The following is a 115,343-nucleotide window of genomic DNA, read 5'->3' as shown; positions in this document are numbered from 1 at the left end:
ATCCCTTATACTAAAGACGTATTACACAAATTATTACATGAACTTATTGAAAAAAATAATTTGGAAACAGGCCACGTTTACTTCCAAATCACACGTGGTACAACTTCTCGCAATCATATTTTCCCAGATGCAAGTGTTCCAGCTATATTAACAGGGAATGTTAAAACAGGCGAGCGTTCATATGAAAACTTTGAAAAAGGTGTTAAAGCTACCTTTGTAGAGGATATTCGCTGGTTACGTTGTGATATCAAATCATTAAACTTATTAGGTGCTGTAATGGCAAAGCAGGAAGCATCTGAAAAAGGTTGCTATGAAGCTATTTTACATCGCGGTGACATCGTAACAGAATGTTCATCAGCAAATGTTTACGGCATTAAAGATGGTAAGCTATATACACACCCTGCAAATAACTTCATTTTAAACGGTATTACACGCCAAGTTATTTTAAAATGTGCTGAGGAAATTAATTTACCTGTTATTGAAGAACCAATGACTAAGGCTGATTTATTAACAATGAGTGAGATCATTGTGTCATCTGTATCTTCTGAAGTAACACCTGTTATCGATGTTGATGGTAACAAAATTGGCGCTGGAGTTCCAGGTGAATGGACTCGTAAATTACAACAAGCATTCGAGGCGAAATTACCGCTTTCTATTTAATGGAAAATAAATGTAAGAGAGCTACCCTAAACTTTAGGTAGCTCTCTTTTTCTATAGAACAAATTATGGATGTTTTCTCCTGGAACGTCATGTAAAATAAAAACGATGACTACAGTTGTAGAATGATTGCCATCGGGATTTAATTTCAATGAGCAAATGTCGATGTAATGTATGCAATTGTCTATTTCTCTTCATTTAGCAATGATTGCGACAGCACAATTACGCCAAGGCGAATTGATATTGCGATTGATTTGCTTTCTAAGCAAGAGTGGAGAAATTAGCAAATTAGATATAGGGCGAGTAAGATTGGAGTGACCAAAACACATGGCACAATTGGTGAAATTACAAGATTATATTTCACGCTATCAAATTGATTTAGCAAGATATCCAACACAGTTTGTACGCTTAAAGCAAAGTCAATGGGAACGTGTTAAGCGACAGTGGGAGTTAGGAGAAGAAATTAGCGAGTGGCAACATAACGACGGCGGTTCAGAAAATGATTCTTTTGAGGAAAAAGAAAGGTTCTCTTTATTCAAAAAAATATTTGCCGGTCGTCAGAGGGAAGAAATTGAGGATATTGAAGAGGTCGAAATAACGAATGAGCTAGTGAGTGATGAAGATAGCATACCAGAAGAAGAAACAACTTTAACATTTGAACCAAAAATTGTTTATGCACCACAATCTATTCATGAATTAAAACGAATGTTTATCGATCAATTTTTCCATTTCCAAATGAAATGGGCAAGTTCAACACTCCGTGAAAAGTCGTATGTGGATCCTCGTTTTATGCGTGATCCCCTGTTGCGAAATTTGTTACAAAAATTACCGGATAACTATTTGCTTTTTTATTATCCTATTTTACAAATTAGAAAAGCACCTATAGAGCTTGATGTCGTGCTAATGTCACCGACAGAATGTATTTGTATAACAGTACTAGAAGCTGAAAATCAAGCAGTTTATGTAGGAGGCAGTGAGCGATTCTGGATAAAAAAAGTAGGGACGAAGGATTCAAAAGTACTTAATCCAATGATAAGTTTGAATCGTATGGAGTCCGTATTAACTCAATTATTTAAGCAGGACAATATAAATATGCCGATTCGCAAGGTTATTTTATCACAGAATGGCTATTTCGATTATCCAGGTTCACCTTACGGAATTCAATTTGTTGATCGTCGAAATTATGGAGAATGGATGGAGCATTTAAGGAAAGTTTCCTCTCCTATGAAGCATATGCAAATTCGTGCTTCTCAAACGATTTTAAGCAATGTACAAACAACTTCCTTTAATCGAGATATTTGGCAGCAATCTTCTCAACCAGCCGGGGATTAGGTAATGCAAGTATTATTTATTGTGAATGAAGCAGCAGGGCACGGTAAAGGTAAAAAAGTTTGGCATCGTCTTCAACAGCATTTAACAATTAACTATGACGTCGCCTTTACAGAATATGAGGGACATGGGCAAGAGCTTGCGAAAAATTGGGCGCAAGATGCTCAAACAAAAAAATTAATTGTTATTGTTGGTGGTGACGGCACAATACATGAGGTTGTTAGTGGCGTTGTACATAATAAATTAATAATTATTGGTGTAGTTCGTGCTGGTTCTGGAAATGATTTTGCACGATACTTTTCTACATTTCAAGATGCCGTTCAAATTGAAAACTATATACAAAATGAAATGGTTTACCTCCCAATGGATGTTGGTGCCGTTCGGCTTGGAGATTATCAACAAGAAATATTTGTCAATAATGCGGGTGTGGGCTTTGATGCATTTGTCACTAAACGTATTAATACATCTCGTTTGAAGCTTTACCTCAATAAAATAGGGCTCGGTAAGCTATCCTATGCTGTGGCTGTTGTAAGAGGACTTTTTAGTTTTAGACGCTTTGATGTAAAGATACAAGCGGACAATCAAGAATGGCACTTTCAACAGGCATGGTTTGTTGCAATGTGCAATCAACCTTATTTCGGAGGGGGAATGAAAATTTCACCTACTTCTAAACCTGATGATGGTCAAATCGAAATAACAATCGTTCACGGTATTTCCCGACTTAAATTATTACTAGTATTTGTCACTGTGTTTTTTGAAAAACATACAAAATTTAAAGAGATTACTTTTTTGCAAGGCCATCAATTTAACATTTTCGTGCACGGAAATGACGTTGATTGTCATACTGATGGTAACTATATTGGAGAAATAAGAGAGGGAACGAGGATTCATAGTACAGTGCAACGCGATGCTTGGCAGGTACTATCGGAGGAACATTGAAAAAAATGGTCTTTCACTAAAAGTTGGAGATGACAATTGTTAAACTATGCTATGCATAAAAGTTGATTGGAGTGGAGACTGGGTGACTCCTTGAGGATTAGCGATATAGAGGAACGAAGGCTAAAAACATCACGTCCTGTGATAACGCCTTCGTGACCAACATCCTATTGGCCCGAGACCCTGGAGCGAAGCGGCTCATCGGACTCCTCCAGGAAAGCGCCCAGTCGGATCGGAAATCAACCCTACGCTATAGTGATGAGTCTGAAAAATACCATTTCGCAATAATTTCATGCGAATTTAATAGTAATACGTTATACTATAAAAAATTAATAATTTCATGAAAAAGAAATGAGGAAGAAAATTGAGATTAAGAAATAAGCCTTGGGCGGAGGAAATGATTACGGATCATCCAGAGGTGATTGTTCCAAATCCTGAAGACTTTAAAGGAAATTGGCAGGCTGTTTTCGGAAATGACAACCCAATACACATTGAAGTAGGTACTGGGAAAGGACAATTTGTCACAGGTATGGCCTTACAAAATCCAGATATAAATTATATTGGCATTGAGCTTTATGATAGTGTAATCGTTTGTGCATTGGAAAAAATTTTAGAGGCTAAATCTCCAGCGAATTTACGACTATTAAAAGTAAATGGCGCAGATTTAAATAAATATTTTGAAAAAAATGATGTAGACCGTGTGTATCTGAATTTCTCAGATCCTTGGCCAAAAACGCGCCATGCTAAGCGACGTTTAATGCACGAGGGTTTTTTGAAATTATATGAGTCGATTTTGGTGGATAATGGGGAAATCCATTTTAAAACGGACAACCGTGGTTTGTTTGAGTATTCATTAATGAGTATGTCTGAATATGGTATGTTACTTAAGTATGTATCACTCGACCTACATGCGAATATGCCTGAGGATAATGTTATGACTGAATATGAGGAGAAATTCTCTGCTAAAGGACAGCCAATTTATCGTCTAGAATCGCAATTCTTAACTAACTAGGGGGAGAATGGATGGATCAGTTAAAGTTTCACAATATGTCATTATCATGGCTAAACGGGGGTGTCACTTGCCTTGATGGCGGTGCTATGTTTGGGGTTGTGCCAAAGCCACTTTGGGCACGCAAATATCCAGTCAACGAAAAAAATCAAATCGAGTTACCAACTGAGCCGATATTAATTCAATATGAAGGCAAAAATTATATTATTGATACAGGCGTTGGTTTTAACAAATTAAATGAAAAGCAGCTACGTAACTTTGGGGTAACTGAGGAGTCAACATTAGCGGCTAGTTTACAGGAGTTAGGATTAACAACTGCTGATATTGATGTAGTATTAATGACGCATTTACATTTTGACCATGCTGGAGGTTTAACGCAATGGGAAGATGATGTACTTGTGCCAACATTCCCGAATGCAAAAATCTTTGTAACGAAAATTGAGTGGGATGAAATGCGTGAGCCAAATATCCGCTCGAAAAATACGTATTGGAAAGAAAACTGGGAGCCAGTTCAGCACTTAATCGAAACGTATGAAGGTACTTTAGAGGTAGCTCCGGGTATTGAAATGATTCATACTGGTGGTCATAGTGATGGACATGCCATTATAAAATTGACTCAAAATGGCGAAGTATTATTGCATATGGCAGATATTATGCCAACACATGCACATCAAAATCCGTTATGGGTTTTAGCGTATGATGATTATCCAATGACGAGTGTCTTTGCGAAGGAACGTATAATGAAAGAGGCGCTGGCGAATGGCTACGGCTTTATCTTCTACCATGACGCGTATTATCGCATGATAAAATGGGATGAAACAGGTAAAGAAGTTGTAGATAAATTAGAACGTGGCAGACAAGCTGTTATTACATTCTAAATAAAAAACGTGTGAACCTTTTGCGTTCGCACGTTTTTTTATTGCTGTGTAGAAAAGTATTGAACAATGAAATTAAGGTAAATAAGTGATTGGGGAAATATAGGTTTATTAGTAGCTGATAGAAAGAATTTTTTGATATTTTACTAATGTATGACTATTTTAACTGATTGTAGCGTAGGGCTACTCGACTCCCGCGGGAAAGCGAGTAGCCCGTAGAGGAAATCAGAGCCTTTAAATTAATTAGAGTAGATAAATAACTAAAATATGGCTCTTTGGTAAAACTACATTATGGTCTGTAGCCTAATTCCCCTTTTTTTTGACACTTTTTTCGTGAACATTTTGGAAAATATGATACACTAAAAACTATACTAAAACATAAAAGAGAGTTGAAAATACATGGCAACGGAGCAACCATTTTTACCAGTATTACTAGGATCAGATATGAATGCATATGGTATGGCACGTGCATTTTATGAGGCATATGGAATTAAACCACTTGTATTAGGACGTTCACATTTAACGGCAACACAAGACAGCCATATCATAAATTTCCAAGAAATTGATCGCTTAAATGAACAGGATGTATTTGCACCTGCACTTGCAAAGGTCGCAAAAAAGTATTCTGATAAAAAACTATTGTTGTTAGCGTGTGGAGATGATTATGCAAAGCTTATTATCAAAAATAAGCCAGCATTACAGGAACATTTTACAGTACCATATATTGACGAATCATTAATGGATGAAATTTTATTAAAAGAAAATTTCTATAAAATGTGTGATAAGTACGATTTTAAGTATCCAGGTACGACGACTGTGACAGCTGACAATTACGAAAACTTTACACCACCTTTTGAATATCCAATTATTTTAAAGGCATCGAACTCGGTGGAATACTGGGCATGTTCATTCCCAGGTAAGAAAAAAGTGTTTGTTGCACATGATGAAGCGGAAAAAACAGCTATCTTAAAAGCAATCTATAGCTCAACTTATCAGGATACAATGATTATTCAAGAATTCATCCCAGGTGACGATTCTTATATGCGTGTATTAAATGCATATGTAGGGAAAGACGGCAAAGTGAAGCTAATGTGTCTAGGAAATCCAATCTTAGAAGAGCATTCACCTGAAGGAATTGGTAGTTATGCAGCAATCGTTACAACATACGATAAAGAATTAATGGATCAAGTACGCTTCTTCTTAGAGGATATCGGTTATACTGGCTTTGCTAACTTCGATATGAAATACGATATGCGGGACAAACAGTATAAGCTGTTTGAAATCAATTTGCGTAATGGCCGCTCAAGCTACTATGTTACAGCAAGTGGTCATAATTTAATGAAATATGTAGCTGATGACTATATGTTAAATATTGAGCAAGAAGTAACTTATGTTCAGGATAAGCATTTATGGATGATTATTCCTAAAGGTGTATTATTTAAATATGCATCTAATGAAAAGCTTAAACTGGAAGCTAAAAAATTAATTCGTGAAGGGAAATATACAAACTCCCTTTACTATAATCAAGATATGAATGCGAAACGTTGGGTGAAGCTAACGTTAAATAATTTAAATTATTATCGAAAGTATAAAAAGTACTTTAACAATAAAGGTTTGACTGAATAAAACAAAGAAGCCATCTCAAATAACTGAGATGGCTTTTTCATAGAATTGGAAAACAAAATGATTAAGGAGAAATTTATAAAAGTTGTACTTTTTTAAATGTGAGTTATTTCCGTTCCAGGCTACTCGATTTCCTGTGGGCGAGCGTCGAGCCGCTTCCTCCGCTTACGCTCCGTGCAGGGTCTCGCCTGTCTCGCTTTCCCACGGGAGTCGAGTAGCCTTCCACTCCAATCAGCAGTAGCGTATAATTCATTTCAAAAGTGAACGATATGGCTACTCACTATAATTGAACAGAATAGATTTAAAACAGTGACTCAATTATAAATATATTATTATTGTAGTAATTTAAATAAGTATTTGTTACTATCGCTACATTATCATTGAGCTTTCGCACAGATACATTGTTGCTGCCGCTTCGCTTTCTCACAAAAAAATTTGCTAAAGTTTTGTTTGATCACTATAAACTATAGTAAGATGCCAGAAGATACACTCTATGTTAAGTGGTTGATTGGAGTGGAGACTGGGCGACTCCTTGGGGACTAGCGTCTCATCGGACGCCCCCAGGAAAGCGCCCAGTCGGAACGGAAATCAACCTCTCGTTTTGTTGAAGAACCACACCTTAATTTGATGGACATAAAATTTTTTCATAACAAGGAAGAAGCCATCTCAAATAGCTGAGATGGCTTCTTTTGTAGTCTATAATTTTTGTTCGCGTATTACTGTGTAAGGTTATACTTCTTGTAATTCTACTACAACACCTGAGCGAGCGTCAGCGGCAAATTCAAATGTTTGCATTTCACCCTCGTGTAAACGAGAGATACCTCCACGGTATACAGGAATAGTCATAATGCCGTTTGAGAAATTGTCTGTTTTCATAAAAATCCATGAACCGTCAATCGGTGAATCTTTTTTAAATTCCTTTTTTATGTTTTCGAGTACTTGTCCTGCAGGTACATACGGAGAAACCTTTTCACTTGCTTCTTTAACAATGACTGCGGCAGCAAGGCCAGTAGCAACACCAATTAAAAAATCACGTAATTTCATGCTCTTTTCCTCCTTTTTCTATAGGTTCATTTTAACATAGCATATAGAGTGAATGCACGTTCACACGTTAGCACTTTTTTAGGAAATGTATCATATTTGCGAATTAGGCATTTGTAGCTGAGGCTTCGCTTTCGCACAGATAAAAACTTTAGCGACATGGGACACACTGTGAAGATGAACTCCATGTGCACTTATTCCGCTACTCATTGGAAAATGGGAGTCTTCCGCTGGATATAGATAAATATGTTACAATGGACAAGGAAGAATATTCTACTTCGTGGGGAGAGAGTCAACATGAATGAGGAAACATTACAATTATTTAAAACATTAACAGAATTACCAGGTGCGCCGGGTAATGAACATGCGGTACGTGCATTCATGCGTTCTGAGTTGGAAAAGTACTCGGATGAGATCGTTCAAGATAATTTAGGGGGTATTTTCGGTGTAAAGCATAGTGAAGTTGCTGATGCACCAAAAGTGTTGGTTGCTGGTCATATGGATGAAGTGGCATTCATGGTTACTTCTATTACCGATAACGGGATGATCCGCTTTCAAACATTAGGTGGTTGGTGGAACCAGGTAATGCTAGCGCAACGCGTTGAGGTATTTACTAAAAATGGCGCGATTCCAGGTGTGATTTCATCAATACCACCACACTTATTAACAGATGCTGAACGTTCTAAACCGATGGATATTAAAAATATGCTTATAGATGTTGGTGCAGACAATAAAGAAGATGCTATTGCACTTGGCGTTCGTCCAGGTCAATCAATTATCCCTGTCTGCCCATTTACACCGATGGCCAATCCGAAAAAAATTATGGCCAAAGCTTGGGATAACCGCTATGGCTGTGGACTGGCAATTGAATTAATGAAAGAAGTTAAGGGTGAAAAGCTAGCTTCACATTTATATTCAGGTGCGAATGTGATGGAAGAAGTTGGTTTGCGTGGTGCTCAAGTGTCCGCAAATATGATTAAACCAGATTTATTTTTCGCCCTAGATGCTTCACCTGCAAATGATATGTCAGGTGAAAAAAATCAATTTGGTCAGCTTGGAAAAGGGACATTATTACGTATTCTTGACCGTACGATGGTTACTCATAAAGGCATGCGTGAGTTCATCTTAGATACTGCTGAAACGAATCATATTCCTTATCAATATTTTGTATCACAAGGTGGTACGGATGCAGGACGTGTGCACACAGCGAATGACGGTGTTCCTAGTGCAGTAATTGGAGTTTGCTCACGCTATATTCATACGTCTGCGTCGATTATTCATATTGATGACTATGCAGCTGCAAAAGCTTTAATTGTGGAACTAGTGAAAAATGTAGATCGTTCCACATTAGCAACGATTCGCGCTAATGTGTAAAAAAGACATCCGTTTGAAATAAGTTAATAGATGCCTTTAGGGGCATCTTTTTCTATGCAAAGAAAGAGGTATTAGAAAATGAACATAGCTATTGGTACAACAAACAAAGCAAAAACAGAGGCTGTTGAAGTTATAGCTAGAAAGTATTTTGATAAACCAATTTTCACTTGCGTTAAAGCTGCATCGCAAGTATCGGATCAACCGATGACCCATGAAGAAACACGCTTAGGCGCAATAAACCGTTCGAAAAACGCAATCGATGAGACGGGTGCCCAATTATCGTTTGGATTAGAGGGTGGAGTGACTGAAATTGATGGTGTGATGTATGTTTGCAACTGGGGAGCTCTTACAGTATCAAATGGCACAACTTATACAGGTTCGGGCGCACAAATTATATTACCAGAAGAAATTGCCCAGGAAATAAGAGCAGGGAAGGAACTTGGACCTGTAATGGAGCAATATACACAACGTCGGGATATCCGACAAGGTGCGGGAGCTGTAGGTATTTTTACGCAAGGATTAGTAAGTCGTCAGATGATGTTTGAACATATAGTTTCACTCCTTATTGGTCAATATTTATTTTCATTAGCGCATGAGTAGTGTCAGTTAATTAGTAAAAATGGAATAGTGAAGTTGCATAATTGATAAAGCTTTTTTAAAATAGAAAAAGGTTAGCAATGAAAGGAAGAAGAATATGTCTTTTACATCGGTGAGAGTTGTTGGCTTACTACTTCTACTTTTGGGGCTTACTGGTTGTAATCTATCGGTTGATGAACAAATTCAAGATGGACTTCAAAATATGAAGACCGTTTTTGCAGAACAACCAGAGGAGCAAACAGATCGTATTGGGGATGTAGAATTATACTTACCTTCAAACTTTAAAGTTGACGACAGTTCAGATGCATATAATATATTAGTAACGAAAGGAAAAGAGCGTTATATTCTTTTCATTAATGATCGTGAAGATGCAGATAGTAAACTATATTACAATCTATTAAAAGCTGATAGCTCAAAAAACATAATCGAAGAAAATACTTATGAAAAGAATGGTATTTTCGGCTTTGCGGCTGTTTTAAAAACTGATAATGAGAACGAATTTGAGCTTATTGTTAGTAATGGTGGTGTAAAAATGACGACCATTTCGCACGCGGAACATATTAAAGATAATCTACACGAGATGACGAAAATCGTTCATTCGGTTAAGATTAAATAATTGGATAGTTTTGAACAGAGCGGTTCACAAACATGTGAGCCGTTTTCTCTTCATTCGGCATATTTTAAGCTACAATAAAGGAACTCAGTTTATAAACGTCACATCCAGTGACGTTATCTGCGCAACAGTGCTGAACCTAAATTGATTTGGAAGAAAGGATGTGAACTAGGTGAAACAAATTAAATCAGAACAACTTGTGTCCCTATTAAAACAACAATTGAATGAGGAAAAGTTTGATTTTGAATTTGACAAAAAGTACGATAAATTACGTCTAAACCATAAAAAAATTGGTAAAGGGATGGAGCTTTCCCTGCCAGGCATTTTAGCCAAATATAATGACAAGCAGGGGGCTGCAATCGATGAAGTCGTTTATACAATCGAGCAAACCTTTAATGCGATGGAGCGAGAGATGGAACAAGGATTCCAAGCGACTACAAAAATTTACCCAGTTATTCGTGCAACATCCTACCCTCAAGCCTCGAAGGAAGGGCATGTATTCATCACGACTGAACATACAGCTGAAACACGTATTTTTTATGCGCTTGATTTAGGAAAAACTTATCGTTTTATTGATGAATCCATGTTAGAGGTACTACAATTAACAGTAGAGCAAGTTCGTGACATGGCACGATTCTCTGTAAAGCAACTACCAACAGTTTATAAGAAAGATGAAGTTGCAGGGAATGTTTTCTATTTTGTTAATGCTAATGATGGCTATGATGCAAGTCGCATTTTAAATGAAAGCTTTTTGAAAGAAATGCAGACTAAAATTGAGGGTGACATGACGTTATCTGTGCCACATCAGGATGTATTAATAGTAGGTGATATTCGTAATGAAACAGGGTATGATGTATTAGCACAGATGACAATGCATTTCTTTGCTGTCGGTACCGTACCGATTACGTCATTATCTTTTATTTATGAAGATGGGGAACTAGAACCAATCTTTATATTAGCAAAAAATAGAGTTAAAAAGGAGCAAGAAAAACAATGAATATATTTTACAACAAAGAGCATGTAGGCGATGTATTGCTAGTACAATTAGCGACAGAATCAATCGTTAAAACAAAGGTAGAGCGTGCAGGTGATATCGCTATTTTAAAGGAAGCACAAACAGGAGAAATTAAAGCATTTAATTTATTTAATGCTAGTAACTATATACAAACTGAAGCACAAGGTTTAGTTGAAGTTACTCCAGAATTAGTTGCACAGCTAGAGACAGCTATTACAAAAAACGGAGCTGAAATCAGCTTAGATGTAGATTTTTCTCCAAAATTTGTTGTGGGCTATGTAGAAACAAAGGACAAGCATCCGAATGCTGATAAACTAAGCATTTGTGCTGTAAACGTAGGTGACGAGACATTACAAATCGTATGTGGCGCACCAAATGTGGAGGCGGGCCAAAAGGTTGTCGTAGCGAAAATCGGTGCAGTAATGCCTTCTGGAATGCTTATAAAAGAAGGTAATTTACGAGGAGTTGAATCATACGGTATGCTATGTTCAGCACGCGAATTAGCAATACCAAATGCACCTTCTGAAAAAGGGATTTTAGTATTACCAGAAGATGCAACAACTGGTGGTGCGTTCGAAGCGCCAACTAAATAAAGTCTTGGAAAACACGGTTTAGCTTTGCGAAAGTAAGCGATAACTCAATTTAAACCAAGGTCGAATTGATTATATGTACTTAAAATCGTTATGCTACTAATATGCTAGTAACATAACGATTTTTTTGTCTAGAATGAGCCTCTAAATACAAGTTTCTATTACATTTTTATGGTATGCTTTTTGTTATAGACATTTAACTTCTTTCGGCAAATATTTCCTGTAGCGAAAGCGACAAGGTTTTACCTGTGCGAAAGCGAAGCGGCAGCAAAAATACATGACTGAGTGACCAACGTCGTGTTAGCCCAAAGCCTCCGGCGGATGTCACAGAATTATAGGATGCTAGCCTAAAACCATCGCATCCATGCGATAACGGCTAACTGACCTGCATTGGTAAAAATGCCATGTCCTGTGGCATTACTGAAAGAGCGACATCGTGTCGGCCCTCGTGCAGGCTTAAAACAAAGCCGATTCCGGACGCAATTATGCCGAGGCATAATTGATTTAGTTAATGCTATAAATGAAGTGTAAGAGAAATGAGTGAAACAATGTGAATTGGTTAAAAAAACAAATGGATAAATTTTTAAATAAAGATGACAATGATTACGAATATGAAGAGTTTTATGATGACTATGAAGAAGAACAATCTGAGCAACAAAACTCATTTAAAGAAACAACTGCTGCAAAGCAAAAAACTTTTCGTTTTCCGTTAATTGAGGATGAGGAATTTTCAGCTCCACCATCATTAAAAGAAGCATTCAATCAAATGGACGATGCATCCTCCGGACAAATTGAAGATTTATCGCTACCGAGGCATTTAAATAATCATATTGTAGATTCAAGTGTGTATGATATTGAGGTTTCAGGTATTCGAGAACTATTAGCAAATCGAACGAAAAGAACAGGTAGAACGACGATTACGCGAAGTCAGCCTCAACCGGAGAATCGTTCGAAAGCAAGTCTGGTTTTTCGAGATGCGCAAAATGAATTGCCTACTACACCTAAAGAAACGAAGTATCCATCAGAAAAAACAGATGAAAGTGATTTGCAGGCTAATCGCAAACGTTTTGTACCAACTGATGTTCCGTCACCAGTCTATGGTTTTACTAAGCCGAGCCCAATTGAACAACTATTAGAGAAACGGAAGGAAGAGCACGACAAAAAAGAGTTAGAAATACCTACAGCAACTGAGTCTATAAAAGAAGCGACAACAAATGAGGCTATTGAAAATATACTGGAAGTAAAAGAGCCTATTAGCGCAGAGCAAAAAGAAGGACCTGAACAGTTAGAAATCCCTGAAACAATTGAAGCATTTACTAATAAACCGATTACTTTTGAAGATAAATTATCAGACGAAACCAATCATCCTAATGATAAAACGACAGCGGAATTACCTGTACCGCTAACAACTTCTTTTGCCGTAGAATTTGAAGACCAAGTGAAAGAAGCTGTTCAGCAAGAGCTGAATATTGAACATCTTCCAGTTGATCAATCAGAAATTCATGTGAAAGAAGTAGTTGTAGAACAAGTACAAATCGAAAATTCCACCATCCATATTGGTGAAGTTACAGTAGTCCAGCCATCCGTGAATGAAGAACGTGAGCAAGATATATTGCAAGAACAATCTGTAGAAGAGCAACCGGAAGAAAAGAAAGTAAAAAGTGGTGGCGTTCCATTCAATGTTTTAATGCTTAAAACAGATAAAGAGAAATGGAGAATTCGACAGCAATTAAAAAATACGATGCCGACCCCTACAATTGTTGAAAAGGATCGAGAGGAACAGGCGCCTTCTTCTGAGCCGTTTCATTTAGAGGAAGAACATCGATTAGTACCATCCAATGAAGATAAGATTCAACAATCTATACATTTAGAAATTAGCGAGTTAGAGATGGATGATACAGTAGCACCACATTCGTCGAAGGAAGACGAGGTTTCTATTCCAAATACTGCTCCATTCAATGCTACAACAGAAAGTGTGTCGGTCATTTCAATGGCACCAGTTGCATCAATGTCGAACGTTTCGACATTAGAAAAGACTGTGATTGAAGTTGAAAGCTCCGACGAAATTTCAGCGACTACAGAAAAGGAAGTAGAAGTACCTACTGAAAAGGAAATGGAAGCAACTATCGAAAAGGAAGTAGAGGTACCTATTGAAAAGGAAATGGAAGCTACTACCGAAAAGGAAGTAGAAGTACCTACTGAAACGGAAATGGGAACGACTACTGAAAAGGAAGTAGAGGTAACTAACGAAACGGAACTAGAATCAACTACTGAACAGGAGCTTACTACCGAAAATGTAGTGATTCCCGAGAAGAATTATGTTGATCTAGAAGAGTATCCAGAACAATCTTCTAAATCAGATGAAACATCCGTGGAAAATCAAGTGATGGAAATGCCTCAAAAACCTGTGCATGTGTATCAAAAGCCAGATGATGAGTTTTTAGAGCCACCTGAGGAAAAAACACAGGATACTGAGTGGATGGAGCAACAGGGAGATACGTTAGTCGAAGCTTTGTCTTATTTCCAAGTCTCAGCTCAAATAGAATCGATTATGCAAGGACCTGCCGTGACGCAATTTGAAATAACAGTGAGTCATGGTACGAAGGTTAGTAAAATCCGTAATCTATCAGATGATTTGAAGCTTGCATTGGCAGCGAAAGATATCCGCATCCAAGCGCCGATTCCTGGGAAGAGCTCAATTGGCATTGAGATTCCGAACCGTGTATCTCGCGCTGTTCGATTATCGGAAGTGACAAATAGTGCTTCTTTCCTTGAGTCAGATTCACCGTTAGAAGCAGCATTGGGTCTGGATTTAACAGGGAAGCCTGTAACCATTGATTTACGAAAAATGCCACATGGTTTAATTGCCGGAGCTACAGGTTCTGGTAAATCAGTTTGTATTAATTCAATTTTGGTTAGCTTGTTATATAAAGCTGCACCACATGAATTAAAACTGATGCTCATCGATCCTAAAATGGTAGAATTAGCACCGTTTAATCATATTCCACATTTAGTTAGCCCAGTCATCACAGATGTTAAAGCGGCTACAGCTGCACTGAAATGGGCAGTGGAGGAAATGGAGCGTCGTTATCAGTTATTTGCTCATGCGGGTGCACGTGATATTACACGTTATAATGCAATTGCGGATAAAAATAATGAACATAGCTTAAAATTACCGTATATTCTAATTGTCATTGATGAATTAGCAGATTTAATGATGATGTCTCCTGCAGATGTAGAGGAGGCCATTTGTCGTATTGCGCAAAAGGCACGTGCTTGTGGTATCCATTTAATTGTTGCAACTCAAAGACCTTCTGTTGACGTTATTACAGGGCTTATTAAATCAAATATTCCTACACGTATTGCTTTCGCGGTATCTTCACAAATCGATTCGCGTACGATTTTAGATGGGCAAGGTGCAGAAAGGTTACTTGGACGGGGCGATATGTTATATTTAGGCAATGGTATGTCTGCTCCAGTGCGTTTGCAGGGTACATTTGTGACAGATGATGAAATTGAAGCGATTATTGAGCATGTTCGTGAACAAGGAGAGCCAGATTATATATTCGATCAAGAGGAACTTTTAAAGAAGACGGAAGTTTCGGCTGAGCAAGATGATCTGTTTGAGGATGTATGTCGATTTGTTTATGAGCAGGGCGGTGCTTCTACTTCCTTGATTCAGCGCAAATACCATATTGGTTATAATCGTGCTGCTCGTTTAATCGATATGTTGGAATCACATGGTTTTGTGTCTGAGGCAAGAGGCAGTAAACCGAGAGAAAGTTATATTACAGAAGAAGATTTAATTGCTATGTTTGAATAAGAATTGTATTGTTTTCGTATAGATTATCTTAATTACGTCGAAATTAGTTTTTTTAGAAAAGTTACACATTTATCCTTATGCATAAATAGTGCTATAATAGACAAGATGTGTTGATTAGTACGTATTTTTTAGTACTACCAAAGGTATTAATACCTAATAATTAGTGAAAAAATACGTTACACCTAATAGATGATAGAAGGGATATTGAATTCCCGGGGGGTTTAATTAATGACAGTTTTTCATTTCACAGGCATTAAAGGTTCTGGCATGAGTTCACTTGCACAAATCTTATTTGATGCTGGTGAACAAGTACAGGGCTCAGATATTGATAAATATTTCTTCACGGAACAGCCGTTACGTGAGCGTAATATTTCAATTTTTTCATTTAATGCAGATAATATTAAAGAAGGTATGACAGTTATTGCAGGGAACGCATTTCCTGATGATCATCCCGAATTAGAGCGTGCACGTGAAATCGGTGTAGAAGTTATTCGTTACCATAAATTTTTAGGTGAATATATCGGTAATTATACGTCGATTGCTATTACAGGTGCACATGGTAAAACATCTACGACAGGCTTAATGTCTCATGTTGTAGGTGGTTATAAGCCAACTTCTTATTTAATCGGTGATGGAACAGGAGCTGGGCATGAAAATGCTGACTTCTTTGTAATGGAAGCATGTGAATACCGTCGACACTTTTTAGCTTACAATCCCGATTACGCAGTAATGACTAATATTGATTTTGACCATCCTGACTATTTTGCAAACATAGAGGATGTATATTCAGCCTTTCAAGCATTAGCATTACAAGTTAAAAAAGCCATTATTGCTTGCGGTGATGATGAACATTTACAACGTATTCAAGCGAAAGTACCCGTTGTTTATTACGGATTTGGGGCTGAAAATGATTTTGAGGCTCGTAATGTTGAAAAAACAACAAAGGGTACAAAATTTGATGTATTTGTCCGCAATGAATTTTATAGTACATTCTTTATCCCGTTGTTTGGCGATCATGCGGTATTAAATACTTTAGCTGTTATTACACTTTGCCAATATGAAGGTATTTCACCAGACATCGTTCAAGAACGTTTAAACACATATAAAGGTGTGAAAAGACGTTTTACAGAAACGGAAATTGGGAATAATGTTTTAATAGATGACTATGCACACCATCCAACTGAAATCCGTGCAACGGTTCAATCGGCACGACAAAAATTTCCGGATCGTGAGCTAGTAGCTATTTTCCAACCACATACATTTACACGTACACAAGCTTTTTTACAGGATTTCGCAGATAGTCTAAGTCTTGCAGATACAGCATATTTATGTGATATTTTTGGCTCTGCAAGGGAAACACAAGGCGCACTTTCAATCCAAGATTTAGCGTCTTTAATTGAAGGCAGTGCAGTGATTACCACTGAAGGAATCGATGTGTTGACAAAGCATAAAGGCGCAGTATTTTTATTTATGGGCGCTGGCGATGTTCACAAATTCCAAGATGCTTTTGAAGACGTGCTAAAGAACAACGAAACAGCTTAGTCCGCAAGGAATAAGCTGTTTTTTCTCAAAATGAGAAGGGATTCCGTTTTTTTTGTCGAAAATAAGGAAATGAATAGTAAAGAGAATTTGTACTTGCAGGAGGTCTAGTTATGGAAGTTATTTTGTATATTGCAGCAATCATCGCAGCAATCGGTTTTTTAATTTTTTGTGTGAGTGTAGGAATGACATTAATTTCGCTCAAACCAATCCTTAACAGTTTAGCAGGAACATTATCAGGTATAGAAGGTCAAATGGAAGGTATTACACGTGAAACGACTTCCTTACTAACTAAAACAAATAGCTTGGCAGAAGATATTCAAGAAAAATCTGAACAGTTAAATTCTGTTGTTCATGCAGTCAAAGGGATTGGCGACTCTGTGAATGGTTTAAATAAATCTGTACAGCAAATTACTTCTTCAATTTCTACAAGTGTGGAACAAAATGAAGAAAAAATTGCTCAGGTTGTTCAGTGGAGTAATGTCGCAATCGGCATTGCTGATAAGTGGAAAAAACGTAAAATTATCGAACAAGCCAATGAGGCGATTCAAGATGATGTTTATCCTTTTGAATCAGCGCAAACTGAGAAATCGAAAAGAAAATGGGGCCGTAAAAAATAATTATTGTTCGGTAGGCGTTAATGCCAGCTGAATAAAAATAAAGTCTTAGGCATAAGTTGAAGAATGCATCCGCAAAAGCAGATGGACAACCAGTCTAGGCAAATTAGATAATAAGATGGGGAGGAATTGTTGCATGACAACTCAAAAGCCGAATTTTAATGAAGTGAAGGAACAACAACTTGAAAGTTCATTGCCGCAGCTTTATCATCCGCAAGAATCGATTTATGAAGAGGAGCGAGTGAACATGAAGGATTTCGTTATTGGTGCATTAGTTGGGGGTATAGTAGGTGCAGCTGCTGGCTTATTACTAGCTCCGAAATCAGGAAAAGATTTACTTAGCGATGTAGCAGTACAAGCTGTTAACTTAAAAGATAAGAGTGCAGATTTCTCGACAACTGCAAAAGATAAAACCGTTCAATTATCTAAACAAATTCAAGAACAATCTACACAATTAGTAGAGAAAGTAAAAACATTAAAATCAGCAAAGGCACCAACTGTTTTTGACGATGGTACTGTTTCTTTCGAGGGTGAAGAGCCACTGGAGGATTTCATTCCTAGCGAAGAACCTGAAGCACAGGATGCTAGTGAAAATAAGGAACAAGCTGAAGAAAAAAGTGAAGAAGTTCGCGCGTAATAGATAAAAGGGATACGATACATCTGACAACGATGTATCGTATCCCTTTTTTTTAAGATATAGGCGCTTTTTCTAGTAAAATTTCTAGTTTATCTCCACCGAAAATTTCCATATCGAAGGTTGCTGGTTGACCATTTCGTAAAATTGTAAAATTACCTTTAAAAGTAGTAGGCAGTTGCCAATTAGAGAAGCGGAACACATCCTGGTATATCCAACGACTTCTGTCTTTCTCTTTAAATGAAATAGCGGCCCCATTTGGAACGGTTGAATGAGGTGATACCACTACTCGATTAACGAGAACTTCGTTAGCCATTTTTTTTAGCTCTACTACCTCGTTTTGGAAGTGTATGATGATTTTATCCTCAAGTAAAACACTCATTTGGTCAGCAATCCGTTGAACGGTAGGGTATGTTTGTTGCTGAAATGTAAGTACATCACCATCTTGTACAGCATATGACATTTTTGATGGTTTACCATTAATCATTAAATGAGCTGAAAAATCTGGTAAATAAAGTGGCTTTCCATCCACTTGAATATAAAATGACTCAAATTGTTTTAATAACGCCCAATTATTTGTGCGCTTAAATACATCCTCGACTGTTTCAGCTATTTCAAACATCACAACATCTCGATCATTTAATGCACTATCGAGTGATGCAGGGGAACCATTAACAGTTATTTGTGGCTCAATTACATATTTTGTTTCTTGAATCGTAACGGTTTTAATGGCAGCATCATCTACAATATCTCTCACCGTAGCATTAGCTTGCTGACCGTCTTGACCTTCAATTAGCTGGATGGCATCACCGGTTTTAATCATCGTTTTAGTGGATGCTTGGTGGCCATTCACTAAAATTTCTGCCGGTTGACCGTGACCACCAGGAATGAAAATATCTTGTCCATTTACATTCACTGATAGTCCATGCCCTGGTTTTCCATATAACTGCTTTGCTCGAATATTGGCTGCTAAAAATGCATCAGCAACAGTCATTTCTTTTAATTCAAAAAGGCGCACTACTTGTTCATTGACAGTTAGACTCATATATTGAATAGGCGTTTTTTTTGCCGCAATGGCAATACCAATTGGAGTCACTAATTCAGGAGATGCTTTAATATGATCTTCCTTTGTTAAGTTTTGAATAGCGTCAATCCCTCGAACAGCAATGCGATTGGCAGGTAAATTTAGTTTAAGTCCAAGTTCAGTTGTAAGTTTGGGTGTTAAGCTACCTCCACCAACAAGCATTACCGCTTTAGGAGCTGACTGATTATTAAGACGTAATATTTCTTCTCCAATGGCTTTCGCCAGTTGCTTGACAGCAGGATCAATTGCTTGAAGAACTTCCTCTTTCGGATAATATTGATCAAAGCCTAAAATATCCTGAATTAATATTTCTTCTGCTGTTTGCAGTTGTCGTTTCGCTTGTTCGGCAACTGGGAAGTCGAGTAAATAATGGTCACTTAATGCTTCTGTTATTTCATCACCAGCTGTTGGTACCATGCCATACGCGACAACAGTACTTTTATCGGTAATGGCAATATCAGATGTACCAGCACCAATATCAACTAACGCCACATTTAAACGACGCATCGTTGGGGGGATAAGCACGTTAATAGCTGCAATAGGTTCTAATGTTAGTGCATCCATCTCTAAATCCGCCCGTTTAAGAGCCGCGATAAGTGATTCTACGACAACTCTTGGCAAGAATGTAGCAATCACTTCAATTTGTGCTTCATCGCCTTGCTGATCGAGTAGGCTACCAATCTCTTCTCCATCTAAACGATAGTATAGAACTGAATAACCAACACAATAATAGTGGCTTATTTTAGCATCATCTTTGTGTTGAAGGAGCTGTTGTTGTGCCTGTTGAACAGCTTGTAGTTCTAAACGGCTTATATCCTCTTCTGTAAAGATTGGCCGATTACGAATATTGATTGTCACGCTTGCTTGTTCTGTTTTCAAAGAGCGACCAGCGGCAGCGACACTCACTTTTGTTAAAGGACCATGCTTCTCTTCAAGTTGATGTTTAATTTCATTGATTAAATCTGCCACATACATGACATTATGTATTTGACCATCTACCATGGCGCGTTCTTTATGTTCTTTTACTAAAATGTCTTCCACGTGAAAGTGGTCATTATCTTCTGCTAAAATAATTCCTACTACAGAACGTGTACCGATATCAAGTGCAAATAATTTTGAACTCAATGTACTCGCTTCCTTTCTCGTAATATGTTAATATAATTATATAGTTTAGCGAGTTGAAGCGCTAAATTAAAAATACGTGACATTCTGTGCAACATTGATTATAATGTTGCTATTATCTAAAAATGTAACATACATTTCAGAGTTCTGAAAGTGTCTGTCATTAGGAGAGGAGCAAGAAAGCATGAGCCAAAAAGATTTAGAAAGCTTACGTAGTCAAATTGACGGTTTGAACTTAGAAATTCTTCGTCTAATTAACGAACGAGCAGCAGTAGTTGATGAAATCGGTAAGATTAAAGAAAAACAAGGTGTGATTCGCTATGATCCATTGCGTGAACGACACATGCTTGATCTTATTAAAGAACACAATCAAGGTCCATTAAACCAAATGACGGTAGATTATATATTTAAACAAATTTTTAAAACAGCTTTAAAACAACTTGAAGCAGACAAGAAAAAAGAGTTACTTGTATCACGCAAGAAAAAATCAGAAGATACTGTCATTAATATAAATGGGGAGCTAATAGGACAAGGAAAACCATCTTTCGTATTTGGACCTTGTGCTGTAGAGTCATACGAACAAGTAGCAGCGGTAGCAGAATCTATTAAAGCAAAAGGTGAAAAATTAATTCGTGGTGGTGCTTATAAGCCACGTACTTCTCCATATGACTTCCAAGGTCTAGGGTTAGAAGGACTTAAAATTTTAAAACGTGTGTCAGAGGAATACGGTTTAGGCGTTATTACGGAAATTGTTACACCAGGTCATTTAGAGGAAGCATTAGATTACATCGATGTTATCCAAATTGGTGCACGTAATATGCAAAACTTCGAATTATTAAAAGCAGCGGGTGCAACAAATAAACCTGTCCTTTTAAAACGAGGCTTAGCAGCGACAATAGATGAATTCATTCACGCAGCAGAATACATTATGTCTAAAGGAAATGAAAACATCATTCTTTGTGAGCGTGGTATTCGTACTTACGAAAAAGCAACACGTAACACATTAGATATTTCTGCTGTACCAATTTTAAAACAAGAAACGCATTTACCAGTATTTGTAGACGTTACGCATTCAACAGGTCGTCGTGATTTACTATTACCATGTGCTAAGGCGGCAATTGCTATTGGAGCTGATGGCGTCATGGCAGAGGTGCATCCAGATCCATCTGTAGCACTTTCAGATTCACAACAACAAATGGATATTCCAACATTTGATGCGTTCTACCAAACACTACAAACTTTCATGAAGAACCATGAAATCAATGCTTAACCTTTTCTCAGCAATTATTTTCTGTACCGAAAGCGTAGCGACAGGTACAGAAGTCCCCCACCTCTAGAGCAGGTGAGATAGAATACAGATTTAAGTTACTTTTCAGCGGGTGTTCAAACACCCGCTGAAATAGAGGAACTCAGTCTAAAAACGCCACGTCCTGTGGCAACGGCTGAATGACCAACATCGGTGTTGTGTTGTTGTCGCTTTGCTTTCGCATAGACAAAAACACGATGCTGCCGCTACGTTAGCGCTACGCTTTCGCGCAAACGTCTGTTGGTCCAAAGCTGATTCCAGACATAAGTTGTCGGGGCATAATTGATATGTTGATAAACACCGCTTGCTTTAATCGGCAGGTGGTGTTTACTATATAGTGACAAAATAATGTCTAGAAGAGTACTACTTGTACTTGGTTTTTCTTTGCATATACATACTGCTTCTTGAAAAGAATATGAAAATTATCGTATGATAAGGCTATTAAAGGAAAAAGGGAGGCACGTACGATGACTGTTACAATTTATGATGTTGCAAGAGAAGCAAATGTTTCGATGGCAACTGTCTCTCGTGTAGTCAATGGTAATCAAAACGTAAAACCGGCAACACGAAAAAAAGTATTAGAAGTAATTGAACGATTAGAGTATCGTCCAAACGCAGTAGCGCGAGGATTAGCAAGTAAGAAAACAACAACAGTTGGCGTGATTATCCCGGATATTGCAAACAATGTTTATGCGGAGCTGGCACGTGGTGTTGAGGATATTGCAACAATGTATCGTTACAATATTATTTTAGCCAACTCAGACCAACATGAAGATAAAGAGCTTCAGCTACTGGATACAATGCTGGGGAAACAGGTTGACGGTATTGTCATGATGAGTGATGAAGTAACTGAAAAAATGCAACAAACTATGGATCATTCTCCTGTGCCAATTGTACTTGCAGGTTCAGTAGATGAATCACAAACAATTGCGACTGTTAATATTGATTATTACCAAGCGGCTTATGAGGCGGTTACATTACTTATTCAAAATGGTCATAAGCGAATCGCTTTCGTAACAGGTCCGCTTTCGTATACTATTAATGGAAAATTCAAACTTGCAGCTTATAAAAAAGCCTTACAAGATGCAGGTTACCCTATAGATGAATCACTAATCGCTGCAGATGAATCGAGCTATGATATGGGCTTAGAGGCGTGGGAAACATTATCCTCACTTGAAAATCCTCCAACTGCTTATTTTGCAGGTAGTGATGAATTAGCAATTGGATTGATTCATGGTGCACAGGATGCAGGCAAAGATGTACCTGAGGATATCGAAGTAATTAGCTTTGAAAATTCAAAATTAGCTCGCATGGTTCGTCCACAGCTAACAAGTGTCGCGTTACCACTGTACGATATCGGAGCTGTCGCAATGCGCTTGCTGACAAAATTAATGAACAAAGAGCCTGTTGAGGACGAAGCGGTTATTTTACCGCATCGTATTGAACATCGACAATCTGTCAAAAGTAAATAACGATACTTAACACGTAAATCTGTTTAAGGATTTACGTGTTTTTATATAGACGTATAGATGACTAAGAGCAAACGAAAAGCCCCACGATAGTCGTGAGGCATAGTGTTAAGCGCGGTTCTCATTGCGAATAATATGTAGCGCTTTGGTTAGCATTTGCGTGTTTTTTTCTTCGATTTCAGTCTTTCTAGGGATTGGTTCATATAGTGGATTTGGGTCCTCCCAAGTTGGAATAAAAGGCACTGGTGATTCAGGCTGCCATCGATCTAACCATGCTTGAGGGAGGGGTCCTGTCGGTAATTGCTGATCTGTCATTTCAAGCCAAAGCATAGACCATGCGCGAGGCACAACGCGCCAAATATCGTAGCCTCCACCGCCAACAGCAATCCATTTCCCCCCGCAATATTCATGTGCTAATTTATGTGCAAGTTTTGGAATTTCCCGATAAATGTTCATTGTCCCATATAAATGTGTTAATGGATCAAAAAAATGTGCATCTGCGCCGTTTTGTGTTAGCACAACATCCGGCTTGAAAAATTCAAAGACTTCTCGCATAGCTTTTTCATATATTTCTAGGAAACTCTCATCTTCCGTAAAAGCATCGATTGGAAAATTAAAAGAAGTGCCATAACCCTGTCCATTTCCACGTTCCGTAATATTACCAGTTCCGGGAAAAAGATAACGACCTGTTTCATGAATAGATAATGTGCAAACATCTGGATCTTCATAAAAACTCCATTGTACTCCATCCCCATGATGGGCATCGGTATCTACATAAAGTACACGAGCATTGTATTTTTTCTGCAAATAGCGAATGGCTACAGAACTATCGTTATAAATACAAAAACCTGATGCACGGCCACGGAAGCCATGATGTAGCCCTCCACCTAGATTGAGGGCGTGCTCGGCCTTTCCTTCCATAACATAATCGACAGCTGTTAACGTTCCACCGACAAGCTGTGCACTTGCTTCATGCATATTTTTAAAAATGGGTGTATCTTCAGTACCGATGCCATAGCTTTCACATTGTGCCTCTGAAAGCTCGCCATGACCTGCTCTTTTAACGATATCAATATATTTTTGATCATGTGCAAGTAAAAGCTCTTCCTCTGTAGCGACACGAGCTGGAACGATATCAAAATCAGTAAGAGCATCAATATTCTTTAGCAAATCCATTGTAAGTGTCAAGCGTTTATGATTGAAAGGATGAGTATCTGAAAATTTATATCCGAGTTGCTCTGGCGAGTAAACAAATACTGCTTTTTTCATTGTAATGAAACACCTGGTAAATTTGGCCATAATACATCAAAGCCTTCTTTACGAAGTTTTTCAATCATAGCTAGTGGATTCAGGGTTTTTACTCGGACACTTAATATTTTATTTTGCGTATTTTCAGAGTCAGGATAAACTAAGACACTTTGGACATTTGCATGATGTTCGCTAAAAATTTTTGTAACTTCAAATAATATTCCTGGCGTATCGGCTACACGAATTTCAATTTTTGAGCCAGGTTCAGTGGCGCCTGTTAACTCTATATATGTATAGAGTAAATCTGTAGTAGTTACAATCCCAACTAATTTCCCTCCTGAGACAATGGGTAAACATCCTATTTTGGATTCATAAAAAGTAAGAGCTACTTCTTCTACGAAATCAAGTGGATGACCGACAAGTGGATTTTTAATCATAATTTCTTCCACTTTTGCATTAAAAACTGGAGAGTTAGGTTCATCCCGTAATGAGGAAGGTAAAGCCTCTTTTATATCTCTTTCTGTGATAACCCCGAGAACGTGATGTTCCTCATCTACAACTGGCAAATGACGTACTTTTTTCTCACGCATTAATTTCAGTGCTTCAACGACTGTATTTGTCGGAGCCAGTGTGTGAGGCTCATCATTCATAATTTCTTCTACGATCATATACTCATCCCCTTGTGTTGGTTTTAATACATGAAGCGATTTCTAAAACGAAGTCTATCAAATCTTTCCATTGTCTCAGGGGGCACGCGTTTTCCTTCACGTGCCATCAAGCAGTTAGCAGGATGTGATGTAATTTCAGGGTCATCTGTAGCAAAATATTCGAAGTTGGCAGAGCCCATCATTTTCTCCATCATTTTGCGATAATCCCAAACATTTAAACCGGTCCCTTTTAAGTCCCAATGCCAATAATATTCGGTAGTGATAACAAGATAATCTTCCATTTCATCTCCCATAAAAGACACGGCTAGTAGTGCCTTGCCAGCACCTGTACCACGATATTCTGGAACGACTTCAATAGCACCTAGCTCAATCATGTTATCAATTCGATCTTCCGCCCATCGCTCAAGTGGATCGGGATATAAGTAAGTGACGTAGCCTACAATAATGTTTTCATTTCGAATAATAATAATTCGTCCTTCAGGAAGCCCTGCAATTTCTATAATGGCTTGCTGTTGTTGCTTTGGAGGTCTAAAAGCAACCAAGCCTTCGTGGAATGAATATGTAGCTAATTTTTCTGGAGGAACAGGTCCTTCCACATACACAGTACCATGCTTTGTTTCCTTTGTGACAGAAAAAAAAGTTCTTTTATGTTCCATGATTACACCACCTGAGTTTAATAATTCCATTATAGCTGATTTCCTGCGGAAAAACGCTATTTATTGCAAAATATACCTGTGTTTTTAGAAAAATGAAAATATTAAGACATTCTTGGTGAATTCGTGTAAAATATATGTATATTGCAACTGTTATTCAACAGATGAATGCAGTGTGAATAAGCATTCGCTGATTTTATACTACCTAAACTGTTGTATAACAATTGCTGCATAACGTATTTGTCTTTGGGGGATGGTGGCGGATTTTGAAGAGGGAAAATGATGAAATTATGATTTGAAATTTGCTTACTAATGTACTAAGGCGATAGCAAAGAGAGGGGTAGTTTCATGGGGATGAAAATGTTGGAGAAGTTGAATGCTTTACCGGGACAATATAATTTGCTTGATTATGAAAAAGCTGCGGCAACACATGATTGGGCAGAGACAGAAAAGGGATTTAGTTGGTATGAAACAGGGCTTGTGAATATGGCATACGAGGCAATTGACCGTCATACGGAAACGCATCGGAAAAACAAAGTTGCACTTTATTTTAATGATGGAAAACGTAAAGAGGCTTATTCTTTCAATGAAATGAAGAAGCTGACAAATAAAGCTGCAAATGTTTTTAAGGCAGCAACAAATTTAGAAAAAGGTGATCGATTATTTATTTTTATGCCCCGTTCACCGGAGCTTTATTTTTCTTTATTAGGCGCTTTGAAAATGGGCGTAATCGTAGGGCCGTTATTCGAGGCATTTATGGAAGGTGCTGTTTATGACAGACTTGCAGATAGTGAAGCTAAAGTATTAGTGACAACACCGGAGTTACTTGAACGTGTACCTTTAGAAAAACTACCACATTTGCAGCAAGTCTTTTTAGTAGGATCTGATATAGAGGAAACAACACAAATTTTAGATTTTAATAGACGCTTGAAAGAAGCATCTTCTCAATTTGACATTGAATGGGTGGACAGAGAGGATGGTATGATTCTTCATTATACGTCTGGATCAACAGGGGTACCAAAGGGAGTATTACATGTTCATAATGCAATGCTTCAACAATATCAATCAACACAATGGGTATTAGATTTGCGTGAAGACGATATTTACTGGTGTACGGCTGATCCAGGATGGGTGACAGGCACGGCATATGGCATTTTTGGTCCATGGTTAAATGGTGTCACAATGCTAATTGTAGGTGGAAGATTTTCACCACAAGCTTGGTACCAAGCTATTGAGGATTATAGTGTAACAGTTTGGTATAGTGCACCAACTGCTTTCAGAATGTTAATGGGTGCTGGCAGTGGTATGCTTGAGAACTATGATCTATCTTCGGTACGTCACATTTTATCTGTTGGTGAGCCGTTAAATCCAGAGGTCATTCGTTGGGGGACGGATGAGCTAGGTCACCGTATTCATGATACGTGGTGGATGACAGAAACGGGTGCGCATATGATTTGTAACTATCCTTCTATGGATATTAAGCCAGGTTCAATGGGTAAGCCATTACCAGGTATTTATGCGACGATTGTTGATGACGCTGGTAATGAAGTACCGCCTTTTACAATGGGAAATCTAGCAATCCGACGTGGTTGGCCAGCGATGATGCGTCAAATTTGGGGAAATCCAGAGCGTTATGAATCCTATTTCTTAAAAGGTGAATGGTACGTGACTGGGGACTCTGCCTATATGGATGATGATGGTTACTTCTGGTTCCAAGGGCGTGTAGATGATGTTATTATGACAGCTGGTGAGCGGGTAGGTCCTTTCGAGGTAGAAAGTAAGCTACTAGAGCATCCTGATATCGTCGAGGCAGGGGTGATTGGCAAACCAGATCCTGTACGAGGTGAAATTATTAAAGCGTTTGTATCCTTACGTGAGGGTGTAGAACCTTCAGATGCATTGACTGAGGATATTCGTAATTTTGTTAAGAGGGGCTTATCTGCACACGCAGCACCTCGTGAAATCGAATTTAAGGATAAGCTACCAAAAACACGCAGTGGTAAGATCATGCGTCGAGTGTTAAAGGCGTGGGAGTTAAATTTACCAACTGGTGATTTATCTACGATGGAAGATTAAGACTCAAATAAATTTTTAATATTTTATATAATATTTTCACGTCCAGTTCATAAAAAGAAGGCGGAAATTCATTCGATAAGTGAATTTCCGCCTTCTTTTAACTTATTTCAGAAGTAGAGGGTATCATTTTTTCTTCTAAGTTTGATCATGTCGCCCATATAGCCGATACACCTTTACAAAAAATTGATTATGGGGCTTTAGAGAAATTTGATGTTGTTTTTACAAGTACGCCTTCAGGGGTGACAAGTGAGCTATTACCTCCGCTGGTAGGAAAAGGTCCTAAATTAATAGACTTGTCTGGTGACTTTCGTTTACAAGATCCAGTGAGCTATGAAGCGTGGTACGGTAAAAAAGCGGCACCATTGGCAATTATTCAACAAAGTGTATATGGCTTAACCGAATGGAATGCAGAAAATGTTCAACATGCTTCTCTTATCGCAAATCCAGGGTGTTACTCAACAGCGGTATTACTTTCGCTGTTACCGTTGCTAAAAGAAAGATTGATTGATTCGAGCTTTTTAGTGATTGATGCAAAAAGTGGGATTTCAGGAGCCGGAAATAAACCATCGCAAACAACGCATTTTAGCGAGGCGAGTGAAAGTTTATCCATCTATAAAACGAATGCACATCAGCATATACCAGAAATTGAGCAGGCCATTTCAATGTTTACAGGGGTCGATACAACCATATCTTTTAGCCTACGAAGTGTAGCTGTTATGCTCTTAGCTTACATGGCTAACAATCGAGGTGTTACCTCATTTTTATCAATAGTAAAAGGGAACTGCACCATAGATCCATTTATTTTTAGTTGTTTGCTTTTTGAAGAGACATTTTGTACAGTGGTAGCATAACAGGTATGAAGGAGGCTTTTAAGATGGAAAAAATTTGTTTTCAGTACGATCAAACATTGCGATTTATGGGGCATCATGAAATGGAGTACAAGCAAGATTTTATTACATCGGCGCATCATTCATTACATAGTCGAAAAGGGGCAGGAAGCGAATATCTAGGTTGGCTTGATCTACCACAGAAGTATGATCAAGAGGAGTTTTCACGAATTCAAGCGACTGCTCGAAAAATAACGGATGATAGCGAAGTCCTACTTGTCATCGGGATAGGTGGTTCTTATGTAGGGGCAAGAGCCGCGATCGAGGCATTAAATCATTCCTTTTATAATATACAATCGTCTAAACAACGAAAAAGGCCGCAAGTGTTTTTTGTTGGCAACAATATTAGCTCTACGTATATAAGCGATCTGCTTTCCTTACTCCAAGGTAAGGATGTCTCTGTCAATGTCATTTCAAAGTCAGGAACAACTACAGAGCCAGCGATTGCTTTTCGTATTTTAAAAAAATTCCTGGAAGAGAAGTATGGGAAAGAAGAAGCACGATCACGAATTTATGTAACAACCGATAAAATGAAAGGGGCTCTTAAAACACTCGCGATGACCGAAGGATATGAGTGTTTTGTTATCCCAGATGATATAGGTGGGCGTTTTTCAGTACTGACCGCTGTGGGCCTTTTACCGATCGCAGTCAGTGGACTGTCTATTCAATCAATGATGGATGGGGCTCTAGCTGCTCAAAACAATTTTAATGATCCTTCTCTTGTCACGAACGAAGCGTATCAATACGCTGTTGTGAGGAACATTTTATACGATAAAGGGATGACGACAGAGGTACTTGTCAATTACGAGCCTTCGTTGCATTATGTAGCGGAATGGTGGAAACAGCTTTTTGGAGAGAGTCAAGGAAAAGATGGTAAAGGATTGTTTCCAGCTTCGGCTAATTTCTCGACCGATTTACATTCCGTGGGACAGTATGTTCAAGAGGGGCGTCGCAACTTATTTGAAACGGTATTGAATGTGAGAAAAGCTCGTGAAGAATTGACAATTGAAGCGGCGGCTACAGATTTGGATGATCTCAACTATTTAGCCGGGAAAACGATTGATTTTGTCAATAATAAAGCTGTTCAAGGAACGATGCTCGCCCATACTGATGGAGGCGTTCCTAATTTGCTTATTACAATTCCTGAATTAAACGAATATCATTTTGGGTATTTGGTGTATTTTTTTGAACTGGCATGCGCTATGAGTGGCTATTTGCTAGGGGTTAACCCATTCGATCAACCTGGGGTTGAAGCGTATAAGACAAATTTGTTCGCTTTGCTTGGAAAACCAGGTTTTGAAAAGCAACAAGCTCTGTTGGAGAAACGACTGCGAAAATGAGATTTGAATAATTGAATAAGATTACATTAAATGCCAGTAGAAGTGTTATTTCTTTTCCTGGTTTTTGGTATGCACTTGGCGAATATGACAACTCGGTGATCCAAGCCCACTCTACTCTTGACAGTGGAACGGGTAGCAAAAATGGGATTAGCCTCTGCTAGGAACATGACGAGAAAACCAAAAGTTTTTTACACGAATAAAATTGAACAACTCAAAAGGGCTTGGGAATTTTTCATTCTCAAGCCCTTTTGACGATCATCGAATTGTTCTGGTGTCAACGTAAACTGGTGTATTTTTAGGATGTAACGTTTTGAAAAAACTGAGGTAAAAACTCTTTGTGTGCTTCTAACATTTCATCTACAATTTCTTTGGCAATGGTGTCAGAAGGAGACAGTGGGTTGATTGTTAACGCAAGAACTGCTTTATTGTAGTCCCCTGTTACTGCGGCTTCCGCTGCTACTCTTTCAAATGACTTGATTTGTTGGACTAACCCTCGAACTTGTACAGGAAGATCTCCCATCACAATTGGTTTAGGGCCGTCTTTTGTAATAATACAACTCACTTCTACTGCCGAGTCATTTGGAATACTGGCGATTGCACCATTATTTCGTGTGTTAACTGGTTGAATGTCTCTTTTGTCTGTATAGATAGACGTAATTAAGCGAACTGCTGCATCCGAGTAATGCGCGCCACCACGTTTTTCTAATTGAGGTGGTTTAATCGCTAGGTCCGGATCTTTATATAGTTCAAATAATTCGGTTTCTAACTTTTGAACGACCTCGGCGCGAGTACCTTCTTTTTTAGCGTTATCAGTATCTCTTTCTACCATTTCTCTTGTTTTGTAGTAATACATATGGTAAGGGCATGCTAGAACATCAAGAGCTTTAATGAACGCGGGTTCCCAACCTAAGCCTTCGATATTTTTTACAAAGCTGCTATTATTAGGATCCATTAACAGATTAATGACTTGATCTTTAACGCTCTCGCCATCCACATATACGTCTAACCCATAAACCATATGGTTGAGACCTGCAAAGTCAATACGAATTCGAGAATGGTCTACATCTAGTAACTTGGCAATCCCCATTTCCATTCCGATTGGAACATTACATAGGCCGACAACTTTTTTAATGGTAGAGTAACGCAATACGGCTTCGGTTATCATGCCAGCAGGATTTGTAAAGTTGATTAACCATGCATCAGGACAGAGCTCTTCCATGTCTTTACAGATATCTAAAATAACCGGAATTGTGCGCAATCCTTTAAATAAACCACCTGGTCCATTTGTTTCCTGACCAAGGACACCATATTTTAATGGAATTCTTTCATCTTTTGCACGAGCATCTAACAGTCCTACACGAAATTGAGTCGTCACAAAATCCGCATCTTTTAAAGCAGCTCTGCGATCAAGCGATAAATGCACTTCGATGGGAAGTCCTGCTTTTTCGATCATGCGCTTGGCAAGCCCTCCAACGATTTCTAATTTTTCTTTTCCAGCTTCTATATCGACTAACCATAGTTCCTTTAGAGGTAATTCATCATAGCGTTTAATGAAACCCTCTACTAATTCAGGTGTATAACTTGATCCTCCGCCAATTGTTGCAATTTTAACCCCTTTTGTCATCGTCTAAGCACCTCCGTATAATTTAGCAAACCTAGCAATCGAATTTCTTAACTCTTAAGGGTATTACAAAGTGACGTATTCTCACTTTCTGATTTGATTGTAAACTCGATTCAGTAAGATGGTGAAGAGGGAAAGAGCATTTAGTTTTTTATAACAAAAGAAAGTATTTGTTACAACGATGTAACGTTGTGTTTTATTGAAAAGATATGGTACGCTACCTTCAAAGTATTGTACTGGTTGTCTTCTCATTTTATAAGGAAAGGAGAATCATTTAGACATGTTTACAATTGAGGCGATTGCGTCATTCAATGAGTTAGAGACATCTGTCTACAACTATATTTGTCAAAACGGCGAAAAAGTGATCTATATGCGGATACGTGAACTTGCAGATGAAACCCATGTATCAACCTCTACGATTTTACGTTTTTGTCGAAAAGTAAATTGTGAGGGCTTTTCAGAATTTAAAGTGAAGCTTAAATGGCATTTAGAAAAAAATAATGCGATTCAGTTAAAAGGCTCCGGGCATTCTGTGATGGAATTTTTCGAGAGGACATTAACAGGAAATCTAGAAGAAAATATTAAGGAAGCTGCTCGTGTTGTGTCAGAATCAGATAATGTCATTTTTATTGGAATCGGAGGTTCTGGTATTCTAGCTGAATACGGAGCACGATATTTCTCAAGCTTAGGTAAATTTTCTGTGTATATAAAAGATCCGTTCTTTCGGATTCAAGCCAACTCAAATAGCGTAACAATCGCTTTATCTGTCAGGGGTGAAAATGATTTTACGGTCACTCATATCAATCAGTTGAAACAAGAAGGAAGTAAGATTATTAGTATTACCAATAGTAAACATTCGACCATAGCGAAAATTTCTGATATAAATATTCCTTATTATGTAACAGAAGAATGGTTTAAAAACGCAGATATTACGACACAGGTACCCGTTATTTATATCTTAGAATCAGTGGCTCGTGAAATTTATAGACTTACTCAAGAAGAAAACTAGTTATAGTTTGCTCCTTGTCAACGTAGAGGGTAATAAAAAATACTCTTTTTATCTTTATTTAGACAATGTCCGTGTTCCGAACGGGCTCTTTAAACCCACGCCCGCTCTCTTTTGTCATCGTCTTCTTATGTTTGTTTTAAACATTTTGTAGAATTCAAAATGTATATTGTTCTTACAAAAAAAGATTATTATTTGTTAAGATAACAAAAAAGAAAGCGCTTACAGGCGGATGCATGTGTTGTTCCTGTTTGGTAGGCAAAATCTACGTTTGAAATCAAATTGCTAAAAGGCTATTCTTAAATCCACATTTAGATTTTTATGTCATCGTTATTTTTATTTGCAAACAACTCGTGAAGGGGGAGTCTAAATGTACATCAAAAAGATTTTAAACAATAATGTTGTTGTGACGACTACTAAATTGAATCAGGAAATTGTAGTTATGGGGAAGGGGTTGGCTTTTCAGAAGAAAATTGGTGAGACTATTGATGCTTCCAAAATTGAAAAGACCTTTGTATTGGAGAACAATGAGATCTCTGAGAAGCTTTCTATTTTATTGAAAGATACTTCTGAACTATACATGAATATTTCTTCAAAAATTTTTGACTATGCCCAATCCCAACTTTCAAGCAAATTGGATGAATATTTATATGTTGCATTAACGGATCACTTAAGCTTCGCGATTAGCAGACACAAACAAGGGATGTATTTAAAGAACGTGTTGTTATGGGAAATTCGAAAATATTATAAGCAGGAGTTTCAAATTGCCTTAAAATCCTTAGATATCATTGAAAGTGATACAGGAATCCGACTTGGAGAAGATGAGGCCGCTTCGATTGCCTTGCATTTAGTGAACAGTCAACTATTCAGTGAAGATATGGCTACATCTGTACGAATTACTGAAATTGTTAAAAATATTTTGAATATTGTTAAATATCATTTCCGGATGGAATTAGATGAAAGTTCAGTCAACCATGAACGTTTCTTAACTCATCTTCGTTTCTCTGCAATCCGGTTTATTCGGAAAGAGAAAGAGAAAGAGAAAGAGGCCAAAAGAAATGACCCATTCCTTTATAAACAAGTAAAAAAGAAATATTCAACGGCCTTTCAGTGTAGTCAAAAGATTATGGTCTATTTGGAGAATACGTATGGTTGGGTTATATCGAATGAAGAAATAACTTATTTAACATTACACATTCATCGTATCATCAACCGATACACGAATTAGATGGTTCATCTGAATAAAAACTTATTTTTTAAAAATACTGAAAAATTTGACTTTAATATCAATTCGGTATATTGTGATTACAAGATAATTATCAATCTATTAAAAAACAACTAATAAGGGAGGCAGTTACTATGAAAAAAGTAACTATTAATAAAGTAGAGAAAATACTTCCTCTAATCAACATATTTAATTTTAGAAACATTACTACTTATTAGTTAACTAATTCTATGGATTACTTATAAGGTTTTAGATAAATTGTCGGGCATGAGAACCGTGTCAAGCAACTAGGGTTAATTTAGTAAAACGAATAAAATATAAGGGTACTTGCAATAAAGTAGTCAATATAAGAATCTTTTCTTTGGTGTTTGTTTCAACGCAATAACCTTAACAGAAATGGGTTCTTTTTCATATTTTAAGTGAAAAAGAGAATCCAAAGAAAAGCTGATAGGTAATTTTTCAGTGGGATTTTGTATATGTGGATAAATAATCTAGGGTAAATTAAATATCTTTTGAAGGAATGTTACCATCTTTGGGCATAACCTGATTTACTTTGAACGGCACGATGTATGAATGTGCCTTGTTCCAAGTTGAATCAGGTTTTTTTGTTGAAAAAATCACCATCACTTGTTTTGAATGATTTCTCACTAGCAAAATGGTTGCTATCTAGGAGTGTTCAATGTGTGACGGCGACATCCCTTAAAGATGGTGGAAAACATTATTGAGAAAGCGCTACTAATAAATTGGATTGCTTTTTTGAACCCGATTTACCGGACTTGCTCTTTTCAAAAAGAGAACGACTTTTCGATTTAAAATTCCTAATATAGTGTATTTTTTCTGGTTTAAGAGGTCTATATTATGTAGGTTTTTTGATGTCTGTGTTCATTTGTGAAAAAAGGATAGAAAGGGGAGGTGGAGTCAGTTGAAGTATGAACAATTGGCAAAAGATATTATTGAAAATGTTGGCGGTAAGGGAAATGTGATCAGCGTTGTTCATTGTATTACTCGTTTGCGTTTTAAGTTAAAAGATGAAGGAAAGGTACAGACTGATGTCCTAAAGAATATGGAAGGCATCGTTATGGTCATGAAAAGTGGTGGTCAGTATCAAGTGGTCATCGGAAATCATGTACCAGATGTCTATAAAGCAGTTGTCGAGATTGGCGGTTTTCATACAGAAGCGTCTGTAGAAGATGTTGATAAAAAGAAAGAAGGGTTATTTACCCAATTTATTGACGTCGTTTCGAGTATCTTTACTCCGATTCTTGGTGTTTTAGCGGCAACCGGGATGATTAAAGGGTTTAATGCTCTGTTTGTCACATTGGGCTGGTTAAGCAATACTTCAGGGACTTATCAAATCATAAACGCTATAGGCGATTCATTGTTTTATTTTTTCCCAATCTTCCTCGGTTACACAGCTAGTAAGAAATTCGGGGGAAATATTTTTATCGGGATGGCTATAGGGGCCTCATTGGTTTATCCAACGCTGTCTCCAGCACTGTCTGACCTAACAGATGGTGAACCGCTGTATACATTGTTTGCGGGCACAATCATTGAATCACCTATTTATCTCACATTTTTAGGAATGCCTGTTATTTTAATGACATATGCATCGTCTGTTATTCCGATCATTCTTGCCGCTTATTTTGGGGCAAAAGTAGAGAATGGATTTAAAAAAGTAATTCCCGATGTTGTGAAAATGTTCTTGGTGCCTTTCTTTACATTGCTTGTTGTTGTACCGATTACATTCATGGTCATTGGACCCATTGCAACATGGTCTGGTCAACTTTTAGGACAAGGAACAATTTGGATTTATGAACTAAGCCCATTAGTGGCTGGAGCTTTTCTAGGTGGTTTGTGGCAAGTATTTGTTATTTTCGGTCTGCACTGGGGTTTGGTTCCGGTTGCGATAAACAATATTTCGGTTTTGGGTTCAGATCCAATTTTAGCATTGACATTTGCGGCTTCTTTCGCACAAATCGGAGCTGTTCTGGCAGTGTGGATTAAAACGAAACAGCAAAAGTTGAAAACTCTTAGTATTCCAGCGTTTATTTCTGGTGTTTTCGGCGTCACTGAGCCAGCGATTTATGGAGTGACCCTTCCATTGAAAAAACCGTTTATTATGAGTTGTGTTGCTGCGGCTGTTGGAGGAGCAATCCTAGGAGTATCGGGGACTCAGCAATTTATGATGGGAGGCCTAGGGATTTTTGGTTTTCCAGCCTTTATCGATCCCGAGAATGGGTTCACTGCAGGATTTTTGGGCGCCTTTATCGCGGTTCTTGTTGGTTTTGTACTCGCGTTTATCCTGACGTTTTTATTTGGAATGGGAAGAAGGACAAAAATAGCGGAAACTGCTGGCGATACGCTAGTTTCAACACAAAATGCGAACAGCGGAGAACCAGAAATGCCTGTTGAAAATGATGTGATTGCGAGTCCGTTAATGGGTGAAGTGATAGGTGTATCAGATCTGAAAGATGCAGCATTTGCATCAGGTGCACTCGGAAAAGGAGTTGCTATTGAGCCTATAGAAGGGAAATTATTTTCACCCGTTTCTGGAACGGTTTCTGCGCTTTTTCCAACTAATCATGCGATTGGGATTACAACCGATCAAGGGGTAGAAATTTTAATTCATCTAGGGATGGATACTGTCCAACTTGATGGGAAATATTTCACTGCTCATACAGCACTAGGTGCTCGTCTAGAGAAAGGGCAACTTCTGATTGAATTTGATATTGCGGCAATTAAGGCAGCAGGATATGATGTGACAACACCAATCGTTGTGACCAATTCTGATAACTACAATCTTCTAGTGATAACGAAAGTTAAGCACGTTGAAGTCGGTGATTGTTTAATCGAGTTGGAGGGGATAACTTCAGGCAGTAGTTTGTCACTACTTTAAGTGATGGGTTAGTATCCAGTCGGAGGGGAAGCCCCCTCCGGCAGATGTCGCAATTTTGAAAGGATTGGGGGAATGCACGTCCTTTTAAAAACTAGGCGTAAGTGATCTCTTTATTATCAATATGAAGGGAAGCGTTGTTGAACTCACAATGCACGTTTTCCTTCCACTACTATTATAAAGGAGTTTTAGTATGTCTAATTTAGTATTTCCTAAAGACTTTTTATGGGGCGGTGCAATCGCTGCCAATCAAGTTGAAGGAGCTTCTTTTAAAGATGGAAAGGGATTAACAATTGTTGATTTGCTGCCGACCGGCAAAAAACGCTGGGAAGTGATGACTGGACAAATCAATTCCTTTCAACCAATCGAAGAAGAATATTACCCATCTCATGGTGCGATCGATTTTTATCATCATTTTAAAGAGGATATTGCTTTGTTTGTGGAAATGGGATTCAAAGTGCTGCGTGTTTCCGTGGCTTGGGCACGAATTTTTCCAAATGGTGATGAGGATCAACCAAATGAGGCAGGCTTGCGGTTTTATGATGATTTATTCGACGAACTTTTAAATAATGGAATTGAACCTGTTGTGACGATTGCTCATTTTGATGTACCTATCCACTTGATCGAAACGTATGGTAGTTGGCGAAATCGAAAATTGGTCCATTTTTTTGAAACGTACGCAACAACTCTGTTTACTAGGTACAAGGATAAAGTAAAGTACTGGATAACATTTAATGAGATCAATATGCTTCTGCACTTACCGTTTGTAGGCGCTGGCCTTGTTTTTAAAGAGGGAGAGAATAAACAACAAATTCAATATCAAGCGGCACATCATCAGCTTGTCGCATCTGCACTTGCTGTTAAAGCTTGTCATGAAATCATACCGAATGCAAAAATTGGTTGTATGTTAGCAGCAGGATCTACCTATCCATATACATGTCATCCGGAAGATATTTGGAGTGCAATGGAAAAAGACCGTGAGTCCTTTTTCTTCATTGATGTGCAATCACGAGGCCAATACCCAAGCTATGCAAAGCGCTTTTTTAAAGATCACCATTTGACGATTGAAATGGAAAAAGAGGATGAAGAACTTCTGAAAAATCATACCGTTGATTATATCGGGTTCAGCTATTACGCAAGCAGGGTAACAAGCACGGATCCTGAAGTATTAAAAAATACGACAAATGGGAATGTATTTGGTTCTGTTGAAAATCCGTTTTTAGAAAAGTCGGAATGGGGTTGGGGGATAGATCCTAAGGGTTTACGGATTACTGCGAATCAGTTATACGATCGCTATCAAAAGCCTTTATTTGTGGTTGAAAATGGCCTAGGTGCTGTCGATAAAGTAACTCCTGAAGGTGAAATTAATGACGATTATCGGATCGAATACTTAAGAAAACACATTGTAGAAATGGCTGAAGCAATCGAGGACGGCGTAGAGATAATTGGGTATACAAGTTGGGGACCAATCGATCTGGTCAGTGCTTCTACGGGCGAAATGAAAAAACGGTATGGCTATATTTATGTCGACAAAGATAATGAAGGTAAGGGATCGCTAAAGAGAATGAAAAAGAAGAGCTTCCACTGGTACAAGAAAGTGATTGAATCCAACGGAGAAAAATCTCGATTAACCAAAGCCGATTGAGTTTGGAGCTTTTTAAATGTACCCTTTATAAAGGATATTGAAAAAGGTTAGGCAACTTTTGAAGCTGCTGTCTGTATTTTGCAGGCGACAGCTTTTTTTAAAATTTCATTAATCTCGATAAATAAAGATTGCGAAAAATCCGAAAAATAAATAAAAATTCAGTTGACTTAATAAATATGCAGACGTATACTAACTTTAACTTATTACAGAGGTGAGTGCATTGAAAGTAGGAATTGTTGGTGCAACCGGGTATGGTGGATTAGAGCTTATTCGATTTTTACATAATCATAAAGCGGTGAAGCGGATCGATTTATTCACATCCTCAGAAGAAGGTGTTATTTTTTCTTCTAAGTTTGGTCATCTCGTTCATATAGCCGATACACCTTTACAAAAAATTGATTATGGGGCTTTGGAGAAATTTGATGTTGTTTTTACAAGTACGCCTTCAGGAGTGACAAGTGAGCTATTACCTCCGCTGGTAGGAAAAGGTCCTAAATTAATAGACTTGTCTGGTGACTTTCGTTTACAAGATCCAGCGAGCTATGAAGCGTGGTACGGTAAAAAAGCGGCACCATTGGAAATTATTCAACAAAGTGTATATGGCTTAACCGAATGGAATGCAGAAAATGTTCAACATGCTTCTCTTGTCGCAAATCCAGGGTGTTACCCAACAGCGGTATTACTTTCGTTGTTACCGTTGCTAAAAGAAAGATTGATTGATTCGAGCTTTTTAGTGATTGATGCTAAAAGTGGGATTTCAGGAGCCGGAAATAAACCATCGCAAACAACGCATTTTAGCGAGGCGAATGAAAGTTTATCAATCTATAAAACGAATGCACATCAGCATATACCAGAAATTGAGCAGGCTATTTCAATGTTTACAGGGGTCGATACAACTATTACTTTTAATACGCATTTAGTGCCAATGACTAGAGGGATTTTATCTACCTCATATGCACCTGTTATGCCTGGTGTTACAGAAGAGCAGCTAGTAGCTTGTTTACGGAGTGCTTATGAAAAGCATCCGTTTGTACGGATTGTTACAGATGCTAATAGTCTGGGAACAAACCGTGTTAAAGGTTCGAACTATTGCGATATTTTAGTGAAAGTAGATAGCCGTACGAATCGTGCCACAATCGTTGGCGTTATCGATAATTTAGTCAAAGGGGCTGCTGGGCAAGCCATTCAAAATATGAACGTTCAATTAGATTTACCACAAATTACAGGATTGGATGTCGTTCCATTCTTTATTTAACTTCTTTCAGAAAAATGTTTTATGTAGCGAAAGCATAGCGTCAGCTTCAAATGTTTCTTATCTCTTATGTCGAGGATAATTGATTAACTAAGGAGGAAAGATTTTATGACATTAATAGCATCCGCAAGTATGATGAAAAAATTATCAAGTAAAAATATTGTTTCACCAAAGGGCTTTAAAGCTGCGGGTTTACACTGTGGTTTAAAGCATAAGAAAAAGGATTTAGCTGTATTAGTCAGTGAAGTACCAGCGAGTGTAGCAGGTGTCTTTACAACGAATGCTGTGCAGGCAGCACCATTAAAAGTAACAAAAGAAGTTGTGTACACAACGAAAAAAATGCAGGCGATGATTGTCAACTCCGGAAATGCTAATGCATGTACAGGGAAGCAAGGAGCGAAGGATGCACAAACAATGCAATTCCTAGTAGCGGAAAAGCTTGGTATCGAGGCAAATTTAGTAGGAGTTTGCTCGACAGGTGTCATCGGTGAAATTATGAAAATGGAGCCAGTAGCAAATGGGATTAATCAGTTAGAGCCAAAGGATAATTTAGAAAGTGCGATTGATTTTGCCCAAGCGATATTAACAACAGATACCGTTATGAAAAACACGAGTTACAGCACTATCGTTGATGGTAAGGAGGTTATTATCGCTGGTGTTGCAAAAGGTTCGGGTATGATTGAACCAAATATGGCGACAATGCTAGGTTTTATTACGACAGATGCAAATATTGAATCAGAAGTTCTACAGGCTACTTTATCTGATCTAACAAACTTGACTTTTAATGCAATTACAGTGGATGGAGATACATCTACAAATGACACAGTAGTTGTGATGGCAAACGGCTTAGCAGGCAATGAAGCTCTAACTCCTAATCATCCAGATTGGCAAAACTTCTACTTTACTTTGAAAACAGTAGCTCAAGACTTAGCGAAAATGATTGCCAAAGATGGTGAAGGTGCAACGAAGCTAATTGAGGTTGAAGTTGAAGGGGCAATTTCGGATGAAGAAGGGCGTAAAATTGCTAAAACAGTAGTCGGTTCACCGCTTGTGAAAACGGCAGTATTTGGCTGTGATGCAAACTGGGGACGTATTATTGCAGCTGTAGGCTATAGTGGCGCAACGGTTGATCCGGAAAAAATTACGATCCAAATTGGCGGTGTAACTATGGTTGAAAACGGTGAGCCAGTTCCATTCTCGGAGGATGAGTTAATTCAAATTTTAAAAATGCATGAAGTGAAAATTTATGTGTCACTTGGTATTGGGGAAGGCAAGGGGCATGCTTGGGGATGTGATCTAACTTATGACTACGTTCAAATCAATGCCTCGTATCGCTCGTAAACGAATGGTTATTAAGCTTGGGGGTAGTACGCTAGAAGGGTTAAATGAATCATTTTTTGAGAATTTTAAAAAACTTCAAGAGAGCGGTGCAGAGCTTATTATTACCCATGGTGGTGGCCCAGCTATCAATCGTGAACTTACGGAGCGTGGAATAAAATCACATGCTATAAACGGTATTCGTGTAACGAGCGAAGCTGTAATGGATATCGTACAGTCAACGTTATTAGGAAAGGTTAATCCGGCGCTTGTTCATGAATTAACAACGGCTGGCATAGCTGCAATTGGTTTAAACGGATTTGATGATCAGTTGATTGTAGCCGATTATTTAGATAAAGATGTATTCGGTTTTGTTGGTGAAGTGAAGACCGTCAATACACCTTTGCTAGAAACATTAATAAATGCAGGGGTAGTACCAGTTATTGCATGCGTCGGAGCGGATGTACATGGTCAAGCGTTGAATATTAATGGAGATACGATAGCAAGTGAAATAGCACTAGCTTTAGAGGCAGATAGCTTATTACTTGTAACAGATGTAAATGGTATTCGAATAAACGGTGAATATCAATCGAAAGTAACACCTTCTTTCATCAATCAATGGATAGAGGAGGGGCATATTTACGGTGGGATGATACCTAAGGTTCAAGGAGCTCTCGAATGCTTAAATTCAGGTATTCCATCCGTGCAAATTGTTGGGGAATCCTTAGTAGGTACGACAATTTTATCTCATTTGAATTAAATGCTTGTCCTCACCTTTGAAAGTTATTCTTCGTTTTAGTAGGAATGACTGTTCTAATGGCATATAGGTAGCAATATAGTTGAGTAAGATTGAAGATTTTTAGCTATGAATTTAAGTAGGGGTGATTAGATGAGTGCTTTATTTGGAAACTATGGAAATCGCCGCGCCCAAATTGTCAAAGGGCAAGGAACAGTTGTTGAAGATGCTGCGGGGAAAAAATATTTAGATTTTACAAGTGGAATTGCTGTAGTGAGTCTTGGTCATGCACATCCTGCGATTGTGGAGGCTATTCATGATCAAAGTAGAACGCTTTGGCATATTTCTAATTTATTTGCTATTCCTGGTCAGGAGAAAGTTGCACAAAAATTAATAGATGATACACATCTTTCATATGCATTTTTCTGTAATAGTGGTGCGGAAGCAAATGAAGCGGCCATCAAGCTTGCACGTAAGCATACAGGGGAAAATCATATTATTACTTTTGAGAAATCCTTTCATGGACGAACTTTTGGAGCAATGTCCGCAACAGGTCAGGGCAAGGTACATAACGGCTTCGGACCACTTGTTGAAAAATTTACAATTCTTCCTTTTAATGATGTGGCAGCACTTGAAGCAACGATTGACGATTCTGTCGCAGCAATTATGTTGGAGATGATTCAAGGTGAGGGTGGCGTTAACAGCGTATCACCAGAGTTCGCAGCAGCAATAGCTAAAGCTTGTGACGACAAAGGAATATTACTAATAATCGATGAGGTTCAAACGGGTATTGGACGAACAGGAACAAAATATGCTTTTGAACAAACGATTTTAAAGCCGCATATTGTAACGTTGGCAAAAGGGCTTGGTGGAGGTTTCCCTGTCGGTAGTATGCTTGGCACAGCAGAGCTATATGAAACATTTAGTCCTGGCACACATGGGACAACATTCGGTGGAAACCCACTTGCAATGCGTGTTGCTGAAACTGTGCTTGATCATGTCTTTGAACCTGCATTTTTACAAAATGTACAGGAGCTATCCGCATATTTTGTGAAGCAGTTAAAAGAGAATCTCCCTTCTGCGTATACCGTACAGGGCCAAGGCTTACTTCTTGGCATTGGCTGTGGTGATTCTGAGGTAGCCTCGTATATAACTGCGGCAGAGGAAAACGGCTTATTATTAGTAGGTGCAGGGCCAAATGTAATTCGTCTACTACCTCCATTAACCGTATCAAAAGCAGAAATCGATGAAGCAGTTGCGATTTTAAAAACGATACTGTTATAGTATCAGGTCAAATTAAATACGATAAAAAATGAATCTGCTAGACTTTCTTTTGTGAGAAGTCTAGCAGATTTTTAATAGCTAATCAAAAAAGACTTATCACCATAACGTGTGGTTGATTTCCGTTCCGGCTGGGCGCTTTGTTGCTGCCGCTACGTTAGCACTACGCTTTCGCACAGAGCAAAGCTTCCTGGGGGCGTCCGATGAGCCGCTTCACTCGCGTTGCTCGCTCCAGGGTCTCATCTGTGACGCTGATCCCCAAGGAGTCGCCCAGCCTCCACTCCAATCAACTTACATGGTTTACGTTTTAACAAATGCCATCCGCAAACTATTGGGTAGTTTAGTAAAATTTTATCGCAGCTCTTTTACTAATGTTTTCACTAGAGTAGGGAGCCAATCATGAAGTTGACTAAATGTAAAGCCCGCAGCTTCTGCTTTTGTAGCTGTCATATACCAATCTGCTGGAACCCCGTATGGTGACTGCGACATTTCATCGCCACCTACCAGAGAAATTTTTGCATGCTTTCCGGTTGTTTCTTCAATAAGCCCCAGTAAATCCTTTAACGAAATTGCGCCTGCCGCTGTTGCGTTATAAGGGCCTTCAATTGGTGTAATGCCAGCAAAATACAAAAATGCAGCTGCTTCGTCATCTGTAATAAAGCTCATTTTTGCTTCAATATTTGGCAATGAAATAGGCTGTTCCTGTAAAATTCGTTCAACATGAAAATGTAAACGGCGTGTATAGTCGTTCACACCCATGACAATAGGGAAACGGACGGCGACAACAGGGAACGTAGCGTCTCTGAAAAGTACTGCTTCTGCTAGACGCTTTCCTTCACCATATGAAAAATCTTCGCGATTCCCCATTCGAATTTCATAATTAAATGGATTAAAATCTTCTTCTGTTTTGACATTGCCGTCTATTTCGTAGGTGGATAGAGTAGATGTAAAAACGAGCTTTTTCGTTTTACCTTCTAAAATTTCACATATTTTAAGAGCTTCATTCGGAGAGTAGCAAATATTATCATAGACAATGTCCCATGTAGTACTTGATAGCGCCTGTGACAACGAATTGGCATCATCTCGATTAACAAATAGCTGTTTCACCTTCGTACCAAAAGGATTTCCACTTTGTCCACGTGTTAAAATAGTTACGTTATGCCCATTTTGAAGACAAAGCTCAACAAGTTTTTTACCAAAGAGGCGAGTGCCTCCTAAAACTAGAATGTTCAATTATTTCCACCCCTTCAAATTTATAGTCACCTATATAATGACAAAAAAACAGGCATACTACAATTACTTTTTAAATGTAGTATGCCTGCCTGTTTATTATTGTTTAGGTGGGTCAGTCGGCGGAGTAATATTTCCGTTGTTTCCTCCATTAGAGCCGTTCCCGTTATTTGAGCCATTTCCAGTTCCACCGGAACCGTTGCCGTTACTTGAGCCATTCCCGTTGTTTCCGGAACCGCTGCCGTTATTTGAGCCATTTCCAGTGTTTCCGGAACCGCTGCCGTTATTTGAGCCATTCCTGTTGTTTCCGGAACCGCTGCCGTTATTTGAGCCATTTCCAGTGTTTCCGGAACCGCTGCCGTTATTTGAGCCATTTCCAGTGTTTCCAGAACCGTTGCCGTTATTTGAGCCATTCCCGGTGTTTCCAGAACCGTCGCTGTTCCCGTTACTACCATCAGACCCATCGCCATTCTCTGAGCCGTTTCCATTTTTGTCCGAGTCATCGCCGTCAGTCGGTGGAGTAGTTGTTGGGACCTCTTCTTCCTTGTCTTTTTCAGGTTGTTTTTCACTTGCGTCGCCACCCGTAGAAACGATATTGGATTGCGGTGAAGTTAAACCTGTAATATCTACAGCGACAACAACATAGGCTTGACCACTTGCTACCGTCATACTTTGTGATGATTCAAGCACTGATCCAACAAGGGTTCTTTCGCCATTTGTTACTTTATAAATTCGGTAACCGACTACATCATTTGAAGAGCCAGTCCATGATAGTGTATTCCCATTAATTGAAGCAGATACTGCTGCTGGTGCATTGCTATCTGCTGGGAAATTAACAGCTGATACCGATGAATTCGCTAATGTCGAATTTTTTGGTAATAGGCTGGCCGGATTACCGCCAAGTGGGCCAAGCATTCGTTTAATAAATGCCTGATTAATTCCTGCACCGCTTGCTTTTACAAATTCTGCTGGTGTGCTAGGAAGGGCATTATAGGTTTTACCTTTTATTGTAACAACGCTTGAAGAAGCTAAGCTATCATCAGCTTGTGAAGGTAAAAATACTTTCGCATTAAACAAATCAGAGCGCACGAGACCAGCATTAGCACATGCTGCAGATGGCGCTAAACCAGAAATACCGCAGAATGATGCAGTGACAACGTTTTTCGGTTGCACAAATCTATTTTTAGGGGCAATTAACTGTGGATCTACATCATATACAGAATTCATTAATGTTCCCCATAGCTTGTTAATTCGCACGCTAGGTTGTTGATACGTATTATTAAATGCATATAGTGATTGATTTTTATCATAACCCATCCATACACCAAGAGAAACATTCGGGTTATAACCAACTAGCCACACGTCTTTGTAGTTTTGTGAAGTACCTGTTTTAGCGGCAAAGTCAGCAGAGAATTTTAATGTATTTCTTGCTACTGTACCTGTTCCTTTTGTTAGCACATCTCGTAACATATCTGTAATGATATAAGAAGTTTCAGGACTAAATACTTGTTCAGGTTTAACTTCGTGTTTATAGATGATATTTCCATTTTGGTCTTCAATTCTATCGATCATATAAGAGTCTATGAATTGTCCACCATTTGCAAAAGTTGCAAAGGCATTGGTGTTCTCTTCAACAGTAATACCTTCTTTTACGCCTCCGATACCAGCTGCAATGTTTGTGAAGTCATCGGGCTTTAGGGTTGTGATCCCCATCTTTACTAAATAATCGGCAGGGCGTCTGTTAAGAATACTATAATATAGTCGTAAAGCTGATAAGTTTTGTGAATCTGCTAATGCCTCACGTGCAGGAATTAGACCTCGTTCATCACTAGTAATATAGTTGCTCGGGCTCCAGCTACCAATCGAGAATTTTACGTCGACTAATGGGCTACCTGCACCGATTACACCGTATTCTATTGCAGGTGCATATACGAGTAAAGGCTTCATTGTTGAGCCATTTGAGCGTTTTGCCTGTGTTGCATAGTTATAACTTTTTAATTCAAAATCACGACCACCGACAAAGCTTAAAATACGTCCTGTAGTATTTTCAATTAAAATACTACCAACCTGTACAGGCATTTGGACATCAATTTCTTCACCTGTTACAGGGTCTTTGTCTTTAACAGTGTAAGTATGACCGTAATTTTTAAAGTTTTCCGCTGCGCTTTGCATCGAATCGTACATATCTTTATTAATAGTTGAATAGATACGATAACCTTTTGAGCGGACATCACGATCTGCTAAGATCGTATACTTTTCTTTTAATTTTGTTTCATTTTTTAAGCGCTCTGGATCAATACCATCTGCTTCTGCTAGTTTTTCCGCAATAATGTCTCTTGCTCGACTTTCAAGCTCATACGTTAGCCATGGGTAGCGATCTTCTGCGCGCATCTCCGGTGAACGGAAGTCAGCAGTGATATCGTAAGCAAGTGCTTCTTTATATTGAGCTTCGTTAATATAACCTGCGTCTTTCATACGAAAAAGTACAGTTTTCATTCGATCAATACCCGGTTGCAGAGCTTCTTTACTTTTAAGTACACCTGTATTTGTGAAAGGTGTGTAAGCAAAAGGTGATTGAGGTATACCAGCTATATACGCTGCTTGAGGAAGCGATAAATCCTTTGCTTTTACATTGAAAATACCTTCGGCAGCTGTTTCTACCCCTGCAATATTTCGACCAGAAGCGTTACGGCCATAAGGTATTATGTTTAAATAGGCCTCTAAAATTTCTTCCTTTTTCATAAAGTGCTCTAAACGCATCGCAAGTAAAAGTTCTTTTGCTTTTCGTTCATAAGATACTTCGTTTGTTAATACTTGGTTTTTAATAAGTTGCTGTGTTAGTGTAGAACCACCTGTTTGTGTGGAAGAGTTGGTTACGTCTTGAAGTAACCCGCGGATGACGGCTTTCGGAACTATTCCGTTATGTTCACGGAAATACTCGTCCTCGGTCGCTAATACCGCATTAACAACATCAGGTGAGACAGCATTTAATGTTGTTACTCGACGGTCTAAATCTGTCCGTAATTTTCCGATATAAATATCGTTGGCAAAATAAATCTCACTTGTTGAATCATAGTTGAAAATTTCTTTTCGTAATTCTTCCTTAGAGCGTAGTGGCTCTTCTTTTACAAGTGAAGCAAAATAGCCAGCGCCAACTGAACCGGCAAATACAGTGCCTACCAATGCAAAGACTAAAAATAGTAAAAATAAGTTCCAGGCAACACTTCCTGAAATACGTAATTTCTTCATCCATTTTTGTTGAATTAAATCATCGATCTTTGCATTGATTTTCTCAATCCAATCTTTCAATGTATCGACCCCCTAAAATCTTGTCTATTATAGCACATATTGATTTAGGTCGAACATAATTATTGACAATGAAAAAGAATCGTTTAGAATAATGCTTATAGTTTTCTAGCGAAGAAGAGCTTGCAGTAGTGTCTATATTCCCTGTTTAGAGAGCCAGCGGTTGGTGAAAGCTGGTCATAATGTAGAGACGAATTACGTGCTTGGAGCTTAGACGTGCGCGCCTGCGATAAAGGCGGTTGAATGAAGTGGAAGATGGATGACATCTTCAAGCTGGGTGGTACCGCGTTAGTTTATAACGTCCCTGCATGCAATATTTTGCGTGTAGGGACTTTTTTGTTTCTCCCTACACGGAATTATTAAACACTTAGGAGGAGTAAAAATGACGAACGATTTATTACAAGACTTAGAATGGCGCGGATTGTTATACCAACAAACTGATGCTGAAGGTATGGCCAAATTATTAGATGAACAATCTGTATCTTTATACTGCGGTGTTGATCCAACTGCGGATTCTATGCATATTGGACATATTGTGCCTCTTTTAACGTTACGTCGATTCCAAAAGGCGGGCCACCGTCCAATTTTATTAGTTGGTGGTGCGACAGGGATGATTGGAGATCCATCTGGACGCTCTGAAGAACGCCAATTACAAACTGTTGAGCAAATTGATAAAAATGTTCAAGGTATCCGTAGCCAATTAGAGCGTATTTTTGAATTTGCAGAAGATGGCAATGGTGCTCAGTTAGTTAATAACCGTGACTGGATTGGCAATATAAATACGATTGAGTTTTTACGTGATTATGGGAAATTAATTAACGTGAACTACATGTTAGCAAAAGATACAATTGCATCACGCCTTGATACAGGGATTTCATTTACTGAGTTTGCGTATACATTAATTCAAGGTATTGATTACAATCATTTATACAACCATTACAACTGTCGCATTCAAGTTGGTGGCTCTGATCAGTGGGGGAATATTACAACTGGTTTAGAAGTTATTCGCAAAACACATGAGGAAGAGACAAAAGCTTTTGGTATCACAATTCCGTTAGTAACGAAAGCAGACGGTACGAAATTTGGTAAAACAGCAGGTGGCGCTGTATGGTTAGATAGTGAGAAAACATCTCCATATGAGTTCTACCAATTCTGGATTAACGCTGCGGATGCTGATGTTGTAAAATACTTAAAAATCTTCACATTCCTTTCTCGTGAAGAAATTGAAGCTTTAGCAGTATCTGTAGAAGAGGAACCACATTTACGTAATGCACAAAAAGCACTAGCTGAAGAAATGACTCGTTTAGTTCATGGTCAAGAAGCGTTAGACCAAGCGATCCGCATTACAGCTGCTTTATTCTCAGGTGACTTAAAAGCACTTTCTGCTGATGAAATGAAGGATGCGTTTAAAGATGTTCCTTCTATTGAAATGGCAAAAGAAGATAAAAATATCGTGGAGTTACTTGTGGAAGCAGGTATTTCTCCTTCAAAACGTCAAGCTCGTGAAGACGTAACAAATGGTGCGATTAGCGTGAACGGCGAGAAGGTCACTGAATTAGAATATGTCATCGACAGCAAAGATCGTTTAGAAGATGCATTCAGCATTGTTCGTCGCGGCAAGAAAAAATACCATATGGTAAAGTTTGTTTAACTCAAACCTACAAATCATGGCATCCCCTCAAATTTGAGGGGATGTTTATCGTTTTGTTTGTCCTATTGAATAAAGTATGGCTCTTCTTCGGCAAAACGAGGGGTTGATTCCGTTCCGGCTGGGGGCTTTGTTGCTGCCGCTACGCTTTCGCACAGTTAAAACATTTGTTGCTGCCGCTACGCTTTCGCGCAGAGCCGCTTTTGATGTTGGTCACGAGGCGTTTTCACTGGATGTGATGCTCTTAGCCTTCGTTCCTCTATCGCTGATCCCGAAGGAGTCGCCCAGCCGTAACGGTCAACCAATTCATATAGCATGCTGGCAGCGTCTGTCTTCTAGATTAACGGTCCGAAATGATGTATGTAATTTTTCACATCCTTGTTAAATCAGCAAAAAGCGTATAAAATCTGATAGAAATACGGCTTAAATAATGGAGAAAACCTTTATATATCGTTTAAGTAGTATGAAAACAAAAAAAGTAAAAGAGTGAGGAAATGTATAAACACAAAAATTCGTTCATTGTAGCAACTACAAATATTATCGGTATTTGTTTAATTCCAATCATTTATGTATTCATGCTAAGAAACACCATTGAATCATTTATGTTTAACATTACGATTTTCCCTTTAGTTATTGCATCCATCAATATTATTCTTTGGTTTAGTAAATTCAAACTTAAATTTTGGCAACATGTGCTTTGGGCTTATGTAGCTTCATTGTTGTCCTTTATTGTTTCATATATTTTAATAATAGACCCTAATAAAGAAATGCCTCTCGGTGAAGTAGACGGAGATTTGATATACATTATGCTTATCACAATCGAGCAGTCTATTGTTTTACTAGTGTTAACGGGCATTCTTTATATAGCGAAGATACTTTTTACAAAAAAATAAAAAAATTTAGAAGAAGGTTGTTAAATAGATATTAGAAAAAGGAAGTAATACCAAGGATCAAACCCTTGGTATTACTTCCTTTTCTATTACAAACTTCGGTGCGAAAACAAATCGACAGCAACAGATGTACAATGGCTTTAACTGTTAATTAGTCTGTTCCATTATAAGTAACCATAATCTCATTTATAAATCATAAAATTTATATAAGTTCTACACGATTGTTGATTGGAGTGGAAGGCTACTCGACTCCCGTGGGAAAGCGAGTAGCCTGGGACGGAAATCACTCTCATTTAAAGCGTTACAATATTAACAAAGACTTCCTTGACCGTTTCTTTTAACTATCTAAAAAACTAGGAAGCTTTATGTGCTCATATTTTTGGGGGTGAAGCAAATTCGCAAGCTTTAAGGCACCCTCTAAAAGGCGTGGTGATGGACGACAATAAAGCCATTCCTCCATTACATGGAGTTGTTTCATTTTAACGGCACGTAGCTCCTGCGCATGGGAACGCTTTAATAAATTTGCGGGTTGAATACGCTCGAAGGCAACTCCTACCCAAGCCATCATAATATAGTCTGGGTCACGCTTTACTACATCAGCCCAATCAGTTTGTACGCTTGCAAGTTCTACATCCTGAAACAGATTTTGCCCACCTGCAATGGCACTAATTTCAGTTAGCCAATTAATGTTACCTGGAGTAAAAATAGGATTTGGCCACCATTCCCAATAAAGAGTAGGCTTTTTAGGAATCGTTTGAGCAACTGTGCGGAGACGAGCAATACATTGTAAATATTCCTCAGAAATTTCTTTAGCACGACCTTCAACCCCACAGGCTTTCCCTAAAGTATGGAGATCCTGTGCGATTTCCTCTAATGAATTGGCATTAAAAACAATGTGGGGAATATTTCTAGCTTGTAACGCTTCAATATTTTTTTCCATGCCTGGGACACTTAAGGATGCGAGTACAAGATCAGGATGTAATGCTTCTAATGCATCCATATCAATTGATAAATCAGGGCCAAGCTGAGGTAAGTCTTTTACTGCTAATGGCCAATCCGAAAAATCATCGACACCAACAAGCTGATCAGTCAGGCCTAAATAAGCGACTAGCTCAGTATTACTCGGACAAATTGAGATTAAACGCATCTTCTTATCTCCAATTCTTTTTAAGAAAAGTATAGCGAGAGTTGGGTTCACATACAATGCCCGAATGTTATCCATCCGCAATAAAAAAGCATGCCTACAAGAGACATGCCTTTTGTTTACTATTAAGAAAGTGCGATAGCTTCGAGTGATTCTTCTTTTTTCGCTACAGGGCCCATCGCATTTGTAATAATTTGTTTAATGTCTTCTAAAGTTGCTTTACGTGGGTTTGTTGCAGCGCATACATCTAACATTGCGTTTTTCGCTAAGATTTCAATATCCTCATCCTTCGCACCTAATTCGCGGAAGCCACTTGGAATGTTCAAATCCCTAGAAAGATTTTCGATTGCTACAATTGCTTTCTCAGCTGCATCACGTTTACTTAACGCTTCAACGTTCTCGCCTAACAATTCTGCGATTCTCGCAAAACGCTCAGTACGTGCTGTTAAGTTGAAGCGGCAAACATGTGGCAATAGAATAGCGTTACATACGCCATGTGGTAGATTATAGAAACCACCTAATTGATGAGCAATTGCATGCACATAGCCAAGCGATGCATTATTAAACGCCATACCTGCTAAAAATTGTGCGTAAACCATTTGCTCACGTGCTTCTAAATCTGCACCGTTTGCATAGGCACGTGGTAAATATTCAGGAACTAGCTGAAGTACCTTTTCTGCACATGCATCAGTAATTGGTGTTGCGTTTGTCGACACAAATGATTCGATTGCATGTGTTAATGCATCTAAACCAGTAGCCCCCGTTAGAGCAGGAGGTAAGCCAATCATTAACTCAGGGTCATTAATCGATAGTAGTGGAGTGACATGTTTGTCCACAATGGCCATCTTCACTTTACGAGCTGTATCCGTAATAATTGTGAAGCGAGTCATTTCACTTGCTGTACCAGCGGTTGTGTTAATAGCGATTAAAGGAACCAGTGGGTTTTGTGATTTGTCAACGCCCTCGTAATCATGAATGCGTCCACCATTCGAAGCAATAAGTCCGATACCTTTTGCTGCATCGTGTGCACTACCGCCTCCAAGAGAAACGATTGAATCACAGTTTTCAGCATGATACACTGCAATCCCGTCTTCAATGTTTTGATCTGTTGGATTTGGTTCTGCTTTCGGGAAAATTGCTACATCTATTCCAGCAGCTATAATGATGTTAGCAATTTGTTCAGAGAGACCTAATTTGTGTAAGCCCTCATCTGTTACGATTAATGTCTTTTTCACTTCTAAATCATTTAAACGTTTACCAACTTCTTGAATTGCTCCAGGTCCAAATAAGTTTGTTTTCGGCATAACAAATTGCTTTAGAACGTCTGACATAATTCCAACCCCTTTAAAATAATTGTTATTGCTTGAATGATGGCGAACCACCTTTCGAAATTCATAGTATTCTATTCCTTGTAAAAGTTCAACTCGTATTTTTATTAAAATTGTTAATTTTAATCATGTTATTATTTTACAAAAAAGATAGATAGGTTTTTGATATGATAAAAGGTTGAATTGTCTAAGAGTGTTAAATTAAAGACGTTTAGGAAATTGTTTTCCTATGAAAGTGAAATATATTTTTGGGAAATGTGTTCTATTTTGAAGGATTGTTGAATAGTAAATAACTGATATTTGTTTTTAATATAATAGTAGTGATTATGGTGTTTTTTAATTGCGTAATTACTATTTTAAAGTACATAAAATCGTCATACTTTATAGGTATTTTAAAAATTATTCGACTCTCCTTTTTAAATTGTTTAAGGAAATCCATAATGCGAGAACTACATAAAGAATGACAGTATATCCGAGTAATGCGCACATATAGAAAATTGCCTTTGAATCTGAACTGATTGGAGGATAACCACTGTGAGCATTAAAATGATATACCTCCTGCTCAGTACCGAACCAAATAGCTACTAATAAAAAGTTGATTAGAAGAAGAGCCAGTAAAGCTTTTTTATGAAATGTGATGTGCAGCAGACTTTCTTTAAAAATAATTGGACGGTTTATTTTCTTGCTTTTAAAGGGAACTAAGAAAAAAATCATGATGCCACTATAGACTAAAACCAGCACAGTAAGTTCAGAAACTCCCATTATTTCCTCCTTTGAATTTCTAATATTTCCTATTTAGACTTCCGTAAATATAAAAGGGTTCCTTTTTCATTGATATATCAAATATTAAATTTTTTATTTTTTAGGCACTTTTCAGGGATATTTGCAATTTTATTGAATAATATTTCAATGAATATACTTTCAATAAAGAGGTGAGGGAGATGTCAATTAGACATGAACAAAAAGAACAACGAAGGGTCTTAATTTTACAATCTGCATTAGATTTGTTTATTCGAAAGGGGTATGGTGAAACGAAAGTTGCTGATATTGCTAAAGCTGCTAATATGAGCATGGGGTTGCTTTTTCATTATTTTGACTCTAAGGAAAAGCTTTATGAAGAGCTAATTCGCATAGGATGTGAAAGACTTCAGATGGATTTTAGTTTTACTAATGAATCACCGTTAGCTATTTTTACAGCTGCTGCTGAGGAGTTGTTTGACATGATTCGTACAAACCCATCTGCAGCAAAAATGTTTGTCCTAATGGAGAATGCACAACATCTTGATTCCTTGTCGGAAGATTTAAAAGAAATGCTTATGGAAGCAGATAAATTAATGAAAAAGAGTATTCCATTAATAGAGAAGGGGCAATTGTTAGGTGAAATTAAACAGGGGAATGCTGAAGCGCTTGCAGTAGCATTTTGGTGTTCTATTCAAGGAATCGCTCAATACGTTGCGCTGCATCCCGAGACTCCTTGTCCCGATGCGATGTGGATTATTTCAATCCTTGAAAACAAGGAGGAGGATTGAAAAATGAAAACTAAACGCAACATAATAATCTTTATAGTTGTTGTTTTGCTATGTGGTTGGCTTGGTGTTTTTGTAGATCGCTTCATCCCTGAACAGCCTAGAGGTGACACACTTGGGATGGGTATTTGGTTAGTATTTCCGCTGCTGACAACTATATTGTTACGTGTCTTTGCGGGAGATGGTTGGCGAGATATAGGCTTATTGCCTAATTTAAAAGATAACATAAAATGGTATATTGTCTCGCTCCTAGTCTATCCTGTCGTCACTTCTATAGTTTTGTTAGTAAGCTATCTATTTGGCTGGATGGATTTTTCGGATTTTAATGTAGATACATTAGTTTCAGTTTTTGCTGGTGGTTTACTGATTCAATTTGTTAAAAACTTTTTTGAGGAATCAGTTTGGAGAGGTTATTTGACAAGTAAACTTTTAACGTTAAAAGTAAATGATTTTTTGCTGTATTGTATCGTTGGTGGTGTTTGGGGAGCGTGGCATATGCCGTATTTTTTAGTGTTCCTATCAGAAAGTGATATCCTAAGTGTGCTTCCTGTGAATAGGTGGTTATTTGCGTTAATAGGTATTGTGACGATGATTTGCTGGACAGTAATGTATACAGAAATTTATTTAATGACGAAAAGTATTTGGCCACTTGTCCTTATGCATATGACAGAAGATGCACTTGTGAATCCACTAATTCTTGATGGCTATATAAAAATTGCTCAAGGGAAAGAATTCCTTGTTTCCCCCACAGCAGGCATTATTACTACAATGCTTTACCTATTGATCGGGCTTTTATTACGAACTAAACGGAAAAAGTATCAACTGCAAATGAAATAGTTCCATTTCTATAAACTCGCTTGCAAAGAACGGTTGAATACAGTTAACGTCCTACCCTCTACTTATATTATAACCCCATCTGAAAATTATTTATAGACTACATTTTCGCCCATTCTTTACCTTATACTGTTATACGCAAGTCAAAAAAGTATAAGGGGTGCGTTTATATGAATGACAAAGAAAATATTTTAGATCCCGGTCCGTTCTTTCATGGTACTAAAGCAGAACTGAAAATCGGAGACCTGCTTGAACCTTTGCACTTATCCAATTATCAGGATAAAAAATCAAACCATATATATTTTACTGCAACATTGAACGCGGCTAAATGGGGTGCTGAATTAGCAAGATCTAACTCAAAAGAGAGAATTTATATTGTAGAGCCATTAGGTGATTTTGAAAATGATCCGAACGTAACTGACAAACGATTTCCTGGAAACCCAACACGTTCTTATAGGTCTAAATCTCCTTTGAAAATAATAGCTGAATTAAATTCATGGGAAAGACATTCCGATGAAGAAATAAATCATATGCTTACTTTTTTAAAAAAGTTAAGTGAACAAGGACAATATGTAATATACGATTGATTCTCACATTACTACAACTCCCGCCAAAGACATGAGCTAACGGGGGAATTACAAAAAGGTAACGTAGCTTGTAACAGGAATGGGTAAATTTACATGAAGAAAATTGGGTTGCGTAAGCAGCTCTTTTTTCTTTGTTGAACTAACGGCGCAGTATAGTGGAGGAAGAAAGGTATTTGCAATGATAACTTATTCGCTGCATGTATTAAAAACTATGGGGTGATGATTCAGTTGAGATATACTCCAAAAAAGTAATATTAATTTAAAAAAAGGAATAGTTGAATTGATAAGGAAAGAGTCCATTTGAGGAGTTTAATTCAAAATGGATTCTTTTCATTTTATTATAATTAAACAAAAACAACATATTATTTTTAATAAAGTTAAAAAATATTTTCACATTATTTATAATTATGTTAAACTTATGTTAATAAAAGTAAATGGGGGGCATAGACGTGGATATTAACAATATTCCAAATTGGATTTTAGTCTTGGAAAATGAGGATTTAGAGTTTGTTAAAAACTTAGTACTTCATTCAGGTTCTTTAAAAGAGATTGCAAAGGTTTATGAGGTATCGTATCCAACGGTAAGACTTAAACTTGATAGATTAATCAATAAAATAAAAATGAATGATGCCGTAGAAAACGAGGAATTTATTAAATTTATCAAGAGCCTGTCGATTGATGATCGCATAAGTGTAGCAGATGCAAAATTAATTATTGAAAAATATAAACAAGAAAGAGATGAGAAATAATGTTATTTGGTATTTATGGGGTTTTTATTATTGCAGGTATTTTAGCTGTTCAATTCTTCTTTTCAACTAGGAACAATATCTATTGGGGAGCAATTTTACCAGTTGCATATATTGTGTTTTTGACATGGCTGTTTGTAACGAATCATATTGAAAGTAATATGGGCTTTATCCTCTATCTATTATTAGGGATACTTTTCCTATGTGCAGAATGGAATGGAGGTAGAAAGTATCTTCACGAGAAAAGAAAAAAGGAACTAGATAAAATGAAAACTCACGACATGAAATAGAGAAAATGGGAAGTTATTAATTATTCGCATAAGTCGTACTAATATTTAATAGGTGGAGTCAAAATGAAATATCTTAATTTTAGGCAAAAAGAGTTTTTGTAAAGTCTTAATATCTTAGTTTATTTCACTAACAGGGAGCTTTAGTTAAATTTTGATTCACGAAATATCAAAACAAAAAGGCAGAGTTTTTTCTACACGTTTTGTAGATTAAATCTGCCTTTTTATTTTTAACAGCAACAATCTTTTGGAAAACAGCATAATTTTTAATGTATAACCATGAGTATGCTCCAGTCATGCGGACACTAAAATAACCCTAACCAAAAGGGGTTATATATTTAATTGCAAAGGTTTTACAAAAGAAAAAAGCCTTGGAATCCTTGAATTAACAAGGTTTCTAAGGCTTTTTGTGTTGTTGCTAAATGCAACGAAGTTTTATTAACGAGAGTAGAACTCTACGATGAATGCTTCGTTGATTTCAGCTGATAATTCAGAACGCTCTGGAAGGCGAGTGAATGTACCTTCTTTTTTGTCAGCGTCAAATGTTAAGTAGTCAGGTACGAAGTTGTTTACTTCGATTGCTTCTGTTACTACAGCAAGGTTTTGAGATTTTTCACGAAGAGAAATCGTTTGACCTGGTTTTACGCTGTATGAAGGGATATCAACGCGTTTGCCATCTACTAAGATGTGGCCGTGGTTTACTAATTGACGAGATCCACGACGAGTACGAGCTAAACCTAAACGGTAAACTAGGTTGTCAAGGCGAGTTTCAAGAAGAACCATGAAGTTTTCACCGTGAACACCTTTCATTTTACCAGCGCGGTCGAATAGAGTACGGAATTGACGTTCGTTCATGCCGTACATGTGACGAAGTTTTTGTTTTTCTTGAAGTTGTAAACCGTATTCTGATAATTTTTTACGTTGGTTTGGACCGTGTTGACCTGGTGCGTAAGGGCGTTTTTCGATTTCTTTACCTGTACCGCTTAGTGAGATACCAAGACGACGTGATAATTTCCAAGATGGACCTGTATAACGAGACATATTGTTGTCTCCTCCTTTAAATTTGGTTTTTTTGTTGTAAAACAAAAACCAGTAGTACCCATTCTTATACGCATTTTATTTTCATGTATTTTCGCCTATGCAGCCGTTAGGTTACACAATACACCATCTATTTGAATCTGTTTAGTTATCCTAAATAAAATAGAGGAATAAAATACAGTAATAAGCTCATACCACTGCTGCGTTTATTTTACACAAATTTCATTGTAACTGCTTATTACATAGACGTCAATTATAACACAAACTATTTTCAAAAAAGAACTATAGTAAATATTTCCTTTCAGGACACAGTGCGAAATTTTGGAATAGTTAATGATACAGTGTGCGGTGTAAAATGTAAAAGTAAAGCAGAATAACATAGTCAAAATGACACAAATTATGTATAATATACAATAAGTTAATAGTAATTGATTTGTACGTTATATAGAAAAGGTGATTTCATGACAGACCATTTACAAACGCTAAAATATATAAAATCAGATGTTTTGAGCATTTGGGTGAGTTCTAAAGAACAAACTGGTTTAAATGAGTATTTTCACCCATTAGAACAGTGTCTAAAGAAGCGTTTTGGGATTGTAAATATGGCATTCCTCAGTTTTGAAGGTAATTCTTTAATACCTGTAGAAGAGATGGCTACTTTAACAATTGAAACGAAACTAAATGCTGTGTCATGGTTAATGATTGAAGCTAGTTTTTATCAACAGAGAATGGTGGAAATTCCTTATATATTGAAAGAAAAAGAAGCCTATTCGAAGATGACAGATATGGTTCTTTTCCAAGTAGAAGGCAAAAATCCAATAGGTGTGCTTCTTGTAGAGGCAACAGATGCTTGGACAGACTTTATGACTTCTAATTACGGAGAAGAAAGTATAGAAACGCTTACGAAAGTTCTTCAGTTGATGAGAGAAAATTATGAAGTAAAAGTGAATGAAAATCAATATAGAAAATTGTATAACATGACAGATTTATTTCATTCAACAATGGATATTGATTTAATTTTAGAAAACGTCTTAAAAAATATTAAGGATAATTTCCCCGAATTTAATGTGGAGCTTATACTATCGAATGATCAAGACCGCCATACGACTATCGATATTAAGCTTTTTGATTACTTATCTGAAAGGCCTGCGACTATTGAGGCTTTTGTCTCAGGAGAGCTGACGACGGAGCTTGCTAGCGATTTGAATTGCCGAGTTTTAAACGCCCCTATTAAAGGAAGACAAGCTATTTATGGTATTTTACAAGTAAGTGCACCTACAACGTATCTTTTTTCAACGACTGAAAAAGATTTTGTACGAATGCTAGCGCAAACATCAGGAAATGCGCTTGAAAATGCAAAATTATATCATCAGTCACATCGCCTTGTGAGTGATTTGCAACTCATCAATGAAACATCACATCGTTTAAATATGAGGATAGGCATTAATGAAATGTTACTTTTCCTTCAAAAGCAGTTAATGAAATCATTTCAACCAATGGAAGTTTGTTTCGCTTTTAAGCATAATGACACATTTGAAGTGACGGATGCTAGTACGGCCTTATTTAATACAGAAAAGGGTCAAACATTTATAAAACATGTTGAACAACATTTTAAAAGTACCAACGATCCACTATTTATTGCAGATTTCAGCCGTTTAACCCCTACTCATATTGAATATCGTTCAATTATGGCAATCCCGATTTTAATGGAAGAAAAAATTAATGGCTTTAGTATTGTGTTACACAAGGAGCCATATTTCTTTTCGTTTGATAGCTTTAAGTTAATGCAATCATTAATTCATCACTCTTCTTTAGCAATTGCAAACTCAATATTACGACACCAACTCCAGGAAATGGTAGATTTAGATCATTTAACAAAATTGTATGCAAGAAGTTATTTAGACAAGTATGTAGAAAAGTCACTTATTAATGATCAATCAGGGATGTTCCTACTCATTGATATTGATAATTTCAAACGTGTGAATGATACGTATGGTCATCAAATTGGTGATAAGATTCTTATGCAAATTGCGGTGCAGTTAAAAGAAATGATTGGGGCTCGTGGTATTTGTGCACGCTGGGGTGGAGAGGAAATGTCTGTGTATGTTCCGAATATTGATGAGAAAGAAGCAATCGAATTGGCTGAAGAAATTGTTGCAGTAATTCCAAATACAACAGATCCTCGGGTGACAATTTCAGCAGGTCTCATAACGTGGGATGAACTGTATCGTCCAGCGTTCCAATCTGTTTTCCTACATGCAGATACAGCGCTCTATGAAGCGAAAAATAGTGGTAAAAATCGATTTTGTATGCATGATCGACCGTATCAAATAAATTAATAACTCGCTCCTAAAATTAGGGATGACATCTCGGTGGAGGGTGGACAACTCTTTCGGAATTGTGGCTCATCGGACGCCACAAGGAAAGTGCTCAGAATGAAAATCGACTTCACGAAATAAAACGTTAGTCATCTTTTTATAATGAAATACCCTGAAATGATAATAAATCATTTCAGGGTATTTTTTTTATAAATGGGAGAGTAAGGTTTCTACGAATAACTCTAATCCATCTTGATCTTCCTTAGAAAAGCGATTAAAGATTGGACTATCGATATCAAGAACACCGATGACCTCTCCTTCTTTTTTCAAGGGAATCACGATTTCGGATTGAGAAGCGGCGTCGCAGGCAATATGGCCAGGGAAGTCGTGTACGTCTTTTACGACCATTGTTTCTTCTTTACTTACTGCTGTTCCACATACACCACGTCCAATTGGTATTCTGACGCATGCAGGTAAGCCTTGGAATGGCCCTAATACAAGTTGTTCTCCTTGTAATACATAAAAACCAACCCAGTTAATGTTCGGCAGAAACTGATTTAGTAATGCAGAAGCGTTACTTAAATTAGCAATGCGATCACTTTCTCCTGTAAGTAGGGCATCTAATTGTTTGGCCAACGTATTATATTGCTCGGCAATTGGCCCTTCATAATTGATTTGAGAAAACATAAAAGCACCTCGTTTGAAAATTATTTTTTGGGATATATAACATTATAATGTTGATGCAAATCAGCAACAGTATGAGCATCTGAACCGAAAACAACTGGAAGCCCAATAGATTTACTATAATTTATGAAGGAAAATGGTGGATAAGTTTCCTGACAATGTGTTTTACTTAATCCAGCGCTATTTAAATCTAGCTCATAACCTTCTTCCTTCATTACATCTAAAACTTTTCGAATCTGCGCAGAATCATCAATCTTCACCGTATGTGCTAATTGGAATTTGTGAATAAGTGAAGGATGCCCAATGCGCTTAGGCTTGTATTGTCCTAAATCTGCTTTAATGGATTGTAGGACGGTATCGTAATATAAATTATACACTTGTTCAATAGAGCCGATTTTCTTTGAAAAAGCCATGAAACTTTCTGGAGAAAAGTCTATGCATTCAAAGGTATTGTCCCATTGTAAAAAATGAACTGATAAAATAGAGTCATCTAAAAAGTGTCCGTATGTATCAAGAAATTGACGAGTTTCTTGTTCAAAGCCTTGAATATAGTCGACCTCTAGACCTATATGAATGCGAATGTCTTGTGCGTACTCTTTTTGAAGGCATTGTAATTCTTCAAAATAAGGCATTAAAAATTCTGGATTCATACCACTGTCTTGCTGTGGTGTAGGGTCTACAAAATTCAATGGTAATGGTGCATGTTCTGTAAAGCTAAGATCTGTGAAATCATGAGAGATTGCTTTTTCTATATACTGCTTAAATGAATCAGAGGTACCATGTGGACAATATGGGCTATGAACATGGCCGTCCCATTTCATAAATACCACTCCTTTATATTTTTGGATAATACACCTATATTTGTGCATATTGTTCAAAAAATAAGTTATTGTTATTCTTAAAAGGCTTAATTACATAAAAAACACTCAAATTTTAGTACAAAAGGCGATAACATAGTATATAATAAATACAACTAGCCAATTCGTTTATTGTAGAATAGGAGGCTTACGATGGAGTATATCATCATTCCAGTTATCCTACTATTAATTTTAGCGATAGTAGGATTTATGATGCGACGAAAACATACCACAATCATTGCTAAACTTGAAAATGAAAAATCACAAATACAAAACAATCCCATAAATGAGGAAATTTCAAAAGTTAAATCTTTAAACATGAACGGTGAAACGGAAGAAATGTTTGAACGATGGCGTAATAGTTGGGATGAAGTCATCGATGTACATATGACAAAAATTGATTCACTTTTATTTGATGCAGAGGATCAAATCAATAGACTTCGTTTTAATAAAGCAACATTAATTGAACGTGAGATAGAAGATTACATTAAAAAATGTGAGCAAGATAAAGATAAAATTTTAGAAGAACTAAATGAATTAATTGGCAGCGAAGAAAAAAATCGTATTGAAATTGAACAATTAAAAGAATACTATCGCTCTGCACGTAAAACATTGTTAGCGCACCAACATTCATTTGGGGTAGCATTACCAGCTCTGGAGAAAAAACTGGAGACGTTTGTTCAAAAGTTTGAGGAATTCGATGTGTTAACGAGTGAAGGGAATTATTTGCAGGCGCGGGAAATTGTTATTGGTTTAAACCAAGAATCACAACAAACATTTGAATATATCAATGATGTCCCATCAATTTTGACTGAATTGCAAGTGAAGCTTCCAGGAGCGGTACAGGAATTACGAAGTGGCCAGCGTGAAATGGAAGATCAATCTTATTATTTACAACATTTAGAGCTAACTGAAGAGCTTAATAAATTTGAAGAAGAATTTGTAACATTAAAAAGTGAATTAGCAGAGCTTAACTTAAATGTTGTTAAACCACGTGTTACGGATATAAATGAAGAAATTGATCATTTTTATGATCTTCTTGAAAAAGAGGTTATTGCTAAAAATTATGTTGACCAAAATTGTGATCGTTTACTAAGCTCAATCACCAATGTTATTAGTTCAACAAGATTAGTAAGTGATGAAGCAACCTTTGTGCAGCAAAGTTATCGCTTAAATGAAAAAGATGCTGAAATTCCAAAAGCTGCATTAAAGCAATTAGAAGCTTTACAACGTCGTTATGACTTATTGGCGATGCGTGTTAGAGAGGAAAAATCTGCATATTCAAGTTTGCAGGAAGAATTGATTGAAATAAGTGATGAGCTAGAACGGATTCATGAGGAGCAAGGTCATTTGTCGAATACGATGAAGAAGCTACGAATTGATGAAAACAAGGCTCGCACACAAGTAGAAAGTTTAAAGAAAACATTACAAGAAACAGATCGTCTTTTGAATAAGGCTAATATTCCAGGTATCCCTGAAGAGATGGATGCCCGTCTCGATGAGGCAGCAGAGCATATTTATTTAGTTATGCAAAGCCTGCAAGAGGTGCCTCTCAACATGGGAACAGTTCATAATAATTTAAATGCCGCAACACTTTGTGTAGAAGATGTAAAAGCGAAGTCGCATGAATTAATTGAAAATGTAATGCTGATTGAGCGCATTATTCAGTACGGTAATCGTCATCGTGCAACAAATCCAAAATTGAATTCTCGTTTAAAAGAAGCAGAAGGATCTTTCAATCAATTCCGTTATTCCAAAGCATTAGAAGAGGCTGGAACAGCAGTTGAAGAAATGGAGCCTGGTGCTTTAAAGCGAATTCAAGAACTTGTGGCAGAAGAAACAATGTCAAAATAGTCAAGTATAATAAGAAATTACAGCAGCTGTCTAAAAGGTATAGTATTACTTTTTAGACAGCTTTTATTAAGGTGCGAAGTAAGCGCCCTGCCGGAATGGAAATCAACCCCTCGTCGTAGATATAAAAGCTAAAGATGGAACATCAAATGAGGAGGAAACTTTAATTATTTTTGATTAGAAATGATGAAAAATAGAGGTGTTAAACATGCAATTTTATAGTCGGAAAATGAATGAAATGTATGCGACTGAAATATTAAATTGGAAATATGAAGAACCATATGATTTTTACAACAATGAACTTTGCGACGAATCTCTAAAAGAATTTCTTGAAAGTCCGTATTATTCTATTGTCAATGATCAAGAAGAGCTAGTCGGTTACTTCTGTACAGGAACATCTGCACAAGTACCAAAAGGACATGACTATGGTGTATATATAGATGAATGTATTGATGTTGGAATAGGAATGAAGCCCGAGTTAACAGGAAAAGGTTATGGTGCAGAGTTTTTTTTATTTGTTTTAAATCATCTACAAAATCTACAACAAGAAAAAAATTGTCCTCTTCGTTTAACAGTAGCTACCTTTAATACAAGAGCCATTCACCTATATGAAAAATTAGGCTTTAAAAAAGTCATGGATTTCACAGCTTCAACTGAATTTATAACAATGAGGAAAGGTTAAAAATAAGCGGGTTGGACTTTTGCATTGTTGGGCTCTATTATAGCGTGGAGTTGATTTCCGCTCCGATTGGGGGCTTTGTTGCTGTCGCTTCGCTTTCGCACAGAGCAAAGCTTCCTGGGGGCGTCCGATGAGCCACTTCTCTCCAGGGTCTCGGGCCATTAGGATGTTGGTCACGAAGGCGTTATCACAGGATGTGATGTTTTTAGCCTTCGTTCCTCTATATCGCTACCCCCCAAGGAGTCTCCCAATCTCCACTATTCAAATTACATATTTTTCAAATAATATGTCATCCAAAACTGTGAAATCACTTGTATGATACATTATCGTATTGAAGCAGGATTTTATCATAATAAATCCTAGTCATTTTTTATACTAAGGAAACGATCATAGCAAGTCTTTAAGATGCCACTCTATAAAGGGTGGTTTTTCACATTAAAAGCAAACAAATAAGTGATTAAATTAGGATAATTGTTAAAGTTAGTAGTCAATCGCTGAAGATTGCGTTATGATAAATACCGTTAAATCAACGTTTTGAAAGTGTGTGATAATAATGGAAGTTAATACAATCTATTTAGACAACAGTGCAACAACAAAACCTATAAAAGAGGTTATGCAAGCATTTATGGTAGTGAATGAGCAGTATTATGCTAATCCTGCTTCCATTCATGCAATGGGTGTTGAATCAAACGAATTATTAATGCGTGCACGTGAGCAAGTAGCAGATATTTTGCATACAGAAGCAAAAAATGTGCTATTTACATCAGGTGGTACTGAATCCAATAACACGGCTATATTTGGTTTAGCACGTAGCAACACACATAAAGGAAATCATATTCTAACAACTGAAATTGAACATCCATCTGTCCTAGAATCTGTGAAGCAGCTTGAGCAAGACGGTTTTGATGTGGAATACTTGCAAGTAGATGAAAACGGAGTTATTTCTTTAGAGGAGCTTCGCACAAAAGTGCGGAAGGATACCATTTTAGTAAGTATGATGCATGTAAATAATGAAATGGGTGCAATTCAACCGATTTTTGAAGCTGCAAAAATTATTCATGAATCGAGTCGTGCAGCTTTTCACGTAGACGCTATTCAAAGCTTCGGGAAGTTACCGATATCATTTAACGATGACGATGGTCCAGACTGTATTTCAATTTCTGGTCATAAAATTCATGGCTTTAAAGGTTCGGGTGTACTCGCATTCCGTAAAAAAATGAAATGGCAACCGTATGCACTTGGCGGAGGGCAGGAATTTGGTTTGCGTAGCGGAACAGTAGCTGTACCGCAAGCTGTAGCATTATCAAAAGCAGCCCGGATAGCGATAGAGACGATGAATGATCGTGCAAAAAAATATCGTCAATGGTATGAAGAAATATGCACTCAATTACGTGGATATGGAGATGAAGTGCATATTTTATCAACACCAAAAGGAGCAGCACATATTTTATCTTTTAGTATTCGCGACTTAAAAGGTGAAGTCATTATCAATGCATTGCAAAAACGCAATGTAATTGTATCGACATCGAGTGCATGTTCATCGAAACAGACAAAAACAAGTCATGTTGTTGAAGCTCTAAATATCGATGAGCATTTTAAAAATGGTGTTATTCGTATAAGCTTTGGCGCGCATGTAACAGATGAAGATATTGTAAAGTTTAAACAAGTATTAGATGAAGTATTGACGGAACTTAAAGGAGAATTTTAAAAATGATTTGGAAAGAAATTTTAATTCGATATGGAGAGCTTTCTACAAAAGGCCGCAACAAGATGGATTTTATTCGTCGTTTAAGAGAGAACATTCGTCATGCGTTTGCGGATTTAGGACATTTACACATTCGCACAGAGCGTGATCGAATGTTTATAGCCATTCAAGATGAAGCACAAATGGACGTACTATTAAAAGGATTACCTAAAATTTTTGGTATTCAATCATTTAGTCCCGTGGCTGCATGTGAAAAAGATATCGAAGCCATGAAAAAACTAGCCATAACAATTATGGATACATTTAAAAATGAACAGCTTACATTTAAAGTAGAAGTAAAGCGCACAGATAAAACATTCCCGTTAGAATCACATGCCATTCAACGCGAAATTGGTGGTTATGTATTACCACAATATCAAAATTTATCTGTAAAGGTGAAGAAGCCTGATATCGAACTTCGTGTAGAGGTGCGTCATGATGCAACATATATGATGGCACAAGTTATTCCGGGTGCAGGTGGAATGCCTGTAGGCTCGAATGGTAAATCTTTATTAATGCTTTCAGGTGGTATCGATAGTCCAGTTGCCGGTTATTTAATGATGAAACGAGGAGTGCGCTTAGAAGCGATTCACTTCTTTAGCCCACCATACACAAGCCAAAACTCATTGGAAAAAGTAAAGGTACTTGCTAATGAATTAACGAAATTCGGAGCGAGTATACGTTTACACGTTATTCCGTTCACTGAAATTCAAGTTCTTATTAAAGAAAAAGTACCATCTAATGTATCGATGACAACTACTCGTCGTATGATGTTAAAAGTGGCTGACAAAGTACGTGAAGACATTGGTGCACTAGCTATTGTTACAGGTGAAAGTCTTGGGCAAGTAGCGAGTCAAACTCTTGAAAGCCTTACAGCTATTAATGCAGTAACGAACACACCGATTTTACGTCCATTAATCTCATCAGATAAATTAGAAATTATCGATATTGCAGAGAAGATTGGCACATACGAAACGTCTATTCAGCCATTTGAAGACTGCTGTACAATTTTTACTCCTGCAAGTCCAAAAACAAAGCCAAAGCTTGAAAAGGTTGAGCATTACGAAAGCTTTTCGGATTTTGATGAGCTCATCGAACGAGCAGTGAAAAACCGTGAAGTTTACATTTTCCCGAAAAAAGAACAAGAAGCCGATAAATTTGCGGATCTTCTATAGAAGAAACTTGCAATTTCATAAGAGCCGACTCAAAAGTACATTTTGAGTCGGTTTTTTTAGTCTATTTCCTTCTGAGGTACAATTTACCTGAAATATTTTTGTATTAAAAATCTAAAATCGCACATTCTATATTCACAAGGAGGTGAGAAACACATGGCAAACAACAACAACCGCAGTTCAAATCAACTTGCTGTACCTGGTGTAGAGCGCGCACTTGATCAAATGAAATACGAAATTGCACAAGAATTTGGTGTTCAATTAGGAGCTGACGCTTCAGCTCGTGCTAACGGTTCCGTTGGCGGTGAAATCACTAAACGTCTTGTACAAATGGCAGAATCTCAATTAAAAGGTATGCCGAACAACCAATAATTGCTTAATTAGCAATTATTAAAATTAAAACCAGTGACCGTAAAAGGCACTGGTTTTAGTTTGTTTAAAATGTTTATTTTTTATCCCGTATTAAAGGGGCGTAATTAAAAAACCGGATTGAAAGACACCCACTGATTAAAGTTTCACTTTATCCTACAAATGCTTTAAATGTAGAGACTGTATTCGGAATATCCTCACTTTCGCAAATTGCGGAAATAACTGCTATTCCATCTGCACCTGCTTTAAATACCGTATGTGCATTCGAGCAGTTTATGCCTCCAATTGCAACGATAGGCAGCTCTGGATATTGTCTGCGAACTTGTTGTAAAAATTCAGTTCCACTAGGCGGTTTGGCATCACTTTTAGAAGTAGTTGAAAAAATAGGACCAATACCTACATAGTCAGCACCATATTGTAAAGCAGTTTTTAATTCCGCTTGAGAATGAACAGAAACACCTAGTATCATGTTGCCAATTTTTTCACGTACCATTGACACAGGAAAATCTTCTTGGCCAATATGAACGCCATCTGCTCTAAGTTTTAAAGCGAGCTCTACATCATCATTAATAATAAACGGAACATGATACTGTTGACAGAGCATTTGACATTTACGAGCAAAATTTTCATAGGCTTGTCCAGTAAGGGGATTTGTCCCTTTTTCACGGTATTGAAACATAGTAATTCCGGATTGGAGAGCTTTCTCTAATACGGTTAGTGGCTCCTGATTGAAAACATTACCTGTACCCATAATAAAATATAGCTGTAAATCGTCACGTTTCATGAATGATCACCTCACAGGAATCCTTATACTGTTGATAAGCAAAATGATTTGTTGGACCATGGCCATTCCCAATAGATAAATCATGAGTTATTGCTAATTGAATAAATTTTTTAGCTTCCTCAATTGCCATTTCTATAGGTAGCCCAAGACCAAGAAAAGCAGTTAATGCAGCGGAAAATGTACAGCCTGTACCATGCGTGTTTTTTGTTGCAATACGAGTAGATTGCATAGAAAATGATCGACCATCTTGAAAAAATACATAATCAGTAGCATAACATTTATCCTCTAAATGACCGCCCTTCATAACGACGCATTGAACGCCAGTCTGTAATAAGATTTGGGCTACTTCGTTAATATCTGCTATAGAATTAATTTTTCTTCCGGAAAGGGTTTCGGCCTCAGGAATGTTTGGCGTTACAATAGTTGCTAAAGGTAGCAAATAATTTCGTAATGCCTCAATTGCTTCTTGCTGTAATAAACTCTCGCCACCTTTTGCGATCATAACAGGATCTACAATAAGTGGAATATTTACTTCGGCTAAAATATGTGCAATTGATTGGATGATTTCGGAGGAAAACAACATTCCTGTTTTAATAGCACTAATTGAAAAATCCTCGATTAGCGCTTTCAGTTGTTTTTCAACAAAACTCACTTCAATTGGTAAAACATCCGATACACCCAAAGTATTCTGGGCCGTTAAAGCTGTAATGACAGACGTTCCGAATACTTTTAATTCCTGGAATGTTTTTAAATCAGCTTGTATACCTGCACCGCCGCCACTATCTGAACCGGCAATTGTCGTTACAATATGCATTATTCTTCACCTTCCTTTGAAAGGCGATGTAGTTCATTCAATACAGCAATTTGAAAATCGCCAATGAATCGAGTAGAAGAAGCGGCTTTTTCTGCTAATTTTTTATAAAGCGATAATGTTTCTAGTAATTGGTCAAACGGTTGAGCTCCTGCGGTGAAGGAGGCACAACATAGTGCACTCAATAAGCAACCAGTTCCAGTAACTTCTGTCATTTGCGAATTTCCACCCGTAACCCATTGCTGATGTTTGCCATCAGTAATAAAATCCTTTTCACCGGTCACAATAACAATACAATTGTAAAGTTGGGCTATTTTCTGTGCCTCTAGTTCTATAGAAATTGAACCACTACCACTATCTACTCCTTTTTGTTGCCAGTCTACATTGGCAATTGCTGCAAGTTCTCCGATATTACATCGAATTGCCGCAAATTTAATTTCCTCCAATAATTGCTGTACTGTTTGTTTCCGGTAAGTCGTTGCACCTGCTGCAACAGGATCTAAAACAACCGGAATGCCAAGAACATTTGCTTTTTTTCCTGCAAGTAACATGGATTCTTTCATTCGCTCATTAAGGGTCCCGATATTGATCAATAAGCCTGAGGCGATTGTGACCATTTCTTCAACTTCATGACCGTCTTCAGCCATGACTGGTGAAGCGCCTATTGCTAATAAGCCATTTGCTTGGAAATTAGCAACAACATAATTGGTCATGCAATGAATAAGTGGATTTTGTTTACGAATCGTTTGGAATATCAATTTAAGTCCTCCTCGTTGGATGGACGTAAGCGTGCAAAAAAGGCTCTTTTCGTGCAAAAAACACGTAAAAGAGCCTTTCATCAGTAAGTCGATGTGAATTGCTCCCTACGTCAGTATTAACTAACAGGTTCAAAGGGTCAGGTTTTACCTTCTCAACTCTAAATGAGTCCCCCTGCAATTATGCTTTTAGTTGACCAAAATGTACCATATTATTCATTCGCGTTCAATAGGGAGTTTTTTATTTTCATTCAGCAATTCTGTGCGAAAGCGACGATTACGCCAAGTTGAAATGGATAGAAGCAATACGTGACTGATGCCATATAGCGGGGCATGATAGTTGTCACGACTTTAATGAATTAGAGTGAATTCCATTGAAAATGATAAAAATTGAGTTTTATAATGGGCATAACAAAAGGGGGCAATTGCCATGAAACGAGAAGATTTAATCGCACCAGAATGGTATAACATTTCAGAGGAAATTGAAAAGTATGCACAGGATCCTACCAAAAATGCATTATTAATTTATAGCGAAGACGAGGAAATTCAGTACGTATCATATATAACTTTACTTGAAAAGGCGAATCAGGCAGCACATGTATTTACCTCCCAAGGTTTAAAAAAAGGCGATGTTATTTTAGTCATGGTACCGAGATCAGTGGAAGCGTATATCGTATATATTGCAGCTTTGAAGGTAGGGTTAACGATTATTCCTAGTTCAGAAATGCTGAGAACTAAAGATATTGAATATCGAATCAATCATGCCGATGCAAAAGGAGTTGTTGCATTTGAGCCTTATATTGAACAATTTGATAATGTGGGAAATTTACAAGCAATAAAGCAATTTGTCATTGGTCATGCACATGAGCCTTGGCAGCCGTTGCTTGAAAAAATGCAAGGCCAACCAACATCTTATATAAGCTCTACTCCAACTAAGAGTACAGACATTGCATTTTTAGCATATACAAGTGGTACAACAGGAAATCCAAAGGCAGCGGTACATACACATAGCTGGGGTTACGCACACTTGCGAACTACTGCGCCAAATTGGTTAGGTGTTCAAGAGGGTGACATTGTTTGGGCAACAGCAGCTCCAGGCTGGCAAAAATGGATTTGGAGTCCGTTCCTCGCTACTTTAGGAAGTGGTGCAACAGCATTTGTATACAAAGGTCACTTTGATGCGGCAACTTACTTTGCACTGATTGAAAAATTCAATATTAATATTCTATGTTGTACACCAACCGAATATCGATTTATGGCGAGTCTAGAAAATTTACAAGATTTTAATGTAAGTACAATACATCAGGCTGTGTCAGCAGGTGAACCTTTAAATAGTGAAGTGATAAAAGTATTTTCCGAAGTTTATAATTTACAAGTACGAGATGGCTATGGACAAACAGAGAATACATTACTTGTTGGTACAATGGTAGGGATGGAGTCTAGAATGGGATCAATGGGCAAACCTACTCCGGGTAATACTGTTGAAATTATAAATGATATTGGAAATCCTGTTGCGGTTGGGGAAGTTGGAGATATTGCTGTACACTGCGAAACGCCCGCGTTATTTAAAAAATATTTAAACGATCCAGAGCGAACAAATTTACAATTTAGAGGCGATTGGTATATTACCGGAGATCGTGCATACAAAGATAATGACGGTTATTTTTGGTTTGAAGGACGTGGGGATGATGTCATTATTTCTTCTGGGTATACGATTGGCCCATTTGAGGTAGAAGATGCGTTGTTAAAGCATCCGGCTGTGAAAGAAACTGCCGTTGTTGCAAGTCCAGATAAGATTCGTGGAAATATCGTGAAGGCGTTTGTTGTGCTCTGTGAAGGAGAAGTTGGTAATGAAACACTTATAAAAAAACTGCAAAGCCATGTAAAAACTTTAACAGCCCCATATAAATATCCTCGTGCAATTGAATTTGTTACTGAGCTGCCAAAGACTTCATCAGGCAAAATTCGTCGTGTCGAATTACGAGAGCAAGAAAAAATCCATTCTATCACTCATCATTAATTTCCTAGGAAATAATGTCGAAAATCAAAGTTCCTGCTTTTTTATGAACTTTGATTTTTTTTATAATATTAGGTAATGTATTATAGGTTGAATAAGTTAAAGCTTTTGCAAAGTGTTGGAGATCAAATTCGTGTTAAGGCGATAAGCCATATTATTGCAATAAGTATGAAACAAATTAGGATATTCATGAGGAGGCAGAAAAATATGAATGGTAAAAGGTGGGCTGCTTTAATAATTGCAGGTGTGCTTTTAGTATTTTCATTAGGAATGAACACTATTTTTGCAATATTTAAATCAGATTTCTTTAGCAGTTTTGATAGCTTGGTTGCTGGAGACGACTTGACGGTATTAGAAGAGGTAAAAGAAAGCGGCAATATGGATAAACGTATTGCATACTTAAAGGTTGATGGTACGATTCAAGATGTTGGATCAAGCACATTATGGCAACCAATTTCTTATGATCATCAATTTTTCTTAAATCAATTAGATAATATTTTATATGATGAGACTGTGGAAGGTATCGTCTTAAGTGTTAATACACCAGGTGGCGGTGTCAAGGAATCAGCAGAAATATATAAAAAGCTATTGAAAATTAAAGAAGAGCGACAAATTCCAATCTATGTATCTATGGATTCGATGGCAGCTTCAGGTGGTTATTACATTTCAGCACCTGCAGATAAAATTTTTGCGCAACGCGATACAATTACAGGTTCGATTGGTGTCATTATGCAATCTATTAATTATCAGGCGTTAGCAGAAAAAGTTGGTGTGAAATATGAAACGTTTAAATCTGGTGAACATAAGGATATGCTTAGTCCAATGCGTGAAGTGACACCGGAAGAGCGTGCTATGATGCAAGACATGATTAATGAAACGTATCAAGAATTCGTTAGTATTGTTGCAAATGGACGTAATATGTCTGAACCAGATGTGAAAAAAGTGGCCGATGGTCGAATTCTTAGTGGTAAGAAGGCCCTTGAAGCAGGGTTAGTTGATGAGATTGGTGATGAGGAAGCAACAATTACTGCATTGCGTAAAGACTTTGGTTTAGAGGACGCAGAATTATTCGAGTATACATATGATGTGGGTGGCTGGCAATCATATGTTGGGATGAAAATTGGATCCATATTTGGTCCATCAGCAGAGGAAAAAATGCTGATGAAAATTATGGCGGACTATAAAGCACCTAAAATGATGTACTTATATGGCGAATACTAAGGAGGGAGTACAATGACAAACAATGAGATTGTTATGCAAGGGTCACCCTCTATGGAGAATGCTAACCTAATGGATGAGCCAATTACGAATAAGATTTATGCATTAAAAACGGCAGGCTTTTGGATACGTTTTTGGGCATTTTTAATAGATGGATTAATAATTTCAGCAGTAGGTGGGATTCTCGTTAACCCAATTTTTTATTTAATGGATTGGTCATTATCTGAAACAGTGTGGTATACACCAATTTCGATTATATCCGCTATTCTCTATTACAGTTATTTCGTATTAATGACGAGATTTTTTGGGCAAACATTAGGGAAAATGATATTTGGATTACGTGTTATTTCATTAAAACATGAGAATCTGACTTGGTCAGATGTATTATTCCGTGATTGGATCGGGCGCATCATCAACACCGTTTTTATGCCACTTTATATTCTTGTAGGCATCTTACCGAACAATCAAGGTTTACACGATTACTTCGCAGATACAACAGTTGTTCATGAAAAAATATATATAGAAAAAAATATTGTGGAACCTCCTTTGCCAATCAAAGAGGAAAAGACTGAACCAGTATCTTTAGAGGAAAAATCAGAACTTGAAAAGCTAGAAGAAAAAAACGAAGAATAATGGTTAGAGCTGTCTCATTGCAGAGGCAGCTCTTTAATTTGGTTGATTCATCATTAGTTAGTTGGGAAATCAACCCTACATTATGGTGATGAACTTGGAAAAAGGTGCAACGTTAAGTAAATATGGCTGAATAGGTGTGAAAGATTTTTCAAAACTATTTTTGATAAGCTGTCTCAGTTGCAATTAATTCCCTCCATTTAGTAATATTAAGTACATATGATGATTAGGAGGCGTTTACATGGCACAAGTAACATTTAAAAATGGTCCAGTAACACTTGTTGGGAACGAAGTAAAGGTTGGAGATCAAGCACCAGATTTCACTATATTAGCGAATGACCTGTCACCTGTTACATTAAAAGATTCAGAGGGTAAAATTCGTTTATTTAGCGTTGTACCATCATTAGATACTGGTGTATGCGATGCACAAACACGTCGTTTTAATGAAGCAGCAGCTGACTTAGGTGATAATATAGTAATTTATACAGTATCTGTTGACCTTCCATTCGCTCAAAAACGTTGGTGTGGTGCAGCGGGTATTGATGCAGTTCAAACAGTTTCAGATCACCGTGACCTATCATTTGGTGAAGCATATGGTGTCTATATTCAAGAGTTACGTCTTCTAACACGCGCAGTATTTGTTGTGGATGCAAATGACAAAGTGACATATGTGGAATATGTTCCTGAAGCAACAGATCATCCAAACTATGAAGCGGCAATTGCGGCTGTCAAAGCACTAGCATAATTTATTGATTTTAGGCTAAGATATTACTAGACAAAGGAGCTGTGACAAGTTTTTGTCACGGCTCTTTTCTGCTTGAAAGGAAGTTGTGTATGGAAAATATCGAGAAGTTGTTTGGTATGCTAAATGAACATGCTGAAAAGATAGAAAAAGAACATAATATTACATTGCTAGAGGGTATTCTAGATGGCTTAGAGGCATGGCTAGATGGGGAAGTTGATTTTTCACAAGAAGGTGCTACAAAGGAAGATGTGCGCAAAGCAATTCAAATTGCTGTTTTAAAGGGAATGCGAAAAGGCTCTCAGCCGAATCATCAGATGACACCAGATACTCTTGGGTTATTAGTTGGTTATTTTGTGGAGCAACTATTTGTAGAACGTCTAAAAACCGAAAAAATTTCGATTATAGATCCAGCAGTAGGTACAGGGAATTTACTCCTAACAGTTATGAACTTATTAGACGAGAAAATAGAGGCAACAGGTGTAGAGGTTGATGAACTACTTATTCGTATAGCTGCTGCAACAGCTGATTTGACAGAGCAGCCTGTTTCCTTATACCGTCAAGATGCGTTACAAGATTTATTAGTAAGTCCTGCAGATGCTATTGTTTGTGATTTACCCGTAGGATATTATCCGAATGAAGATATCGCATTAGACTATGAGCTGTGCCCTTCAGAAGGGTTGAGCTATGCGCATCATTTATTTATTGAGCAATCCATTAACTACACGAAGGATGGAGGCTATTTATTTTTCCTTGCACCAACGCATCTCTTTGAATCTGAGCAATCGAAACAACTGCATAAATACATTCAAAAGCACGCTTGGATTCAAGCAATTATTCAATTGCCAGATACAATGTTCGCCAATAAAGCACTAGAAAAGAGCATTGTCATTTTACAAAAGCAAGGTAAGGATTTCAAAGCTCCAAAAGAGGTGCTATTAGCAAAAGTACCAAATATGCAAAATAAACAAGCTCTAGCTATGTTCTTTGAAAAAGTAAAGATGTGGCAAGAAGGGAAATAAGTAAAAAAAGGTATCCGAAATTGGATACCTTTTTGTTTGTTGAAAAAAATAAATATAAAATAATGAGTATCAATATAATTGTTGGTTTCACATCGAGTCGCCGCAAAAACGAGAGGGTTGATTTCCGTTTCGACTGGACGCTTTGTTGCTGTCGCTTTGCTTTCGCACAGTTAAAACATTTGTTGCTGCAGCTACGCTTTCGCTACAGAAAACATTTGTTGCTGCCGCTTTGCTTTCGCACAGTTAAAACATTTGTTGCTGCCGCTTTGCTTTCGCACAGAGCAGAGCTTCCTGGGGGCGTCCAATGAGCCGCTTGGGCCAATAGATGTTTTTTGCGCGAAAGCGTAGTGCTAACGAAGCGGCGGCACCGATGTTGGTCACGAAGGCGTTATCACAGGACGTGATGCTTTTGGCCTTCGCTCCTCTATATCGCTGAACCCCGAGGAGTCGCCCAGTCGTAACGAAGATCAACCAATCCACATAGGGTGTATCTTTTGGTATGCACTATAGAATGTTTTAAGTACAAAAGCGAAGTGTTAAAAAACTATATGAGACACTGCCATGTAACACTTTAAAGGAACGTCAAAACTTTCGAATTGCCTTATACAAAAAATAATCAAAACTATCGAAGAATCTTTTGGGTATTTGATTATTTTGGATTTAGATTGTCGACTCACTCCGTGGGGTGGAACCATTGATTTTAGCCTTACGACTCTTTAATCCCATTCACATAATAGTTTTTCAACAACAAGAAAAAGGTATCCAATATTGGATACCTTTTATGTAATACAAAATTAATTTTCAGGTGTGCGGATAACAAGTACGTCACATTTAGCTGAGCGTACAATCGCTTCAGATACTGAACCGATTAGGAAGCGTTCTACTGCATTTAGACCAGTTGCACCACAGATGATTAAGTCTGCGTCTACAATTTTAGAAAGCTCTTTTGTAATGATATTTTTTGGTGAGCCATATTCAATTACAAGGTTAATATTTGTTAAGCCTTCTTCTTCAGCTTGTTTTTTGTAACCATTTAGTAGCTCTTCAGAGAATGCTTGAGCACGCTCTGCAATCGAACGGTCATATGCTTCAATAGCAGCAAAAGAACGTGTATCAATAACATTTACTAAATTTAATACAGCACCATCGTTACGTTTTGCTACGTCAATTGATTTACGGAAAGCGTACTCAGCTTCCTTCGAACCGTCTACTGCAACTACAATGCTTTTATATTTATTAGCCATTTGTATTACCTCCCTGATTTGTATATGTTGATTATACCAAATGATTTTCTAAAGGAAATACTTTCCGGAAGAAAAAATGTGAAAAAATGAAGGCGTTTACAGTTGTTCTGTTTATCATCATAACATAGGGGATTCACATTCCTCTAAGGCGCTGTGAACTCCAAGGAGCTGTACAACCTTCACTCCTATCAACTAATAAAAGGTATATATTTTAATAAATGTCATACTGGAAGAAAGATAAGTGTTGGAAAATCACCACCTTATAGTTTGAAAATTTAATATTATAAAAATATTATTAATTTTTTCTATTGTTATTTTAATTAAAGCATTTTTTGTTTATGTTTGGTAATATGGAAATGCAAGGGGTGCATCAATACATCGAAGAGTATGTAACAAAATGTGCTTATTTTTTAGGTAATGGAAGGGGATAGGGAAGATGAAGATTGGTATTCCAAAAGAGATTAAAAACAATGAAAATCGCGTAGCCATGACACCAGCAGGGGTTGTTACATTAACAAATTCAGGTCATGAAGTGTACATTGAAACTGGAGCAGGTTTAGGCTCAAGCTTTACAGATGCAGACTACGTTGCTGCAGGCGCTCAAATTGTGGATACGGCAAAAGAAGCATGGGCGCAAGAAATGATAATGAAAGTAAAAGAACCTGTAGCGTCAGAATACGATTACTTCTATGAAGGTCAAATCTTATTTACTTATTTACATTTAGCGCCAGAGCTTGAATTAACGCAGGCACTTTTAAATAAAAAAGTTGTAGGTATTGCTTATGAAACAGTGCAATTAACAAATGGTTCTTTACCGCTTTTAACACCAATGAGTGAAGTTGCTGGTAAAATGGCAACGCAAATTGGTGCTCAATTCTTAGAAAAAAACCATGAAGGTAAAGGTATTTTACTAGGCGGCGTATCAGGTGTGCCACGTGGTAAAGTTACAGTGATCGGTGGCGGTATAGCTGGAACAAACGCGGCGAAAATAGCTGTCGGAATGGGTGCTGATGTAACGGTAATTGATTTAAGCCCAGAGCGTTTACGTCAATTAGAAGATTTATTTGGCCGTGATGTACAAACATTGATGTCCAATCCATATAATATTGCAGAATCAGTGAAAAACTCAGATTTAGTAGTTGGAGCCGTTTTAATTCCTGGAGCGAAAGCACCAAAGCTAGTTTCTGAGGAAATGATTCAGTCAATGCAACCAGGCTCAGTAGTAGTCGATATTGCTATTGACCAAGGCGGTATTTTTGAGACATCTGATCGAGTGACGACACATGATAATCCAACTTATGTAAAACATGGAGTTGTGCATTATGCAGTAGCAAATATGCCAGGAGCTGTACCACGTACATCAACAATTGCTTTAACAAATAATACAATTCCTTATGCACTTCAAATTGCTAATAAGGGTTATAGACAAGCATGTGTTGAAAACGCAGCATTAAAATTGGGTGTTAATACTATTGATGGACATCTTGTTTACAAGGCTGTTGCAGATTCTCAAGGTTTGCCATATGTAAATGTTGATGAATTAATCCAATAAGTAAAATAACAAAAGGAAGCACCGTGTTTATGGTTGCTTCCTTTTTCTTGAATAAACTTACAGTACAATCAAGTCTTTCGGGAATTTTGTAAGTATTTCTACCCCGTCTTTTGTTACTACAACATCATCTTCAATACGGACACCTGTCACATCAGACTTATAGATGCCTGGCTCAATTGTGAAGACCATGCCTTCTTCCATAGTCATTTCATTTGCACCTGTAACAGATGGGAATTCATGTACAGAAATGCCGAGCCCATGACCAAGTCGGTGTGTGAAGTATTCGCCATAGCCTGCTTCAGTAATAGTATCACGAGCAATTTTATCTAAATCCATTGCGCGAACACCTGGCTTCACGGCTGCAATAGCATTTGTGTTAGCAGCTAGTACTGTGTTGTATACTTCCTTTTGTGCTTCACTAGGTTCACCAAAGGCAACTGTACGTGTAATGTCAGAACAATAACCATCGTAAATTACGCCAAGGTCGAATAAGATCATATCGCCTTTTTCTATTTTTCGAGCACCTGGTTTACCATGTGGAGAGGCTGTTTTTGGACCACTCAACACCATTGTCTCAAAGGACATCTTGCAGCCTTTCTCCTGAATAGCACTTTCTATTGCTGTTAAGATTTCCATTTCTGTTTTACCTTCAGCAATTTCTTTACAGCCGATTTCGATAGCATAGTCAGCTAGTGCAGCGGCTTTACGTAATTTTTCTAATTCATTTTCCTCTTTAATTACGCGCATAGCATTGATTTTTTCATCAAGGCGGACGAAACTTGCCTGTGGAAATGATTGTTGTAGGGCTTCTAAACGCTCTACAATAAGTTGACCTTTTTCAATAGCAAACTTTTGTGGATTAACATTACGAGCTTTTATCGCTTGTGCAAGAACTTCCATTGAATTTTCAGTATCTTGGTGGCCGATGACTTCATAAGACCAACCCGCATCCTTCGCATCTGGGATCTCCATTTTTGGACAAATTAAAAAAGGTTCTGCCTCTTTAAAAATCATCACACCTAGCAATCTCTCATGTGGATCACTTTTAAAGCCTGAAACGTAAAAAACATTGTCTGGTGTCGTTACGAAAGCGGCATCAATTTGGTTTTGTTGTAAATAACTTTGAATTTCTTTAACCTTTGACATAAACAGTTCCTCCTCTTGTTGCACTGAAAAATTTCCATGTGCTTGGCTAAACTAATAGCCTAACCGGGATGAGGCTTCGACTTTTGAGCGATTTATAACTCTAATTCGATGCTTCATTTTTGTACGAATGAATAATTGTCTCCCTACAAGTTATACTTTGTTGGGAAAGAATCTATTATTCTCTGTACAAGCATATCAAAAAAAGGGAAAAATCGCATGGATAGCGAATAAAAATGGTGTAGAACAATATGTACCGCAGGGAGGAAACGTAAATGGAAATTAGTTATCATGGACATTCTGTTGTCAAAATTCAATCAAATGGGAAAACAATCTTGATAGATCCATTCATTAACGGGAATGGGCAAACAGATTTAAAGGTTGCTGAGGAAGCACCGGATATAATCTTACTTACACATGGCCATAATGATCATGTTGGTGATACAGTGGAGCTTGCAAAGAAAAAAGATGCACTTGTCATTGCGCCAAATGAGTTAGCCAATTGGATTTCTTGGCAAGGAGTGAAAGTGCACCCGATGCATATAGGGGGAGCCAAGGAATTTGATTTTGGTAAAGTGAAGTTTACGCAAGCTTTCCACGGCTCGTCATATGTAACTGAAAATAACGAAATTATTTATATGGGAATGCCTGCTGGAATTTTACTGTTTATCGAAGGATTAACAATTTATCATGCAGGGGATACAGCTTTGTTTAGTGATATGAAACTAATAGGAGAACGCCATCCTATTGACATTGCATTTTTACCAATTGGTGATAATTTTACGATGGGTCCAGAAGACGCAGCTTGTGCAGTGTCATTTTTGAAGCCGAAAATTGTCGTACCAGTTCATTACAATACATTCCCTCCAATCGAGCAGGATCCACAAATTTTTGCAGATTTAGTGCAAAATGCAGAGGTTCAAATTTTAAAAGCGGGTGAAAAAGTAAACTGTTCCTAATCAGTGGCACCGCTGTACTATATGAGTTGGCACCGCGTGCGTAGTTGAAACGGTGGGAAAAGTATAACAAATTCATCACTTTATATTAAATATTTTTATAAAAAATATGGTACACTAAGAGCAGAATTGATGATTGAGAAATAGGTGATATTTTGTCTACAAAACATGAGAGAATTTTACAATACATCGAATCATTACCCGTTGGTGATAAAATTTCAGTACGTCAAATTGCAAAGGAAATGCAGGTGAGTGAAGGAACGGCATACCGTGCTATTAAAGAAGCGGAAAATCGTCGTTTAGTAAGCTCTATTGAACGTGTTGGAACAATTCGTATTGAGAAGAAAAAGAAAGAAAATATTGAGCGATTAACCTTCGCAGAAATCGTAAATATTGTAGATGGCCAAGTTTTAGGTGGAAAAACAGGTCTACATAAAACGTTAACGAAATTTGTTATTGGTGCCATGCAATTAGAAGATATGATGCGTTATACAGATGCAGGAAGCTTGCTTATCGTTGGTAACCGTTTTAAAGCACATGAAAATGCACTTCGAGCTGGTGCAGCTGTTTTAATCACAGGGGGCTTTGATACAACTGAGGAAAACAAATTACTTGCAGATTCTTTGGACTTACCGATCATTTCAACAAGCTATGATACCTTTACTGTGGCAACAATGATTAACCGCGCAATTTATGACCAATTAATTAAAAAAGATATTTTATTTATTGAAGATATTTTTGTGCCGATGACTGATACTTCTGTTCTTCGAAATGATGAAACAATTCAACATTTCCACAAGCTAAATGAACGAACAACTCATGGTGCATTTCCTGTTGTGACAGCAAACAATAAGCTTGTTGGGATGATTACAGTAAAAGACGTTATCGGTCGCGAAGAAAACGAGTTTATTGAAAAGGTTATGACGAAAAATCCGATTGCTGGATCGATGAAAATGAGTGTTGCTTCTGCAGGACATCGTATGATTTGGGAAGGGATTGACCTGTTACCAATTGTCGATGATGATAATATTTTGCAAGGTGTAATTAGTCGACAAGATGTATTAAAGGCGCTTCAGCTTGCTCAAAGACAACCACAGCATGGTGAAACGATTGATGATTTAGTGAAAAATGAGATGAAGGTGCTTGGCGATGAAGAATTAATCGTAGAATTTAAAGTAACTCCTCAAATGACAAACCAATACGGGGCAATTTCTTATGGAGCATTTACAACTTTGTTAGCGGAAGTTGGTTCATTCTCATTAAAGCGTCGTAAACGTGGGGATGCAGTTGCCGAAAACATGACGATTTATTTCATCAAGCCTGTGCAAATGGAAAGCACACTTACTGTAAAGCCTCGAATATTAGACATGAGTCGTAAGTTTGTGAAAATGGACTTCGAAGTGTTTAATCAACAAATGCTTGTTGGGAAGGCAATGATGATGTTCCAACTACTGGAGCGTTAAGAAAACAGAAAAAGGGATGGTCTAGGATAAATGCTAGACCATCCCTTTCACTTCTTTCTGCTGGTGTCCATCACCTGCCGAAATAGTGGAACTCAGTCTAAGAACGCCACGTCCTGTGGCATTACCGAAATGACCAACATCGTGTCGGACTTCACGCAGGCCTGAGCACAAAGCCGATTCCAGACAAAATTATGCCGAGGTATAATTGATTATTGGTTAATACGGTACTCTTCTTCAACAAATTGACCGTAGTGACGAACCTTTTTAGTATTTTCGACAATAACAAAGATGCCTAAAACGACAAGAATTGCTACAATAATAAATGTAAATAACCCTGGGAATAAATATGCTTGGTTAAAACCAAACAAAAGAATAAATGCACCGAAACTTACATTGGCTTTACTCTTATACCAATTTTTGGCAATTGGTAATGTAGAACGAAACTGTTTTGTTTTAAAATAAAAATAAAACACAAATGATATGATTATTGTAAACACAAATATTAAATTGAGCATAGTAAACCTCCTAGCATAACTAGTCATTATTGTAACGATTATTGAAGAAAAATGCTAACGGTTATTACTATCAAGTTGGGGGAAATAAATTTGAAAAGACAAATCATCGACACAATTGCTTCATATGAAACAATCATTATTCATCGCCATGTACGACCAGATCCAGACGCTTATGGATCTCAGCAAGGCTTAAAAGAGCTTATTTTAGCAAATTATCCGGAAAAGAAAGTTTTTGCTGTAGGTGAGCATGATGAATCATTATCATTTTTAGCAAATCCCGATGACATTACAGATGAAAAATACGATAATGCCTTAGTTATTGTGACAGATACGGCAAATACAGAACGTGTGGACGATCAACGCTATATAAAAGGTAAAATGATTATTAAAATAGACCATCATCCTAATGACGATGCGTATGGTGATTTATTATGGGTAGATACGAATGCGAGTTCTTGTAGTGAAATGATTTATGAGCTTTTTGAGGAAGGAAAACAAGTAGCCGACTGGATTCTACCAGATGCCTCCGCAAGATTATTATTTGCTGGTATTGTAGGAGATACAGGACGTTTCCAATTCCCTAGCACGACCGCAAAAACGTTTAAAATTGCAGGGGAGCTTATTGCATATGATTTTGATCGAAATCAAATTTTCGATGGAATGTATGAAATGGAGCAAAAGCTATTAAATTTACAGGGCTATATTTATCAAAATTTCAAAATGGATGAGTACGGAGCAGCACATATCAAGCTGACAAAGGAATTGTTAGCAGAATTCAATGTTGTACCGTCAGAGGCGTCCCTGTTAGTTGGCTGTCTTGGAAGTGTGAAAGGTATTTGTGCATGGGTGGTCTTCATTGAAGAGGTCGATCAAATTCGTGTGCGTTTACGCTCAAAAGGCCCTATTATTAACACTTTGGCGAAGGAATTTAATGGTGGTGGACATCCGCTCGCTTCAGGAGCTACAGCCTATTCATGGGAAGAAGCAGAGCGTGTTATAACGAGATTACAGGAAATTTGTAAATCATATCAATAAACATGAAAATTGAGCTCAATCGCTAAATGTTGTGGATGACATTTGTTAAATGTATGCCATATATAAGTTAGTTGATCTTCGTTACGACTGGGCGACTCCTTGGGGATCAGCGATATTGAGGAACGAAGGCTAAAACCATCACATCCTGTGATAACGCCTTCGTGACCAACATCATGCTGTCGCTGCGCTTTCGCACAAACAAAACCATAACCCTCTGCTGTCGCTACGTTAGCACTACGCTTTCGCGCAAAAAACATCTGTTGTCCCAAGCGGCTCATTGGACGCCCCTAGGAAGCTCTGCTCTGTGCGAAAGCGAAGCGTCAGCAACAAAGCGCCAGCCGGAACAGAAATCAACCACTCATTATGAACATACGATATTTGGTAATTATTTATAGAGTGTGCTTCTGCCATAATAATAAAGCTTTGAAATTAACATTTTTAAATACCTAGAAAGGAAGGGATTCATTTGACACATGTATATACGAAAATGCATACGAGTGCGGATTTATTGCAAAGTACGATTCGGCTTGAACAATTGATCCCTTTTTTACAAGAGCAAAATACTCAGGCCTGTGCAATCGTCAATTCAAAATTGTACGGGCTTTTGCCTTTTTGTAAAGCATTGCAGCAAGCGAATATTCATGCTGTATTAGGGCTCTCGATAAACGTACAGTGGCAAGATAGAAAAGTTCCACTTGTGCTGTATGCTCAGACGCAAGAAGGCTACCAGCATCTTTTAAAGATTAGTAGTGCAGTTTCGATAAGAGAGGATAATATGCTTCCGTGGAAATGGCTTGAAGGATATGCGGCGGGCTGTGTGGCATTACTTTCTTCGGATGATTTAGTAGAAACTGAGGATTGGACAGAAGTAGCAAGTGCTTTAAACAAGGTATTTGGCAATCATTTATTTATGGGGATCGCAAGACCAGCAGGAATGAAAGCCGAAAAAGAAGAAACGTTTGTGACGTGGTGTGAAACTATGAATATAACGCTAGTTGCCTCTCACAGCTGTTATTTTTTACGACCAGAAGATCATTTCGCCTTTGAGGTTGCAAGAGCGATAGATTCAGGTGAAAAGCTTACAGACGCAATGCGATCAGCTCATTTACAAGGATATTTCGCTCCGACAGAAGAGGAATGGCGAAGCTGGTTTGCTGATCATCCAGAATGGCTTGCATCTAGTGCAACGATGCTAGCGAGCTGTACGGCGGAAATTCCTGAAATGCACGTACAAATGCCTAAGTTTCCTGTTCCTACAGGTGAAACAGCCGAAAGCTTGCTTGTAAAAGAGACTTTTGTAGGATTGGCAGAACGATTAAAGCAAGAAGAGATTCCTAAAGTTTATCAGGAGCGACTTCAATACGAGCTTGAGATTATTTGTTCAATGGGCTTTGCAGATTATTTTTTAATTGTTGCAGACTTTATGCACTTTGCTAAAGAAAATCGTATTTTAACAGGCCCTGGTCGTGGTTCATCAGCAAGTTCTCTTGTAGCTTATAGCTTATCTATTACGCAAGTAGATCCATTAGTTTACGGCTTATTATTCGAACGATTTTTAAACCCGGAACGTGTTACACTGCCTGATATCGATATCGACTTTGTCGACAGTAAAAGACAAAAAGTAATCCATTATGTCGCTCAGAAATATGGCAAGGCAAATGTGGCGCAAATTATTACGTTTGGCACTTTATCTGCAAAGGCAGTAGCTAGAGATGTGGCGCGTGTTTTTGGTTTTGACGCTGAAACGTTAGAGAAAATCTCGAAAATGATTCCAAATAAACCAGGAATAACATTGCAAAAAGCAGTGGCCGAATCACAAGGCTTACAAGGCTGGTTAGCTGAGGATGAAAAACATCGTCGCTGGTTAGAGGTGGCGTTAAAACTTGAAGGCGTGCCAAGAAATTCTTCCACTCATGCGGCAGGAATTGTGCTGTCACCTTCACCATTAGTTAATACGATACCGATTGAAGAAGGGCATGATGGAATTTATTGTACGCAATGGCCAATGGGAGATGTAGAAGCTTGTGGACTTGTCAAAATGGATTTTTTAGGGTTGCGCAACCTAACAATTTTAGAGCAAGTGCGTTGGTCAATTTATAAAGCTGGTGGTCCTTGGATAGAGTTTGAGCTTATACCGATGCAAGATGAAAAAACATTTCAACTTCTTCAAATGGGAGATACATTAGGGATTTTCCAATTAGAATCGGAAGGTATGAAGCAAGCTTTACGTGATATTCAACCAACCCATTTTTTAGATATAGTAGCAGTCAATGCGTTGTATCGCCCTGGTCCAATGGATTTTATTCCGATGTATGCTAGACGGAAAGCGGGAAGGGAATCGGTTACTATGCCTCATCCGGCATTAGAGCCCATTTTACGAGAGACATTTGGTGTCATAGTTTATCAAGAACAAATCAGTGTGACACGTTCTGCATAAGGATACGTAATATCCGAAAAGCAGCATGCCTCTCATGTGAGGTAGAGAACTTATAATCTGAGGTTTGGAATGAAGGAGTAACGCCCGGAAACAAACCCTTTAATACTCCAACATGTGAATAAGGTTTAGGAGCCTTATTGATATGAAGCTTGGGGAAGTCGGCAGAAGTTAGCCTAAGTCTCGAAACAATTAAAGTAAGGTTGGTACAAAAAGGCTAGAGCCTACCTGTTTGAAAAGATTGGAATAAAGATATGGAAAAATGATATGCCGGAAGTCTATAAAATACCCATGGTGAGAATGTTTATATAACTGACGAACTTCTGAATGTAAGTGTCTAGAGTTCTAAGTAGTCGAAAGGCTATTCCCATATAAAGGTGGGGCTAGTGAGGTAAAGTAAGAGTTGATTTTATGAAATACCTTATGATGTTATAGGCATCATCCAGCTAGCAGGCATAAAGGAAGCACCTAAAGGTATATGTACAGATAGGATTATAGGAACGTGGTAAGCTTGGAACGTTGAGGAAGCCTAATTCCAATGAAGCGTTAATAAGGAAAGTCTCATTTGATATAACTTATATTTTATCCAAGTGAAAGTAGTGCCACAGTACCAATGAAACCATGATAATAAATGGTGGAGGGATAGGCACAAGTCATATCAATTAAAAGGAAAAGTTATAACAGGATATTCAAAGGTTCGAGTATGTCTAAAAGAGGTAATCCACTTCTGCAAAGGAGGGAGCCGACTTTGACAATGCAAAGCAATAAGACTTTGAAAAATGATTCACTTCGTTACAACGAATACTATGATGTGCAAAATTTGTATGATGAATTATACAGCCACGCAAAAAGCGGAGGTAAATTCTCCAATTTGATGGATAAAATTTTGCACAAGGAAAATATTCTTGTAGCTTACAGAAAGATTAAAACTAATAATGGCAGTCTCACAGCGGGACATAACAAACACACAATAAATGATTTGGAAAAACTAACACCTGATGAGTTAGTGTTGCAAGTCAGAAAAAGATTAGCCAACTATCATCCACACAAAGTTGAACGAGTAATGATACCTAAAGCAAATGGAAAACTAAGACCTTTAGGCATTCCAACAATTGAAGATAGATTAGTACAACAATGTATTAGACAAGTTCTAGAACCGATATGTGAAGCGAAGTTTTATGACTATTCGTTTGGATTCCGACCTAATCGGAGTACGACACACGCTATGGCAAGATGTTATCACCTAATGCAACGCAATAACCTACACTTCGTTGTAGATATTGATATTAAAGGCTTTTTTGATAACGTCAACCATGGAAAGTTAATGAAACAATTATGGCACCTTGGGATTAGAGATAAGACATTATTAAAGCTAATATCTAAGATGTTAAAAGCTGAAATTATCGGGGAAGGAATTCCAACTAAAGGAACACCTCAAGGAGGGATATTATCTCCTCTCCTATCAAACGTTGTACTAAACGAATTAGATTGGTGGATTCACTCACAATGGAATGGGATGAAAACGCGACACAAATACAGTGAAGGTATTAGTGTGAATCGTGCGCTCAAATCAACCAAATTAAAAGAAATGCATATTGTCCGATATGCAGATGATTTTAAAATATTTTGTCGAACACTTAAAGAAGCAAAAAACATTAAAATCGCTGTTACTCAATGGCTTCAAGAACGTTTACATCTTGAAGTGAGTGAAGAGAAGTCTAAAATCGTTAATTTAAAGAAAAAGTATTCCGACTTCCTAGGATTTAAAATGAAAGTTGTTCGCAAAGGGATTAAATGGAGCGCACACAAAGCAAGTTGTAAAGATAAATTTACAGTTAGGTCACATATGAACCAAAAAGCATTTGACCAAACTGTAAACAAAATCAAAACCGCTGTCAAACAAATTCAACATGGTAAACCCAACGAATTGCCGAAAAATATCGGTATTTACAACGCAACAATCGCTGGGCTCCATAATTATTACGATACAGCCACACACATTAGTAAAGACTTTCATAAAGTGGATTACCTTACAATAAAAATTAGGAAAAATCGTTTCAAGGATTTAAAAACAAAAACGGGTACAATAAGTAAATTCATTGAAGAGAAATATGGCGATAGCAAAGGGATTCATTATCTTTGTAAAATGGCAATAATTCCATTAGCAAAGATTTCACATAAAGCCCCAATGCAATTCACCCAAGAAATTTCTAGTTATAGTGAAAGTGGCAGACAACTTATACACAAAAAGTTGAATTCCAATATTGAATTTAAAATTACACTATTAATGAGAAATCCAGTCATGGGTGAAACCGTTGAATATAACGATAATCGTCTCTCTCGTTTCTCAGCCCAAAAAGGTAAATGTGCAGTAACGAAAATGGAATTAGAGGTTAAAATGAAGTGCATTGTCATCACCAAATACCTAGACACCTAGGTGGGGATGACAAATATAGTAACTTGATAATCGTTCATGAAAAAGTACACCAATTAATACACGTGGTGAAAAACGAAGTGATTGAACGATTAGTTACAAAGTTAAATCTCAACGATGACATGATTAAGAAAGTAAACACATTACGCCGAAAATGTAAATTAGAAACGATTTAATAAATTTTAAAGTCTAAAGAAAAGCATTGGAAATTCTGTTAGATAATAAATTCAATTTTGATATGATGGAACGCCGTATGAGGTGAAAGTCTCATGTACGGTGTGGAGTGGGGGAAAAGCTGGAGATAATATCAAAGGCTTACCTATCACTATTGCAAATTGCCTCGGTGATGGCTGGATTTACGATGGGACAAGCGGATTTATTGCGTCGAGCGGTAAGTAAGAAAAATCGTCAAGTATTAGAAGAGCAACGTACCGCATTTGTAGATGGAGCAATGAAGCAAGGCTTTGACGTTCATGTGGCAGAAGAAGTGTATGCATTAATTGTACGCTTTGCAGACTACGGTTTCCCTAAAAGCCATGCTGTCGCATATAGCGTTATTTCCTACCAAATGGCCTATTTAAAGGCACATTTCCCGCAAAGTTTTTATTCTGCGTTATTATCAAACGCAACAGGAAATGTGGAAAAAATTCTGCAACTTGAGAATGAAGCAAAAGAGAAAGGAATTTCGTTTTACCCGCCATCATTAAAACAAAGTACAAAATTCTTTACTGTTGAGAAGGATGGAATTCGCTACAGCTTATCCGGAATAAAGGGTGTTCCCTATACATTTATAGAAAAAGTATACGCCTTACGCCAGGCGAAGCCAGAAGCATTGGATAATATTTTTGACATGGCAGTTGCATTAAGCGCACAGCATTTTAAACCAAAAGTAATGGAGTCTTTAATTTTTGCAGGGGCTCTCGATTATTTAGATAAAGATCGTGCGGTACTGATAGCGACATTGGAGGCAGCTTTGAAGCATGCAGAACTGCTAAGACCAACTGAGGATATTGATATTGAATCGACTACTACCTTTAGCTTTGGTAAGCCAAAGTATATGGAAGCGGAAGCGATGCCACAAAAGGAAAAATTGCTACACGAAAAGGAAAGTCTTGGATTTTATATATCAGCCCATCCGGTTACAGAGGAAAGAGCTTTTTGGAATGAAGTAAATAGTACGTGCAGAGAGTTAAAACAAGCGCGTGATGGAACGTATGTCAAAATGATTGGCATGATAGAAGAAGTAAAAAAAATACGCACAAAAAAAGGTGAGCAAATGGCCTTTGTTCAGCTTCAAGATGAGTTTGGAACAGTATCTGTAACCTTATTCCCTCAGGTTTTTCATCTTGTTCAAGAGCTGTTACTTGAAGATGAATTGCTTTACATTGAGGGGACACTTGAAAGACGCTTTGGTAAACCTCAAGTGAAAGTAAAACATGCGCAAGCGACGAAAAGAATATGAAATTGAAGAAAATATTAGAAACTGCATAAATTTTTTATGCAGTTTTTTCTTTACTTTTTAACAGTTATTTTGTAAGCTAGAGTCAATGTTCAAAAGTGGCCAGACCACTTTCGATGTGTTTATGTAGCTACAGAAACAATTAGGCCAAGGCGGAATTGATAAGAGGAGTTGATCGTATGGATAAAAAAACCGAACAAAAGAAAGTGTTTTTGGATATCGTCCAACAATTACGACAACTTATTAAAATGGAAGAAATACAGGCTGGAGAAAAACTACCTTCTGAACGAGTCCTTTCAGAGCGTCTAGGTGTCGGGCGATCCTCTGTGAGAGAGGCATTGCGAAGCTTAGAATTGTTAGGTCTTATTGAAACGAAACATGGGGGAGGTACGTTCCTAGCTTCCACACATAAGCATCAGCTCGTAGAAATACTGTCGATGTTTATATTAGAAGATGAAAAATCGAAAAAAGATGTCGAATTAACACGACAAATTCATGAAAAGGAAGCCATTCGCGTAATAAGTTGTACAGGGACTCTGCGAACACTACCGGTGTGGGACAGTTTTTTTGTAAAGCTAGAGATAGAGGATACGATTAATTGTCGAGATGTATTACGAGAAATAATCATCACGGCGGGAAATCGTCTTTCACTAAAAGTCTGGTTTCAGTTAGCAGCTTATGATGGTGACCGTTTAAATCGAAACTCAACAGAAGAAGAAAAATTAATCATTCAAACTATGTTGAAATCGATGCAGCTTGGCTATGAAAAAGAAGCATTAAAAGCTTACGAGCAGTGGATGAAGACTTTACGAAGTAATTAGACAACAAAGGGGGAGTCAAACATGGCAATTCGCAGCATATTTAGTAAAAAGAAAGAAGACGGACAAGAAAAGGGATTTCCGGAAGGACTTATGACAAAATGTCCAGAATGCCGTCACATTCAATTAACGAAAGAATTAGAAAAAAATAACAAAGTATGTACCAAATGTGACCATCATTTCAAAATGACTGCACAGGAGCGCGTAGCATGTTTTTTAGATGAAGGTTCATTTGTTTCAATGGACGATCATTTACAAACAAGTAATCCGCTTAATTTCCCAGCTTATGTTGAAAAAATTTCAGCGGACCAACAAAAAACGGGATTAAACGAAGCCGTACTGACAGGTGTGGGCACCCTTGATGGAGAAGAAATTGTTGTAGCAATTATGGATTCTCATTTCCGTATGGGTTCAATGGGTTCAGTCGTTGGAGAAAAAATCACAAGTGCCGTAGAAAAAGCTACGGAATTACGAGTGCCGTTTATTATCTTTACTGCAAGTGGTGGGGCGCGCATGCAAGAAGGCGTACTATCATTAATGCAAATGGCGAAAACGAGTGTGGCATTAAAACGTCATAGTGATCATGGACTATTGTTTATTTCAATACTAACTCATCCTACAACAGGTGGCGTTTCTGCAAGCTTTGCCTCTGTTGGAGATATTAATATTGCGGAGCCACAAGCATTGATTGGCTTTGCTGGTCGTCGAGTAATCGAAGAAACAGTAAGAGAAAAACTACCAAATGATTTCCAAACAGCAGAGTTTTTATTAGCACATGGGCAGCTTGATGCAATCTTCCATCGAAAAGATTTACGAAACCAAGTAGCGTTGCTTGTAAAAATGCATACAAAAGGAGGCGTGCAACATGTCTAAAAATTTAGCTTTTGAAGAACCAGTAGTACAATTACGTGAAAAAATTGATGAATTAAAAACGATTGCTACCGAGGCAGATGTAGATATGACAGGCGAAATTGAAAAGCTTGAAACACGTCTAACACAGCTAGAACAATCTATTTATGCAAATATGAAGCCATGGGATCGTGTACAGGTTGCTAGACATCCAGAACGACCAACAACTTTACAATATATAGAAGCTATGTGTGAAAACTTTATTGAGTTACATGGAGATCGTACGTTTGGTGATGATGCGGCTATTCTTGGAGGGATTGCTCTTTTTGAAGGTCAACCAGTAACAATTGTTGGACACCAACGAGGAAAATCAACGAAAGAAAACATTCGTCGGAATTTTGGTATGCCACACCCTGAAGGATATCGTAAGGCATTACGTTTAATGAAGCAGGCGGAGAAATTTAAACGACCAATTATTTGTTTTATTGATACGAAAGGTGCTTATCCCGGTAAGGCAGCGGAGGAACGTGGTCAAAGTGAAGCGATTGCCAGAAATCTCGTCGAAATGGCAGGCTTAACAGTACCAGTTATTTCAATCGTTATTGGGGAAGGCGGAAGCGGTGGTGCACTTGCATTAGGTGTGGCAAATCGTGTCTTTATGCTAGAAAACTCAACGTACTCTGTAATCTCGCCAGAAGGGGCAGCGTCGATTTTATGGCGTGATGGTAGCCTTGCAAAGCAAGCGGCAGAAGCAATGCGTATAACAGCACCTGACTTAAAAGAGCTTAACGTTATTGATGGAATTATCCCTGAAATAACAGGTGGAGCTCATCGCAATGTAGCAAAGCAAGCACTTTATCTAAAAGAATGTTTAAGCGACACACTAAAAACATTGAATTCTTTAAATGGCGAACAGTTAATTGAAGACCGTTATGAGAAATTCAGAAAGATTGGACAATATACAGAAGCTTAAATCCATTTTTAGGTTTTTGGACATATAAATTTGCTCGTAAAGAGTTAAAAATTGTTTCTTTAAAAAATAAATAACCTATTGATGGAAATTACCAAACACTTTATAAAATTGTTAAATTTAGGATGTTTTTGAATAGAAAGAGTGTGTGAAAGCGCATTCTTTTTATTTTTTATGTAAAAGTTATGTTTTTGTAGCCTCAGAACACTTACATAGTTTGTTTTTTCATGTTAATGTGAATAATAATAGTATCTGCAGGAGGTTCGACAATGAAAAAAATTGCCGTATTAACAAGTGGTGGAGATGCACCAGGAATGAATGCAGCTATTCGTGCGGTCGTTCGTAAGGCAGCATATCATGGAATTGATGTTGTCGGAATTAAGCACGGCTATGATGGCTTAATAAAAGGAAGTATGGAAAATCTTGATTTAGGTTCAGTAGGTGGTATTATTCAACGAGGTGGTACACATTTAAATTCAGCAAGATGTCCTGAATTTAAAGAAGCCGCTGTTCAGCAACGAGGTATAGACAATATGCGTGAAGCTGGCATTGAAGGACTAGTCGTGATTGGCGGAGACGGTTCATACCGTGGAGCTATGGATTTAGTGAAAAAAGGCTTTCCTGTTGTGGGCGTTCCAGGAACTATTGATAATGACGTACCAGGAACCGAGTATACGATAGGATTTGATACTGCGCTAAATACGGTCGTGGAATCCATTGATAAAATCCGTGATACAGCAACTTCTCATGAAAATTCCTTTATCGTTGAGGTAATGGGGCGAGATGCAGGAGACATTGCTTTATGGGCAGGTCTTGCAGCCGGTGCTGAAACAGTTTTAATTCCAGAAGAAGATTATAATTTGGATGATATTGTGGCACGCTTAGACCGTGGTGCAGCGCGTGGGAAAAAGCATAGCATTATTATTGTCGCTGAAGGCGTTATGTCAGGTAGTGAGTTGGCAAAGCTATTATATGAAAAAACAGGAAAAGAGACACGTGTTTCTGTTCTTGGACATATCCAACGCGGTGGTTCACCTACTGCGCGTGATCGTGTTCTAGCGAGTCAATTCGGTGCACATGCAGTTGAATTGCTAATGGAAGGAAAGTCTGGCAGGGCGGTAGGTATTCGTAATCATCAAGTGATTGACTATGATATGCCTGAGGCTTTCGAAAAAAATCATGAGGCAGATGTAAGCTTATATACTTTAATGAAAGAACTATCCATATAATTTGATATAAAAACGGAGTGGGCAGAAAATGAGAAAAACAAAAATCGTATGTACAATTGGTCCAGCAAGTGAGTCACCAGAAGTTTTAGAGAAACTAATTGAAGCAGGTATGAATGTAGCCCGCTTAAACTTTTCGCATGGTTCTCATGAAGAACACGAAGTACGCATTAATTTAATTCGCGAAGTAGCACAAAAATTAGGGAAACCAGTTGGAATTTTGCTGGACACAAAAGGTCCTGAAATTCGTACGCATAATATGAAAAACGGAGAATTGCATTTAGCAGCTGGGCAAGTTATTGATATTTCGATGACGGAAGTTGAAGGAACAGAAACTAGCTTCTCTGTAACGTACGAACGTTTAATCGAGGATGTTGAGCAAAACGCCATTATTTTATTAGATGATGGACTTATTCAACTACGTGTATTAGCAAAAGATATGGAAAAAGGTCTTATTCATACGATTGTTGAAAATGCAGGTGTTTTAAAAAATAAAAAGGGTGTTAACGTGCCGGGCGTTTCTGTACAACTTCCTGGAATTACAGAAAAAGATGCACAGGACATTTTATTCGGTATTAAGCAAGGTGTTGATTTTATTGCAGCCTCGTTCGTTCGTCGAGCAAAGGATGTACTTGAAATTCGAGAATTACTTGAACAAAATGGCGGTAACCACATTCAAATTATCCCGAAAATCGAGAATCAAGAGGGTGTCGATAATATCGATGAAATCATCTTAGTCTCAGATGGATTAATGGTAGCGCGTGGTGATCTTGGTGTAGAAATCCCGGCAGAAGAAGTACCGCTTGTACAAAAGAAATTAATTTTAAAATGTAATCAAGTAGGTAAACCAGTTATTACAGCTACACAAATGCTAGATTCGATGCAACGTAATCCACGTCCGACAAGAGCAGAGGCTAGTGACGTAGCAAACGCAATTATCGATGGTACAGATGCAATTATGCTTTCTGGTGAAACTGCAGCAGGACTATATCCAATAGAATCTGTACAAACAATGAATAAAATCGCACAGCGTACAGAAAATTCATTAGACTATAAGGCAATCGTCTCTACTCGTAGTCGTGAAAAAGAAGCAAATATGACGGAGGCAATTTCCCAGGCAGTAGCTTACACTTCGATTAACTTAGGTGTAAAGGCCGTACTTGCACCAACAGAAAGTGGTAATACAGCTAGAATGATTGCAAAATATCGCCCAGGTGTACAAATTGTCGCGGTAACGGGTTCTACCAATACAGCTCACGCATTAACACTAGTTTGGGGGGTATTCCCAGTTGTTTGCCAACGTGTTACGACAACAGATGAAATTTTAGAGCTAGCTGTTGATGAAAGCTTGAAACATGGCTTTGTAACGCATGGTGATGCAGTTGTTATTACAGCAGGTGTACCAGTAGGTGAAGCAGGTACTACTAACTTAATGAAGGTACACATCATCGGAGATTTATTAGCTCGTGGTCAAGGAATCGGTAAAGCTTCAGTAGTAGGTAAAACAGTTGTTGCTAAAAATGCAGCAGAGGCACTAGCTTATGATACAGACGGATGCATTATAGTAACGGTTGGTTCAGATCGTGACATGATGCCAGCACTTGAAAATTGTATCGGTCTGATTACGGAAGAGGGCGGGCTTACAAGTCATGCAGCAGTTGTAGGACTAAGCCTTGGCATCCCTGTTATCGTTGGAGTAAAAGAAGCTACTACACTGATTCGTCACGGTCAAGAAATTACAATGGATGCTGAAACGGGAGTTATTTACAAAGGGCATGCAAGTGTTCTTTAATTTCTTTCAGTGGTTGTCCCCGAAAGAAATTAAATCTCCGGTCGATTGTGAACGCAAAATGATGCCGAGACAAAATTGAATCTATAATAAAAAGCTCTAGTGCAACATAGTTGTACTGGAGCTTTTCTTATATTAAAGAAGAAAATAGCATTTTGTGAGCTAATTTTGCTTAGTTTTAACTATAAAAAGAGTAGCTTCGGCTTGTCTTTAAATAGTACCTTTGTTTTTTTATGAAACTTAATGGGCTATAATAACGTATATAAGGTATAGTGTTTTCAGCTAGAAAGGAGAAAAATATGAGAAAAATTTTTCTTGGTTTCATTGTCTATGCATTAGCCGAGTTGGCGTTATTAATAGTAGTTGGTCAAAATATTGGTATTTTAAATACATTACTGCTTATAGTCGCTACGAGCATTATAGGTATTTATGTAGTGAAAAATAAAGGTATGAATTCTGTGCAAAAGGTTAAAAATACGATAGCACGAGGAGAGGCTCCAGGGCCAGCACTAGTTAACACAGTTTTAAATTTCAGTGGTGGTGTACTTCTAGTATTACCAGGTTTTATAACAGATCTTGTTGGTTTATTATTGTTACTGCCTTTTTCTCGCAAAATGTTCCAACCAATCTTTTATTATTGGATGCGGAAAAAAATGAAAAAGGGTCAATTTATCATCGTTCAAAAATAGCATTTTCCTTTAGTTTAACAGCCAAAAATAAAAATACGGGGCTAAGTAAAATGCCGTAAAAACCAAATAATAAAATAGAGGCAGCACTGATGAAAAAGGTGTGGAAAGTCCGTAATTGTAATGTGTTTGACCAAAGCATGGAATCAGCTAGCTGCCTTGTTAATTGAACGAAGAGATATAAAAGTAAAATAGCTACACATAAAAAGGTATTGCCTTTTAAGTAAAAATAAATGCTCATGGGTACAAGAAATACGCCAATCCCAAAGAACGGAAGTACATCTGCAAATGCAACTATAAAAGCTTTGATGATGGCTTGTTCAAATTGAAGAATCATGAAGCCCGCACAAAGGATGAGTAGAGTAATTGTGAACAATTGAAACTCCACATACAAAAAGTAATGAAATAGCTGCATCATTTTAGAAAAATGCGACTGCCACTCATTGCGAAATTTTTTTGGCACATATTGAAAAAACCAATATCGGGATTTGCGAGTTTCCAATAGGGCAAAATAGTAAGCGACAAGGAATATAAATACTTCAATTACATGTTTCATTAATAGTTGGAAAATATTAGCCATGTATAAAAAGATTGAATCGAAAATTGAAAGCGATTTTTCCTTTAAAACTTGGATAAACATTGATTCATATTCGTTGAAAAGTGGGAAATTTTGTAGTGTATCTCGAATTTCAGGGAAGATAAGAATAATGCTGTTTATAGAAATGATAACGAGAAGGAAAATGCAAGTTAGAATAAGTGCTTCCACGATAATTGCTGCTAGCCAATAGGCAATCCTACAATAAGAATGAAGGAATTTTATGATAGGATACGTAGAAAAAGACAAAAAAATCGCGAGAGATACAGGTAATACGAACCATAATATTGTTAAGTAGAGTATAAAAAACAAAACACTTATAGTTCTTTCGTATGAAAAATATTTAATATTCCTCATTTTTACAAATTCACCCCGTTTCAATTGATAAATTAATGTCAAAATGCAAAAAAGAATCTCTTTCAGGCGTATATATAATCGCTCATGCACCTTTTTCTTTATTCGGAGGTTTTTCATTCACAAAGCTGTCAAAAATGATTATAATAGCAATTGTAAGCGATTTACTTAATGGTTCATATGAGCAAAAAACGTAAATGCGACCTAATAACTGCATTTACAACTAAAAAATATAAATATGAGGGAGCGATAATTTATGTCAGCAACTAAAGGTTTAGAAGGTATCGTAGCAGCGGAATCTAAAATCAGTTCAATTATCGATGACACACTTACATATGTTGGTTACAACATTGATGATTTAGCAGTGAACGCGTCATTCGAAGAGGTAATTTATTTATTATGGCATACTCGTTTACCAAAAGCAGACGAGCTAGCTGAATTAAAACAACAATTGGCAGACAACATGTCTATTCCGCAAGCAATTGTAGACCAATTCAAAACATACCCACTTTCAACTGTACATCCAATGGCTGCACTACGTACTGCAGTATCTTTACTTGGTGTATTCGATGAAGAAGCGGATGTTATGGATACAGAAGCTAACTATCGTAAAGCTATCCGTTTACAAGCTAAAATTGCAACAGTAGTTACTGCATTTGCGCGTGTTCGTAAAGGTTTAGAGCCAGTTGCTCCAAAACCAGAATTAGGATATGCTGCAAACTTCTTATACATGCTTAAAGGTGAAGAACCAGCAGCAATCGAAGTTGAAGCATTCGACAAAGCGTTAGTATTACATGCTGACCACGAATTAAATGCATCTACTTTCACTGCACGTGTATGTGTAGCTACATTATCAGATGTTTATTCTGGTGTAACTTCAGCAATCGGTGCATTAAAAGGACCACTTCATGGTGGTGCAAATGAGCAAGTTATGAAAATGTTAACTGAAATCGGCTCACTTGAAAACGTTGAATCTTATATTCAAAATAAATTAGATAACAAAGAAAAAATCATGGGCTTCGGTCACCGCGTATACCGCAAAGGCGACCCACGTGCACCACACTTACGTGTAATGTCACAAAAATTAACTGAGCTAACTGGTAAACCAGAGCTTTATGAAATGTCAGTTAAAATCCATGACATGATCGTAGAACAAAAGAAATTACCTGCAAACGTAGACTTCTTCTCTGCGTCAGTGTATGATTCTTTAGGTATTGATCATGACCTATTCACACCAATTTTCGCAGTATCACGTACTTCTGGTTGGGTAGCTCATATTCTTGAGCAATATGCTAACAACCGCCTAATCCGTCCACGTGCAGAGTATGTTGGACCAGGTATGCAAAAATATGTTCCAATCAGCGAGCGCTAATTTGGAAAATATGCTAGAATATTTGGGACTGTGTTAGCTATAACACAGTCCTATGATTATGAATTTAGGAGGCAACATCAATGTCAAACAAAATTGTAGTTGAAAATGGCGTACTTAATGTACCAAACAATCCAGTGATTCCATTCATCGAAGGTGACGGAATCGGTCCTGATATTTGGGCTGCAGCATCACGCGTAATCGACGCAGCAGTAGAAAAAGCTTACAACGGTGAAAAGAAAATCGAATGGTTAGAAGTTTTAGCTGGTGAAAAAGCATTCAACCAAACTGGTGAATGGTTACCACAAGAAACTTTAGACAAAATTAACGAATACCTAATCGCAATCAAAGGTCCTCTTACTACTCCAATCGGTGGTGGTATCCGCTCTCTAAACGTAGCATTACGTCAACAACTTGACCTATATGTATGCTTACGTCCAGTACGTCACTTTGATGGAGTACCTTCTCCAGTTAAACGTCCAGAAGACGTTGATATGGTTATCTTCCGCGAAAACACAGAAGACATCTATGCTGGTATTGAATTCGAATCTGGTTCTGAACAAGCACAAAAAATCATCAACTTCTTACAAACTGAATTTGGTGTTAACAAAATCCGCTTCCCAGAAACTTCTGGTATCGGTGTAAAACCTGTATCTAAAGAAGGTACTGAGCGTTTAGTACGTTCTGCTATCGAATATGCTATTAATCATAAACGCCCATCTGTTACTTTAGTACACAAAGGTAACATCATGAAATTCACTGAAGGTGGATTCAAAAAATGGGGTTATGAATTAGCTGAAAAAGAATTTGCTGATCAAACTTTCACTTGGAACCAATATGATGCTATTAAAGCTGAACAAGGTGAAGAAGCAGCAAACAAAGCACAAGCTGACGCTTTAGCAGCTGGTAAAATCCTAGTTAAAGATTCTATCGCTGATATCTTCTTACAACAAATCTTAACTCGTCCAAATGAGTTCGACGTAGTTGCTACAATGAACTTAAACGGTGACTATATCTCTGATGCATTAGCTGCACAAGTTGGTGGTATCGGTATCGCTCCAGGTGCAAACATTAACTATGTAACTGGACACGCGATCTTCGAAGCTACTCACGGTACAGCTCCAAAATATGCTGGTCAAGATAAAGTAAACCCATCTTCAGTATTACTTTCAGGCGTATTAATGCTTGAGCACTTAGGATGGCAAGAAGCAGCTGACATGGTTACTAAATCTGTAGAGAAAACAATCTCTTCTAAAGTTGTAACTTACGACTTTGCTCGTTTAATGGACGGCGCTAAAGAAGTAAAATGTTCAGAATTCGCTACAGAATTAATCAAAAACCTTTAATTTTCTATTTTAAATAGAAATTATAGTTAAAGCGGATGTTATTCTGCCGATATAATTAGGGTGAAATGTAAATTTCTATTGAACTTAGCTTAATAAAATATTTACGATGAACTTGTTTAATCGAGGGAGGAGAATTTATTCTCCTCCCTTTTTTAAATTCATTCAGCGGGTGTTTAAACACCCGCTGAATGAAGCCTCCGGCGGATGTCACGGAATCAGAAAGGAGTTCTTTGTGCTTGCACAAAGCTGATTCCTGACGCAATTATGCCGAGGCATAATTGATTATATAACCTAATTTTAAAGGAGCGTATTCGAATGTCTCTGAAACGAAAAAAAATCTCAGTAATCGGTAGCGGTTTTACTGGCGCTACTGCAGCATTTTTAGCAGCTCAAAAAGAACTTGGTGATGTAGTGTTAGTGGATATCCCTCAAGCTGAAAACCCAACAAAAGGTAAAGCTCTAGATATGTGGGAAGCTGCACCAGTGCAAGGCTATGATTCTTATGTTAAAGGTACTTCTAATTATGCGGATACTGCAGATTCTGATGTAGTAATTATCACTGCTGGTGTTGCTCGTAAACCAGGTATGAGCCGTGACGATCTTGTTCAAATTAACCAAGATGTAATGAAAGCTGTTTCCAAAGAAATTGCTAAGTACTCACCAAATGCAACAATCCTTGTTCTTACAAACCCAGTTGATGCAATGACTTACACAGTATTCAAAGAAACTGGTTTCCCTAAAAATCGTGTAATAGGTCAATCAGGTGTACTCGATACGGCTCGTTTCTGTGCGTTTGTAGCTGAAGAACTTAATATCTCCGTAAAAGACATCACAGGTTTTGTTTTAGGTGGGCATGGTGATACAATGGTGCCACTAACTCGCTACTCATTCGCTGGTGGTATTCCATTAGAATCATTAATCCCAGCAGAGCGTCTTGAAGAGATTGTTGACCGTACACGAAAAGGTGGCGCTGAAATCGTTAACCTTCTTGGAAACGGTTCTGCATATTATGCTCCTTCAGCGGCGCTTATTGAAATGGCGGAAGCTATCATTAAAGACCAAAAACGTATACTTCCATCTATTGCATACTTAGAAGGCGAATATGGCTACAATGATTTATACCTAGGTGTTCCGACATTATTAGGTGCAAATGGTGTAGAAAAAATCTTTGAACTTGAATTAACAGACAATGAAAAAGCAGCTTTAGATAAATCGGCAGAAGCAGTCCGCGATGTTATGAAAGTTTTAGCTTAATAAAAGTTTATGAAATCGAGTAGGATTCATTCCTACTCGATTTTTTTTAAGTATTTAGGTATCAAAAAGTAGAGTAAAAATGTACGGACATATGTGCAAGAGTAGAAATATGCTAAAATTATCCTATCAATAAGTACATCGAGGTTTATCTGCCTACATTTGTTTGAACAAAGAGACAAAATAAAGTTTTTGAGAAAAATGAAAAAACCTTCTGTACTGGCAGGCGTATAACCTAACATATAAATTTTTATATTTTATTATTGGGAGGACGAAATAATGGATATAGTAAATCAATTTTTAAACGGCTTGAGAGGGGCATTATCAACAGAGGAGCTAGAGGAACTAAATACAGCTAGTGGTGCTACAAAAGAAGATATTGAAACGCTAAAGTCAGAATATCCAAATTGTCCAGAATCACTAATCTGTCTACTTGATAATATTGATGGTACATATTGGCAGAAATATGGAGAAAGCGAAATTGCGGTTTGTATTTTAGGTTCAGATGTTGAAGAAGGTAAATATCCTTATTATTTGCTGTCTACACAGCAGATGCTCGAAAGTTCAAAAGAAGAAGAAGACGTCACTTATCTTTTAGAATATGACGAGGAGGCTGTTGACTCTAAGATAAATCCGGAGGGACTTCTCCCAGGTATGTATATCCATTTTTCAGACTGTATGAATAATGGTGGATCATCGAGACTCTATATTGATTTTAACCCATCAGATGAAGGTGTATGCGGTCAAATAATTCGCTTTTTGCACGACCCTGATGAATATGAAGTGATAGCGAACAGCTTTGATGAGTATTTACAGGATCTTATTGACTGTGGTTTTATTTTTCTGGAAAACGAAGAACAGTAATCTCTTGTATTTTAGATATTAAAAATATTCAACAAACGAGCGACGAATGTTGAAAAGCTTGAATGATGTATCCATTTCATACACTTATTTTACCCAAAAATATATTGTCTGACATAATAGTTTACCAGGCAAAATGATTCGAAGCGTCTCACAGCGAAAAATATAGCAGCTTACGTATTGTTTTATATGAAAATTTTAGATATTAGCGTCTTGCATCGTAATGAAATACGATAGCAGGACGCTTTTTGATTCCGCAAAAATTGGAGGCAACAACTTTGGAAATATTAACAGAATACTTCCAATAAAGTGGAATTAACTTAAGTAGTGAAAAGCTTACCCTCTATAGCATTTATATACCTTACAGCAGAGTTATGAACAGATTGTTTTGCATCTTTTTTCACAATACGGAGAAAAGCATCATATATCCGTTCAAAATGTAAATTCTCTACTTGACTTAAGATTCTTTCCACTGTTTCAACAGGAAGTGGAATGAAATTAGGGAAACTATACATAAATGTTACCCAATTGCGATCAGCCACTACACGAATGATATCTCCAACTAGTAATATGCCTTTTTGTTGATAACCATTTTTCCATTCTAGTACAGTGGCTCCTTTAAAATGACCACCCATACGATAAAGAGTTAACCCATTCTGTAATGTAAGGGATTCACCAGACCAAAAAATAATCTTGTCACTAGTCCTTGTAACCCATTTTTTATCATCCTCATGAATATAAATAGGTGCGTTAAAAGTTTCTGCCCACTCCACTTGACTTGAATAATAATGAGGATGAGATAATGCGATGGCATCAATTCCCCCTAATCTCTCAATTTTATCAATAGTTTCTTGATCAATATATGAAATACAATCCCATAACAAATTAAAACCCTGTTCTTGAATTAAATAAGTTGTTTGTCCAATTCCAAATGTCGGGCTAGTTGTAATACTGAATAATCCATCTTCTTCAAGATTGAAGTTATTTTTATAGATTTCAGAAGAAATCATTTTGTCCAAAGTTGTCCAAGTTTGCCCATTTACACTGACATATTGTCTTTCTTCTGAACAAATAGTACATTGCTTCGGCTCTTCCATTGATTTTTTATACTGCGCCCCACATGTTTCACAAATATAGTAATTCAAAATTACTCCTCCTTTAAAATCCTTGACCTCAATTCATTACACACCATATATTACCAACGTCATCTAGAAAAGTATTTACAACTTTAGTCTGAACTTCGTAATTATGTTAATTATGAAGTTCGTTAATTTTTAGTTCATTCGGCGATTCTCTAATTTAGGAATTGTTGAAATCCGTAAATATGAAGAGGAGATGTCCTTTGTATTTTTTTCAGCTACGCTTTGGAGAATCTGGTCGTTCAACATTCATCAGCTAAATATTAAAAAGAATGGCAACACAATTCTCGATTAAAGACAAAGGACCGATAAACAATGTTGCTGCCGCTTCGCTTTCGCACAGAAAACATTTGTTGTTGCTGCCGCTTCGCTTTCGCACAGAAAACATTTGTTGTTGCTGCCGCTTCGCTTTCGCACAGAAAACATTGCTGAATGAAGATAAAATGGTTACTCTGCTTTTCGTTGTACTTTTGGAATAAAATTGATACTATGAAGGTATATGATAGAAAAGGGGTTGGCGTATTTTTGCTTCAAAAAAACAGTAAGCTTGGTCTCTCTATTGATGAAATTACAGTTGGCGAGAAGATTCATATAACCGAAAAGATAGAAGATAAGGATTTATTGCTTTATTTAGGACTTACGAATGATAATAATCCACTTTATATTCAACATGATTATGCTGCAATGACACCTTTTCAAAAGCCAATCGTACCAACAATCATGTTAAATGGCATTATTACTTCAGCTGTGTCAAAGTATATTCCTGGACCAGGTGCACGAATTATTGAGCAACATATAAAATATTTAGGACCGCTCTATCATTATGAATTATTTGATACTCTTTTAGAAGTAACAGAAGTAAATAAATTACAAAATACGATTACAGTATCTGTACACTCATATAATGAGCAAAAGGAACTTGTGATTGAAGGTACTTTACTAGTAACACCACCATTTACTTTATAAACGTCTTGAGATTTGAAATGGGGGTTTCAAATCACTAACGGAGGCATTACACATGACAAAAACGATTTTAGTTGTAGAAGATGAATTTTCTATTGCGACATTATTGAAATATAATTTAGAGCAGGCTGGATATGTTGTCGAAACAGCTGCAGATGGCCAAGAGGGTCTTGATAAGGCAATTGACTTACAGCCAGATTTAATTTTATTAGATTTGATGCTTCCAAGACTTGATGGTATGGAGGTTTGTAAACAAATTCGTCAACAACGTATGAATACACCTATTATTATGCTAACAGCAAAGGATGACGAGTTCGATAAAGTACTTGGTCTAGAGCTAGGAGCAGATGATTATATGACGAAACCCTTTAGTCCACGCGAAGTATTAGCGCGGGTAAAGGCTGTTTTAAGACGTTTTACACAAAATGTAGTGGCTGAAGATAAGAATGGGTCACAAGAGAAAATGTATGAATTTGGACAATTACGTGTTTTTCCAGAGCGTTTTGAAGTGTTTTTACAGGATGAAGCACTGGAATTTACACCAAAAGAATTTGAACTACTCATTTATTTACTTGAAAATAAAAACCGTGTTTTAACACGTGATCAGCTATTAAGTGCTGTATGGAAGTATGACTTTGCTGGCGATACTCGAATTGTAGATGTGCATATAAGCCACCTTCGCGATAAAATCGAGGAAAATAGCCGTAAGCCGATATTCATCAAAACAATTCGCGGCCTTGGCTATAAATTCGAGGAGCCGAAAACGACATGAAATCAATGAGCAATCGCTTATTCTTGACATTCATGCTATTGCTTGGAACGATATTAGCTGTCCTAATGATTGTAATAGGTCAGCTTTTTCCTGTTTATATAGAACAGTACAACGAACAGGCTAATGTAGAGATGCAAGAATCTATTAACCGAGTATTAGACGAACGAATGATTGAACTATCTAAGGAAGATAAAGAGGCACTATATACTGCGCAAAACATTGAGGTAAAAGATTCTTTATTATCGACTGTTCATGCGCGACTGTATGTAGTGCTAGCGATTCTTTTTATCATAGCACTGATGTTAATGGCTATTGTAAGTCGCTATATGATTCGAAATTTCACTGCTCCTATTGATAACGTGACAGATACTGCACTTGAGCTGGCGAAAGGAAATTATCGTGCTCGTGCCCATGAAAATGAGCATCAACGCATGATGCCGCTTAGTCACTCCATCAATATTTTAGCCCGTAATTTACAGGATATTACGACGATTCGTGAGGTAGAAGAGGAACGGCTTAAAACGTTAATTGAAAACATGGGAAGCTCCCTCATGATGATAGGACGTGAAGGAAATATATCCATTGTGAACCGTGTATTTTTAGAGCGTTTCGGTATGCAAATTGACGATGTACAAGGGAAAGTTTTTCGTACAATTGGTTTACCAAAATCACTAGAGCAATTTATTGATCATGTGTTTCTAACGGAAATGCCTTATCGACAACAAATTAAAATGGAGGTCCAACAGGAGCTGTATAATAAGGAAGTGTACGGAGCACCTGTTATAGGGGATCATGGTCGTTGGCTTGGTGTCGTTATCGTTATGCATGATATTACGGAGCTTGTTCGTTTAGAGCAAATTCGTAAGGACTTTGTAGCAAACGTATCTCATGAATTGCGTACACCTATTACATCTATTAAAGGCTTTTCTGAAACATTACTGGATGGTGCGTATAAGGATGAAAAAATGCTCCTATCTTTTTTAGAGATCATTTATAAAGAAAGTAACCGTCTGCAGATGCTTATACAGGATTTACTAGAGTTATCGAAAATTGAACAGCATGGTTTTACCGTTAATATTATGCCGATGGGCTTGCAAGATGTGCTTATACGTGGGGCAGAGCTGACAGGTCCTCGTCTGGATGAAAAAAATATGAGCTTTTATGTTGATATAGAGCGTGATGTTCAAGTTATGGGTGATGCCAATCGCATTATTCAAATTATCACTAATTTAATTACCAATGCTATTACGTACTCTCCAGAAAATACAACCGTTACGATTCGTTTAAAGGAAAATGAAACGTACGGCATTCTTGAAATAGAAGATCAAGGTATAGGAATTGAAAAACATGAAATTGCTCGTGTCTTTGAACGCTTTTACCGTGTGGATCGTGCGCGAAGCAGGAATTCTGGGGGAACCGGTTTAGGACTTGCTATTGTGAAGCACTTAGTAGAGGCGCACCATGGTCGCATTCAGGTAGAAAGTGAAGTTGGTGTAGGAACAAAAATGATTGTTATGATTCCGAAAAATTAACGAATTCTTTACAATAGCATAATTTTAGATTCACAATGGGGTCTTATACTTGTTAGTAGAAACCCCCCTTATAAAATTGTTAAGACTATAAAATAGCCAAAAAATCTTTATTTATATATAAATTAGATTTTTTATTTGTTGCTTAATTATCGCCACAATAGTAAGAATTTATTGCCAAACTTTTTGGTAATAGATTCTTTTTCTGTTTTACACGTAACACAAATAGGTGTAAAGTATAGTAGCATAATGTTCAACTAATAAGAAGTGTCTTTTTAGTTGAACCAATCGGGCTTGTACGGTCAGCTAATTAGCACACTTTATCTAGATGTAATCTATATTAGTGAGCGTTATAGCAAGATAAAAAATTGAAAGAAGGATGACCATGAAAATCGTCAAAAGTATCGTGCAAATCGGCTATCTTTATGTAATTTTATTTGTTGGGAATAGTATTGCACGCCTACTTCACTTGCCGATTCCAGGGAGCATAATTGGACTAGTCTTATTGTTTTTACTATTGCAGTTTCATTTTATTAAGCTTGAATGGATTGAGCTAGGTGCAGGTTTATTACTTAGTGAACTATTACTATTTTTCATTCCATCTGCTATCGGAGTAATCGATTATACTGCATTATTCGGTGTGCAAGGTGTGAAAGCTGTGCTTGTAATTGTATTGAGTGCCATCGTTGTTATGTTTGCAACAGGTTTCACAGCACAATTGTTAGGGCAACGAAAGAAAGGTGATACTGCATGAGCTTTTTAACCGCTATAGTAAGTCTACTAGGTACTATCGCAGTTTTTTATATTTGTAAAATGTTTTATAAAAAGTATCAGAAGGAATGGTTATCACCTATATTGATTACACCGTTAGTGGTCATTATCATTTTGTTACTAACGGATACATCTTATAAATCCTATACTGCAGGAGCCGGTATTTTATCAAATTTACTTGGACCAGCAACAGTTGCATTTGCGGTACCAATTTATAAAAATTTTAATCTATTAAAGAAACATGCTTTTGAAATTTTTCTAAGTATTGCAGTAGGCTCAGCCGTTGCCATTACATCTTCATTTATCATTGCTGTAGTAATTGGTTTAAATAATGAACTTGTGCATAGCTTAGTTCCACGTTCAGTTACGACACCAATAGCAATGGACATTTCCAACATGATTGGTGGCTCTCCTACACTTACCGCTGTTTTCGTTATGGTAACTGGTATTTTAGGGAGTCTAATAGCACCGTTAGTGATTAAAGTATGTCGTTTCCATCGACCATCCTCTAGAGGTCTAATGTTAGGAATGGGGGCGCATGGCACAGGTACTTCTAAAGCATTTGAACTTGGTGAGTTGGAAGGTACTTTTGCAAGTCTGGCCATGATTGTAGCTGCATTAATTAGCATTGTATTATCGACAACCTTTTTCCCAGCGTTTGAACATCTAGTTGTCAATATCCTGTTACCTTAAATGGTAACGGGATATTTTTTTTGCGGATTAAAGATAGAGACTGTGCAAAAAATGGATGATATTTACATTGTTCCTTATGTAAAACTGCCTAAAATAAAAAAGTAGTTTATTAAAATATTTTGAAACTTTTAAGTAAGTGTCCCGTATACAATAGTACTAAGTTTAAGGGAGGATTAGACATGAGTGTGAAAAGGTCACTAATGATGGTGGGACTTGGCATTTTCGGCATTGTTGCAATTATTGCGGTATTTACATCGTGGTACACGGTTGATGAATCAGAACAAGCCGTTGTCATTACGTTCGGTCGTGCTGATAATACAGTTACAGAACCAGGTTTACATTTTAAATTACCTTGGCCCGTGCAATCGGTTCAGGTTTTATCGAAGGAAACATTTAGTTTAAAGTTTGGCTATAAGCAAAATGAAGATGGGGAATTGGAAACTTATGATGCTGAAACGAAAATGATTACAGGGGATGAACATATTGTATTAACAGACCTTGTTGTTCAATGGAAAATTACAGAACCGAAAAAGTATTTATTCAGCTCACAAGATCCAGAAAAAATATTACATAGCGCTACGTCGAGTGCGATTCGATCCATTATCGGAAGTTCCAACATCGACGCTGCGTTAACTGAAGGGAAAGCGGACATAGAAGCCAAATCACGAGATTTACTCGTTTCTCTTGTTGAAAAATACGATATTGGTATAAGTGTTTTAGGGGTAAAACTACAGGATGTTGAGTTACCGAATGCAGATGTGCGAGCAGCCTTTACAGCTGTTACAGACGCACGTGAAATGAAAAATACAAAAATTAATCAAGCAGAAAAGTATAAGAATCAGCGACTTAGCGAGGCTGAAGGTGAGAAGGATGCAATTATGTCGAAGGCTCAAGGTGAAAAAACAGCACGTATTGAGCAGGCTCAAGGGGATGTTGCTGTCTTTAATAAAATGTATGAGCAATATAAAGGTAATCAACAAATTACTCGCGAACGTTTAATTTTGGAAACACTTGAAAATGTATTACCTAAAGCACAAATTTATATTATGAATGATGATGGTAATACAATGAAATACTTGCCTCTTCAAGCATTGCAACCTGCAAAACAGGAGACACCTGCAACACAAGAAACACCTGCGACACAAGAAACATCAAAAGAGAAAAAAGAAGGGAGCGGTAACTAATGGATCAAAAAAATAAGGATCTTGAAAAATTCCTGAATTTTTTATCGGGTAAATCCAAAAATACTGCTCCAAAAGAAGGGGATACTATAGATAATGTGGTCAAAATGTCGAAAAAAGGCCCGATGAATCCGAAAAAATATATTTCTCTTGCTGTAACATTAACATCCGTTATTGCTATTGCCATTATATTATTTGCTAATGTTTATATAGTTAAAGAATCTGAATACGCAGTTGTTAGACAGTTTGGAGAAGTAGTGAAATTTCAGAGTGAGCCCGGCTTGAAAATAAAGGTTCCGTTTATTCAAAGCGTAACGAGGCTACCAAAAAACCAAATGACATATGAAGTTTCTGAAGAAGAAATTAATACAAAGGATAAAAAACGAATTATTATTGATAATTATGCAGTTTGGCATATAACTGATCCAAAGCAATTAATCTCAAATGCAGGAACAATAGAAAAAGTTGAATCACGTATGGAAGAGTTTATTTATTCAGTTATTCGTTCAGAGCTTGGTCGAATAGAATATAAGGCGATTATTAATGATGAAGGTTCTTCACGTGGGAGTATCAATGATCAGGTAACTGCACGTGTCAATGAGTTACTTTCAAATGATAAATATGGAATAGAAGTAGTAGATGTTCGTATTCGTCGTATTGACTTGCCCACTGAGAATGAGCAATCCGTGTTTACGAATATGATTTCGGATCGTGAATCAATCGCACAGAAATATTTATCTGAAGGTGACGCTGAGAAACGTCGTGTTGAAGCTCAAACAGATCAGCAGGTTCAAGAAATGCTCGCAACAGCGAAAAAGGATGGAGCATTAATTCAAGCGGAAGGTGAAGCAGAAGCTGCGAAAATTTACAATAAATCATTCTCTCAAGACCCTGAATTCTATTCATTGTACCGGACATTAGAATCATATAAGAAAACTATAGGTGAAGATACGGTCATTATTTTGCCATCCACTTCACCGTATGCAAAAATATTATCTGGCTATATAAAGTGAAACTTTAATCAGTGGGGTAGTTTCTTCACCCCCACTGATTATTAGTCTTCATCAATCGGGCTTTTACGGGCAGTTAATCTCCCGCTTAACTTCTTTGCTTTCGTGAATTTTGAGGTGGGAGTCTTGTACCTGACGCTTCGCTTTTGGTATAGATAAATTACTGCCCGTTAATGCGGGATAAAATAATACTATTATTATCCTTGCAGGGATAAGTATATGAAGTCGTCTCAATTTTTTGAGACGGCTTTTTTACTCCTTACATAAAACTAGCAATACATTTTGTATGATATTTTTAAATACTGGTTACGAGTTTTTACAAGGATTATTTAATGAATGGCAATTTTAATATAAGTTGATTGAAGTGGAGACTGAGCGACTCTTTGGGGATCAGCAATCGAGGAACGAAGGCTAAAAGCATCATATCCTGTGATAACGCCTTCGTGACCAACATCGGTAAAGCGCCCAGGCGGAACGGAATTCAACCCGACTTTACGGTGATAGGCAGTTATGATCTGGTTTTGAGGTTTTGAATTTTGTATCGTATATTTTGTAAATATCTATCATTTATCGATGGTATGTTATGAAAATGATAGAAATTTATAATTTTATGTTTCGTATATGACTATTATCTGATAGAATGATAATGTTGAAAAATAATAAATGGGGGTAATAGTTGTGAAGTTGCAAATTAGTAAGTGGCTCCAAAATTTAGGAATAGCTTGTAGTATTGCATCGTTATTTACACTTTTCTTCCGTCTATCAGATTTTGCATGGATCACAAAAAGTGTTTATCATATACCAGTATTTTTTGTTATTTTGTTTTTATTAAGTTTAGTCATTGCTGAGGATGTACGAAAAATATTTAAAAAAATATTTTTGTATGAAAAGCGAAAAGTTAAGCGTCCTATTTGGCAAGTAGGGATTGGCTTCATTTTCTTTTTAGCACAAATCAGCGCTGTAATGGTTTTCGATACAGAGCTTACACATCCAAAGCTGGGCGGTATGCCAATGTTTTTAGTGTTTGCCTTTATGAATGCCTTTATTTTGACTGTCATATATGAAGAAATTTTCTATCGTAAAGAAAAAACAAATAAAGTTGGTAAATAACGACGGGGAAGTCAATTACAATAAGTGATTGGCTTTTTTTGTGTAGTCAAACATACGTTTATCTATTGCTGTAGAAAATTTGGTGATTTACAACGTTATGATTGGTAAAATAACCGTTTTCTCGATAAAGTAAAAGGAAGAGGCATTTTCAAACATACGTTTTCGTTTTACAATTAAGAAGACGAAAACGCAGGAGGATAAAATCATGACAAAGGAAAAATTGCTATTATTGGACGGCAATAGTTTAGCATATCGCGCTTTTTTTGCGTTACCATTATTGACGAATGAAAGTGGAATTCATACGAATGCAGTGTACGGCTTTACAACGATGCTACAAAGAATATTGGAGGAAGAGCAACCAACGAAAATTTTGGTTGCCTTTGATGCGGGTAAGACAACCTTCCGTCATGAAACATATACGGAATATAAGGGTGGTCGACAAAAGACTCCATCAGAATTATCTGAGCAGTTCCCTTATATACGTAAGCTTATCGATGCTTATGGTATTAAGCGATATGAGCTTGAAATGTACGAAGCGGACGACATTATAGGGACACTTGCCAATGAAGCTTCGACTCAGGATATGGATGTCATCGTTGTATCAGGAGATCGTGACTTAACACAGCTCGCGACTGAGCAAGTAACAGTATACATTACGAAAAAAGGTATTACTGAAATTGAAAAAAATACACCTGCTTTTATTGCAGAAAAATATGGCTTAACGCCGCAACAAATTATTGATATGAAAGGTTTAATGGGGGATTCTTCAGATAATATCCCTGGTGTACCAGGTGTCGGTGAAAAAACGGCTGTTAAATTACTTAAAGAGCATGGTTCAGTAGAGTCGCTTTATGCGGCAATGGATACAGTGAAGGCTTCTAAAATGAAAGAAAAATTAGTTGCCAATGAAGAACAGGCACTAATGAGTAAAAAGCTAGCTACTATTTTTACAAAAGCGCCGATTGATATAACACTTTCTGATCTTGCTTACAATGGTCCGAATGAGGAAGAATTAATTAGTGTGTGGCAAGAGCTTGGTTTTAAATCACTACTAGAAAAAAGTGATTTTACTGTCCAAGAAGAGGAACAGGCACCTTTTGACTATGAAATTTTGGAAGAAGTAAAGCAAGAGCATTTAAAAGATGTAATGGCAGTGCACTTGGAGTTAGAGGACGAGCATTATCATACTTGCCAGCAACTAGGTATTGCATTAACAGATGGAGCGAAAACAATGTACGTGCCATTTGATCTTGCGGCTAAATCAGATGTTCTTCGTCTCTGGTTAGAAGATGCTACTAAAATAAAGTATATGTCTGATTCAAAAGCATCTCAAGCTGCATTAAAACGTGCGGGAATACGTTTAGCTGGTGTGGAATTTGACTTATTGCTTGCTTCTTATATTAATAACCCTGCCCTAAGTGGAGATGATGTGGCAACTCTTGCAAAAGAACTAGGCTATCGTAATGTGCAGGCAAATGAGGCCGTTTATGGTAAAGGGGTAAAACGAGCTATACCAGCAATAGATACACTTTCTGAGCATGCTAGCCGCAAAGCCTTTGCTGTGTGGTCTTTACAGCCAAAGCTTGAGACATTGTTAAAGGAAAATGAACAGTTCGAGCTCTATAAGAACTTAGAACTTCCGCTTGCTTCTATTTTAGGAGAAATGGAAAGTGAAGGGATTACGGTCAATCGTGCCACATTAGAGAAAATGGGTCAGGAATTAAATGACAAACTAATTGTTATTGAACAGGCAATTTATGCTGAAGCTGGAGAAACCTTCAATATTAATTCACCAAAGCAATTAGGCGTTATCCTCTTTGATAAGCTTGGTCTCCCTGTTATTAAAAAGACGAAAACAGGTTATTCCACTGCAGCGGATGTATTGGAAAAATTAAAACCAGAGCATGCGATTATTGAGCATATTCTTTTATATCGCCAGCTAGGGAAATTACAGTCAACTTATATCGAAGGCTTATTAAAGGAAATCCATAAAGAGGATGGAAAGGTGCATACGCGATTCCAGCAAGCATTAACAGCTACAGGGCGTTTAAGCTCTACGGATCCGAATTTACAGAACATCCCGATTCGTTTAGAAGAAGGGCGAAAAATTCGTCAGGCATTTGTGCCATCGAAAGAAGATTGGATATTATTTTCTGCCGATTATTCGCAAATCGAATTGCGTGTATTAGCCCATATGTCGAATGATAAAAATTTAGTCGAAGCTTTCCGTGAAGGTATGGATGTTCATACACGTACAGCAATGGATGTATTCCATGTTTCAGCAGATGAGGTCGATAGTAATATGCGTCGCGCTGCAAAAGCGGTGAACTTTGGTATTGTTTATGGGATTAGTGATTATGGCTTATCGCAAAACTTGGATATTACTCGTAAGGAAGCTGCTACATTTATTGAGAAATATTTTGCAAGTTTCCCAGGTGTAAAACAATACATGGATGATATCGTCCAAGATGCGAAGTTTAATGGTTATGTGACAACGATTTTAAATAGACGTCGATATTTACCTGACATTACGAGCTCGAATTTCAATCTACGAAGCTTTGCAGAGCGTACTGCGATGAATACACCAATTCAGGGAAGCGCAGCTGATATTATTAAAAAAGCAATGATTGATATGGATGCTCGTTTGAAAAAAGAAAATATGCAGGCAAAAATCCTTTTACAAGTGCATGATGAATTAATATTTGAAGCACCTAAAGAGGAGATTGCATTGCTTGAAAAAATAGTACCAGAAGTTATGGAGAACGCAATCGAGCTTTCAGTACCATTAAAAGTAGATTTTAACTACGGTGCAACTTGGTACGAAGCAAAATAAGGAGAGGTTAAAATGCCTGAATTACCAGAGGTTGAAGGTGTCGTCCAGGCATTAAAACCTAAAATTGAAGGGCGGACAATTCAACAAGTTCAACTATCTGAAATTATTCGTTTTTCCTTTGGGGAAGGAAAGCAATGTATCGTGAAGCAAGCTGAGCCTGATGCATTTGAAATAACGTTGTCTCAAATGACGATTACAACAATTGAACGAAGAGCTAAATACATCTTCTTTCATTTACTGAAGGAAGATGTCCCTTATGTGCTTGTTAGCCATTTAGGGATGACGGGTGCTTGGTTTGTGGTAAATTCGCCTGAGGAAATCCAAGAGGTGAAATTTAAAAAGCATATCCATGCTACATTTCAAATGGTAGATGGTGGCTATTTAATTTATTCAGATATACGCCGCTTTGGTGAACTACGTTTTTTAACAAAAATTGAGGATCATGCACCATTAACAAAAATGGCACCAGAGCCATTCGATGAAATAGCATGTGATTATTTTATTGCGAAATCAAATTTGCCGAAATATGAGAAAAAGGCCGTTAAAGATGTAATTATGGATGGGCAAGTCATTTCGGGCTGTGGTAATATTTACGCAACAGAAGCATTATTTGCGCAAAAAATTCATCCGGCCCGTACAATGAACCGCATTAGTGAAAAGCGTAAACGTGAATTGTTCGAGGCGATTGTCGCTATTTTACGCCAAAGCATTGAGGCAGGAGGTTCAACAATTTCAGATTATCGTAATATAAATGGTGAGGCAGGAAGTATGCAGAATCGACTGCAAATGTATGGGAAGAAGATGTGTCCAACGTGTGGAACTGCAACGAGCCAAATGACGATAGGTGGGCGCACATCAGTCTTTTGCCCAAATTGTCAACATTAAAGGGGATTTAACTATGATTATCGGACTAACAGGAAGTATAGCGAGCGGAAAAAGTACAGTAGTAAAAATGATGACAGCACTTGGTTTACCAATTGTCGATGCAGATATTGTAGCGCGTGATGTTGTTGAACCAGGAACGGAGACTTTAAAGCTAATTGTTGAAAATTTTGGACAAGATATATTGCTAGAAGACGGGAGTTTAAATCGTGCTAAGCTGGGCGATATTATTTTTCACGAGCCTGTTAAGCGTAAAATGTTAAATGATATTATGCATCCTGCTATTCGTAAGGAAATGTTACGCCAGCGTGATGCGTATATAGAGGACGGAGAAAAGCATGTTGTGATGGATATTCCACTTTTATTTGAAAATAAATTACAGCATTTTGTTGAGCGCATTATTGTGGTATCGGTTAGTGAAGAAGTACAGCTACGTCGATTAATGGAGCGTAACAACTTATCAAAGGAGGATGCACTAGCCCGAATGCATTCTCAGTTACCAATGTCAGTCAAAGAAAAAGGTGCTCATGCGGTTATTTACAACAATGAAAAATTAGAACAAACAGAGCAACAACTGAAAAAAATCCTGACATCTTGGGACGTATAATTAATTAAAAATCTGTAAATTCATTCGATGCGTAGCAATGACATATTGCTACGCATTTCATATGTGCGCCCGGCATGCATATGAACTATAGGGTGTAAGTCCCGAACCCCGAAGACAGAAGTAGAGGTTAGCCAAGAGCAAGGGTGTCCGTGGCGACGCGGAATCTGAAGGAAGCTGGAGGCAAAA

At 37.5% G+C, this 115,343-nt stretch carries 97 protein-coding genes, 1 riboswitch and 1 other annotated feature (1 of these 99 running past the window's edge); of the genes, 74 read left to right on the top strand and 23 right to left on the bottom strand.

The annotated features are described in order from the left end of the window. The 6 genes from dat to ACVYAD_RS16145 form a co-directional block, all read left to right on the top strand. Positions 1-660 carry the 3' portion of a D-amino-acid transaminase gene (dat, locus tag ACVYAD_RS16170; RefSeq protein ID WP_349659146.1) on the top strand. Its footprint begins 186 nt before the window's first position, so the window shows 660 of its 846 coding nt (coding positions 187-846); its start codon lies off the left edge, out of view; it ends in the stop codon at positions 658-660. Between the two features lie 324 nt (positions 661-984). Further along, complete coding sequence (locus tag ACVYAD_RS16165) at positions 985-1,989, top strand: nuclease-related domain-containing protein (protein ID WP_349659147.1); 1,005 nt, start codon at positions 985-987, stop codon at positions 1,987-1,989. Between the two features lie 3 nt (positions 1,990-1,992). Next, positions 1,993-2,925, top strand: coding sequence for a diacylglycerol/lipid kinase family protein (locus ACVYAD_RS16160; RefSeq protein WP_476427128.1), 933 nt, complete (start codon positions 1,993-1,995; stop codon positions 2,923-2,925). Positions 2,926-3,286: 361 nt separating this feature from the next. Next, positions 3,287-3,934: a tRNA (guanosine(46)-N7)-methyltransferase TrmB gene (gene trmB / locus ACVYAD_RS16155; RefSeq protein WP_349659149.1), complete on the top strand. Its 648-nt coding sequence runs from the start codon at positions 3,287-3,289 to the stop codon at positions 3,932-3,934. An 11-nt stretch (positions 3,935-3,945) separates the two neighbouring features. Next, on the top strand, positions 3,946-4,809 hold the full coding sequence (locus ACVYAD_RS16150; RefSeq protein WP_386830358.1) for a YtnP family quorum-quenching lactonase: 864 nt from the start codon (positions 3,946-3,948) through the stop codon (positions 4,807-4,809). Positions 4,810-5,205: 396 nt separating this feature from the next. Beyond that, entirely contained in the window at positions 5,206-6,432 is a 1,227-nt protein-coding gene (locus tag ACVYAD_RS16145; RefSeq protein ID WP_476427127.1) for a carboxylate--amine ligase, read from the top strand. Between the two features lie 726 nt (positions 6,433-7,158). Here ACVYAD_RS16145 and ACVYAD_RS16140 read toward each other — a convergent pair. Further along, positions 7,159-7,473: a peptidase M4 gene (locus ACVYAD_RS16140; RefSeq protein WP_053485038.1), complete on the bottom strand. Its 315-nt coding sequence runs from the start codon at positions 7,471-7,473 to the stop codon at positions 7,159-7,161. A 294-nt stretch (positions 7,474-7,767) separates the two neighbouring features. Here ACVYAD_RS16140 and ACVYAD_RS16135 point away from each other — a divergent pair, with 294 nt between their 5' ends. The 9 genes from ACVYAD_RS16135 (at position 7,768) to ACVYAD_RS16095 (ending at position 18,275) form a co-directional block, all read left to right on the top strand. Further along, positions 7,768-8,844, top strand: coding sequence for a M42 family metallopeptidase (locus tag ACVYAD_RS16135; protein ID WP_349659152.1), 1,077 nt, complete (start codon positions 7,768-7,770; stop codon positions 8,842-8,844). Between the two features lie 78 nt (positions 8,845-8,922). Then, positions 8,923-9,444 carry a DUF84 family protein gene (locus ACVYAD_RS16130; protein WP_476427126.1) on the top strand — a complete coding sequence of 174 codons (522 nt, stop codon included), beginning with the start codon at positions 8,923-8,925 and terminating at the stop codon, positions 9,442-9,444. Positions 9,445-9,538: 94 nt separating this feature from the next. Then, entirely contained in the window at positions 9,539-10,057 is a 519-nt protein-coding gene (locus tag ACVYAD_RS16125) for a hypothetical protein (protein WP_476427125.1), read from the top strand. Positions 10,058-10,226: 169 nt separating this feature from the next. Next, positions 10,227-11,051, top strand: a complete 825-nt coding sequence (locus ACVYAD_RS16120) for a DUF1444 domain-containing protein (RefSeq protein ID WP_349659155.1) — start codon at positions 10,227-10,229, stop codon at positions 11,049-11,051. Then, positions 11,048-11,662, top strand: a complete 615-nt coding sequence (gene ytpR, locus ACVYAD_RS16115) for a YtpR family tRNA-binding protein (RefSeq protein WP_476427124.1) — start codon at positions 11,048-11,050, stop codon at positions 11,660-11,662. Before ACVYAD_RS16120 ends, ytpR begins: the two co-directional genes overlap by 4 nt. A 547-nt stretch (positions 11,663-12,209) precedes the next feature. Next, a complete protein-coding gene (locus ACVYAD_RS16110; RefSeq protein ID WP_476427122.1) occupies positions 12,210-15,482 on the top strand; it encodes a DNA translocase FtsK in 3,273 nt (1,090 codons plus the stop codon). Between the two features lie 228 nt (positions 15,483-15,710). Beyond that, a complete protein-coding gene (gene murC, locus ACVYAD_RS16105; RefSeq protein ID WP_386830353.1) occupies positions 15,711-17,024 on the top strand; it encodes a UDP-N-acetylmuramate--L-alanine ligase in 1,314 nt (437 codons plus the stop codon). A gap of 110 nt (positions 17,025-17,134) precedes the next feature. Then, positions 17,135-17,641 carry a DUF948 domain-containing protein gene (locus ACVYAD_RS16100; protein WP_349659159.1) on the top strand — a complete coding sequence of 169 codons (507 nt, stop codon included), beginning with the start codon at positions 17,135-17,137 and terminating at the stop codon, positions 17,639-17,641. 133 nt (positions 17,642-17,774) lie between these two features. Beyond that, a complete protein-coding gene (locus tag ACVYAD_RS16095; RefSeq protein ID WP_349659160.1) occupies positions 17,775-18,275 on the top strand; it encodes a YtxH domain-containing protein in 501 nt (166 codons plus the stop codon). Positions 18,276-18,327: 52 nt separating this feature from the next. On the opposite strand, the gene ACVYAD_RS16090 is transcribed toward ACVYAD_RS16095, so the two are convergent. Continuing rightward, a complete protein-coding gene (locus ACVYAD_RS16090; RefSeq protein ID WP_476427121.1) occupies positions 18,328-20,481 on the bottom strand; it encodes a cell division protein in 2,154 nt (717 codons plus the stop codon). A 181-nt stretch (positions 20,482-20,662) separates the two neighbouring features. On the opposite strand from ACVYAD_RS16090, the gene ACVYAD_RS16085 reads away from it, so the two are divergent. Further along, positions 20,663-21,748: a bifunctional 3-deoxy-7-phosphoheptulonate synthase/chorismate mutase gene (locus ACVYAD_RS16085; protein WP_197144650.1), complete on the top strand. Its 1,086-nt coding sequence runs from the start codon at positions 20,663-20,665 to the stop codon at positions 21,746-21,748. Positions 21,749-22,251: 503 nt separating this feature from the next. Next, positions 22,252-23,256: a catabolite control protein A gene (gene ccpA, locus ACVYAD_RS16080; RefSeq protein WP_349659162.1), complete on the top strand. Its 1,005-nt coding sequence runs from the start codon at positions 22,252-22,254 to the stop codon at positions 23,254-23,256. A gap of 105 nt (positions 23,257-23,361) precedes the next feature. Here the strand turns inward: ccpA and ACVYAD_RS16075 are convergent, their stop codons facing one another. Genes ACVYAD_RS16075 through ACVYAD_RS16065 form a run of 3 tightly spaced genes read right to left on the bottom strand, consistent with a single transcriptional unit; the run spans position 23,362 to position 25,825 of the window. Further along, a complete protein-coding gene (locus tag ACVYAD_RS16075; protein WP_476427120.1) occupies positions 23,362-24,522 on the bottom strand; it encodes an acetoin utilization protein AcuC in 1,161 nt (386 codons plus the stop codon). Continuing rightward, positions 24,519-25,169 (bottom strand): acetoin utilization AcuB family protein, encoded by a 651-nt coding sequence (locus ACVYAD_RS16070; protein WP_386830347.1) that lies wholly within the window; start codon positions 25,167-25,169, stop codon positions 24,519-24,521. The genes ACVYAD_RS16075 and ACVYAD_RS16070 overlap by 4 nt, the downstream gene beginning before the upstream one ends. A gap of 23 nt (positions 25,170-25,192) precedes the next feature. Beyond that, positions 25,193-25,825 (bottom strand): GNAT family N-acetyltransferase, encoded by a 633-nt coding sequence (locus ACVYAD_RS16065; protein WP_476427119.1) that lies wholly within the window; start codon positions 25,823-25,825, stop codon positions 25,193-25,195. Between the two features lie 345 nt (positions 25,826-26,170). Here ACVYAD_RS16065 and acsA point away from each other — a divergent pair, with 345 nt between their 5' ends. The 3 genes from acsA to ACVYAD_RS16050 all read left to right on the top strand — a co-directional run bounded on the left by acsA (position 26,171) and on the right by ACVYAD_RS16050 (position 30,125). Continuing rightward, on the top strand, positions 26,171-27,898 hold the full coding sequence (gene acsA, locus ACVYAD_RS16060) for an acetate--CoA ligase (protein ID WP_476427118.1): 1,728 nt from the start codon (positions 26,171-26,173) through the stop codon (positions 27,896-27,898). 104 nt (positions 27,899-28,002) lie between these two features. After that, positions 28,003-28,749 (top strand): Asd/ArgC dimerization domain-containing protein, encoded by a 747-nt coding sequence (locus ACVYAD_RS16055; protein ID WP_476427162.1) that lies wholly within the window; start codon positions 28,003-28,005, stop codon positions 28,747-28,749. 23 nt (positions 28,750-28,772) lie between these two features. After that, on the top strand, positions 28,773-30,125 hold the full coding sequence (locus tag ACVYAD_RS16050) for a glucose-6-phosphate isomerase (protein WP_476427117.1): 1,353 nt from the start codon (positions 28,773-28,775) through the stop codon (positions 30,123-30,125). Between the two features lie 295 nt (positions 30,126-30,420). Here ACVYAD_RS16050 and ACVYAD_RS16045 read toward each other — a convergent pair whose 3' ends face one another. Beyond that, the gene (locus ACVYAD_RS16045; protein ID WP_476427116.1) at positions 30,421-31,749 is read right to left on the bottom strand and encodes a 6-phospho-beta-glucosidase; all 1,329 of its coding nucleotides are present in this window, start codon (positions 31,747-31,749) and stop codon (positions 30,421-30,423) included. 277 nt (positions 31,750-32,026) lie between these two features. Here ACVYAD_RS16045 and ACVYAD_RS16040 point away from each other — a divergent pair, with 277 nt between their 5' ends. From ACVYAD_RS16040 to ACVYAD_RS16005, 8 genes are all read left to right on the top strand, one after another. After that, complete coding sequence (locus ACVYAD_RS16040; protein ID WP_349659169.1) at positions 32,027-32,755, top strand: MurR/RpiR family transcriptional regulator; 729 nt, start codon at positions 32,027-32,029, stop codon at positions 32,753-32,755. A 367-nt stretch (positions 32,756-33,122) separates the two neighbouring features. Then, complete coding sequence (gene licT, locus ACVYAD_RS16035) at positions 33,123-33,980, top strand: BglG family transcription antiterminator LicT (RefSeq protein ID WP_476427115.1); 858 nt, start codon at positions 33,123-33,125, stop codon at positions 33,978-33,980. Positions 33,981-34,899: 919 nt separating this feature from the next. After that, on the top strand, positions 34,900-36,873 hold the full coding sequence (locus tag ACVYAD_RS16030; RefSeq protein WP_476427113.1) for a beta-glucoside-specific PTS transporter subunit IIABC: 1,974 nt from the start codon (positions 34,900-34,902) through the stop codon (positions 36,871-36,873). Between the two features lie 190 nt (positions 36,874-37,063). Then, entirely contained in the window at positions 37,064-38,515 is a 1,452-nt protein-coding gene (locus ACVYAD_RS16025) for a 6-phospho-beta-glucosidase (RefSeq protein ID WP_476427112.1), read from the top strand. 220 nt (positions 38,516-38,735) lie between these two features. Continuing rightward, positions 38,736-39,770, top strand: coding sequence for an N-acetyl-gamma-glutamyl-phosphate reductase (argC, locus tag ACVYAD_RS16020; protein WP_476427110.1), 1,035 nt, complete (start codon positions 38,736-38,738; stop codon positions 39,768-39,770). 105 nt (positions 39,771-39,875) lie between these two features. Next, entirely contained in the window at positions 39,876-41,108 is a 1,233-nt protein-coding gene (argJ, locus tag ACVYAD_RS16015) for a bifunctional glutamate N-acetyltransferase/amino-acid acetyltransferase ArgJ (protein WP_349659173.1), read from the top strand. Then, positions 41,071-41,844, top strand: coding sequence for an acetylglutamate kinase (argB, locus tag ACVYAD_RS16010; protein WP_476427109.1), 774 nt, complete (start codon positions 41,071-41,073; stop codon positions 41,842-41,844). Before argJ ends, argB begins: the two co-directional genes overlap by 38 nt. A 129-nt stretch (positions 41,845-41,973) precedes the next feature. Next, the gene (locus tag ACVYAD_RS16005; RefSeq protein WP_476427108.1) at positions 41,974-43,104 is read left to right on the top strand and encodes an acetylornithine transaminase; all 1,131 of its coding nucleotides are present in this window, start codon (positions 41,974-41,976) and stop codon (positions 43,102-43,104) included. A gap of 348 nt (positions 43,105-43,452) precedes the next feature. Here ACVYAD_RS16005 and ACVYAD_RS16000 read toward each other — a convergent pair whose 3' ends face one another. Then, positions 43,453-44,334, bottom strand: a complete 882-nt coding sequence (locus tag ACVYAD_RS16000; protein WP_349659176.1) for an NAD-dependent epimerase/dehydratase family protein — start codon at positions 44,332-44,334, stop codon at positions 43,453-43,455. A gap of 96 nt (positions 44,335-44,430) precedes the next feature. Then, the gene (locus ACVYAD_RS15995; RefSeq protein WP_476427107.1) at positions 44,431-47,640 is read right to left on the bottom strand and encodes a transglycosylase domain-containing protein; all 3,210 of its coding nucleotides are present in this window, start codon (positions 47,638-47,640) and stop codon (positions 44,431-44,433) included. A 102-nt stretch (positions 47,641-47,742) separates the two neighbouring features. Next, positions 47,743-47,946, top strand: a binding site (T-box leader). 73 nt (positions 47,947-48,019) lie between these two features. On the opposite strand from ACVYAD_RS15995, the gene tyrS reads away from it, so the two are divergent. After that, positions 48,020-49,288: a tyrosine--tRNA ligase gene (gene tyrS / locus ACVYAD_RS15990; RefSeq protein ID WP_476427106.1), complete on the top strand. Its 1,269-nt coding sequence runs from the start codon at positions 48,020-48,022 to the stop codon at positions 49,286-49,288. 491 nt (positions 49,289-49,779) lie between these two features. Beyond that, a complete protein-coding gene (locus ACVYAD_RS15985) occupies positions 49,780-50,178 on the top strand; it encodes a hypothetical protein (protein ID WP_476427105.1) in 399 nt (132 codons plus the stop codon). A 334-nt stretch (positions 50,179-50,512) separates the two neighbouring features. Here ACVYAD_RS15985 and ACVYAD_RS15980 read toward each other — a convergent pair whose 3' ends face one another. From ACVYAD_RS15980 to ACVYAD_RS15970, 3 genes are all read right to left on the bottom strand, one after another. Further along, positions 50,513-51,322, bottom strand: coding sequence for a cobalamin-binding protein (locus tag ACVYAD_RS15980; RefSeq protein ID WP_476427104.1), 810 nt, complete (start codon positions 51,320-51,322; stop codon positions 50,513-50,515). A 122-nt stretch (positions 51,323-51,444) separates the two neighbouring features. Continuing rightward, complete coding sequence (locus ACVYAD_RS15975) at positions 51,445-52,650, bottom strand: iron-containing alcohol dehydrogenase (RefSeq protein WP_349659180.1); 1,206 nt, start codon at positions 52,648-52,650, stop codon at positions 51,445-51,447. A gap of 396 nt (positions 52,651-53,046) precedes the next feature. Beyond that, positions 53,047-53,409 carry a hypothetical protein gene (locus ACVYAD_RS15970; RefSeq protein ID WP_476427103.1) on the bottom strand — a complete coding sequence of 121 codons (363 nt, stop codon included), beginning with the start codon at positions 53,407-53,409 and terminating at the stop codon, positions 53,047-53,049. Positions 53,410-53,588: 179 nt separating this feature from the next. Between ACVYAD_RS15970 and ACVYAD_RS15965 the strand changes: the two genes are divergently transcribed. The 5 genes from ACVYAD_RS15965 (at position 53,589) to ACVYAD_RS15945 (ending at position 56,630) form a co-directional block, all read left to right on the top strand. Next, positions 53,589-54,176: a TetR/AcrR family transcriptional regulator gene (locus ACVYAD_RS15965; RefSeq protein ID WP_476427102.1), complete on the top strand. Its 588-nt coding sequence runs from the start codon at positions 53,589-53,591 to the stop codon at positions 54,174-54,176. Between the two features lie 3 nt (positions 54,177-54,179). After that, positions 54,180-55,010 (top strand): CPBP family intramembrane glutamic endopeptidase, encoded by an 831-nt coding sequence (locus ACVYAD_RS15960; RefSeq protein ID WP_349659183.1) that lies wholly within the window; start codon positions 54,180-54,182, stop codon positions 55,008-55,010. Between the two features lie 167 nt (positions 55,011-55,177). Continuing rightward, positions 55,178-55,594, top strand: a complete 417-nt coding sequence (gene arr / locus ACVYAD_RS15955; protein ID WP_349659184.1) for an NAD(+)--rifampin ADP-ribosyltransferase — start codon at positions 55,178-55,180, stop codon at positions 55,592-55,594. 449 nt (positions 55,595-56,043) lie between these two features. Then, positions 56,044-56,343 (top strand): DUF2089 family protein, encoded by a 300-nt coding sequence (locus ACVYAD_RS15950; protein ID WP_142509789.1) that lies wholly within the window; start codon positions 56,044-56,046, stop codon positions 56,341-56,343. Further along, positions 56,343-56,630 (top strand): hypothetical protein, encoded by a 288-nt coding sequence (locus ACVYAD_RS15945; RefSeq protein WP_386830680.1) that lies wholly within the window; start codon positions 56,343-56,345, stop codon positions 56,628-56,630. Before ACVYAD_RS15950 ends, ACVYAD_RS15945 begins: the two co-directional genes overlap by 1 nt. Before the next feature lie 435 nt (positions 56,631-57,065). On the opposite strand, the gene rpsD is transcribed toward ACVYAD_RS15945, so the two are convergent. Continuing rightward, complete coding sequence (gene rpsD / locus ACVYAD_RS15940; protein ID WP_134021933.1) at positions 57,066-57,668, bottom strand: 30S ribosomal protein S4; 603 nt, start codon at positions 57,666-57,668, stop codon at positions 57,066-57,068. 458 nt (positions 57,669-58,126) lie between these two features. Between rpsD and ACVYAD_RS15935 the strand changes: the two genes are divergently transcribed. After that, complete coding sequence (locus ACVYAD_RS15935; protein ID WP_476427101.1) at positions 58,127-60,004, top strand: sensor domain-containing diguanylate cyclase; 1,878 nt, start codon at positions 58,127-58,129, stop codon at positions 60,002-60,004. Between the two features lie 186 nt (positions 60,005-60,190). On the opposite strand, the gene ACVYAD_RS15930 is transcribed toward ACVYAD_RS15935, so the two are convergent. Together ACVYAD_RS15930 and hisJ are read right to left on the bottom strand one after the other, a co-directional pair. Continuing rightward, positions 60,191-60,670 (bottom strand): GAF domain-containing protein, encoded by a 480-nt coding sequence (locus ACVYAD_RS15930; protein WP_476427100.1) that lies wholly within the window; start codon positions 60,668-60,670, stop codon positions 60,191-60,193. A 20-nt stretch (positions 60,671-60,690) separates the two neighbouring features. Further along, complete coding sequence (gene hisJ, locus ACVYAD_RS15925; RefSeq protein WP_476427098.1) at positions 60,691-61,488, bottom strand: histidinol-phosphatase HisJ; 798 nt, start codon at positions 61,486-61,488, stop codon at positions 60,691-60,693. A gap of 189 nt (positions 61,489-61,677) precedes the next feature. Here hisJ and ezrA point away from each other — a divergent pair, with 189 nt between their 5' ends. The 5 genes from ezrA (at position 61,678) to ACVYAD_RS15900 (ending at position 67,342) form a co-directional block, all read left to right on the top strand. Beyond that, a complete protein-coding gene (gene ezrA / locus ACVYAD_RS15920) occupies positions 61,678-63,378 on the top strand; it encodes a septation ring formation regulator EzrA (RefSeq protein ID WP_386830721.1) in 1,701 nt (566 codons plus the stop codon). Positions 63,379-63,583: 205 nt separating this feature from the next. Beyond that, positions 63,584-64,057, top strand: a complete 474-nt coding sequence (locus tag ACVYAD_RS15915) for a GNAT family N-acetyltransferase (RefSeq protein ID WP_476427097.1) — start codon at positions 63,584-63,586, stop codon at positions 64,055-64,057. Between the two features lie 550 nt (positions 64,058-64,607). Beyond that, complete coding sequence (locus tag ACVYAD_RS15910) at positions 64,608-65,762, top strand: cysteine desulfurase family protein (RefSeq protein ID WP_349659191.1); 1,155 nt, start codon at positions 64,608-64,610, stop codon at positions 65,760-65,762. Positions 65,763-65,764: 2 nt separating this feature from the next. Then, the gene (gene thiI, locus ACVYAD_RS15905; RefSeq protein ID WP_349659192.1) at positions 65,765-66,973 is read left to right on the top strand and encodes a tRNA uracil 4-sulfurtransferase ThiI; all 1,209 of its coding nucleotides are present in this window, start codon (positions 65,765-65,767) and stop codon (positions 66,971-66,973) included. Positions 66,974-67,126: 153 nt separating this feature from the next. Next, positions 67,127-67,342: an alpha/beta-type small acid-soluble spore protein gene (locus ACVYAD_RS15900; RefSeq protein ID WP_079561613.1), complete on the top strand. Its 216-nt coding sequence runs from the start codon at positions 67,127-67,129 to the stop codon at positions 67,340-67,342. Positions 67,343-67,490: 148 nt separating this feature from the next. Here ACVYAD_RS15900 and thiE read toward each other — a convergent pair whose 3' ends face one another. The 3 genes from thiE to thiM are packed head-to-tail and all read right to left on the bottom strand — an operon-like array spanning position 67,491 to position 69,692. Then, a complete protein-coding gene (thiE, locus tag ACVYAD_RS15895; protein WP_476427096.1) occupies positions 67,491-68,123 on the bottom strand; it encodes a thiamine phosphate synthase in 633 nt (210 codons plus the stop codon). Then, positions 68,113-68,937: a bifunctional hydroxymethylpyrimidine kinase/phosphomethylpyrimidine kinase gene (gene thiD, locus ACVYAD_RS15890; protein WP_349659194.1), complete on the bottom strand. Its 825-nt coding sequence runs from the start codon at positions 68,935-68,937 to the stop codon at positions 68,113-68,115. Before thiD ends, thiE begins: the two co-directional genes overlap by 11 nt. Beyond that, positions 68,937-69,692, bottom strand: coding sequence for a hydroxyethylthiazole kinase (thiM, locus tag ACVYAD_RS15885; RefSeq protein WP_476427095.1), 756 nt, complete (start codon positions 69,690-69,692; stop codon positions 68,937-68,939). Before thiM ends, thiD begins: the two co-directional genes overlap by 1 nt. Before the next feature lie 85 nt (positions 69,693-69,777). Continuing rightward, positions 69,778-69,876, bottom strand: a riboswitch (TPP riboswitch). A gap of 243 nt (positions 69,877-70,119) precedes the next feature. Here thiM and mbcS point away from each other — a divergent pair. The 5 genes from mbcS to ACVYAD_RS15860 all read left to right on the top strand — a co-directional run bounded on the left by mbcS (position 70,120) and on the right by ACVYAD_RS15860 (position 75,318). Next, positions 70,120-71,709 carry an acyl-CoA synthetase MbcS gene (gene mbcS / locus ACVYAD_RS15880; protein ID WP_476427094.1) on the top strand — a complete coding sequence of 530 codons (1,590 nt, stop codon included), beginning with the start codon at positions 70,120-70,122 and terminating at the stop codon, positions 71,707-71,709. A 204-nt stretch (positions 71,710-71,913) separates the two neighbouring features. After that, complete coding sequence (gene sppA / locus ACVYAD_RS15875) at positions 71,914-72,927, top strand: signal peptide peptidase SppA (protein WP_349659197.1); 1,014 nt, start codon at positions 71,914-71,916, stop codon at positions 72,925-72,927. A gap of 12 nt (positions 72,928-72,939) precedes the next feature. Next, on the top strand, positions 72,940-73,557 hold the full coding sequence (locus ACVYAD_RS15870; protein WP_476427093.1) for an RDD family protein: 618 nt from the start codon (positions 72,940-72,942) through the stop codon (positions 73,555-73,557). 238 nt (positions 73,558-73,795) lie between these two features. Next, positions 73,796-74,299, top strand: coding sequence for a thiol peroxidase (gene tpx / locus ACVYAD_RS15865; protein ID WP_476427092.1), 504 nt, complete (start codon positions 73,796-73,798; stop codon positions 74,297-74,299). An 89-nt stretch (positions 74,300-74,388) separates the two neighbouring features. After that, a complete protein-coding gene (locus tag ACVYAD_RS15860; protein ID WP_476427091.1) occupies positions 74,389-75,318 on the top strand; it encodes a class I SAM-dependent methyltransferase in 930 nt (309 codons plus the stop codon). A gap of 794 nt (positions 75,319-76,112) precedes the next feature. Here ACVYAD_RS15860 and ACVYAD_RS15855 read toward each other — a convergent pair. Next, positions 76,113-76,562 (bottom strand): universal stress protein, encoded by a 450-nt coding sequence (locus tag ACVYAD_RS15855; protein WP_079561606.1) that lies wholly within the window; start codon positions 76,560-76,562, stop codon positions 76,113-76,115. A 436-nt stretch (positions 76,563-76,998) separates the two neighbouring features. On the opposite strand from ACVYAD_RS15855, the gene ald reads away from it, so the two are divergent. After that, entirely contained in the window at positions 76,999-78,114 is a 1,116-nt protein-coding gene (gene ald, locus ACVYAD_RS15850) for an alanine dehydrogenase (protein WP_349659201.1), read from the top strand. Positions 78,115-78,171: 57 nt separating this feature from the next. On the opposite strand, the gene ACVYAD_RS15845 is transcribed toward ald, so the two are convergent. Beyond that, the gene (locus ACVYAD_RS15845) at positions 78,172-79,260 is read right to left on the bottom strand and encodes a M24 family metallopeptidase (protein ID WP_349659202.1); all 1,089 of its coding nucleotides are present in this window, start codon (positions 79,258-79,260) and stop codon (positions 78,172-78,174) included. A 272-nt stretch (positions 79,261-79,532) separates the two neighbouring features. Here ACVYAD_RS15845 and ACVYAD_RS15840 point away from each other — a divergent pair, with 272 nt between their 5' ends. Together ACVYAD_RS15840 and ACVYAD_RS15835 are read left to right on the top strand one after the other, a co-directional pair. Beyond that, positions 79,533-80,216, top strand: a complete 684-nt coding sequence (locus ACVYAD_RS15840) for a metal-dependent hydrolase (protein ID WP_349659204.1) — start codon at positions 79,533-79,535, stop codon at positions 80,214-80,216. Positions 80,217-80,368: 152 nt separating this feature from the next. Continuing rightward, the gene (locus tag ACVYAD_RS15835) at positions 80,369-81,676 is read left to right on the top strand and encodes a DRTGG domain-containing protein (RefSeq protein ID WP_079561602.1); all 1,308 of its coding nucleotides are present in this window, start codon (positions 80,369-80,371) and stop codon (positions 81,674-81,676) included. Positions 81,677-81,885: 209 nt separating this feature from the next. Here ACVYAD_RS15835 and ACVYAD_RS15830 read toward each other — a convergent pair whose 3' ends face one another. Continuing rightward, positions 81,886-82,191: a YtpI family protein gene (locus tag ACVYAD_RS15830; protein WP_349659205.1), complete on the bottom strand. Its 306-nt coding sequence runs from the start codon at positions 82,189-82,191 to the stop codon at positions 81,886-81,888. A gap of 90 nt (positions 82,192-82,281) precedes the next feature. Between ACVYAD_RS15830 and ACVYAD_RS15825 the strand changes: the two genes are divergently transcribed. After that, a complete protein-coding gene (locus ACVYAD_RS15825) occupies positions 82,282-83,226 on the top strand; it encodes a DHH family phosphoesterase (protein WP_476427090.1) in 945 nt (314 codons plus the stop codon). On the opposite strand, the gene ACVYAD_RS15820 is transcribed toward ACVYAD_RS15825, so the two are convergent. Next, positions 83,220-83,504, bottom strand: coding sequence for a hypothetical protein (locus ACVYAD_RS15820; protein ID WP_476427089.1), 285 nt, complete (start codon positions 83,502-83,504; stop codon positions 83,220-83,222). The two genes, ACVYAD_RS15825 and ACVYAD_RS15820, sit on opposite strands and share 7 nt — an antisense overlap. Positions 83,505-83,692: 188 nt before the next feature. On the opposite strand from ACVYAD_RS15820, the gene dnaE reads away from it, so the two are divergent. From dnaE to ACVYAD_RS15775, 9 genes are all read left to right on the top strand, one after another. Then, positions 83,693-85,663 carry a DNA polymerase III subunit alpha gene (dnaE, locus tag ACVYAD_RS15815; RefSeq protein ID WP_476427088.1) on the top strand — a complete coding sequence of 657 codons (1,971 nt, stop codon included), beginning with the start codon at positions 83,693-83,695 and terminating at the stop codon, positions 85,661-85,663. A gap of 751 nt (positions 85,664-86,414) precedes the next feature. Then, a complete protein-coding gene (gene ltrA / locus ACVYAD_RS15810) occupies positions 86,415-88,097 on the top strand; it encodes a group II intron reverse transcriptase/maturase (RefSeq protein WP_476427160.1) in 1,683 nt (560 codons plus the stop codon). Between the two features lie 280 nt (positions 88,098-88,377). Further along, positions 88,378-89,556 (top strand): helix-hairpin-helix domain-containing protein, encoded by a 1,179-nt coding sequence (locus tag ACVYAD_RS15805; protein WP_476427087.1) that lies wholly within the window; start codon positions 88,378-88,380, stop codon positions 89,554-89,556. Positions 89,557-89,732: 176 nt separating this feature from the next. Next, on the top strand, positions 89,733-90,374 hold the full coding sequence (locus ACVYAD_RS15800; protein ID WP_197144690.1) for a FadR/GntR family transcriptional regulator: 642 nt from the start codon (positions 89,733-89,735) through the stop codon (positions 90,372-90,374). 21 nt (positions 90,375-90,395) lie between these two features. After that, the gene (gene accD / locus ACVYAD_RS15795) at positions 90,396-91,244 is read left to right on the top strand and encodes an acetyl-CoA carboxylase, carboxyltransferase subunit beta (RefSeq protein ID WP_349659210.1); all 849 of its coding nucleotides are present in this window, start codon (positions 90,396-90,398) and stop codon (positions 91,242-91,244) included. After that, positions 91,237-92,193: an acetyl-CoA carboxylase carboxyltransferase subunit alpha gene (locus ACVYAD_RS15790; protein WP_349659211.1), complete on the top strand. Its 957-nt coding sequence runs from the start codon at positions 91,237-91,239 to the stop codon at positions 92,191-92,193. Before accD ends, ACVYAD_RS15790 begins: the two co-directional genes overlap by 8 nt. Before the next feature lie 266 nt (positions 92,194-92,459). After that, positions 92,460-93,419, top strand: a complete 960-nt coding sequence (pfkA, locus tag ACVYAD_RS15785) for a 6-phosphofructokinase (protein WP_349659212.1) — start codon at positions 92,460-92,462, stop codon at positions 93,417-93,419. Positions 93,420-93,447: 28 nt separating this feature from the next. Further along, a complete protein-coding gene (gene pyk, locus ACVYAD_RS15780; protein ID WP_349659213.1) occupies positions 93,448-95,208 on the top strand; it encodes a pyruvate kinase in 1,761 nt (586 codons plus the stop codon). A 296-nt stretch (positions 95,209-95,504) separates the two neighbouring features. Then, the gene (locus ACVYAD_RS15775; RefSeq protein WP_079561593.1) at positions 95,505-95,894 is read left to right on the top strand and encodes an FxsA family protein; all 390 of its coding nucleotides are present in this window, start codon (positions 95,505-95,507) and stop codon (positions 95,892-95,894) included. On the opposite strand, the gene ACVYAD_RS15770 is transcribed toward ACVYAD_RS15775, so the two are convergent. Next, on the bottom strand, positions 95,878-96,843 hold the full coding sequence (locus ACVYAD_RS15770; RefSeq protein ID WP_476427086.1) for an AI-2E family transporter: 966 nt from the start codon (positions 96,841-96,843) through the stop codon (positions 95,878-95,880). The two genes, ACVYAD_RS15775 and ACVYAD_RS15770, sit on opposite strands and share 17 nt — an antisense overlap. A 253-nt stretch (positions 96,844-97,096) precedes the next feature. Here ACVYAD_RS15770 and citZ point away from each other — a divergent pair, with 253 nt between their 5' ends. From citZ to ACVYAD_RS15750, 4 genes are all read left to right on the top strand, one after another. Beyond that, positions 97,097-98,212 carry a citrate synthase gene (gene citZ, locus ACVYAD_RS15765; RefSeq protein WP_079561591.1) on the top strand — a complete coding sequence of 372 codons (1,116 nt, stop codon included), beginning with the start codon at positions 97,097-97,099 and terminating at the stop codon, positions 98,210-98,212. An 80-nt stretch (positions 98,213-98,292) separates the two neighbouring features. Further along, a complete protein-coding gene (gene icd / locus ACVYAD_RS15760; protein WP_349659215.1) occupies positions 98,293-99,555 on the top strand; it encodes an NADP-dependent isocitrate dehydrogenase in 1,263 nt (420 codons plus the stop codon). A gap of 315 nt (positions 99,556-99,870) precedes the next feature. Next, a complete protein-coding gene (gene mdh / locus ACVYAD_RS15755; RefSeq protein WP_349659216.1) occupies positions 99,871-100,809 on the top strand; it encodes a malate dehydrogenase in 939 nt (312 codons plus the stop codon). Positions 100,810-101,085: 276 nt separating this feature from the next. Further along, positions 101,086-101,670, top strand: coding sequence for an SMI1/KNR4 family protein (locus ACVYAD_RS15750; protein ID WP_476427085.1), 585 nt, complete (start codon positions 101,086-101,088; stop codon positions 101,668-101,670). Positions 101,671-101,987: 317 nt separating this feature from the next. Here the strand turns inward: ACVYAD_RS15750 and ACVYAD_RS15745 are convergent, their stop codons facing one another. Then, positions 101,988-102,812 carry an MBL fold metallo-hydrolase gene (locus tag ACVYAD_RS15745; protein WP_349659218.1) on the bottom strand — a complete coding sequence of 275 codons (825 nt, stop codon included), beginning with the start codon at positions 102,810-102,812 and terminating at the stop codon, positions 101,988-101,990. Positions 102,813-103,331: 519 nt separating this feature from the next. On the opposite strand from ACVYAD_RS15745, the gene ACVYAD_RS15740 reads away from it, so the two are divergent. From ACVYAD_RS15740 to coaE, 11 genes are all read left to right on the top strand, one after another. Next, positions 103,332-103,772: a MaoC/PaaZ C-terminal domain-containing protein gene (locus ACVYAD_RS15740; protein ID WP_349659311.1), complete on the top strand. Its 441-nt coding sequence runs from the start codon at positions 103,332-103,334 to the stop codon at positions 103,770-103,772. A 52-nt stretch (positions 103,773-103,824) separates the two neighbouring features. Beyond that, positions 103,825-104,541: a response regulator transcription factor gene (locus ACVYAD_RS15735; protein WP_079561585.1), complete on the top strand. Its 717-nt coding sequence runs from the start codon at positions 103,825-103,827 to the stop codon at positions 104,539-104,541. Then, positions 104,538-106,073: a two-component system histidine kinase PnpS gene (gene pnpS / locus ACVYAD_RS15730; protein ID WP_476427084.1), complete on the top strand. Its 1,536-nt coding sequence runs from the start codon at positions 104,538-104,540 to the stop codon at positions 106,071-106,073. The genes ACVYAD_RS15735 and pnpS overlap by 4 nt, the downstream gene beginning before the upstream one ends. Positions 106,074-106,455: 382 nt before the next feature. Next, positions 106,456-106,824 (top strand): CidA/LrgA family holin-like protein, encoded by a 369-nt coding sequence (locus tag ACVYAD_RS15725; protein ID WP_349659220.1) that lies wholly within the window; start codon positions 106,456-106,458, stop codon positions 106,822-106,824. Beyond that, entirely contained in the window at positions 106,821-107,534 is a 714-nt protein-coding gene (locus ACVYAD_RS15720) for an LrgB family protein (protein ID WP_476427082.1), read from the top strand. Before ACVYAD_RS15725 ends, ACVYAD_RS15720 begins: the two co-directional genes overlap by 4 nt. A gap of 179 nt (positions 107,535-107,713) precedes the next feature. Next, on the top strand, positions 107,714-108,718 hold the full coding sequence (hflK, locus tag ACVYAD_RS15715) for an FtsH protease activity modulator HflK (RefSeq protein WP_349659222.1): 1,005 nt from the start codon (positions 107,714-107,716) through the stop codon (positions 108,716-108,718). Then, positions 108,718-109,728: a protease modulator HflC gene (hflC, locus tag ACVYAD_RS15710; protein WP_476427081.1), complete on the top strand. Its 1,011-nt coding sequence runs from the start codon at positions 108,718-108,720 to the stop codon at positions 109,726-109,728. Before hflK ends, hflC begins: the two co-directional genes overlap by 1 nt. 675 nt (positions 109,729-110,403) lie before the next feature. Next, on the top strand, positions 110,404-110,835 hold the full coding sequence (locus tag ACVYAD_RS15705; RefSeq protein ID WP_349659224.1) for a DNA polymerase I: 432 nt from the start codon (positions 110,404-110,406) through the stop codon (positions 110,833-110,835). Between the two features lie 205 nt (positions 110,836-111,040). After that, positions 111,041-113,668 (top strand): DNA polymerase I, encoded by a 2,628-nt coding sequence (gene polA / locus ACVYAD_RS15700; protein ID WP_476427080.1) that lies wholly within the window; start codon positions 111,041-111,043, stop codon positions 113,666-113,668. Between the two features lie 12 nt (positions 113,669-113,680). Further along, on the top strand, positions 113,681-114,553 hold the full coding sequence (gene mutM, locus ACVYAD_RS15695) for a bifunctional DNA-formamidopyrimidine glycosylase/DNA-(apurinic or apyrimidinic site) lyase (protein ID WP_476427079.1): 873 nt from the start codon (positions 113,681-113,683) through the stop codon (positions 114,551-114,553). Between the two features lie 13 nt (positions 114,554-114,566). Continuing rightward, entirely contained in the window at positions 114,567-115,157 is a 591-nt protein-coding gene (coaE, locus tag ACVYAD_RS15690; RefSeq protein ID WP_476427078.1) for a dephospho-CoA kinase, read from the top strand. The last annotated feature ends 186 nt before the right edge of the window (positions 115,158-115,343 follow it).

The sequence above is a fragment of the Lysinibacillus sp. G1-3 genome (genome assembly GCF_056322905.1).
This window is presented reverse-complemented; position numbering and strand designations above follow the sequence as displayed.

Bases quoted from the DNA above. Each gene is read 5' to 3' on its own strand.
- ACVYAD_RS16165 (WP_349659147.1), top strand. From the start codon at position 985: ATGGCACAATTGGTGAAATTACAAGATTATATTTCACGCTATCAAATT.
- ACVYAD_RS16160 (WP_476427128.1), top strand. From the start codon at position 1,993: ATGCAAGTATTATTTATTGTGAATGAAGCAGCAGGGCACGGTAAAGGT.
- ACVYAD_RS16150 (WP_386830358.1), top strand. From the start codon at position 3,946: ATGGATCAGTTAAAGTTTCACAATATGTCATTATCATGGCTAAACGGG.
- ACVYAD_RS16145 (WP_476427127.1), top strand. From the start codon at position 5,206: ATGGCAACGGAGCAACCATTTTTACCAGTATTACTAGGATCAGATATG.
- ACVYAD_RS16140 (WP_053485038.1), bottom strand. From the start codon at position 7,473: ATGAAATTACGTGATTTTTTAATTGGTGTTGCTACTGGCCTTGCTGCC.
- ACVYAD_RS16135 (WP_349659152.1), top strand. From the start codon at position 7,768: ATGAATGAGGAAACATTACAATTATTTAAAACATTAACAGAATTACCA.
- ACVYAD_RS16130 (WP_476427126.1), top strand. From the start codon at position 8,923: ATGAACATAGCTATTGGTACAACAAACAAAGCAAAAACAGAGGCTGTT.
- ACVYAD_RS16125 (WP_476427125.1), top strand. From the start codon at position 9,539: ATGTCTTTTACATCGGTGAGAGTTGTTGGCTTACTACTTCTACTTTTG.
- ytpR (WP_476427124.1), top strand. From the start codon at position 11,048: ATGAATATATTTTACAACAAAGAGCATGTAGGCGATGTATTGCTAGTA.
- murC (WP_386830353.1), top strand. From the start codon at position 15,711: ATGACAGTTTTTCATTTCACAGGCATTAAAGGTTCTGGCATGAGTTCA.
- ACVYAD_RS16100 (WP_349659159.1), top strand. From the start codon at position 17,135: ATGGAAGTTATTTTGTATATTGCAGCAATCATCGCAGCAATCGGTTTT.
- ACVYAD_RS16095 (WP_349659160.1), top strand. From the start codon at position 17,775: ATGACAACTCAAAAGCCGAATTTTAATGAAGTGAAGGAACAACAACTT.
- ACVYAD_RS16085 (WP_197144650.1), top strand. From the start codon at position 20,663: ATGAGCCAAAAAGATTTAGAAAGCTTACGTAGTCAAATTGACGGTTTG.
- ccpA (WP_349659162.1), top strand. From the start codon at position 22,252: ATGACTGTTACAATTTATGATGTTGCAAGAGAAGCAAATGTTTCGATG.
- ACVYAD_RS16075 (WP_476427120.1), bottom strand. From the start codon at position 24,522: ATGAAAAAAGCAGTATTTGTTTACTCGCCAGAGCAACTCGGATATAAA.
- ACVYAD_RS16070 (WP_386830347.1), bottom strand. From the start codon at position 25,169: ATGATCGTAGAAGAAATTATGAATGATGAGCCTCACACACTGGCTCCG.
- ACVYAD_RS16065 (WP_476427119.1), bottom strand. From the start codon at position 25,825: ATGGAACATAAAAGAACTTTTTTTTCTGTCACAAAGGAAACAAAGCAT.
- acsA (WP_476427118.1), top strand. From the start codon at position 26,171: ATGGGGATGAAAATGTTGGAGAAGTTGAATGCTTTACCGGGACAATAT.
- ACVYAD_RS16050 (WP_476427117.1), top strand. From the start codon at position 28,773: ATGGAAAAAATTTGTTTTCAGTACGATCAAACATTGCGATTTATGGGG.
- ACVYAD_RS16045 (WP_476427116.1), bottom strand. From the start codon at position 31,749: ATGACAAAAGGGGTTAAAATTGCAACAATTGGCGGAGGATCAAGTTAT.
- ACVYAD_RS16040 (WP_349659169.1), top strand. From the start codon at position 32,027: ATGTTTACAATTGAGGCGATTGCGTCATTCAATGAGTTAGAGACATCT.
- licT (WP_476427115.1), top strand. From the start codon at position 33,123: ATGTACATCAAAAAGATTTTAAACAATAATGTTGTTGTGACGACTACT.
- ACVYAD_RS16025 (WP_476427112.1), top strand. From the start codon at position 37,064: ATGTCTAATTTAGTATTTCCTAAAGACTTTTTATGGGGCGGTGCAATC.
- argJ (WP_349659173.1), top strand. From the start codon at position 39,876: ATGACATTAATAGCATCCGCAAGTATGATGAAAAAATTATCAAGTAAA.
- argB (WP_476427109.1), top strand. From the start codon at position 41,071: ATGACTACGTTCAAATCAATGCCTCGTATCGCTCGTAAACGAATGGTT.
- ACVYAD_RS16005 (WP_476427108.1), top strand. From the start codon at position 41,974: ATGAGTGCTTTATTTGGAAACTATGGAAATCGCCGCGCCCAAATTGTC.
- tyrS (WP_476427106.1), top strand. From the start codon at position 48,020: ATGACGAACGATTTATTACAAGACTTAGAATGGCGCGGATTGTTATAC.
- ACVYAD_RS15985 (WP_476427105.1), top strand. From the start codon at position 49,780: ATGTATAAACACAAAAATTCGTTCATTGTAGCAACTACAAATATTATC.
- ACVYAD_RS15980 (WP_476427104.1), bottom strand. From the start codon at position 51,322: ATGCGTTTAATCTCAATTTGTCCGAGTAATACTGAGCTAGTCGCTTAT.
- ACVYAD_RS15975 (WP_349659180.1), bottom strand. From the start codon at position 52,650: ATGTCAGACGTTCTAAAGCAATTTGTTATGCCGAAAACAAACTTATTT.
- ACVYAD_RS15970 (WP_476427103.1), bottom strand. From the start codon at position 53,409: ATGGGAGTTTCTGAACTTACTGTGCTGGTTTTAGTCTATAGTGGCATC.
- ACVYAD_RS15965 (WP_476427102.1), top strand. From the start codon at position 53,589: ATGTCAATTAGACATGAACAAAAAGAACAACGAAGGGTCTTAATTTTA.
- ACVYAD_RS15960 (WP_349659183.1), top strand. From the start codon at position 54,180: ATGAAAACTAAACGCAACATAATAATCTTTATAGTTGTTGTTTTGCTA.
- arr (WP_349659184.1), top strand. From the start codon at position 55,178: ATGAATGACAAAGAAAATATTTTAGATCCCGGTCCGTTCTTTCATGGT.
- ACVYAD_RS15945 (WP_386830680.1), top strand. From the start codon at position 56,343: ATGTTATTTGGTATTTATGGGGTTTTTATTATTGCAGGTATTTTAGCT.
- rpsD (WP_134021933.1), bottom strand. From the start codon at position 57,668: ATGTCTCGTTATACAGGTCCATCTTGGAAATTATCACGTCGTCTTGGT.
- ACVYAD_RS15935 (WP_476427101.1), top strand. From the start codon at position 58,127: ATGACAGACCATTTACAAACGCTAAAATATATAAAATCAGATGTTTTG.
- ACVYAD_RS15930 (WP_476427100.1), bottom strand. From the start codon at position 60,670: ATGTTTTCTCAAATCAATTATGAAGGGCCAATTGCCGAGCAATATAAT.
- hisJ (WP_476427098.1), bottom strand. From the start codon at position 61,488: ATGAAATGGGACGGCCATGTTCATAGCCCATATTGTCCACATGGTACC.
- ezrA (WP_386830721.1), top strand. From the start codon at position 61,678: ATGGAGTATATCATCATTCCAGTTATCCTACTATTAATTTTAGCGATA.
- ACVYAD_RS15915 (WP_476427097.1), top strand. From the start codon at position 63,584: ATGCAATTTTATAGTCGGAAAATGAATGAAATGTATGCGACTGAAATA.
- ACVYAD_RS15910 (WP_349659191.1), top strand. From the start codon at position 64,608: ATGGAAGTTAATACAATCTATTTAGACAACAGTGCAACAACAAAACCT.
- thiI (WP_349659192.1), top strand. From the start codon at position 65,765: ATGATTTGGAAAGAAATTTTAATTCGATATGGAGAGCTTTCTACAAAA.
- ACVYAD_RS15900 (WP_079561613.1), top strand. From the start codon at position 67,127: ATGGCAAACAACAACAACCGCAGTTCAAATCAACTTGCTGTACCTGGT.
- thiE (WP_476427096.1), bottom strand. From the start codon at position 68,123: ATGAAACGTGACGATTTACAGCTATATTTTATTATGGGTACAGGTAAT.
- thiD (WP_349659194.1), bottom strand. From the start codon at position 68,937: ATGCATATTGTAACGACAATTGCCGGTTCAGATAGTGGCGGCGGTGCA.
- mbcS (WP_476427094.1), top strand. From the start codon at position 70,120: ATGAAACGAGAAGATTTAATCGCACCAGAATGGTATAACATTTCAGAG.
- sppA (WP_349659197.1), top strand. From the start codon at position 71,914: ATGAATGGTAAAAGGTGGGCTGCTTTAATAATTGCAGGTGTGCTTTTA.
- ACVYAD_RS15870 (WP_476427093.1), top strand. From the start codon at position 72,940: ATGACAAACAATGAGATTGTTATGCAAGGGTCACCCTCTATGGAGAAT.
- tpx (WP_476427092.1), top strand. From the start codon at position 73,796: ATGGCACAAGTAACATTTAAAAATGGTCCAGTAACACTTGTTGGGAAC.
- ACVYAD_RS15860 (WP_476427091.1), top strand. From the start codon at position 74,389: ATGGAAAATATCGAGAAGTTGTTTGGTATGCTAAATGAACATGCTGAA.
- ACVYAD_RS15855 (WP_079561606.1), bottom strand. From the start codon at position 76,562: ATGGCTAATAAATATAAAAGCATTGTAGTTGCAGTAGACGGTTCGAAG.
- ald (WP_349659201.1), top strand. From the start codon at position 76,999: ATGAAGATTGGTATTCCAAAAGAGATTAAAAACAATGAAAATCGCGTA.
- ACVYAD_RS15845 (WP_349659202.1), bottom strand. From the start codon at position 79,260: ATGTCAAAGGTTAAAGAAATTCAAAGTTATTTACAACAAAACCAAATT.
- ACVYAD_RS15840 (WP_349659204.1), top strand. From the start codon at position 79,533: ATGGAAATTAGTTATCATGGACATTCTGTTGTCAAAATTCAATCAAAT.
- ACVYAD_RS15830 (WP_349659205.1), bottom strand. From the start codon at position 82,191: ATGCTCAATTTAATATTTGTGTTTACAATAATCATATCATTTGTGTTT.
- ACVYAD_RS15820 (WP_476427089.1), bottom strand. From the start codon at position 83,504: ATGAGCCGCTTGGGACAACAGATGTTTTTTGCGCGAAAGCGTAGTGCT.
- ltrA (WP_476427160.1), top strand. From the start codon at position 86,415: ATGCAAAGCAATAAGACTTTGAAAAATGATTCACTTCGTTACAACGAA.
- ACVYAD_RS15800 (WP_197144690.1), top strand. From the start codon at position 89,733: ATGGATAAAAAAACCGAACAAAAGAAAGTGTTTTTGGATATCGTCCAA.
- accD (WP_349659210.1), top strand. From the start codon at position 90,396: ATGGCAATTCGCAGCATATTTAGTAAAAAGAAAGAAGACGGACAAGAA.
- ACVYAD_RS15790 (WP_349659211.1), top strand. From the start codon at position 91,237: ATGTCTAAAAATTTAGCTTTTGAAGAACCAGTAGTACAATTACGTGAA.
- pfkA (WP_349659212.1), top strand. From the start codon at position 92,460: ATGAAAAAAATTGCCGTATTAACAAGTGGTGGAGATGCACCAGGAATG.
- pyk (WP_349659213.1), top strand. From the start codon at position 93,448: ATGAGAAAAACAAAAATCGTATGTACAATTGGTCCAGCAAGTGAGTCA.
- ACVYAD_RS15775 (WP_079561593.1), top strand. From the start codon at position 95,505: ATGAGAAAAATTTTTCTTGGTTTCATTGTCTATGCATTAGCCGAGTTG.
- ACVYAD_RS15770 (WP_476427086.1), bottom strand. From the start codon at position 96,843: ATGAGGAATATTAAATATTTTTCATACGAAAGAACTATAAGTGTTTTG.
- citZ (WP_079561591.1), top strand. From the start codon at position 97,097: ATGTCAGCAACTAAAGGTTTAGAAGGTATCGTAGCAGCGGAATCTAAA.
- icd (WP_349659215.1), top strand. From the start codon at position 98,293: ATGTCAAACAAAATTGTAGTTGAAAATGGCGTACTTAATGTACCAAAC.
- mdh (WP_349659216.1), top strand. From the start codon at position 99,871: ATGTCTCTGAAACGAAAAAAAATCTCAGTAATCGGTAGCGGTTTTACT.
- ACVYAD_RS15750 (WP_476427085.1), top strand. From the start codon at position 101,086: ATGGATATAGTAAATCAATTTTTAAACGGCTTGAGAGGGGCATTATCA.
- ACVYAD_RS15735 (WP_079561585.1), top strand. From the start codon at position 103,825: ATGACAAAAACGATTTTAGTTGTAGAAGATGAATTTTCTATTGCGACA.
- pnpS (WP_476427084.1), top strand. From the start codon at position 104,538: ATGAAATCAATGAGCAATCGCTTATTCTTGACATTCATGCTATTGCTT.
- ACVYAD_RS15725 (WP_349659220.1), top strand. From the start codon at position 106,456: ATGAAAATCGTCAAAAGTATCGTGCAAATCGGCTATCTTTATGTAATT.
- ACVYAD_RS15720 (WP_476427082.1), top strand. From the start codon at position 106,821: ATGAGCTTTTTAACCGCTATAGTAAGTCTACTAGGTACTATCGCAGTT.
- hflK (WP_349659222.1), top strand. From the start codon at position 107,714: ATGAGTGTGAAAAGGTCACTAATGATGGTGGGACTTGGCATTTTCGGC.
- hflC (WP_476427081.1), top strand. From the start codon at position 108,718: ATGGATCAAAAAAATAAGGATCTTGAAAAATTCCTGAATTTTTTATCG.
- polA (WP_476427080.1), top strand. From the start codon at position 111,041: ATGACAAAGGAAAAATTGCTATTATTGGACGGCAATAGTTTAGCATAT.
- mutM (WP_476427079.1), top strand. From the start codon at position 113,681: ATGCCTGAATTACCAGAGGTTGAAGGTGTCGTCCAGGCATTAAAACCT.
- coaE (WP_476427078.1), top strand. From the start codon at position 114,567: ATGATTATCGGACTAACAGGAAGTATAGCGAGCGGAAAAAGTACAGTA.